Annotated in this window: 101 protein-coding genes and 2 pseudogenes (2 of these 103 running past the window's edge); 37 read left to right on the top strand and 66 right to left on the bottom strand. The window is 71.1% G+C overall.

Annotation, left to right across the window (positions count from 1 at the left end; all coding sequences use genetic code 11):
* Both M1203_RS20555 and M1203_RS20560 read right to left on the bottom strand, forming a co-directional pair.
* Positions 1–735: the 5' end (the start) of a serine/threonine-protein kinase gene (locus tag M1203_RS20555; protein WP_249951209.1), read on the bottom strand. The gene continues 825 nt to the left of window position 1, outside the view; 735 of the gene's 1,560 nt are visible here — the first part of the coding sequence; it begins with the start codon at positions 733–735; its stop codon lies off the left edge, out of view.
* 91 nt (positions 736–826) lie between these two features.
* Positions 827–3,673, bottom strand: a complete 2,847-nt coding sequence (locus tag M1203_RS20560; protein ID WP_249951210.1) for a penicillin acylase family protein — start codon at positions 3,671–3,673, stop codon at positions 827–829.
* A gap of 240 nt (positions 3,674–3,913) precedes the next feature.
* Here M1203_RS20560 and M1203_RS20565 point away from each other — a divergent pair, with 240 nt between their 5' ends.
* A complete protein-coding gene (locus M1203_RS20565) occupies positions 3,914–4,525 on the top strand; it encodes a hypothetical protein (RefSeq protein WP_249951211.1) in 612 nt (203 codons plus the stop codon).
* Positions 4,526–4,591: 66 nt separating this feature from the next.
* Here the strand turns inward: M1203_RS20565 and soxR are convergent, their stop codons facing one another.
* Positions 4,592–5,074, bottom strand: a complete 483-nt coding sequence (gene soxR, locus M1203_RS20570; protein WP_249951212.1) for a redox-sensitive transcriptional activator SoxR — start codon at positions 5,072–5,074, stop codon at positions 4,592–4,594.
* A gap of 128 nt (positions 5,075–5,202) precedes the next feature.
* Between soxR and M1203_RS20575 the strand changes: the two genes are divergently transcribed.
* Positions 5,203–5,664, top strand: a complete 462-nt coding sequence (locus tag M1203_RS20575) for a MaoC family dehydratase (protein WP_249951213.1) — start codon at positions 5,203–5,205, stop codon at positions 5,662–5,664.
* Between the two features lie 19 nt (positions 5,665–5,683).
* On the opposite strand, the gene M1203_RS20580 is transcribed toward M1203_RS20575, so the two are convergent.
* On the bottom strand, positions 5,684–6,310 hold the full coding sequence (locus M1203_RS20580) for a TetR/AcrR family transcriptional regulator (protein ID WP_249951214.1): 627 nt from the start codon (positions 6,308–6,310) through the stop codon (positions 5,684–5,686).
* 140 nt (positions 6,311–6,450) lie between these two features.
* A complete protein-coding gene (locus M1203_RS20585) occupies positions 6,451–6,738 on the bottom strand; it encodes a YiaA/YiaB family inner membrane protein (protein WP_275670244.1) in 288 nt (95 codons plus the stop codon).
* Positions 6,739–6,824: 86 nt separating this feature from the next.
* On the opposite strand from M1203_RS20585, the gene M1203_RS20590 reads away from it, so the two are divergent.
* From M1203_RS20590 to M1203_RS20600, 3 genes are read left to right on the top strand one after another with little or no spacing between them, the layout of a single operon-like run.
* On the top strand, positions 6,825–7,586 hold the full coding sequence (locus M1203_RS20590) for a TetR/AcrR family transcriptional regulator (protein WP_249951215.1): 762 nt from the start codon (positions 6,825–6,827) through the stop codon (positions 7,584–7,586).
* A gap of 14 nt (positions 7,587–7,600) precedes the next feature.
* The gene (locus M1203_RS20595) at positions 7,601–8,326 is read left to right on the top strand and encodes a helix-turn-helix transcriptional regulator (protein WP_249951216.1); all 726 of its coding nucleotides are present in this window, start codon (positions 7,601–7,603) and stop codon (positions 8,324–8,326) included.
* Positions 8,327–8,358: 32 nt separating this feature from the next.
* Positions 8,359–9,336 (top strand): DMT family transporter, encoded by a 978-nt coding sequence (locus M1203_RS20600; RefSeq protein WP_249951217.1) that lies wholly within the window; start codon positions 8,359–8,361, stop codon positions 9,334–9,336.
* A 14-nt stretch (positions 9,337–9,350) separates the two neighbouring features.
* On the opposite strand, the gene M1203_RS20605 is transcribed toward M1203_RS20600, so the two are convergent.
* Positions 9,351–10,028, bottom strand: coding sequence for a TetR/AcrR family transcriptional regulator (locus M1203_RS20605; RefSeq protein ID WP_249951218.1), 678 nt, complete (start codon positions 10,026–10,028; stop codon positions 9,351–9,353).
* 102 nt (positions 10,029–10,130) lie between these two features.
* Here M1203_RS20605 and M1203_RS20610 point away from each other — a divergent pair, with 102 nt between their 5' ends.
* The gene (locus tag M1203_RS20610; RefSeq protein WP_249951219.1) at positions 10,131–11,108 is read left to right on the top strand and encodes an NAD(P)-dependent alcohol dehydrogenase; all 978 of its coding nucleotides are present in this window, start codon (positions 10,131–10,133) and stop codon (positions 11,106–11,108) included.
* Positions 11,109–11,206: 98 nt separating this feature from the next.
* Here the strand turns inward: M1203_RS20610 and M1203_RS20615 are convergent, their stop codons facing one another.
* The gene (locus tag M1203_RS20615; RefSeq protein ID WP_249951220.1) at positions 11,207–11,830 is read right to left on the bottom strand and encodes a TetR/AcrR family transcriptional regulator; all 624 of its coding nucleotides are present in this window, start codon (positions 11,828–11,830) and stop codon (positions 11,207–11,209) included.
* 143 nt (positions 11,831–11,973) lie between these two features.
* Here M1203_RS20615 and M1203_RS20620 point away from each other — a divergent pair, with 143 nt between their 5' ends.
* Positions 11,974–12,900 carry an alpha/beta fold hydrolase gene (locus M1203_RS20620; protein WP_249951221.1) on the top strand — a complete coding sequence of 309 codons (927 nt, stop codon included), beginning with the start codon at positions 11,974–11,976 and terminating at the stop codon, positions 12,898–12,900.
* Between the two features lie 187 nt (positions 12,901–13,087).
* Here M1203_RS20620 and M1203_RS20625 read toward each other — a convergent pair whose 3' ends face one another.
* The 6 genes from M1203_RS20625 to M1203_RS20650 form a co-directional block, all read right to left on the bottom strand.
* Positions 13,088–14,179, bottom strand: a complete 1,092-nt coding sequence (locus M1203_RS20625) for a zinc-binding dehydrogenase (RefSeq protein ID WP_249951222.1) — start codon at positions 14,177–14,179, stop codon at positions 13,088–13,090.
* A gap of 17 nt (positions 14,180–14,196) precedes the next feature.
* Positions 14,197–15,609 carry an aldehyde dehydrogenase family protein gene (locus M1203_RS20630; RefSeq protein WP_249951223.1) on the bottom strand — a complete coding sequence of 471 codons (1,413 nt, stop codon included), beginning with the start codon at positions 15,607–15,609 and terminating at the stop codon, positions 14,197–14,199.
* A gap of 119 nt (positions 15,610–15,728) precedes the next feature.
* Positions 15,729–17,075 carry an ABC transporter ATP-binding protein gene (locus M1203_RS20635; RefSeq protein WP_249951224.1) on the bottom strand — a complete coding sequence of 449 codons (1,347 nt, stop codon included), beginning with the start codon at positions 17,073–17,075 and terminating at the stop codon, positions 15,729–15,731.
* 116 nt (positions 17,076–17,191) lie between these two features.
* Positions 17,192–18,508, bottom strand: coding sequence for an MFS transporter (locus M1203_RS20640; RefSeq protein ID WP_249951225.1), 1,317 nt, complete (start codon positions 18,506–18,508; stop codon positions 17,192–17,194).
* Complete coding sequence (locus tag M1203_RS20645) at positions 18,508–19,968, bottom strand: CitMHS family transporter (protein ID WP_249951226.1); 1,461 nt, start codon at positions 19,966–19,968, stop codon at positions 18,508–18,510. Before M1203_RS20645 ends, M1203_RS20640 begins: the two co-directional genes overlap by 1 nt.
* 185 nt (positions 19,969–20,153) lie before the next feature.
* Positions 20,154–20,810, bottom strand: a complete 657-nt coding sequence (locus M1203_RS20650; protein WP_249951321.1) for a TetR/AcrR family transcriptional regulator — start codon at positions 20,808–20,810, stop codon at positions 20,154–20,156.
* A 210-nt stretch (positions 20,811–21,020) separates the two neighbouring features.
* Between M1203_RS20650 and hmgA the strand changes: the two genes are divergently transcribed.
* From hmgA to M1203_RS20665, 3 genes are all read left to right on the top strand, one after another.
* Positions 21,021–22,352 (top strand): homogentisate 1,2-dioxygenase, encoded by a 1,332-nt coding sequence (gene hmgA / locus M1203_RS20655; protein ID WP_249951227.1) that lies wholly within the window; start codon positions 21,021–21,023, stop codon positions 22,350–22,352.
* A 69-nt stretch (positions 22,353–22,421) separates the two neighbouring features.
* On the top strand, positions 22,422–23,180 hold the full coding sequence (locus M1203_RS20660) for a GntR family transcriptional regulator (RefSeq protein ID WP_249951228.1): 759 nt from the start codon (positions 22,422–22,424) through the stop codon (positions 23,178–23,180).
* 110 nt (positions 23,181–23,290) lie between these two features.
* On the top strand, positions 23,291–24,502 hold the full coding sequence (locus M1203_RS20665; protein WP_249951229.1) for a type ISP restriction/modification enzyme: 1,212 nt from the start codon (positions 23,291–23,293) through the stop codon (positions 24,500–24,502).
* A 16-nt stretch (positions 24,503–24,518) separates the two neighbouring features.
* On the opposite strand, the gene M1203_RS20670 is transcribed toward M1203_RS20665, so the two are convergent.
* The gene (locus M1203_RS20670; RefSeq protein ID WP_249951230.1) at positions 24,519–25,247 is read right to left on the bottom strand and encodes a TetR/AcrR family transcriptional regulator; all 729 of its coding nucleotides are present in this window, start codon (positions 25,245–25,247) and stop codon (positions 24,519–24,521) included.
* A gap of 64 nt (positions 25,248–25,311) precedes the next feature.
* Between M1203_RS20670 and M1203_RS20675 the strand changes: the two genes are divergently transcribed.
* Positions 25,312–26,352: an ATP-binding cassette domain-containing protein gene (locus M1203_RS20675; protein WP_249951231.1), complete on the top strand. Its 1,041-nt coding sequence runs from the start codon at positions 25,312–25,314 to the stop codon at positions 26,350–26,352.
* The gene (locus tag M1203_RS20680; RefSeq protein WP_249951232.1) at positions 26,349–27,125 is read left to right on the top strand and encodes an ABC transporter permease; all 777 of its coding nucleotides are present in this window, start codon (positions 26,349–26,351) and stop codon (positions 27,123–27,125) included. Before M1203_RS20675 ends, M1203_RS20680 begins: the two co-directional genes overlap by 4 nt.
* A 308-nt stretch (positions 27,126–27,433) precedes the next feature.
* Here M1203_RS20680 and M1203_RS20685 read toward each other — a convergent pair whose 3' ends face one another.
* Both M1203_RS20685 and M1203_RS20690 read right to left on the bottom strand, forming a co-directional pair.
* On the bottom strand, positions 27,434–27,697 hold the full coding sequence (locus M1203_RS20685; RefSeq protein WP_249951233.1) for a hypothetical protein: 264 nt from the start codon (positions 27,695–27,697) through the stop codon (positions 27,434–27,436).
* Between the two features lie 251 nt (positions 27,698–27,948).
* Positions 27,949–28,758, bottom strand: coding sequence for an SGNH/GDSL hydrolase family protein (locus M1203_RS20690; protein WP_249951234.1), 810 nt, complete (start codon positions 28,756–28,758; stop codon positions 27,949–27,951).
* Between the two features lie 527 nt (positions 28,759–29,285).
* On the opposite strand from M1203_RS20690, the gene M1203_RS20695 reads away from it, so the two are divergent.
* The 4 genes from M1203_RS20695 to M1203_RS20710 all read left to right on the top strand — a co-directional run bounded on the left by M1203_RS20695 (position 29,286) and on the right by M1203_RS20710 (position 33,351).
* Positions 29,286–30,191, top strand: coding sequence for a glycosyltransferase family 2 protein (locus M1203_RS20695; protein WP_249951235.1), 906 nt, complete (start codon positions 29,286–29,288; stop codon positions 30,189–30,191).
* Between the two features lie 74 nt (positions 30,192–30,265).
* On the top strand, positions 30,266–31,276 hold the full coding sequence (locus M1203_RS20700) for a glycosyltransferase family 2 protein (protein WP_249951236.1): 1,011 nt from the start codon (positions 30,266–30,268) through the stop codon (positions 31,274–31,276).
* Between the two features lie 35 nt (positions 31,277–31,311).
* Positions 31,312–32,106 (top strand): polysaccharide deacetylase family protein, encoded by a 795-nt coding sequence (locus M1203_RS20705; protein ID WP_249951322.1) that lies wholly within the window; start codon positions 31,312–31,314, stop codon positions 32,104–32,106.
* 135 nt (positions 32,107–32,241) lie between these two features.
* A complete protein-coding gene (locus M1203_RS20710) occupies positions 32,242–33,351 on the top strand; it encodes a DUF5925 domain-containing protein (protein WP_249951237.1) in 1,110 nt (369 codons plus the stop codon).
* Positions 33,352–33,412: 61 nt separating this feature from the next.
* Here M1203_RS20710 and M1203_RS20715 read toward each other — a convergent pair whose 3' ends face one another.
* From M1203_RS20715 to M1203_RS20735, 5 genes are all read right to left on the bottom strand, one after another.
* Positions 33,413–33,787, bottom strand: coding sequence for a GntR family transcriptional regulator (locus tag M1203_RS20715; protein ID WP_249951238.1), 375 nt, complete (start codon positions 33,785–33,787; stop codon positions 33,413–33,415).
* A complete protein-coding gene (locus M1203_RS20720; RefSeq protein WP_249951239.1) occupies positions 33,738–34,952 on the bottom strand; it encodes a methyltransferase domain-containing protein in 1,215 nt (404 codons plus the stop codon). The genes M1203_RS20715 and M1203_RS20720 overlap by 50 nt, the downstream gene beginning before the upstream one ends.
* A gap of 156 nt (positions 34,953–35,108) precedes the next feature.
* Entirely contained in the window at positions 35,109–36,641 is a 1,533-nt protein-coding gene (locus M1203_RS20725) for a tripartite tricarboxylate transporter permease (RefSeq protein WP_249951240.1), read from the bottom strand.
* Positions 36,642–36,644: 3 nt separating this feature from the next.
* Positions 36,645–37,220 (bottom strand): tripartite tricarboxylate transporter TctB family protein, encoded by a 576-nt coding sequence (locus M1203_RS20730; protein WP_249951241.1) that lies wholly within the window; start codon positions 37,218–37,220, stop codon positions 36,645–36,647.
* Positions 37,220–38,203, bottom strand: coding sequence for a tripartite tricarboxylate transporter substrate binding protein (locus M1203_RS20735; protein WP_249951242.1), 984 nt, complete (start codon positions 38,201–38,203; stop codon positions 37,220–37,222). The genes M1203_RS20730 and M1203_RS20735 overlap by 1 nt, the downstream gene beginning before the upstream one ends.
* Positions 38,204–38,352: 149 nt before the next feature.
* Between M1203_RS20735 and M1203_RS20740 the strand changes: the two genes are divergently transcribed.
* Positions 38,353–39,036, top strand: coding sequence for a response regulator (locus tag M1203_RS20740; protein WP_283958856.1), 684 nt, complete (start codon positions 38,353–38,355; stop codon positions 39,034–39,036).
* 167 nt (positions 39,037–39,203) lie between these two features.
* On the opposite strand, the gene M1203_RS20745 is transcribed toward M1203_RS20740, so the two are convergent.
* The gene (locus M1203_RS20745) at positions 39,204–39,488 is read right to left on the bottom strand and encodes a hypothetical protein (RefSeq protein ID WP_308404884.1); all 285 of its coding nucleotides are present in this window, start codon (positions 39,486–39,488) and stop codon (positions 39,204–39,206) included.
* A gap of 501 nt (positions 39,489–39,989) precedes the next feature.
* On the opposite strand from M1203_RS20745, the gene M1203_RS20750 reads away from it, so the two are divergent.
* The gene (locus tag M1203_RS20750) at positions 39,990–41,270 is read left to right on the top strand and encodes an XRE family transcriptional regulator (protein WP_249951244.1); all 1,281 of its coding nucleotides are present in this window, start codon (positions 39,990–39,992) and stop codon (positions 41,268–41,270) included.
* Positions 41,271–41,274: 4 nt separating this feature from the next.
* On the opposite strand, the gene cutA is transcribed toward M1203_RS20750, so the two are convergent.
* The 3 genes from cutA to M1203_RS20765 form a co-directional block, all read right to left on the bottom strand.
* Entirely contained in the window at positions 41,275–41,607 is a 333-nt protein-coding gene (cutA, locus tag M1203_RS20755) for a divalent-cation tolerance protein CutA (RefSeq protein WP_249951245.1), read from the bottom strand.
* Positions 41,608–41,810: 203 nt separating this feature from the next.
* The gene (locus tag M1203_RS20760; protein WP_249951246.1) at positions 41,811–42,449 is read right to left on the bottom strand and encodes a LysE family translocator; all 639 of its coding nucleotides are present in this window, start codon (positions 42,447–42,449) and stop codon (positions 41,811–41,813) included.
* Between the two features lie 68 nt (positions 42,450–42,517).
* Positions 42,518–43,738, bottom strand: coding sequence for a hypothetical protein (locus tag M1203_RS20765; RefSeq protein WP_249951247.1), 1,221 nt, complete (start codon positions 43,736–43,738; stop codon positions 42,518–42,520).
* A gap of 290 nt (positions 43,739–44,028) precedes the next feature.
* Here M1203_RS20765 and M1203_RS20770 point away from each other — a divergent pair, with 290 nt between their 5' ends.
* The 9 genes from M1203_RS20770 to M1203_RS20810 all read left to right on the top strand — a co-directional run bounded on the left by M1203_RS20770 (position 44,029) and on the right by M1203_RS20810 (position 54,253).
* Complete coding sequence (locus M1203_RS20770) at positions 44,029–44,673, top strand: GntR family transcriptional regulator (RefSeq protein ID WP_249951248.1); 645 nt, start codon at positions 44,029–44,031, stop codon at positions 44,671–44,673.
* Entirely contained in the window at positions 44,670–45,584 is a 915-nt protein-coding gene (locus tag M1203_RS20775) for a dihydrodipicolinate synthase family protein (RefSeq protein WP_249951249.1), read from the top strand. Before M1203_RS20770 ends, M1203_RS20775 begins: the two co-directional genes overlap by 4 nt.
* Complete coding sequence (araD, locus tag M1203_RS20780; protein WP_249951250.1) at positions 45,581–47,332, top strand: L-arabinonate dehydratase; 1,752 nt, start codon at positions 45,581–45,583, stop codon at positions 47,330–47,332. The genes M1203_RS20775 and araD overlap by 4 nt, the downstream gene beginning before the upstream one ends.
* A gap of 179 nt (positions 47,333–47,511) precedes the next feature.
* The gene (locus tag M1203_RS20785; RefSeq protein ID WP_249951251.1) at positions 47,512–48,465 is read left to right on the top strand and encodes a carbohydrate ABC transporter permease; all 954 of its coding nucleotides are present in this window, start codon (positions 47,512–47,514) and stop codon (positions 48,463–48,465) included.
* 8 nt (positions 48,466–48,473) lie between these two features.
* The gene (locus tag M1203_RS20790) at positions 48,474–49,376 is read left to right on the top strand and encodes a carbohydrate ABC transporter permease (RefSeq protein WP_374403555.1); all 903 of its coding nucleotides are present in this window, start codon (positions 48,474–48,476) and stop codon (positions 49,374–49,376) included.
* Entirely contained in the window at positions 49,373–50,551 is a 1,179-nt protein-coding gene (locus tag M1203_RS20795; RefSeq protein WP_249951252.1) for a Gfo/Idh/MocA family protein, read from the top strand. The genes M1203_RS20790 and M1203_RS20795 overlap by 4 nt, the downstream gene beginning before the upstream one ends.
* Complete coding sequence (locus tag M1203_RS20800) at positions 50,548–51,420, top strand: PmoA family protein (protein WP_374403520.1); 873 nt, start codon at positions 50,548–50,550, stop codon at positions 51,418–51,420. Before M1203_RS20795 ends, M1203_RS20800 begins: the two co-directional genes overlap by 4 nt.
* An 85-nt stretch (positions 51,421–51,505) precedes the next feature.
* On the top strand, positions 51,506–52,843 hold the full coding sequence (locus M1203_RS20805; protein ID WP_249951253.1) for a sugar ABC transporter substrate-binding protein: 1,338 nt from the start codon (positions 51,506–51,508) through the stop codon (positions 52,841–52,843).
* 27 nt (positions 52,844–52,870) lie between these two features.
* Entirely contained in the window at positions 52,871–54,253 is a 1,383-nt protein-coding gene (locus M1203_RS20810; protein ID WP_249951254.1) for a polysaccharide lyase family 1 protein, read from the top strand.
* Positions 54,254–54,457: 204 nt separating this feature from the next.
* Here the strand turns inward: M1203_RS20810 and M1203_RS20815 are convergent, their stop codons facing one another.
* Positions 54,458–55,306, bottom strand: coding sequence for a putative protein N(5)-glutamine methyltransferase (locus tag M1203_RS20815; RefSeq protein WP_249951255.1), 849 nt, complete (start codon positions 55,304–55,306; stop codon positions 54,458–54,460).
* A gap of 400 nt (positions 55,307–55,706) precedes the next feature.
* On the opposite strand from M1203_RS20815, the gene M1203_RS20820 reads away from it, so the two are divergent.
* Positions 55,707–56,768, top strand: a complete 1,062-nt coding sequence (locus M1203_RS20820; protein ID WP_249951256.1) for a lytic polysaccharide monooxygenase — start codon at positions 55,707–55,709, stop codon at positions 56,766–56,768.
* A gap of 111 nt (positions 56,769–56,879) precedes the next feature.
* Here the strand turns inward: M1203_RS20820 and M1203_RS20825 are convergent, their stop codons facing one another.
* The 9 genes from M1203_RS20825 to M1203_RS20865 form a co-directional block, all read right to left on the bottom strand.
* Positions 56,880–57,767: a triacylglycerol lipase gene (locus M1203_RS20825; RefSeq protein WP_249951257.1), complete on the bottom strand. Its 888-nt coding sequence runs from the start codon at positions 57,765–57,767 to the stop codon at positions 56,880–56,882.
* A 189-nt stretch (positions 57,768–57,956) separates the two neighbouring features.
* Positions 57,957–58,937 (bottom strand): ImpB/MucB/SamB family protein, encoded by a 981-nt coding sequence (locus tag M1203_RS20830; RefSeq protein WP_249951258.1) that lies wholly within the window; start codon positions 58,935–58,937, stop codon positions 57,957–57,959.
* A complete protein-coding gene (locus M1203_RS20835; RefSeq protein WP_249951259.1) occupies positions 58,934–62,431 on the bottom strand; it encodes a DNA polymerase III subunit alpha in 3,498 nt (1,165 codons plus the stop codon). The genes M1203_RS20830 and M1203_RS20835 overlap by 4 nt, the downstream gene beginning before the upstream one ends.
* Positions 62,432–62,779: 348 nt before the next feature.
* Positions 62,780–63,862, bottom strand: a complete 1,083-nt coding sequence (locus tag M1203_RS20840; RefSeq protein WP_249951260.1) for a S1 family peptidase — start codon at positions 63,860–63,862, stop codon at positions 62,780–62,782.
* Positions 63,863–64,157: 295 nt separating this feature from the next.
* Positions 64,158–64,973, bottom strand: a complete 816-nt coding sequence (locus M1203_RS20845; protein ID WP_249951261.1) for a DUF1684 domain-containing protein — start codon at positions 64,971–64,973, stop codon at positions 64,158–64,160.
* The gene (locus tag M1203_RS20850) at positions 64,970–66,319 is read right to left on the bottom strand and encodes an NtaA/DmoA family FMN-dependent monooxygenase (protein ID WP_249951262.1); all 1,350 of its coding nucleotides are present in this window, start codon (positions 66,317–66,319) and stop codon (positions 64,970–64,972) included. The genes M1203_RS20845 and M1203_RS20850 overlap by 4 nt, the downstream gene beginning before the upstream one ends.
* Positions 66,316–67,449, bottom strand: a complete 1,134-nt coding sequence (locus tag M1203_RS20855; protein ID WP_249951263.1) for an LLM class flavin-dependent oxidoreductase — start codon at positions 67,447–67,449, stop codon at positions 66,316–66,318. The genes M1203_RS20850 and M1203_RS20855 overlap by 4 nt, the downstream gene beginning before the upstream one ends.
* Positions 67,450–67,464: 15 nt before the next feature.
* Positions 67,465–69,483, bottom strand: a complete 2,019-nt coding sequence (locus M1203_RS20860; protein ID WP_249951264.1) for an FAD/NAD(P)-binding domain-containing protein — start codon at positions 69,481–69,483, stop codon at positions 67,465–67,467.
* Between the two features lie 415 nt (positions 69,484–69,898).
* Positions 69,899–71,104, bottom strand: a complete 1,206-nt coding sequence (locus tag M1203_RS20865; protein ID WP_249951265.1) for a DUF5685 family protein — start codon at positions 71,102–71,104, stop codon at positions 69,899–69,901.
* 238 nt (positions 71,105–71,342) lie between these two features.
* Here M1203_RS20865 and M1203_RS20870 point away from each other — a divergent pair, with 238 nt between their 5' ends.
* The gene (locus M1203_RS20870; RefSeq protein ID WP_249951266.1) at positions 71,343–71,777 is read left to right on the top strand and encodes a cell division protein SepF; all 435 of its coding nucleotides are present in this window, start codon (positions 71,343–71,345) and stop codon (positions 71,775–71,777) included.
* Between the two features lie 38 nt (positions 71,778–71,815).
* On the opposite strand, the gene M1203_RS20875 is transcribed toward M1203_RS20870, so the two are convergent.
* Together M1203_RS20875 and M1203_RS20880 are read right to left on the bottom strand one after the other, a co-directional pair.
* Positions 71,816–73,057, bottom strand: coding sequence for an acyl-CoA dehydrogenase family protein (locus tag M1203_RS20875; RefSeq protein ID WP_249951267.1), 1,242 nt, complete (start codon positions 73,055–73,057; stop codon positions 71,816–71,818).
* Between the two features lie 162 nt (positions 73,058–73,219).
* Complete coding sequence (locus M1203_RS20880; protein WP_249951268.1) at positions 73,220–74,959, bottom strand: MFS transporter; 1,740 nt, start codon at positions 74,957–74,959, stop codon at positions 73,220–73,222.
* A 423-nt stretch (positions 74,960–75,382) separates the two neighbouring features.
* On the opposite strand from M1203_RS20880, the gene M1203_RS20885 reads away from it, so the two are divergent.
* A complete protein-coding gene (locus tag M1203_RS20885) occupies positions 75,383–76,390 on the top strand; it encodes a phosphatase PAP2 family protein (RefSeq protein WP_249951269.1) in 1,008 nt (335 codons plus the stop codon).
* Between the two features lie 161 nt (positions 76,391–76,551).
* Here M1203_RS20885 and M1203_RS20890 read toward each other — a convergent pair whose 3' ends face one another.
* From M1203_RS20890 to M1203_RS20900, 3 genes are all read right to left on the bottom strand, one after another.
* Entirely contained in the window at positions 76,552–76,767 is a 216-nt protein-coding gene (locus M1203_RS20890) for an I78 family peptidase inhibitor (protein WP_249951270.1), read from the bottom strand.
* A gap of 334 nt (positions 76,768–77,101) precedes the next feature.
* The gene (locus tag M1203_RS20895) at positions 77,102–78,061 is read right to left on the bottom strand and encodes a YafY family protein (RefSeq protein ID WP_249951271.1); all 960 of its coding nucleotides are present in this window, start codon (positions 78,059–78,061) and stop codon (positions 77,102–77,104) included.
* A gap of 74 nt (positions 78,062–78,135) precedes the next feature.
* Positions 78,136–79,062, bottom strand: a complete 927-nt coding sequence (locus M1203_RS20900) for a transferase (RefSeq protein ID WP_249951272.1) — start codon at positions 79,060–79,062, stop codon at positions 78,136–78,138.
* 561 nt (positions 79,063–79,623) lie between these two features.
* Here M1203_RS20900 and M1203_RS20905 point away from each other — a divergent pair.
* Entirely contained in the window at positions 79,624–80,418 is a 795-nt protein-coding gene (locus tag M1203_RS20905) for a hypothetical protein (RefSeq protein WP_249951273.1), read from the top strand.
* Positions 80,419–80,459: 41 nt separating this feature from the next.
* Positions 80,460–80,873: a hypothetical protein gene (locus M1203_RS20910; protein WP_374403530.1), complete on the top strand. Its 414-nt coding sequence runs from the start codon at positions 80,460–80,462 to the stop codon at positions 80,871–80,873.
* Positions 80,874–81,082: 209 nt separating this feature from the next.
* On the opposite strand, the gene der is transcribed toward M1203_RS20910, so the two are convergent.
* The 16 genes and pseudogenes from der to M1203_RS20990 form a co-directional block, all read right to left on the bottom strand.
* Positions 81,083–82,543, bottom strand: a complete 1,461-nt coding sequence (gene der, locus M1203_RS20915; protein ID WP_249951274.1) for a ribosome biogenesis GTPase Der — start codon at positions 82,541–82,543, stop codon at positions 81,083–81,085.
* A 73-nt stretch (positions 82,544–82,616) separates the two neighbouring features.
* Entirely contained in the window at positions 82,617–83,204 is a 588-nt protein-coding gene (locus M1203_RS20920; protein ID WP_283958862.1) for a lysophospholipid acyltransferase family protein, read from the bottom strand.
* A gap of 113 nt (positions 83,205–83,317) precedes the next feature.
* Positions 83,318–84,031 (bottom strand): (d)CMP kinase, encoded by a 714-nt coding sequence (cmk, locus tag M1203_RS20925; RefSeq protein WP_249951275.1) that lies wholly within the window; start codon positions 84,029–84,031, stop codon positions 83,318–83,320.
* Between the two features lie 114 nt (positions 84,032–84,145).
* Positions 84,146–85,231, bottom strand: coding sequence for a prephenate dehydrogenase (locus M1203_RS20930; RefSeq protein WP_249951276.1), 1,086 nt, complete (start codon positions 85,229–85,231; stop codon positions 84,146–84,148).
* Positions 85,228–85,590, bottom strand: a complete 363-nt coding sequence (gene aroH, locus M1203_RS20935; RefSeq protein ID WP_249951277.1) for a chorismate mutase — start codon at positions 85,588–85,590, stop codon at positions 85,228–85,230. Before aroH ends, M1203_RS20930 begins: the two co-directional genes overlap by 4 nt.
* 230 nt (positions 85,591–85,820) lie before the next feature.
* Positions 85,821–86,843: an ADP-ribosylglycohydrolase family protein gene (locus M1203_RS20940; protein WP_249951278.1), complete on the bottom strand. Its 1,023-nt coding sequence runs from the start codon at positions 86,841–86,843 to the stop codon at positions 85,821–85,823.
* Positions 86,840–87,583 (bottom strand): NUDIX domain-containing protein, encoded by a 744-nt coding sequence (locus M1203_RS20945; protein WP_249951279.1) that lies wholly within the window; start codon positions 87,581–87,583, stop codon positions 86,840–86,842. Before M1203_RS20945 ends, M1203_RS20940 begins: the two co-directional genes overlap by 4 nt.
* A 224-nt stretch (positions 87,584–87,807) precedes the next feature.
* Positions 87,808–89,013: a pseudouridine synthase gene (locus M1203_RS20950; RefSeq protein WP_249951280.1), complete on the bottom strand. Its 1,206-nt coding sequence runs from the start codon at positions 89,011–89,013 to the stop codon at positions 87,808–87,810.
* The gene (scpB, locus tag M1203_RS20955) at positions 89,013–89,579 is read right to left on the bottom strand and encodes an SMC-Scp complex subunit ScpB (protein WP_249951328.1); all 567 of its coding nucleotides are present in this window, start codon (positions 89,577–89,579) and stop codon (positions 89,013–89,015) included. Before scpB ends, M1203_RS20950 begins: the two co-directional genes overlap by 1 nt.
* Before the next feature lie 98 nt (positions 89,580–89,677).
* On the bottom strand, positions 89,678–90,745 hold the full coding sequence (locus tag M1203_RS20960) for a ScpA family protein (protein ID WP_249951281.1): 1,068 nt from the start codon (positions 90,743–90,745) through the stop codon (positions 89,678–89,680).
* Positions 90,746–90,794: 49 nt separating this feature from the next.
* The gene (locus M1203_RS20965; protein ID WP_249951329.1) at positions 90,795–91,397 is read right to left on the bottom strand and encodes a hypothetical protein; all 603 of its coding nucleotides are present in this window, start codon (positions 91,395–91,397) and stop codon (positions 90,795–90,797) included.
* A complete protein-coding gene (locus tag M1203_RS20970) occupies positions 91,394–92,515 on the bottom strand; it encodes a ParA family protein (RefSeq protein ID WP_249951282.1) in 1,122 nt (373 codons plus the stop codon). Before M1203_RS20970 ends, M1203_RS20965 begins: the two co-directional genes overlap by 4 nt.
* 382 nt (positions 92,516–92,897) lie before the next feature.
* Complete coding sequence (gene ald, locus M1203_RS20975) at positions 92,898–94,013, bottom strand: alanine dehydrogenase (RefSeq protein WP_249951283.1); 1,116 nt, start codon at positions 94,011–94,013, stop codon at positions 92,898–92,900.
* Between the two features lie 158 nt (positions 94,014–94,171).
* Positions 94,172–96,191: pseudogene (locus M1203_RS20980) on the bottom strand (tetratricopeptide repeat protein); the annotation flags it as partial.
* Positions 96,192–96,964: 773 nt separating this feature from the next.
* Positions 96,965–97,591, bottom strand: a complete 627-nt coding sequence (locus M1203_RS20985) for an NUDIX hydrolase (protein WP_249951284.1) — start codon at positions 97,589–97,591, stop codon at positions 96,965–96,967.
* Between the two features lie 99 nt (positions 97,592–97,690).
* Positions 97,691–99,409, bottom strand: coding sequence for a CTP synthase (locus tag M1203_RS20990; RefSeq protein WP_249951285.1), 1,719 nt, complete (start codon positions 99,407–99,409; stop codon positions 97,691–97,693).
* Between the two features lie 417 nt (positions 99,410–99,826).
* Between M1203_RS20990 and M1203_RS20995 the strand changes: the two genes are divergently transcribed.
* Together M1203_RS20995 and M1203_RS21000 are read left to right on the top strand one after the other, a co-directional pair.
* Positions 99,827–101,653 carry a glycoside hydrolase family 15 protein gene (locus M1203_RS20995; RefSeq protein ID WP_249951286.1) on the top strand — a complete coding sequence of 609 codons (1,827 nt, stop codon included), beginning with the start codon at positions 99,827–99,829 and terminating at the stop codon, positions 101,651–101,653.
* 115 nt (positions 101,654–101,768) lie between these two features.
* Positions 101,769–103,409, top strand: a complete 1,641-nt coding sequence (locus tag M1203_RS21000) for a PucR family transcriptional regulator (RefSeq protein WP_249951287.1) — start codon at positions 101,769–101,771, stop codon at positions 103,407–103,409.
* A gap of 16 nt (positions 103,410–103,425) precedes the next feature.
* Here the strand turns inward: M1203_RS21000 and M1203_RS21005 are convergent, their stop codons facing one another.
* From M1203_RS21005 to M1203_RS21030, 6 genes are all read right to left on the bottom strand, one after another.
* Entirely contained in the window at positions 103,426–104,514 is a 1,089-nt protein-coding gene (locus tag M1203_RS21005; protein ID WP_249951288.1) for a glycosyltransferase family 4 protein, read from the bottom strand.
* A gap of 184 nt (positions 104,515–104,698) precedes the next feature.
* Entirely contained in the window at positions 104,699–104,920 is a 222-nt protein-coding gene (locus tag M1203_RS21010) for a hypothetical protein (RefSeq protein WP_249951289.1), read from the bottom strand.
* 35 nt (positions 104,921–104,955) lie between these two features.
* Positions 104,956–106,716 (bottom strand): DNA repair protein RecN, encoded by a 1,761-nt coding sequence (gene recN / locus M1203_RS21015; protein WP_249951290.1) that lies wholly within the window; start codon positions 106,714–106,716, stop codon positions 104,956–104,958.
* A 158-nt stretch (positions 106,717–106,874) separates the two neighbouring features.
* Positions 106,875–107,780: an NAD kinase gene (locus tag M1203_RS21020; protein WP_249951291.1), complete on the bottom strand. Its 906-nt coding sequence runs from the start codon at positions 107,778–107,780 to the stop codon at positions 106,875–106,877.
* A complete protein-coding gene (locus M1203_RS21025) occupies positions 107,777–108,592 on the bottom strand; it encodes a TlyA family RNA methyltransferase (protein ID WP_249951292.1) in 816 nt (271 codons plus the stop codon). Before M1203_RS21025 ends, M1203_RS21020 begins: the two co-directional genes overlap by 4 nt.
* Before the next feature lie 36 nt (positions 108,593–108,628).
* Positions 108,629–108,958 (bottom strand): hypothetical protein, encoded by a 330-nt coding sequence (locus M1203_RS21030; RefSeq protein ID WP_374403537.1) that lies wholly within the window; start codon positions 108,956–108,958, stop codon positions 108,629–108,631.
* Between the two features lie 42 nt (positions 108,959–109,000).
* Between M1203_RS21030 and M1203_RS21035 the strand changes: the two genes are divergently transcribed.
* Positions 109,001–109,348, top strand: coding sequence for an SCP2 sterol-binding domain-containing protein (locus M1203_RS21035; RefSeq protein WP_249951293.1), 348 nt, complete (start codon positions 109,001–109,003; stop codon positions 109,346–109,348).
* Positions 109,349–109,406: 58 nt separating this feature from the next.
* Here the strand turns inward: M1203_RS21035 and M1203_RS21040 are convergent, their stop codons facing one another.
* Complete coding sequence (locus M1203_RS21040; protein WP_249951294.1) at positions 109,407–110,228, bottom strand: ABC transporter ATP-binding protein; 822 nt, start codon at positions 110,226–110,228, stop codon at positions 109,407–109,409.
* Between the two features lie 59 nt (positions 110,229–110,287).
* Between M1203_RS21040 and M1203_RS21045 the strand changes: the two genes are divergently transcribed.
* The gene (locus tag M1203_RS21045) at positions 110,288–111,226 is read left to right on the top strand and encodes a siderophore-interacting protein (RefSeq protein WP_249951295.1); all 939 of its coding nucleotides are present in this window, start codon (positions 110,288–110,290) and stop codon (positions 111,224–111,226) included.
* A 27-nt stretch (positions 111,227–111,253) separates the two neighbouring features.
* Here M1203_RS21045 and M1203_RS21050 read toward each other — a convergent pair whose 3' ends face one another.
* A complete protein-coding gene (locus tag M1203_RS21050) occupies positions 111,254–112,309 on the bottom strand; it encodes an HAD-IIA family hydrolase (RefSeq protein ID WP_249951296.1) in 1,056 nt (351 codons plus the stop codon).
* A 71-nt stretch (positions 112,310–112,380) separates the two neighbouring features.
* On the opposite strand from M1203_RS21050, the gene M1203_RS21055 reads away from it, so the two are divergent.
* Positions 112,381–113,658, top strand: coding sequence for a DUF1015 family protein (locus M1203_RS21055; protein ID WP_249951297.1), 1,278 nt, complete (start codon positions 112,381–112,383; stop codon positions 113,656–113,658).
* 73 nt (positions 113,659–113,731) lie between these two features.
* Here the strand turns inward: M1203_RS21055 and M1203_RS21060 are convergent, their stop codons facing one another.
* Entirely contained in the window at positions 113,732–114,532 is an 801-nt protein-coding gene (locus M1203_RS21060; RefSeq protein WP_249951331.1) for a tetratricopeptide repeat protein, read from the bottom strand.
* 234 nt (positions 114,533–114,766) lie between these two features.
* A pseudogene (locus tag M1203_RS39235) lies at positions 114,767–115,343 on the bottom strand (hypothetical protein) (its annotated part continues 365 nt past the right edge of the window); the annotation flags it as partial.

Here is a 115,343-nt window from a genome sequence, read left to right on the forward strand (position 1 = left end):
CAGCACCAGGGTTTCGAGTTCGGGCGCCAGCCCGGACACGTCCACGTCGCCCATCGCCGCCCGTACCAGCTGCTCCAGGGCGGGACCGGCGCCGCCGTCCCGGTACGGCGCCCTGCCGACCGCCAGATGGAAGAGGGTCGCACCCAGTGAGAAGACGTCCGAGGCCGGGGTGGTGGGCTCGCCCTTCGCCTGCTCGGGAGCGGCGAACGCGACCGTACCCAGCACGGCCTGGGTCCGGGTCACATCGACCGCCTGGGAGATCCCGAAGTCGATCACTCGCGGGCCCTCGATGGGCAGGAGGACGTTCGACGGTTTCACATCGCGGTGCACCAGGCCGGCCGTGTGCATGCTGACAAGTGCCTCCGCGATACCGGCCGCGACCCAGTACAGGGCGTCCGGCCGCAGCGTCCCGCAGCCGGCCACCAGATCCCGCAGCGAGGGCGCCGCGATGTACTCCGTCGCCATCCAGGGCATGGGTGCCGTGGCGTCCGCGTCCACGACACTCGCCGTGTACACCCCCCGTACCCGCTGCGCGAGCGCCACCTCACGGGCGAAGCGGCGCCGGTCGGCCTCGGGGACCACGCCGCTCGCGTCGTCCGCCAGCAGTGTCTTCACGGCCACGGTCCTGCCGCCCGGGGAGCGGGCCAGGTAGACACGGCCCATCCCGCCGCTGGCCAGCTCCGCCAGCACCGTGAACGGTCCGAAACGGCGGCCCTGCCGAGGTGTTTCGCGCACCCGGTCACTCGCGTCGTCGCCCACCCTGCCGCCCCCCAAGCCGCCGCGCCAACGGCCGTCACTGTAACGGTGATCGGCCGCCGGCCGCTCGCTAACGGTGGCTCGGGAACTCCACCACCTGCTGGTACGTCGGCCTGTTCTGCCAGTTGACCTTCGGGTGGTTGATGCCGCCCAGCGCCCGGTGGATGATCGTGTCCGTGCACCACTGGTCCCCGGCCGCGCAGCTGTCGTCGCCCGGGTAGACCGCACTGGCGGGCGCCGCCGCCGCCGTCTTCAGGGTGGTGAGGAGCGCGTCACGGCAGGCGCTCAGGGAGCCGCCCCCGCAGAACGTGTCCGGTGTGGGGGCCTGCACCGGTTCGCCCAGGACCTGGCGGAGGTCCTTGTCGACATATCCCCACCAGCCGTACTGGAACGCGGAGCCGCTGTGCGCGCCCGTCGGGCCGTGGCTGGAGGCCGGGGACTCGTCGGTCGGGAGCGAGGCGGTCAGCGCCTGGAAAAGGCCGTCGCCGAGACCCGGCCTGAACGCCGCCTCCACCAGCCTCGGCCACCACGCGTCCATGATCCGTACGGCGTCGGCGTGTCCGTACGTGTGCGAGCCCTGCGCCGTCTCCTTGCGCGGGGAGCCCGCCGCGCGCCAGGACTCCAGCTGCTGTACGGCGGTGCTGAGCTGCGGATCCGTGACGGGTGCCGAGCGCAGCACCTTCAGCAGCTCCGGCAGCACCTGCTCACCGCGCAGATCGGTCACGGCCGCCTCGGCCATCGCCCTGGTGAGCGAGGCACGGGTGACGCCGCCGTCCGCGACCAGCTTCTTGACGCGGTCGTCCAGCAGATCGCCGCGGTGCACCGCGCCGAAGCCGAAGCCGGCCGCGTCGTACTCCTTCGCCTGCCGGTTGTTCCAGGAGATGTAGTAGTCCTGCCCGACCGACTGCGGATGCTGGGCGAAGGGGGTGTACGTGGCGGTGTTGTTCACCGGGTCGAAGCCCTGCCACTCGTACGCCTGCTCGGCCTTGACGGGCAGCGCCGGATCGACGCCCGCCGCGCGCACCGGGTTCGAGCCGCTGTTGAAGAAGGCGGCCGTGCGCGAGTCCGCGTAGAACCAGTTGAAGGCATAGCCGATACGGTGCGCCGCCTGCTGGAAGGAGGCGGCGTCCTTGGTGTACGCGGGGTCGTTGAGCATCTGGAAGCCGATGATCGAGTCGGCTTCGTGCCGGTAGGTGGTCCGCAGCGAGGTGTAGGCGACGGGCTTGCCGCCGATGGTCGCGCGGTGGGTGACCATGCCGTACTTGGTACGCCAGACCTGGAGCCGGTAGGAGCCCGCGGCGGTGGAGTCCGCGACGGTCGGCTTCCAGGAGTTGCTGCGCTCCATCTTCTCCATCGGGGTGCAGACGGAGCGGTAGAGGTAGTGCGTGGACGCCTTGGTGGCGGGCGAGCCGTTCGGTTCGCACAGCTCGATGGCGTAGGTGTCGGTGATGTCCTGGCCCGCGGAGGTGGCGCTCCAGGCGTAGTCCTGGCCGCGCCCCATCTGGACGTACATGCCGACTCCGGCGAAGGCGACGCCTCGGGCGCTGATGCCGGGGCCCTGGAGTTCCTGGAGCATCATGAGCTGTGGCGCGAAGTAGCCGGTCTGCGGCCCGAAGACGGCCACGGGATTGCCGCTCGCGGTGTGCTGTCCCGAGACGAGCAGCGCGTTGGACATCCCGCGCTTGGCGGAGAGCGATCCGGGCGGGACGACGCCTTCGTCGAAGAGTCCCTGGAGCGGCTTGAGTTTCTCCGGGGCGTCGACCGGTGCCTTGGCGTTCGTGGCGGCCGAGCCGGTCCTGTCGTACACCAGCTGTTCGGCCTGGACCGAGCCGGCATCGGGCATGGCCGTGCCGCGCGGCTGGGCGGGCTTGCGCGCGTACGGGAAGCGGGTGCCGTCGTGGACGGTGAGCACGGCCTCGGGGTCGTCGCGCTGGCGGAAGGACTCCCAGACCTCGGTGCCCTTGACGACGCCGTACTTCTGCTGGGCGGCGAGGAGCGAGAGCGCCGCCTGTACCTCGCCGCCGCCCCCGCCGCCGAACTGGCCGCCGACGACGGACGCTATGGAGATCAGGTCGGTGAGCTTGAAGGGCTGGATCTCGCCGACGTTGGTGATCGAGTCGATCTTGCCGGTGAGTACGTACTCGCCGGGGAAGTAGCGGCCGTCCTTGGACTTCTGGCGGTAGGCGTTGATGCCGTCGACATACGCCTGCGCGTCCGCCATGGCCAGCTCGCCGCGCTCGCCCTCGGTGGTCCTGATCCGCTCGATCTGGGCCTCGTACTCCGCTTCCGTGTACGGGGCGGAGGGCCAGAACTGCTGCTCAAGGCCCTGGTTGGCGAGCGCGCCGCCCGCGAAGGAGGTCAGCTCACCGCGGCCGATATGGCGGAAGAGGTCCATCATCCACAGCCGGTCCTGCGCCGCCGCGTAGCCGGCCCCGAACTCGGTGCCGTAGCGGGTGGTGCCCTTGATGTGCGGGACGCCGGTCTTCTTGTCGCGGGTGATCGTGACGTCGGCGCGCGGGGAGGTGACGGACTCGACCTGGTCCGCGGGCACCCCGAAGGAGGCGTCGTTGAAGAAGTCGGAGAGCTTCGCGTCGGTGAGTCCGCCATGGCCGGCCACCAGCGCGTCGTACCGGGCGAGTTGGTCGGAGGCATGGGCGGGGAAGGTGCCGAACAGACGGTTGCCGAGGATGTCGGCGAGGGTGGCGTTGCCGTTCTGGCCGGGCGGCAGGATATCGGCGCACTTGCCCTGGCAGTGGTCGGTGACGGGGTCGGCCGCAGCGCCGCGGGCGTCCGCCGCGGGGGCGGGTGCCCGTGCGGGTTCGGCGGCAGCCTGTGGCAGCGGGGTCAGCAGAGCCGCGCCCAGCGCGAACACCGCCGCGGCGGTGGCGCTGGCGAGTCTTCCGGTGCGTCGTCGCATGGGTGCTCCTCGGGGAGGCCGGTGCCCGGAGGTTACCGACGGTATGACCGCTCAGTAAGATGAACATCAGTCACCTTTTCCGAACCGTCACACGCCGGTTTCTGTGAATCGCCATCGAATTCAGCTCGATAACAACCGGAATGTCGGAATCCATGGGTGCCATCTGTTTTTTGATGGAGCCGAATGGGGCAGGCGTACGTCCATTCCTCAACGCCGATGAAGCGACGGAGGTGGCATGCGATGGCCGGATTCCGGAGTCTTGCGAGACAGGTGCGCGACCCGCGATGCGATCTGGCCTTGCGACGGTACTCACTGCGCAAGTGCTTGGAACGATTTGCCCCCTATGGGCACCGGGCTACCTGGGATCATCTGTGCGCGAGGCACAGCATCGAGCCCGAGGACAGGGCGCCCGATCCGGTGCGGCTGATGGCCGCGCTGGACGAGTTGGAGGAGGCGCGGGCCGTCTGGCTCGCGTACGAGAGGGAGTTCGCGGAACGGCGCAGGCGCGAGAAGTACGAGGGGCTGCGGCGCCCTCTGAGCTTCGACGACTGGCACCGGCGGACCTGGGGCGGCAACGGCGTCGCCCGGTGCGACGACCCGGCCGTCCATCCGGCCGAGTCACTGGCCGAGGTGCTGCGCCGGCTGATCTCCGGACTGGAGACGGGCCCGGGGGCGGCCTGCCCGGTCTGCGCGGACCATGACATCGTCTGGCGCCCGGACCTGGCCGGCGAGCCCTGGTCGGGACCGGTCTGTATGGGGTGCGGCATCGTCGTACCGCTGCCGGTTCTCACGTCCGAGGCGCTGAAGCGGGCGAAGCGGGTGCGGTTCAAGGATCTGGCGTCGGTGGCCTGAGGTCCGCGGGGGCGGACTCCGGGTCCGGCGCGCCCCCGCGGATCGGTTGATGGCCGTGCCCGGATGTCAGGAGCATCCGGGGCTCTTCGGAGTCCGGCGCTCCGGGAGCAGGCGCGAGCCCGTCATGCGCTCACCGAAGATGTCGTCCGGGTTGGACAGCACACAGGTCTCCAGCGACAGACAGCCGCAGCCGATGCAGTCGGTCAAGTGGTCACGGAGCCGCCCGAGTTGCTTGATGCGCTCGTCCAGCTCCGCGCGCCACGCCTCCGAGAGCCGCGCCCAGTCGTCCCGGTTGGGGGTGCGCTCCTCGGGCAGTTCGGCCAGCGCGTCCCTGATCGTCGCGAGCGGGATACCGACGCGCTGGGCGGCGCGGACGAAGGCCACGCGGCGCAGTGCGTCGCGCCCGTAGCGGCGCTGGTTGCCGCTTGTCCTGCGGCTGCGGATGAGCCCCTTGGACTCGTAGAAGTGCAGGGCGGACACGGCGGCGCCGCTGCGCGCCGACAGCTGGCCGACGGTGAGTTCGTGGATCTTCTCCGGAATCTGTGGCACCCCTCCAACCCTATGCGCTGCCCCCTGTGTCCGCGTTGACAGGAGCGCGCCCGCCCAACATGCTGAGCAAGCGCTTAGACAGATGCGCTTGACGGGCTTCACGTGCTTGAGAGGCAGGGAACAGGGACATGGCCGAGCCGAGGATCTTCACCTCCGCCGAGGAACTGCGCGCCGCGGTCGGCGAGCAGCTGGGGCACAGCGAGTGGCTGGAGATCGACCAGAAGCGGATCGACCTCTTCGCCGAGGCCACCGGTGATCACCAGTGGATCCATGTGGACCCGGAGCGGGCCGCGGCCGGGCCGTTCGGGACGACGATCGCGCACGGCTATCTGACGCTGTCGCTGCTGCCCGCATTCGTGCCGCAGATCCTGCGGGTCGAGAACGTGACGATGGGCATCAACTACGGGACCAACAAGGTCCGTTTCCCCTCCCCCGTGCCGGTCGGCTCGCGGCTGCGCGCGTCGGCCGTCCTGACGGAGGTCACGGAGGCGGGCGGCGGGGTGCAGATCACCACGCTCGTGACGGTGGAGCGCGAGGGCGGCGAGAAGCCGGCCTGTGTGGCGGAGTCGGTCTCCCGGTACTACTTCTGAGCGCTCCGCTCCCGCGCGATCACTTCCGCACGGCGACCATGCGCAGAACGAGGTCGGCGTAGAGCTCGCCGACCTCGTCGGGGGTACGGGCCCCCGCCGCGTTGAACCAGCGCGCCACATCGATACAGAGCGACAGCACCGCGAGTGTGGTGCCCGGTACATCGGGGACGTCGAACTCCCCGTCCCGCACCCCGTCGACGAGGATGCGCCGTACCGTCGCCGTGCTGCGCCGCCGCAGTTCGACGATCTCGGCGCGGTGCTCGGGGCCGAGCGCGTCCAGCTCGTACTGCACGACCCGCGCCGTGGTGTGGCCCTCGGCGTGCCAGCGTACGAAGGAGTGGACGGCCTCGGCGAGCCGCTGCGCCGCAGTGCCCTCGCCGTCTGCCGCCGCCGTCAGCAGCGCCAGGGCCCTGTCGTGGCCGATCCGGCTGATCCGGTGGAGCAGTTCTTCCTTGGTCTTGTAGTGGATGTAGAGCGCCGCCGGACTCATCCCGGCGCGCCCGGCGATATCGCGGGTGGTGGTGGCGTGGTAGCCCCGCTCGGCGAACGCCTCGACCGCGGCGACCAGCAGTTTTCTGGCCGCCTCCGGGGTGACCTCACCCCACGGCGCGTTCTCGCCGTCCGCTGTCCGCTCCGCCGCGCGCATCGCTCACCTCTTCCCGTGCCATCCGGCTCACCCGTCCCGCCCGGCCCACCGGGCGGGACGAACACCATACCCCGAGGGTGAGCAAGCGCTTAGAGCGACTCCGGGCTTCCGCCGCGGGGCCGGCGACCACGGACGACGGATCAGAGTTTCTGGAAGGGGTCGTGCTCCGCGAGGATCTTCTCAAGTCTCGCCTGGTCGACCCGGCTGACGATCTGCCCGGCCTCCTGCCGGTCCCTGACCACCTTGGCCAGGGTGAACGCCGAGGTCGTCAGATACAGGACGGCGATACCGAGGAAGCCGCGCACCCACGCGCTGGCTTCGAGCTTGATGATGCCGACGGTCACGGCCGCCAGCGCGAGGCCGAAGGAGAGGACGGCCTGACCGTAGAAGGCCGCGGTGTTCTGCTGCTTGACGGGAGTCTCAGTCATACCGGTCAGCATCGAGGGCGCCGACGCCCGCCACATCCGTATCGCTACTCAGCCGGTACTCAGAGGGCCGCCCTACTATGTGCGCCATGGCCAGACCGCGCAAGCCCCTGCTCAGCAGAGAACGCATCGTCGAGGCGGCGGGCGCGCTCGTGGACGCGGAGGGCCTGGCAGCGGTCTCCACCCGGCGGCTCGCGGCTGAGCTGGGGGTGAGCGGGCCCTCCCTCTACAACCACTTCCGCACCAAGGACGAGATTCTCGAAGCCGTCGCCGACGCGGTCAGCGCACAGGTCGATCTGTCGATGTTCGAGGAGAGCGACGGCCGCGACTGGCGCACCGCGCTGCACGACTGGGCCGTCTCCTACCGCGCGGCGCTCGCCGACCACCCGCACCTGGTCCCGGTCCTCGCCGTCGGCCCCGGCCGCCGGCCGGCCGGGCTGCGGATCGCCGACGCCGTCTTCGGCGCGATGGTCCGGGCCGGCTGGCCGCCCGCGCAGGCGACCCATATCGGCGCGCTGATGCGGTACTTCATCACCGGCTCGGCGCTCGGCTCGTTCGCGCGCGGCTTCGTCGACGACGCGACGGCGTACGACCCCGCCGAGTATCCGCACCTCGGCCAGGCGCATCTGCTCGCCGAGCGGCAGCGGCAGGTGGACGAGGGGGCCTTCGAGACCGGGCTGCGGGCGCTGCTCGACGGCCTCTCCCTCCAGCACGAGCGGTACGCGTCGGTCACAGGTACAGGTACAGGTACAGGTACAGGTACAGGTGCGGGGCCGGGTACGGGGACGCGGCCGGGGCCCGCGTCGGCTCCCCCGGGCGCCACGCTTCGGCCCGCGCCGAAACGTCCCTGACGCATCCTGGAGTCATGGCACGTACAGAGAGCTCACGCCACTCCGGCCACTCCGGCCCCCGGCTCGCGGCCCTGGCGTCACTGCTCGCCGACGACACCCGCGCCGTCTTCTGTCTCGCCCTGCTGGACGGCCGGGCGTGGACGGCGGGCGAGCTGGCGCGGTATGCCCGCGTCGCCCCGTCGACCGCCAGCGAGCATCTGGGAAAGCTGGTCGCGGGCGGACTGCTCACGGAGGAGCGACAGGGCCGGCACCGCTATGTACGGTTCGCCGACCCGCGCGCCGCCCATCTCGTGGAGGATCTGGCCGCGCACACCGCGCCCCCGAAGGAGCGGCCCCACACGCTGCGCGCGGCCGGGGCCAACAGCGCCCTGGCCCGGGGGCGCACCTGCTACGACCATCTCGCCGGGCGCCTCGGACTGGCGATCACGGACGCGTTGACCGTACGCGGACTGCTCCGCCAGGACACCGGCTTCGCCCTCACCGACCGCGGCGTGGCGTGGTTCGGGGAGCAGGGCATCGGCCTTGAGCGCACCGGCCGACGGCCACTCGCACGGTCGTGTCTCGACTGGACCGAGCGCAGGCCGCATCTGGCCGGGGTGGCGGGCGCGGCGCTGTGCCGCCATGCCCTGGACTCCGGTTGGTGCGTACGGATCGGCTCCGAGCGTGCGGTGAAGGTGACCGAGGACGGGGAGCGGGAGCTGTACGAGAGGCTGGGGATCGAGCCCGCGATATTGCGGTGAGAGCCGACGCGTTGTCCGCGTACCTTCACCGTATGACGCACTCGGACATCTCCGCCCGCCCCGCCCCTCCGACCTGGCTGCCCGTGGCCGCGGCCGGTGTGACGGTCGTGCTCTGGGCCTCGGCCTTCGTCTCGATCCGCAGCGCCGGCGCCGCGTATTCGCCGGGTGCGCTGGCCCTCGGCCGGCTGGTCGCGGGCGCGCTCGTCCTCGGCGCGGTCTGGCTCGTACGGCGTGAGGGCCTTCCGCCGCGCGCCGCCTGGCCCGGGATCGCGGTGTCGGGGCTGCTCTGGTTCGGCGTCTACATGCTGGTGCTGAACTGGGGCGAGCAGGAGGTCGACGCGGGCACGGCCGCGATGGTCGTGAACATAGGCCCGATCCTCATCGCCCTGCTCGGCGCCCGGCTGCTGGGCGAGACGCTGCCGCCCCGGCTGCTGGCGGGCATGGCGGTGTCGTTCGCGGGCGCGGTGGTGGTGGGGCTTTCGATGTCGGGCGAGGGCCATGCCTCGGTACTGGGGGTGCTGCTGTGTCTGCTGGCGGCGGTGGCCTACGCGGGCGGGGTGGTGGCGCAGAAGCCCGCGCTGGCGAAGGCGAGCGCGCTCCAGGTGACCACCTTCGGCTGTCTGGTCGGCGCGGTCGCCTGTCTGCCGTTCGCCGGGCAACTGCTCCACGAGGCCGCCGACGCCCCGTTGTCGGCCACGCTCAACATGGTCTATCTGGGCGTGTTCCCGACCGCGCTGGCGTTCACGACCTGGGCCTACGCGCTGGCCCGTACGACGGCGGGCCGGATGGGAGCGACGACCTACGCGGTCCCGGCGCTGGTCGTGCTGATGGCCTGGCTGCTCCTGGACGAGATACCGGGCCTGTTCACGCTGGCGGGCGGCGCCCTGTGTCTGGCGGGGGTGGCGGTGTCCCGCTCGCGTGCGCGCCGAGGCGCCGTGGTCGCGCGGCACGACGGCCCCACGGCCGCCGGGGACAGCACGGCGACGGACGCGGCGGCCCGGGTCGACTGAGTGCCCGCCGGAACTCACGCCGGATTCCGGTGTCCTTGCGGCTTGCCGACCGTGATCGGGAGGTCGCGCGGTGACAGCGAGGACGGCCGGGGCAGTGGGGCGTTGGCCCTGTCGGCACGGAACGACTGGATCAGGTAGGCCATCAGACGACGGGAGGCCGCGCCGTCGTCCGGCAGCGCGCTGATCAGAGCGCAGTTCGCCAACAGGGCCACGACGAGGTCGGAAGGGTGGAAATCGGCCCGCAGGGCGCCCGCTGCCTGAGCTCTGCGCACCAGGGTCGAGACGTCCCGCTCCATGCGCTCCCGGGACCGCGCGTGGTCCGCCGGGCTGTCGGGGAAGGCGGCGACGAACGCGGCCGGGAATCCCTTCTCCGCGCGCTGGAGCTCGCAGACCGTTTCGATCAGCCGCTGAAAGCCCTGCCATGGGTCGGGGGCGGCCAGGGCATCGTCGAGTGCCTGTGCGCAGGTCTCCATCTGCCGCGTGAACGCGCCCCGCACCAGGGCGTCCCGGGTCGGGAAATGCCGGTAGAGCGTCGCCACGCCGACTCCGGCCCTGCGGGCGACGGTCGCCATCGGGGCGTCGATCCCCTGCTCGGCGAAGACCGCACGGGCAGCGGCGAGGACGCGCTCACGGTTGCGCCGGGCGTCGGCCCGTACCCCGCCGGGGTCCCTGATCCGAGAGGATTCCGCCATCGATGTCTCCCGCTTCCGGTCCAAACGGACGGTTCCGTCCACTTGAGAGCCTACGGTCGGTCTCGGATTCCCGTACGGGCACCGTGACAAAGGATGGGAACGATGGACGACCGCATGATGAAGGCAGTGCTCTTCGACCGTTTCGGCGGCCCCGATGTGCTCCATGTGAGCCGGGTGCCACGCCCCGAGCCGGCGCCCGGCGAGGTGCTTGTGCGGGTGGGCGCGTTCAGCGTCAACGGGGGCGAACTCGCGGCCCGGGCCGGCCGTATGGCTCTTCTGACCGGCCGGAAGTTCCCCCAGCGCGTCGGGCTGGACCTCACCGGCGAGGTCGCCGCACTGGGCGCCGGAACGACACAGTTCGCGGTCGGCGACCGCGTATGGGGAATCCTGGGGCGGACCGCCGGGTTCGGCAGCGCGGCCGAGTGTGTGAGCGTGCCCGCCAAACGGCTCGGCCCGGTGCCCGATGGGCTGGACCTGGTCGACGCCGCCACGTTGCCGGTGGCCACCGCCGTCATTACCGCGCTGCGGGAGAAGGCCGGGCTGCGTTCCGGGGAGCGCCTGCTGGTACGGGGCGCGTCGGGCGGCACCGGCAGCGCCGGCGTCCAGCTCGGGCGGGCGTACGGCGCCGAGGTCACGGCACTCGCCCGCGCCGCCAATCTCGGCTTCGTCCGCGATCTCGGCGCGCACAAGGCCGTCGACCACCGCACCGTCCGCCCGGCGGAGCTGGGCCGCTTCGATGTGGTCCTGGACACCGCGGGGGGCGACCTGCGGGATTTCCGGCGCCTGCTGGCTCCCGGCGGGCGCATGGTCACCCTCGCCTTCGACCCGGCACGGGCCGCCGCGACGCTCGGCTATATCGCGGCCAGCACGGTCCACGGCCGTGGCCGGGTGCGCTTCTTCAGCGGCAACCCCATGCGGAAGGATTTCGACCGCCTCGCCCGCCATGTGACCGAGGGGAAGCTGAGCCCGGCCGTGGACACGGTCTTCCCGCTGGAGGAGACGGCGGCGGCGCACCGGGCGCTGGAGTCGGGCGGTGTGCGGGGAAAGTACGTGGTCAGGGTCGCCCCGTCCGGGAGCTGAGAGCCGCTGCGGGCATCCGGGATCCGCGGCCGGAAACCCTGAGTCCCGGCTAGGGCGTGCCGGGCGTCGCCGGGCAGGCGGGACTTTGAAGACACGACCTAGGGGCGGCCCGTTCCGGCCGGCGCGGCGAAGAGCCTGTCCAGGTGGTGGCGCAGTACCCCGGCGGCGGACTCGGGGTCGCGCTGGCCGACCAGGACGCTGGTGCCGAGCCCCGCCGACATGGCGAGCAGGCTGATCGCCTCCGTCCGTACGTCCACATCGGGCCCGGTGAGACCGGCGTCCCGCGCCTTCTCCAGCAGTCCGGCCACGGCGTCCTCGGCGGTGTTGGGGTTGTCGATGAAGGGCTGGGCGGCGAGCGCGTCGTCCGTCATCGCGAGTACGGCGTACGAGGTGTAGACGAGATGGAAGGTCCTGCTCTCCTCGTCGGTCGGCAGTGACTCCATCAGCAGAGCCTCGATCACCGCGCGCGGCCCGGGGGAGTCCCCAACGGCCCGCAGCCTGGCGGTGACCCGCGCGCCGAGTCCTGCGGCCAGCCGCTCCAGCCCGTAGAGCAGCAACTTCTCCTTGGTCTGGAAGTAGTACTGGACCAGCCGGAGGGAGACTCCCGCCTCGGCGGCCACGTCTCGCATCCCCACACCGTGCAGCCCGCGCCGCCCGGCGACCCGGAGAAGCGCCTCGGCGATCTCGGTGCGCCGTTCCTCGTGGTCCACGCGCTTCGGCATCGGCCGTTTCTCCGCCCCTCGGCTCTTCCGGTCCGCCCGTACCGGCCGGACAGGCCGTACGGGGCGAGCTTCATGGTACCGCCGTACCACCATCATGGCACGGTCGTATCACAAAACGGGATCCCCCTGGGAGGTGGCCAGCCGTGCCCAAGACGACGCCCCGCGACCACGACCGGGCCGATGTCGGCCGCTATGTGAACGAGGCCCTGCGCGACCGGTACTTCGCCGCCTGCGACGCGGTCCACGCCCTGGGCCCCGCCGCGGATACGGAGGTGGACGTGGAGACCGGCTTCGGGACCACGCACGTCTACCGGTACGGCCCCACGGACCCCGCAGCCGCCTCCCGCACCCCGGTGGTGCTGGTGCACGGCGCGGGCAGCAACTCCTCCATGTGGTATCCGAACGTCGCCGCCCTCAGCGCGCGGCGCCCCGTCTACGCGATCGACACCCTCGGCGACCCGGGCCGCAGCGTCCAGCGCGCACCCATCCACGAGCCCGAGCGGGCCGCCGAGTGGCTGGACGAGGTGCTCGCGGGTCTCGGCCTCGACCGGGTCCATCTCATCGGGTCCTCCTACGGCGGCTGGCTCACCCTGAACCAGGCGCTGCGCGCGCCCGGCAGGCTCGCCTCCGCCACCCCGCTCGACCCCGGCGGGCTGGAGAAGGTGGGCGCCCGGTTCTTCGGCTGGATCTTCGTCAGCGCGCTGGCGACCTTCGCGCCGGCGGCGATACGCCGGCGGCTGGCGTCCTTGCTGGACCAGCCGGCCCTTGTCGTGCCCGAGCTGCGCACGATGGTGATGCTCGGCGCCCGCGCCTACCGGATCCGCCGACCCGCCCCGCTCCCGCTGACCGAGGACGAGCTGCGCGCCATCCGCACCCCGCTCTACCTCCTGTTCGGTGAACGGAGCCTGATGGTGCACCCGGAGCGGCAGCGCGAGCGGGTGCCGCGTCTGGTGCCGGGCGCCCGCGCCGAGATCATCGCCGACACCGGCCACGGACCGCAGATCGACCACGCGGACCTGGTCAACAGCCGGATGCTGAGCTTCCTGGAGTCCGTGGACCTACGGTCATAGGGCGCGTCGGTCTAGGTCGTGTCTTCAAAGTCCCGCCTGCCCGGCGACGCCCGGCACGCACGCTCGCCGCGTTGTCGGATCACCCCAGTACGTCCAGTACTGGGGAGACCCTCCGCCTTGCGATCGCACGCACCGGACGCCGCCAGGCCCGCCCTACGGGCGGACGGCGCTACTTTGAAGACACGCCCTAGGGCGTGTCCTGGAAGACGACCAGGGCCCGGCCTCCCCGGCCCGCGAGCATGTTCTCGAACGCCGCCGGGATGCCGTCCAGCGCGATCCGCTCGGTGACCAGCGCGCTCAGATCGAACCGGCCCGCGCGGATGTGCTCGGCGAGCACCGGCAGGTCCTTCGACGGGTCGCTGTTGCCGTAGACACAGCCGGAGAGCGTCCGGCCCCAGTGGAACAGCTCCAGCGCGTGGAAGGTGACGCGCTGGTCCTTGCCGCCGATGCCGACGACTGTCGTACGGCCGCCGCGCCGGGTGGAGTCCCAGGCGGTACGGATGGTCGTCGCCCGGCCGACGCACTCGACGGCCACATCGGCGCCCCGGCCGCCGGTGAGCCCGCGGATCTCCTTGGCGGTGGTGTCGGAGGCGACGACATACGCGGTGGCCCCCGCCGCGCGGGCCAGCGCCTCCTTCTCCGGGGACACATCGACGGCGATGATCCGGCCCGCACCGGCGATCCGGGCGGACTGGAGAACGGCGAGACCGACCCCGCCGACGCCGAAGACCACCACCGACTCGCCCTCGCGGACCCGCGCCGCGTGGTGGACCGCGCCGTATCCGGTGAGGACGGCGCAGCCCAGGAGGGCGGCGTCGGTGAGCGGTACCCCGGCCGGGAGCGGCAGGACGCAGTTGGCGGCGACCACCGTCTCCTCCGCGAACGCCCCGACGTTCAGGCCGGGGTGGAGCTCCGTGCCGTCGGCGGTACGGGCATGGACGCCCGCGGCGCCCGCGAGCGCGCTGTCGCAGAGCCAGACCTCACCGCCCAGACAGGCCGGGCAGGTCCCGCAGGACGGGGCCCAGTTGAGGACGACTCCGTCGCCCGGCGCCACCTGCGTGACTCCCTCGCCGACGGAGACGACCGTACCGGCGCCCTCGTGGCCCAGGACCGCGGGCAGCGGGATCCGCATCGTGCCGTTGGACAGGGACAGATCGGAGTGACAGACACCGGCGGCGGCGAGCCGGACCCGGACCCGGCCGGGACCGGGTTCGGGAAGTTCGATCCCGGTGATCTCCAGCGGGGCTCCGACGGCGGACAGGATGGCGGCGCGGACCACGAGCGTGCTCTCCCGGCTCAGAACTGGAGTGACTTGGTCTGAAGGTACTCGGCGAGCCCGTGCGCGCCGAGTTCCCGGCCGACCCCGGACCGCTTGTAGCCGCCGAACGGCGCGAGCGGGTTGAAGCGGCCCCCGTTGATGTCGACCTGTCCGGTGTCCATCCGGCGGGCGAAGGCGACGGCCTCGCTCTCCTCACGGGCCCAGACCGCGCCCGCGAGGCCGTAGACGGTGCCGTTGGCGATCCGGAGGGCGTCCTCCTCGTCCTCGTACCGCAGAAGGGAGAGGACGGGACCGAAGATCTCCTCCTGGGCGATGGTCATCCCTGGAGTGACCTCGGCGAAGACGGTCGGCGCGAGGTAGTAGCCGGTCGGGTGCGGGGCCTCGGGGCCGCCCGCGACCAGCACGGCGCCCTCCGCGACGCCCCGCTCGATATAGCCGCGTACCCGCTCCCGCTGCTTCTCGCTGACGACCGGGCCGAGCCGGGTCGCGCTGTCGAGCGGGTCGCCCGGGACGTACTTGGCGGCGGCGGTCCTCGCCAGCTCCACCGCCTCGTCGTACTGGTCGGTGTGGACCAGCATCCGGGTCCAGGCGCTGCACGTCTGGCCGGAGTTGGTCATGACATTGGCGACACCGACGGCGACGGCCCTGGCGAGATCGGCGCTCGGCAGGATCACATTGGCGGACTTGCCGCCCAGTTCGAGGGCGACGCGTTTGACGGCGGCTCCGGCGGTGGCGCCGATCAACCGGCCGACCTCGGTGGAGCCGGTGAAGGAGACGAGATCGACGTCCTCGTGCTCGGCGAGGGCCTGGCCCGCGACCGGTCCGAGGCCGGTGACCAGATTGAACACTCCGGCGGGCAGGCCCGCTTCATCGACCAGCTCGGCGAAGAGCCGCGCGGTCAGCGGGGTGTCCTCGGCGGGTTTGACGACGATCGTGCACCCCGCCGCCAGGGCCGGGCCGACCTTGGCCACGATCTGGTGCAGGGGATAGTTCCACGGCGTGATCGCGCCGACGACGCCCACCGGCTCCAGCAGCACGGTGGAGTTGCCGGTCTTCTCCTCGAAGGGATACGTGGCGGCCAGCTCGGCGAACGTGCCGACGATCGCGATCGGCCCCCCGGTGTGCACCTTCCTGGACAGTGCGAGAGGCGCGCCCAGTTCGGCGGTGACGGTGGCGGCGAGCTCGTCCTGACGGGCCGCCATGGCGTCGCGCAGAGCGGTGAGACGGGCGGCTCGCTCGGCGGGCGGGGTGGCGGCCCAGCCGGGAAAGGCCGCCCGCGCGGCCCGTACGGCGGCGTCGACGTCCTGCGCCGTACCGGCCGGGACGGTCGCGATGACCCGCTCGTCGGCCGGGTTCACCACGGCGATCGTGTCCGTCCCCACCGCCGGCCGCCATGCGCCGCCGATGTACATCTCGTCGTATGCCCGCATCGTCGTTCCTTCCGGGAGTGCCCGACTTCGCCCCCTGACACAAACTAGCGGCGCGAGTTTTATGACGCCAGGGCACCCCGATGCCTCACATGGCCGGGTGCCTCACATGTCCGGGTGCCTCACATGTCCACGAGTCCCGGCAGGTCCCTCGGCGCGGGGCAGATCCGGCGCCCGTAGTCGTCGAAGACATAGAGATGGGCGAGATCGACGAGGAGCGGCACCTGCGCGCCCGTGCGCAGCCGCATGTCCGGGCCGGTACGGACGACCAGATCGCTCGCCGAGATGGCGGGACGCTCCGGGCTGTATGTGGCCGGGCGCGGCGGTTCCGGGTCGTCGAGCGCCACGACCGGGCCGCTGACCCGGCCGATCGCGCGCTCCCTGAGCCGCTCCAGCATGCCGGGGCCGCTCCTGCCGCGCCGCCGGACGGGCGACTTGGGCCGGGGGGATTCGAGATCGGCGACGATCGCGGGCAGGGAGCCGATATTGAGATGGACCAGCGCCTCGTGGCCCTGGTACTCCATGTGCTCGACGATGCCGCTCAGCGCCACCTCACCGGGGCGTGCCTGGCTCGGCGCGGCGATACGGGCCGCCTCGGAGCGCAGCCCGACGATGATCTGCCTGCCCTGCTGGATCCGCAGTAACTGGTGGTCGGAGCTGAGGGGTTCGGGCAGCGGGAGACGCTGCTTGCCGAGGTCGATGGACATCCGTCCGTCCAGCGGCGCGAACACCGTGGCCTGGAGCAGATTGATCCGGGGGGTGCCGATGAACGCGGCCACGAACACGTTCTCCGGCAGCGCGTACACCTCGCGCGGCGCGCTCACCTGCTGGAGCACTCCCCCGCGCATGACCGCGACCCGGTCGCCGAGCGACATCGCCTCGGACTGATCATGCGTCACATAGACGGTGGTGACGCCCAGTTCGGCGGTGAGCTGGGCTATCTCGGCACGCAGATGGCTGCGCAGCTTCGCGTCGAGATTGGAGAGCGGCTCGTCCATCAGAAAGGTGGAGGGGCGCCGGGAGATGGCCCGGCCCATCGCGACCCGCTGGCGTTCGCCGCCGGAGAGCTGGCTCGGGTAGCGGTCGAGCACGCCTTCGATGCCGAGCATCCGGGCGGTGGCCTCGACCCGTTGAGTACGGTCCTCGCGCGGATTCTCCAGCAGGAGGGGGAAGCCGATGTTGTCGCGGTTGGTCATGTTCGGATAGAGCGCGAAGTTCTGGAACACCATCGCCATGTCACGTTCGCGCGGCGGTGCGTCGTTGGAGAGTTCCCCGTCCAGGAGCAGTTCGCCGTCGGTGATGTGCTCAAGACCGGCGATCATGCGAAGCACAGTCGACTTGCCGCATCCCGAGGGGCCGAGGAGCACCACGAACTCGCCTGGTGCGATATCGATCGAGAAGTGGTCGACGGCGCGGGTGGAGCGTCCGTACACCTTGCTGACGCTGTGCAGAGAGATGGCGCGAGTCATGAATGGTTCCGCCCGGGAAGGAGAAAGGTGGAGCGGGTGCGACGCCTGAAGTTAGCCGACTACGCGCTGTCAGGGAATGACTCGCGCCAAGGTTCGGTGACCTTGCGGGACATGGCTCAGGAGGTGTCGCGTGCCGGGGCGGGGCGGCTGCCCGGTTCCGCGTCGCCGCCCGTACCGGTGGCGGTGTCCGTACCGGTGCCGGTACCCGGCGCGGTGCCCGGCGGGGGAACCTCGGGCGTCCCGCCCGACGTGCGCAGGCCGAGTCCGGCCGCGGCCACCAGCAGCGCGCCGAGCATGACGAACGGCGCGGCCATGCCCGCCACTCCCGCGACCAGACCGGCGGAGGCCGGGGCGGCGACCTGGCCGAGCCGGTTGCCGGTGAGCCGCAGCGCGAGGGCGGTGGAGCGGGCCTCGTCGGGGGCGGCCCGTACGACGGTCGTCATCGACAGCGGCTGGCCGACGCCCAGACAGAAACCGAGCGCCGCGAGCATCAGGGCGAGCCCCCACACCGGTACGGGCAGGGCGATGCCCGCGCACAGCAGTCCGCCGAGCAGACAGGTGGAGGTGAGCAGGACCGTACGGCCGAGCCACCGGAGCATCGGACTCATCACCAGCCGGCAGGCGATGGTGGCCGCGGCGCGCAGGCTGAGCAGCAGCCCGATCACGGTGGGCGCGATTCCCCGCTCCTCACCGATGACCGGCAGATAGGCGGTGAGGACATCGGTCGCGGAGAGCACGGCCAGGCTGATGAAGATGCCCGCCGGCACACCCCGGGCCCGCAGGATGCGGCGGACCGGGACCTTGGCGGACCGCGGGGACGCGGGGGCGTCGGGGGCCGTACGCGCCTCTATCCGCCACAGAGAGGTGAAGGAGACCGCCGCGGCGGCGGCCGAGACGAGCAGCGCGAGGGCGCTCGTTCGGGCCATCTCGTCGCCCTGCCCGGAGACGAGCAGCCCGGCGGCGACCGGTCCCGCCAGCTGTCCGAGCGAGGCGCCGATGGTGAAGTGGCCGAAGTTCCGGTCCTGTTCGTCCGGGGCGCTGCGGCGGGCGACGATCGACTGGGCGCCGATGACGAAGCAGAGATGGCCGAGGCCCATCACCCCGCTCCAGGCGGCCAGTTCGGGCCCCGAGCCCGACGTGCCGCTGAGCGCGCAGCCGGCCGAGATGAGGACCAGGCCGGCCACCAGCAGAGGGGCGCACCGTCCGTGGTCGGTCCTGCGGCCGAGCGGTACGGCGACGAAGAGCGGCAGCAGCGCGTAGACGGCCGTGATCACACCGATCGCCCGCTCGTCCGCGCCCATGGAGAGCGCCCGGTAGGAGACCGCCGGCCGCGCCATCGACACCGCGCCCTGCGCGAAGCTGAAGGCGATGACCAGACGGAGGAGCCAGCCTCTCCCACCGGGCGCCCCCACCGGGGCCAGGACGGGAACCATCAGATGATGCCGAAGAGGACTCCGGCGGCGAGCACCACCAGCGAGGTGAGCGCGGCCCACTTGACGGTGAACTTGGTGTGGTCGCCGAACTCGACCTTGGCCATGCCCACGAGGACATAGACGGCGGGCACGAGCGGGCTCGACATGTGGAGCGGCTGGCCGACGAGCGAGGCGCGGGCTATCTCCAGCGGGGAGACGCCATGGGCGGCGCCGGCCTCTGCGAGCACGGGCAGAACTCCGAAGTAGAAACCGTCGTTGGACATGAAGTAGGTGAGCGGCACGCTCAGCACACCGGTGACGATGGCCATGTGCGGGCCCATGCCGTCCGGAATGGCGCCGACGAGCCAGTCGGCCATGTGCTGGACCATACCCGTGCCGGTGAGGACACCGGTGAAGACGGCGGCGGCGAAGACCATACCGGAGACGTTCAGAACGTTCTCCGCGTGGGCCCCGATCCGGGCCTTCTGCTCGGCCATGTTGGGGTAGTTGACAGTGAGGGCGAGGGCCGCGCCGAGGAGGAAGAGCACCGGGATCGGCATCAGTTCCATGATCATCGCGGTGAGCAGGGCGACCGTCAGCCCGGCGTTGAACCAGTAGAGCCGGGGGCGCAGGGTCGCGCGGTGGGGGTCGAGACCCTGGAAGCCGTCGTCGTCGGAGGTGTCGGCGTCGTCCGTAGCGCTGCCGCCGCCGGCGCCTGTGCCCCCGAGGGCCTTGCCCGTACCGGTGCCACCGGCCCTGCCGGTTCGGCTGCCGCCGCCGACGGACGTCGTGGTCGTACCGCTTCCCGCCTCGACCAGTACGGTCTCGCTCGTGGTGCCCGTCTCCAGCACCTCGTCGAGGGTGAGGACGCCCAGCCGCTTGCGCTCCCGGAGGCCCAGCACATAGGCGAGGAAGAACACGGCGAGCAGTCCGACGCCGAGCGCCGGGATCATCGGGACGAACACATCGCCGGCGTCGACCTTGAGCGCGGTCGCCGCACGGGCCGTCGGGCCGCCCCAGGGCAGGGTGTTCATCACGCCGTTCGCGGTGGCGGCGACGCCGGTCATCACGACCCGGCTCATCCCGAGCCGCTTGTAGAGCGGATACATCGCGGAGACGGTGATCATGAAGGTGGTGGAGCCGTCGCCGTCCAGGGAGACGATCGCGGCGAGCACGGCCGTACCGACGACGATCCGCATCGGGTCGGCCTTGCAGAAGCGCAGGATGCCCCGGACGATCGGATCGAAGAGCCCGACATCGATCATCACGCCGAAGTAGACGATGGCGAACATCAGCATGGCGGCGGTGGGCGCGAGGTCGCCGACGCCCTTGATGACATAGTCACCCAGCTGTCCGCCCTGCCCTACGAGAACGCAGAAGAGTGCTGGGATGAGCACCAGCGCCGCGATCGGCGACATCTTCTTCATCATGATCAGCACCAGGAAGGTGGCGATCATGACGAAGCCCAGGATGGTCAGCATTTAGGAGGCCCCTCACGTTCACCCTTGAACTCCCGCCGGGGGCGGCGGTCCGGATGACGTTAGGTCTGGCCTCCAGCCGTTAACAAGATGTTGACACGCGAGCAATACGAGCAAAAGCCCAGGTCACAGCAGGGGTGGTAGGGGGGGAGCAATACCAGGGGGAGAGGACGGGGAAAGCGGAGACCTCAGTCGAACGTCCTCGCCAGATAGGCACGCAGCAGCTTCCTCGTCTCCCCCACGATCCAGGGATCACCTGCCGGATCCATCCGGAACGCCAGTTGGAGCAGCGCGTCGGCGGCCTCGGTGGCGACCAGGACCGTGCGGTGCAGCGCCGGGTCGGGCGCCCGGCCGAGATGGCCGGCGAGCAGTCCGGCGAGGCGTCTGGCGACCCGGTGGTTGGGGTCGGTCGCCGGGTCGACGGGGATACGGTCGAGTGACTGCGGCCGGGTGCCCAGCGGAAGTTGGGCCCCGAAGTCCACCAGCGAGAAGCCGGGCACGGTGCGCTTCATGGAGAGGTACTCGTCCATGACGGCGTCGATGGCGCCCCGCCAGTCGTTCGGGTCGAGCATCCTGAGCCGGTCCGCGATGCCCTCGGTATAGCTGTCGAGATTGCGCCTTCCGAGTGCGTCCGCCATGGCCCGCTTGTTGACGAAGAAGCGATAGACCGAGCCGATGGGAACGCCCGCGCGAGCGGCGACGGCCCGGGTGGACAACTGCTCGTATCCGCCCTCGTCGAGGAGCACTCCGCAGGCGTCGAGGATCCGGGCCAGCCGCTCCGTGCTGCGCTGTTGCACAGGCACGGTGCGGAGCCCTCCGACCTCGGATTCCTCGTCGGGCTCCATGTCCTCGCCGACATCGGCGTCGGGGACGGAATCGGGCTCGGGTGCGGGTTCTGCGCCTGGGCTGGGCTCGGCGTCGGGCTGCGTATGCGTACGGTCGCGTGACACGGGATCCATGATGCCGCTCGGCCCCGTTGACGAAGCGCACCACTAATCCTACGGTTGTCCATAGGATTAACCTTCCGGGATTCCTTGATCGAGGAGTGCATGCGGATGACGAACGACATCGAGCGGGCGCGGAAGACGGCCGGGGAGCTGGACCACTCCTCGGGCTTCGGCAATGAGCACAGCTCCGAGGCCGTGCCGGGGGCGCTGCCGGTCGGCCGCAACGCGCCCCAGCGCGCGCCGCTCGGTCTCTACACGGAACAGCTGAGCGGCAGCGCGTTCACCGAGCCCCGCGCGCACAACCGGCGGTCCTGGCTGTACCGGATCCGGCCGTCGGCGGCGCATCCGCCGTTCGCCCGGATCGACAACGGCTCGGTCCGTGGCGCCCCGTTCACCGAGACCGTGCCCGACCCCAACCGGCTGCGCTGGGACCCGCTGCCCGAGCCCGCTCCCGGCACCGACTTCCTGGCCGGTCTGTGGACGCTGGGCGGCAATGGCGACGCGGCGCAGCGCACGGGGATGGCGATTCATCTCTACTACGCCAACTCCCCCATGACGGACCGGGTGTTCAGCGACGCGGACGGCGAACTGCTGATCGTTCCCGAGCACGGCGGACTGCTGATCCGTACGGAGCTCGGCCTGCTCGCGGCTCAGCCGGGCGAGGTGGCGCTGGTACCGCGCGGGATGCGCTTCCGGGTCGAGCTGCTGGACGAGACAGCACGCGGCTATGTGTGCGAGAACTACGGCCGGCCGTTCGTCCTGCCCGACCTCGGGCCGATCGGCGCCAACGGCCTGGCCAACGCGCGTGACTTCCGCGCGCCGGTCGCCGCGTACGAGGACATCGAGCGGCCGACCCGGGTGGTCAACAAGTTCTGCGGCAATCTCTGGGCCGCCACCTATGACCACTCCCCGCTCGATGTGGTGGCCTGGCACGGCAATCATGTGCCGTACGTCTACGATCTGCGCCGCTTCAATGTCATCGGGACCATCAGCTACGACCACCCCGATCCGTCGATCTTCACGGTGCTGACCTCACCGTCCGAGACCCCGGGCCTCGCCGGAGTCGACTTCGTCGTCTTCGCGCCGCGCTGGCTGGTCGGTGAGGACACGTTCCGGCCGCCGTACTTCCACCGCAATGTGATGAGCGAGTACATGGGCCTGATCGAGGGCGCGTACGACGCCAAGACGGCGGGCAAGGGAGGCTTCGTCCCCGGCGGCGGCTCGCTGCACAACATGATGTCGGCGCACGGCCCCGACCGGGAGACCTTCGACCGGGCGAGCGCCGCCGAGCTCAGGCCGCAGAAGATCGACGACGGGCTGGCCTTCATGTTCGAGACCCGGTGGCCGGTGACGGCGACCGAACAGGCGGCGGGTGCCACCCATCGGCAGCGCGGTTACGACAACGTATGGCAAGGTCTGGAGCGCCACTTCAGGCCATGACCCGGAGTTTCGGACCCACAGTCGTGGAGGTGCCACCGTTTTGGAGTCGCCACAGTCGGGGAGTCGCCGGTGACCTCCTTCGCCCCGGACTCTCTGATCCTGAACCGCAAGCTTCCGCTCTGGTATCAGGTCTCGCAGTCGCTGCGCGCCTCGATACTGGGCCGCCGGCCGCACGATCCGCTCCGGCTGCCGACCGAGGAACAGCTCGCCTCGCACTACGGCGTCAGTGTGCTGACGATGCGTCAGGCCCTCAAGGAGCTGGAGAAGGAGGGCCTGATCAGCCGGCACCGACGGCGCGGCACCTTCATAGAACCGGGCGTCCGGCGCGGCGCCCCGCGCCGGCTGCTCGGCTCGATCGACGCGATCGTGGCCCAGCAGTCCGGTGAGCTGACCACGCTCCTCGGCCATGGCCCGGCCCCGGTGCCCGGCGAACTCGCGGAGTACTTCCCCGGGGCGGACGAGGTGATCACGTATCGCAGGCTGCGCTGCGACGGCGAGAGCGGCGAACCCGTCAACTGGGCGGAGAACGCGGTCCGCCCGGACATCGCGGCCGGCATAGAGGTGACCGATCTGGAGCGCTGGCCGATGACGAAGGTGCTGCGCGACATGGTCGGGATCCGGATCAGCCGCATCACGGACACGGTGGAGGCCCGGCTCGCGGACCCGGTCACGGCCGAGCTGCTGCGGGTGCCGCTGCTGAGCCCGATCCTGCACTACACGGGGGTGACATACGACGAGAGCGGCCGGGTCGCCGATGTGGCGCGGATCCACTACCGGGGGGACCGGTTCTCCTTCTCGGTCACGGTCGAGGCGGACCTCATGGGTTAGTCACGTTTCCAGGGGGGGCCAAACCGCCTCGGCGGCCGGTACGCGGTGGCCGATAGCATGCTGGTGGGAGGGGCACGAGGGCGCACAGACCGACGGGAGGGACGGTCCGCATGACGGCGACGCGGTCCGGGGCGACGGACGAGAGCCCGCTGCTCAGCGATCTCATGCCGTGGTCGACGCCCCCGCTGCGGTTCGGCAGGGAGTGGATCCTCGCCCCCGACCGGCCCTCCCTCACCGCGCGCTGGGACCGGCTCGTACGGGCCGAGGGCGCCGAGCGCGAGGCGCTGTTCGGGCCGACCCGGGCGCGTACGCCGTACAGCGCGGTCGCCGCGCTGCCGGGCCGGGCCACGGGTACCGGGCGGTTCGCGCGGGAGTCGGGGCGGTGCCCCGAGCCGGTACGGGTGCTGCGCGGGCCGTTCGACGAGCAGTGGCTGATCCCCGACCACCGGCTGATCGACGCGGCTCGCCCCGAGCTGTGGCGGGTCGCCGACGACCATCAGGTCTTCGCCGTGGAACAGGGGTTCGTACCGGCGGCGGCCGGGCCCGCGCTGCTGGTCGGCGCGGTGCTCCCGGACGGCCGTTCCCCGGCCGGGCGGCCGGGCAGGATCCGGCCGCTCTACCGCCGTCCCGGCGGCGTGGAACCCAATCTGGCCCCCGGGCTGACCGCCCTGCTGGCCACGCGGTACGGCCAGGAGGTCACCGCCGGGGACGTGCTCGCCTGGGCTCTGGCGGTCGCCGTGGGCACCCCGGCCGGCTGCGCGGTGCCGCTGACCGCCGATCCCGCCGTCTGGGCCTCCGGGGTCGAGCTGGGGCGGCGGCTGACGCGGATCCAGCTGCGCGGGGCGCACGGCGGTGAGCGGCCCCGGCTGCCCGGTGGCCGCCGTCCCTATGTGCGGGCCGCCGTTCCGGCCGGGCCTGAGGCGATCGAGTACGACCCGGGGGACGAGGTGCTCCGGCTCGGCTCGGGCCGGATCTCCCCCGTACCGGCCGGGGCCTGGGAGTTCACGGTGGGCGGCGTACGGACGCTGGAGCTGTGGTTCGAGCGCCGTACGGCCCGCCCCGAGCCGGGGACACTGGCGGCGATCCGCCCGTCGGAGTGGCCGCGGGAGTGGACCTCGGAGCTGCTTGAGCTGATCACGGTCCTGGCGCTGCTGGCGGAACTCCGGCCTCTCCAGGCGCGGTTGCGCGGCGACGGCCCGGAGATCGGTACGGCGGAGCTGCGCGCCGCGGGCGTGCTGCCGGTCCCGGCGGCGGCCCGGCGGCCGGCCTCCGTGCTGGACCATCACGAGGAGGGACCGGAAGGCCAGTTCGCGCTGATCTGACCTGGGACGGCTCGCGTCAGGGCGACGTGGGCCGCCGGGCGTCGAACCCGTCGAGGACCCGCGCGAGCGCCCGGTCGAAGACGGCCTCCGTATCGATCGGTCCCGAATCCTCCGCGAACGCCGCCGCCATGCGGGGATAGCGCCCGGAGGCGATCTCGCGCCCCAGATAGGCCATGCGTACGGCGTGCTCCTTCTCCGCCGACCAGGGCAGGGACTTGGTGCGCTCGGCCGTCTGGAGCTCATTGGCGACATAGGTGGTCACGACCCCGTTGACCATGGCCACCAGCTCCATCTTCTCGCCGTAGGACGCGTCCATCCCGTCCAGGCAGCTCAGGCTGTATTCGAGGTACCGCATCGTGTTGGGGCTCAGCCCGTAGACCGCCGACATCAGCCGTGCCATCCAGGGATGCCGGTGCATGATCGCGCGGGCCCGGTGCGCGAGGGCGGTCAGATCGGCCCGCCAGTCCCCGGTGGGCTTCTCGGGCAGGTCGTACTCGCCGGAGACCCGGTCGACCATCAGCTCGTACAGATCCTCCTTGCGCGGCACGTAGTTGTAGAGCGACATCGTGCCGCAGCCCAGTTCGGCGGCGACATGGCGCATGGTCACGGCGTCGAGGCCGCCCGCGTCGGCGATACGGCAGGCCGCCGCCGCGATGTCGGCGCGGCTGAACGCCGGCTTGGGTCCGCGTCCTGACCGTTCCGGGCGTGCCCAGATCACTTCGGGTTCAGCAGGTCGCCCCGCCATCGATCATCACCTCGTCCACCATCTTAGTTACGTACAACGTACGTAGTGCGCTACGGTGGACGGCATGACAACTACGTACGCTGTACTTAGTGAAGGTCTGGAGAAGCGCTACGGCGCCGATGTGCACGCCCTTCGCGGCCTGGATCTGGCCGTCGCGGAGGGCACCGTCTGCGGGGTGCTCGGGCCGAACGGCGCGGGCAAGACCACCGCCGTACGGATCCTGACCACCCTCACCACCCCCGACGCGGGCACCGCCCTGGTCGCCGGGCACGACGTCCTCGCCGATCCGCGCGCGGTGCGCCGGTCGATCGGGGTCGCCGGCCAGTACGCCTCCGTCGACGGCGAGCTGACGGGCCGGGAGAATCTGCGGCTCTTCGCCAAGCTGCTCCGTATCAGGGGTCCGGCGGGCCGGGCCCGCGCCGATGAGCTGCTGGAGCGCTTCGAGCTGACGGACGCGGCGGACCGGGCGGCACGGACCTACTCCGGCGGCATGCGGCGGCGGCTCGATCTGGCCGCCAGCCTGCTGACCCGCCCCCAGGTGCTGTTCCTCGACGAGCCGACCACCGGCCTCGACCCGCACAGCCGCAATCAGATCTGGCGGGCCGTGCGCGAACTCGCCGACCGGGGCACCACGATCCTGCTGACCACGCAGTATCTGGAGGAGGCCGACCGGCTGGCCGATGACATCGTGCTGATCGACCGGGGCCGGGCCGCCCACCGCGGCACCCCGGCCGAACTGAAGGCGCGCATCGGCTCGTACGCGGAGGTCGTCCTCGCCGAGCAGCCCGAGCAGGCCGCGGCGGAGACCGCGATCCTCGCGGCGGCGGCCGTACTCGACCGGCTGACCGGCGCCGAACCCGCGCTCGACCGGGAGCGCCGTACCGCGGGTGCCGTGGCGAAGGACCCGGCCCTGACCCTGCCCCGGCTGGTGCGGGAGCTGGACACGGCGGGGGTGCCGGTGGCCGACGCGAGCCTGCGTCCGCCGACGCTCGACGAGGTCTTCCTGCGACTGACCGACCGTACGGAGCCCCGCGCCCCGCACCGACATGACGAGTCACCCGCCCGGGAGCACGACGGGCGACACGACAAGGAGCACGCCGCGTGAACGCGATCGCGTACGACAGCGGTGCCGTCCTCGGACGTCACCTCCAGCGGATCAGGCATGCGCCGGGCGTGGTGATCCTCACCCAGGCCATGCCGATCAACATGCTGCTGTTCTTCGGCTATGTCTTCGGCAGCGCGCTGGCGATGCCGGGTGAGCAGTACCGCGCGTATCTCGTGCCCGGTCTGCTCGCCGCGACGGCCGCGGGCGGCATCATGACGGGGATGTTCCAGGCGTCGCAGGACGTGCAGCGCGGTGTCATGGACCGGTTTCTGACGCTGCCGATGAGCAGGGTCGCCGTACCGCTGGGGCAGACCGCGGCGGATCTGCTGACCACGGCCGTGGGGATGGTGCCGCTGCTGCTGGTGGGGATCGCGGTGGGGTGGCGGATCGAGGGCGGCGTACCCGGCGCGCTCGGTGCCCTCGGACTGCTGCTGCTCTTCCGGTTCGCGGCCAACTGGGTCGGTACGTATCTCGGCCTGCTCATCCGAAATGAGGAAGTGGCCGGTCAGCTCGGCGCGGTGACATTCATCCTGCCGCTGCTCTCCAACGCGTACATCCCGGCCGAGGGGCTGCCCGGCTGGCTGCGCGTGCTCGCGGAGTGGAACCCGATCAGCGCGCTCGCCGCGGCCGTGCGCGATCTCTGCGGCAATGCCGCGCCGGCCGCGGACGCCGCCTGGCCGGTGGCGCATCCGGTGGCCGGATCGCTGCTGTGCTCGCTGCTGCTGCTCGCCCTGTTCGTACCGCTCGCGGTCCGGCGGTACGCCGGGAAGTGACTGACGGGTGAGGAGGGAGCGGGGGGAGGCGACGTGCGGGGCGGCGGGCCCGGACCGGTGTCGGGGAGTGGATCACCGGCCGGGCCGCCGCCCGAGGAGAGGTCACGCACCGGGCGTACGCTCCGGCGCACCGCCACGGGCCGTTGGGGAAGACGGACGAGTGGAGTGCGGCGCCGCATCCGGGCGGCGTGATCACCCGAGCACATTCGGGAACGCTCGGGCGGGCTCGGGCAGTTGGGAACGCGGAAACGCCGTGAGGCGGTCACGCCCTCACGGTGCGGCACGCCGACGCCGTGGCGCCGTGAGGATCAGCGGCGGCTGCCGAACAGCGTCCGCCGCAGCCGCCGCAGCGGCGCGAAGAGCGAGACGCGCGCGCCCTTGCTTCCATGTGTCTCCGAGCTGTCACGCGACGTCAGCTCCTGCATCAGCAGCGTCGCCTCGGCCGTCTCCCGCTGGGGCACGGCGGGACCGCCGAGCACCGAGAGATGGCGGTCGAGGCGCGAACTGGACGCGCTGCTCCCGCATGTGATCGCAGGGACTCGCGCCCTGCTGTGCACCGTTATCTGTTTCATTTCACTCCCCACCCGTACGAGGGCACCCGGCCCGGGCAGGTTAACCCTATCGCCCCACCCGGACACCCGTGTATACCGCCTTTGCGATTGACCACACCCGTACGGGTAGTGACCACCACCGCCCGATCCATCTTATTTCAGGGCGAGTTGGACACTTCGCCGCATCCCGGCCGGTGCGTGCGGCGGGGCCGGTTCCGGGTCTCACCAGACCCCGGTCACCGGCCCCGCCATCGTCAGGCCCGTCAGCCCCGTCAGGCCGCCGAGCGGAAGGCCGGCAGATAGCCGCCCGACTGACCGGCGGCGGTGGGGTGGTACGACTCGCCGATGTTGAGCCAGTTCACGCTGTGCAGCCACGCCGAGCCGGAGCAGATCTCATGGCCGGTGAAGGCCCCGGCGACATCGGCGAAGGTGAAGCCGTAGTCGGCCGCCCGCTTGGCCGTCGCCGCGTTGAGATGGTCGGAGGCGGCGTTGATCGCGGACCGCTCCGCCTCACTCAGCCCCGCGATGCAGTTGCCGTTGAGCTGGTAGAAGCGCGGATAGCCGAGGACGACCACCCGGGCCGACGGCGCCTTCGATCTGATCGCCGTGTACACCGAGTTGAGGTTTCCCGGCAGCGTGCTGTCGACGAAGGCGCGCGCCTGCGCGACCCGGCTGAGGCAGGTCGACTCGGACTGGAGCACACAGGTGGTCATCACATCCGCGAAGCCGGCGTCGTTCCCGCCGATGCTGATGCTGATGAGATCGGTTCCCGAGTTGACCGGGCCCAGCTGACTGGCGGTCACATCACCCGTACGGGCACCGGAACAGGCGGTGAACGCGAAGGAGGCGGGTGCGTTCGCGGCCGCCCAGAGGGCGGGGTACGCCTTGGGGGTGCGTTTGCAGCTGCCGCTCGCGCTGTCGTAGCTGCCGGAGCCGACGCCCGAGGAGTACGAGTCGCCGAGCGCCACATAGTCGACGGCTGCCGCCGAGTCCGCGGCCTGGGCCGTGGCGGCTCCGGTGAGAGCCAGCACGGCACCCAGGAGGAGCGAGGACGAGAACGCTGTGATGCGGGACAGTTTCATAAGACCTCTCCTAGCAGGATTGCTGCCTCAACTTTGTTACCAGGCAGTTCAGTTCACTGGAAGTGTTCATGCCAAGAACATTCTCAGAGGCTTTCCTGCCGAAGCGGCAGAAGCACATAATTCACCCCTGCTTGAATTGAACCGATCAGGGAGGTTACGGATGTGACCGGCGATGTACGGCCAAAGAAGCGAAAACCGCTCCGAGGTTCCAGGTCTTGCCATAGGGCCCCAAGCATCAATACCGTCGTACATCCGCCCGCATCGGCCCATCGCACGCATGGCTCAAGGGGAGGGCCCCCACGTCGCGTTGGCTCCCGGCGCGGGCCGCGGTAGGGGGGTGGCCGCACTCGGTGACCGCGTGCGGTGCCGAGTCGCATGCCGCGCGACACGTTCCAACGCTCACCCGTCCAGCGGGAGTTCTCCGTTCCATGCCGTCATGGCCGGGGTGAGAACCCCCCTTTCGAACCGGAAACACAGCCGGACCGCCCGGGGGCGGGCGGTCCACCGGACGAGAGGGAGAAAGACAAGTGAGCGCTGTTCCGCGCCCGGAATCCTCAGGCGAAGATCCATTGATCATTCCGTCCCGGATCATGGCGAGTCGGCCACGTCCGGTGAGCGAGCGGCCCTATCGGCCCGTCTCCTCTCATTTGGCGATCGCCCCGCCCGTGAGCGTCGTGATACCGGCGATGAACGAGGCGGAGAACCTTCCGTATGTCTTCAGATCCCTGCCCGACTGGATCCATGAAGTGGTGCTCGTGGACGGCAATTCCACCGATGACACCGTCCGGGTCGCCCGTGCGCTCCGGCCGGACGTGAAGGTCGTGGAACAGCGCGGCACGGGCAAGGGTGACGCCCTGATCAGCGGCTTCGCCGCCTGCACCGGCGACATCATCGTGATGGTCGACGCGGACGGCTCGGCCGACGGGCAGGAGATCGTCTCCTATGTGTCGGCCCTCGTCTCCGGCGCCGACTTCGCGAAGGGCTCACGGTTCGCCAACGGCGGTGGTACGGACGACATGACACCGATCCGCAAGCTCGGCAACAGGGTGCTCTGCGCCGTGGTCAACGCCAAGTTCGGCGCCCGGTACACCGATCTCTGCTACGGCTACAACGCCTTCTGGCGCCGCTGCCTGGACGAGATCACGCTCGACTGCACCGGGTTCGAGGTCGAGACCCTGATGAACATCCGGGTGGTGAAGGCCGGGCTGAGGGTGCAGGAGATTCCGAGCCACGAGTACGACCGGATCCATGGCGTCAGCAATCTGAGAGCCGTCCGCGACGGCTTCCGGGTGCTGCGGGTGATACTGCGCGAGAGAGGCATCCCCCGGTCGGTCCGAGCGGTCCGCCGCCGTCCGGCCGGGCTCCGGTTCACCATCCCGGCGGTCCCCGTCGTCCCCGTGGCACCCACGATGCCCGGGGGTGAGGTGTTGTGACCCGTGCTCACCACCGCCACCACCCCCGGCCTCCCCATCCCCCCCGCCCCCGCCATTGGCGGCCGTTCTCCGTGGTGATCTGCGTCTATACCGAGGACCGCTGGGACGACATCCTCGCGGCCGTCGACTCGGTACGGCACCAGTCGCTGCCGGCCCTGGAGACACTCCTCGTGGTCGACCACAACGCGGCTCTGCTCGCACGGCTCGGCCGGGAGTACCGGGAACACGCGGCGCGCGGGGAGGTGCGGGTGCTCGCCAACGCGGGCCCGCGTGGCCTCTCCGCGGGCCGCAACACCGGCATCGCCGCCGCCTGCGGCGAGCTGGTCGCGTTCCTCGACGACGACGCCGTCGCCGAGCGGGAGTGGCTGCGCTTCTTCGACGAGGCGTACGACGATCCGCGCGTGCTGGCGGTCGGCGGGCGGACGATACCGGTCTGGGCCTCGGGGAGCAGGCCGGGGTGGTTCCCCGAGGAGTTCGACTGGGTTGTCGGCTGTACGTACCGGGGACTGCCGCACGGCAGGGCGCGGGTGCGCAATGTGCTCGGCGGCAACGCCTCCTTCCGGCGCACCGCGTTCGATGCGGCCGGGGGGTTCGCGACGGGGATCGGACGCGACGGCGACAAGCGTCCGCTGGGCTGTGAGGAGACGGAGCTGTGCATCCGGCTCGCCTCGGCCGTGCCGGGCGCGGTGATCCTGATCGACGACAGGTCGGTCATTCATCACAAGGTGCCGGGGGTCCGCACGCGGCTCGGCTACTTCCGTACACGTACCTACGCCGAGGGGCTGTCGAAGGCGCTGGTCGCCAGAAGCGTGGGGGCGGAGAAGGGGCTCGCGTCCGAGCGCCGCTACACCACCCGCGTGCTTCCGGCGGGCGTGGTGCGCGGCGTGCGCGACGCGTTGCGAGGGCGGCCGGGCGGTCTCGGCCGGGCCTGCGCGATCGTCGCGGGGGTGACGATGACGACCGCCGGCTATCTGGTGGGCCTCTTCCGTAGCCGGGGCGGGGGCGTCGCCTTCTCCTCCGGTCCGGTGGAGAGTGCCGCCGTACCGCGCACCGCCCGCACCGGCCCCCGGGGGGCGGTCGCGTGAGCGGGGGCGAGACGGGCACCGCCGTACCGATCCTCATGTACCACGCCGTCGGGCACCGGCCCCCGGCCGCCACGTACGCGCTGTCCGTCTCGCCCGAGGCGTTCGGTGAGCAGATGGAGCTGCTGCACGAGCGCGGGTTCACGCCCATGACCACGGCAGGGCTCGCCGCTGCCTGGCGCACGGGCACCCCGCTGCCGCGGCGGCCCGTGCTCATCACATTCGACGACGGCTACGAGGGCGTGCACCGGCACGCACTCCCCGCTCTCGCCCCGTACGCCTTCCCCGCCACGCTGTTCGTCTCGACGGGGTGGCTGCGCGGGCCGTACGACGAGGGCGGCGCGCCGGACACCATGCTCGACTGGGACCAGGTGCGCGAACTGGCCGCCGCCGGTACGGAGATCGGCGGCCACAGCCACACCCATCCGCAACTGGACCAGCTCGATAACCGGCGGCTCGGCTTCGAGACCCGGCGCTGCCGGGAGATCATCGCGACGGAGCTGGGCACCCCGCCCGTCTCCTTCGCCTATCCGTACGGCTACTCCAGCCGGCGCGTACGGCGTACGGTCCGCGCGGCGGGGTTCACGCAGTCGCTCGCCGTGCGAAACGCGCTCGCCCGCCGGAGCCAGGGCCCTTACGCCCTCGCGCGGGTGACGGTGCGCCGCACCACGGGCATCGAGGAATTCGGACGCCTGGTGGAGGGCAGGTCGGTCGGCCGCGCGTTCGCCGGGGACCGGGTGCTGACCAAGGGGTACGCGATGGTGCGCCGCGCCCGGCGGGCGGGGCCGATCGCCCGGGAGGTGAGCCGCCGGATCGCGGCCGGCCCCGGATGACGGATACGGGTGACGGATACGGGTACGGGCGGCGCCGGGGCCCGTGGGCAGGTGCCCCGGAACCTTGGGCCACAAGCATCCGCCACAGGGCAAAACACCGTGCATCGGCCGCCCCTGTGCCGGATCATGGGCGACATGTCTGCCAAGCCTCAGGACGCCCTGCCGATCCGGCTCAACGTCGACGACAGCGATTCGCCCTCGGATGTGGTCGACGCGCTGTTCCTCGGCCGCTTCGCCACGGGCGAGCAGCCGTACTCCCACAGCTCCACGATCGACCGGGTGAGAACGGGTGTGACCCTGCTGCCGCCGGACGCGACCGTGCTGCGCGCCGCCCGCGACGACGACCGCAGCGCGACCCTCGCCGAGGGCGCCGGCTGGACGCTGCTGGTGTCCCGCTGGAACCGCGGCGCCGATGTCACGGTGACGGCGGTCAGCTCCGAACTGGCCGAGAAGATCCACCACCAGGTGACCGACGGCGCGCAGGACGAGCCGGAACCGCAGCCCGAGAACGTGACCATGGGCTTCTGGTACGTCTCGCCGCGCCGCGGCCCGCACCGCACCACCCGGCAGATCGCGGCGGGTACGTGGGACGAGGTGAGGCCCAATTACACCGCGCCGGTGGCCGACGCGATGGACCGGCTGATGAAGGTGACCCCGGACGACATCGCGGGCCGGCTGCTTCTGCTGCACGGCCCGCCGGGCACGGGCAAGACCTCCGCGCTGCGGACGCTGGCCCGGTCATGGCGCGACTGGTGCCAGGTGGACTGTGTGCTCGACCCGGAGCGGCTCTTCAACGACGTCGGTTATCTGATGGACATCGCGATCGGCGAGGACGACGGCTCGGCCAAGGGCCGCTGGCGGCTGCTGCTCCTTGAGGACTGCGACGAACTGATCCGCGGTGAGGCCAAGCACACGGCGGGCCAGGCGCTTTCGCGGCTGCTGAACCTCACCGACGGACTGCTCGGCCAGGGCAGGAACGTCCTGGTGGGCGTGACGACCAACGAGGATCTGGAGCGACTGCATCCGGCCGTGGTCCGGCCGGGCCGCTGTCTGGCCAGGATCGAGGTCGGCTCGCTGACCCGTCCGGAGGCGCTGTCCTGGCTGAGCGGGGAGGACGGCGACTGGGAGACGGCGGTCGGCCGCGAGGGGGCGACGCTGGCGGAGCTGTACGCGCTGCGCCGGGGCACCGGCCCGGCGTCGGTCCCCGCCCAGCACACGGGCGAGGACGCGGGCCTCTACCTCTGATACGTCCGACACCTCTGATACGTGCGACACCTCTGACGCCCCGATGCCGCGCCGCCCCCGGTCACTTGGCGTAGACGGCCCGTACGGCTTCCTCCACCGCGGCGAGCGCGGCGGCCCGGCCGAGCCCCAGGCGCTGGGCGCGCTCCGCGTAGGCCCGTGCCGCCGCCGCGGTCTCGCGCTCGGCGGCCTCCCCCGCGGCGGCGACGAACGTACCGTTTCTGCCACGGGTCTCGATCACCCCGTCGGTCTCCAGCGCGCGATATGCCTTGGCGACGGTGTTGGCGGCCAGTCCCAGTTCCTCGGCGAGGCCCCGTACGGTCGGGAGTCTGTATCCGACCGGCAGCGCCCCGGACCGCGCCTTGGCGGAGATCTGGGCACGCAGTTGTTCATACGGTGCGGTCGTGGCGGCCGGGTCGATCACGATCTTCAAGGTCACGGACAGATTCTCCCCCACGACCCACCACCACCGGGCGGTACACGGCAGGGGTGGCCGGAACGCGACGGAACGTGTGATCGAGGGTGGCGGGCAGGATGACCGACCGGTCGGGGCTGCCCGGGGTGTGGGCGATCGGGTCGCCGTCCTCATGCCAGTGGATGACGAACCGTTCGCCGGCGCGGTAGGCGTCGAGGCCCGCGCGGCAGTAGGCGACCAGATCGTCCGGGAGCGCGGACAGCGGATGCCAGGAGAGGCCGGAACATTTCTCCGGCTCCCGGTTGTACGGCTCGCCCCCCGCGCCGTACCCGGCCTCGAAGAACCAGCCGATCCGGGGCTGCCCGGCCGGTCCCCGGTGCTGCATGACCAGCGCGACGCGCAGATCGGCGGGGGTCAGCTCGACACCGATCTCCTCGTACGCCTCACGGATCATGGCCGTACGGACGTCCTCGCCCCGCTCGACATGTCCGGAGGGTCCGTTGAGCAGACCGTCCCCGTATCCCGTGCCGGAGCGGCGGGCGAGCAGGATCTCGTCGCCCCTGCGCAGGATCAGATGGACATCGACGACCTCGGTATGGCGCGGGGTCGGGGCCGTCCTGGCGATCAGCGCGTAGCGCTCGTCGTCCACGGGGCGGCCCCACAGGGCGGGATCCGCCGACAGCCGCTCATGGTGGACCCGTTCGGTGAGCGGCGCCAGGGCGGCGGTGAGCCGGGCGGCGGGCAGGCCCGTACCGGACCAGACCCCTTCGATCAGTACCAGCCGGCCGCCCGGTCGCAGCAGCGATGTCCAGTGCCGCAGGGTCGCTTCGGGATCGGGCAGCGCCCAGAGCACATGGCGGACCAGGACCACATCGAACGTCCGCTCCCCCACCGGTGGCCGCCCCGCGTCACCGACCAGCACCTCCGCGTCCGTACCCGCGAGCTTGGCCTTCGCCAGAGCCACCATGCGGGGCGAGAGATCGACGGCCGTCACCTGATGGCCCTGCTCGGCGGCGAGCAGGGCCAGACTGCCCGTACCGCACCCGAGGTCGAGCACCCGGGAGGGCGCCCCGGGCAGCCAGCCGCCCAGCCGGGCGGCCCAGGCGGCGCGGACGGCGGGGTCGAGCAGTCCGTGGTCGGGCTCCTGGTCGAAGGAGTCGGCGAGGGAATCCCAGTCGATCGTGGTCATGCCCCGATGGTGACAGCCACCACTGACAACGCCCCTGACCTCGTGCCGGATACGCGCCGCCGCCCCGCGACCACCGGGGTGGCGGTCGCGGGGCGGCGTTGGGGGAGGCAAGGGGCGCGGCCGTGGCTCAGCCTTCGTACGGCCCGGCCCCGTCCGTCACACGGTCACATCCGTGCGGTCGCCGCGGTCACTACGGTCACCGCGGTCACGGCGCAGCGCGATCAGCTTCTTCACCCCCGGCCAGGCGAGCAGCAGCACGATCACCGCGTACACCGTCACGGAGAAGGGTGTGTTGACCAGTCCGGTCACGCTGCCGTCGCTGATCTGGAGCGCGCGCCGCAGCTGCTGTTCGGCGGCCGGGCCCAGGATGACGCCGATCACGGCCGGCAGCACCGGCAGTCCGTACCGCCGCATGCCGAAGCCGATCAGACCGATGATCAGCAGGATGATCAGGTCCAGCGCCTCCCCGCCGACCGCGTACGCGCCGACGGCCGCGAAGAAGAGGATGCCGGCGTAGAGGTACGGGCGCGGGACGCGCAGCAGCTTGGCCCAGACCGGCGCGAGCGGCAGGTTGAGCGCGAGCAGCAGCACCATGCCGACGAAGAGCGACGCGATCAGGCCCCAGACCAGGTCGGGTTCGCGTTCGAAGAGCAGCGGTCCCGGCTGGATGCCGTACTGCTGGAAGGCGGCCAGCATCACGGCCGCGACGGCCGTCGTGGGCAGCCCGAGGGTCAGCATCGAGACCAGCGTGCCGGCCGCCGAGGCGGAGGCCGCGGACTCGGGTCCTGCCACGCCCTCGATGGCGCCCTTGCCGAACTCGTCCTTGTGCTTGGAGAGCCGCTTCTCCGTGACGTACGAGAGGAACGTGGGGATCTCCGCGCCGCCCGCCGGGATCGCGCCGAACGGGAAGCCGATGAGCGGTCCGCGCAGCCAGGGCCGCCAGGTGCGGCGTACGTCCTTCTTGCCGAGCCAGGGCCGGCCGACCGGAATCGCCTCGCCCGTGGTGCGCCGCAGATGCGCGGCGACCCACAGGGCCTCGCCGATCGCGAAGAGCCCGACCGCGACGATCACCACGTCGATGCCGTCGGCGAGCTGGAGCGTGCCGAAGGTCAGCCGCTGCTGACCGGTCATCTGGTCGAGACCGACCAGACCGAGCGTGAGTCCGATGAGCAGCGAGGCGAGGCCGCGGATCCGGGAGGAGCCGAGGACGGAGGTGACGGCGATGAACGCCAGCACCATGATCGCGAAGTAGTCGGGGGCACCGATGTCCACCGCGAGCGAGGCCACGGTGGGCGCGAGGACCACCAGCAGGATCGTGCCGATCATGCCGCCGGCGAAGTGCCCGCCGGCCGCCGCGGCGAGTGCCTGCGCTCCCCGTCCGGCCTTGGCCATCGGGTTGCCCTCGATGGCGGCCACGACGGCGGCGCTCTCACCCGGCGTGTTGAGCAGGATCGAGGTGGTCGAGCCGCCGAACATCGCGCCGTAGTAGATACCGGCGAACATGATGAAGGCGCCGGTCGGTTCGAGCCCGTAGGTCACCGGGAGCAGCAGCGCGACCGCCATGGCGGGGCCGATGCCCGGCAGGACCCCGATGGCCGTGCCGAGCAGCACGCCGATCGCGGCCCAGAGCAGATTCATCGGCGTGAGCGCCGTACCGAATCCGTCGATGAGCGAGTTCAGGGAGTCCATCGGTTACAGCACCCCCATCAGCGGGCCACCGGGGAGGGGGACACCGAGCAGGTTGTTGAAGACGAAGTAGGTGACCAGCGAGAGGCCCGCGGCGATCAGCGGATCACGGTCGTAGTGGCGGCTGCCGAGCGCGTACGCCGAGCCCCAGAAGAGCAGGGCGCCGGAGATCGGGAAGCCGAGCGGGCCGATGAGGACGGCGTTGCCGAGGAAGACACCGGCGAGCAGCAGTACGGTCCGCCAGTCGCTGGGCTCCGCCAGGTCGATGTCCTCGCCGCCCTCCGCCTCGCCGCGCCCGCCGCGCAGGACGTCGAGGGTGAGCAGTACGGCGACGACGAGCAGACCGATGCCGACGACGATCGGGACGGTCTTGGGGCCGACCGGGCCGCGCTGGGCGATGTCGACGTTCATGGTGAGCGCGTCGGTGAGAACGAGGACACCGAGGACGAGCAGGAGGAGCCCGACGCCGATCTCGGAGTGCTCGCGCAGCCAGGAGCGGGCGCCGGGGCCGGTGCCCGGTGCTTCGGGGGCTCCGGACGCTTCCGTCCTATTCGGTGTTTCCGGGGTGCCGGTGGGTGTCATCACAGTCCCAGCTCCTTGAGGACCGAGTCCACGCGGCGGTCTTCATCGGCGAGGAAGTCGCCGAACTTCTCGCCGGTCAGGAACGCGTCGTCCCAGCCGTTCTTCTTGAGGGAGTCCCGCCACTGGGACGAGTCGTGGAGCTTCTCGACGAAGGCGAGCAGCTTGGTCCGCTCGGCGTCGGAGATTCCCGGCGGGGCGACGATGCCGCGCCAGTTGGTGAAGTCGGTGTCGAGGCCGGACTCGCGCAGGGTGGGGGCGTCCAGGCCGGGGATCCGCTCGGGGCCGGTGACCGCGAGCAGCCGCAGCTCGCCCGACTCGATCTGGTCGCGGTACTCGCCGAGGCCGGAGACGCCGAAGGAGACCTTGTTGCCGAGGATCGAGGCGAGGAGTTCGCCGCCGCCGTCGAACGGTACGTAGTTGACCGTCTTGGGCGCGATCCCCGCGGCCTGCGCCATCAGCATGGGGGCGAGATGGTCGGGCCCGCCGGGAGCCGAGCCGCCGCCGACGGGGACCTTGGCCGGATCGGCCTTCCATGCCGTCAGCAGGTCGTCGATGGTCTTGAACGGGGAGTCCTTGCTGACGACGACGATGTCCGACTCCTCGGTGATCCGGGCGATCGGGGTCGTGTCGGCGAGGGTCTTGGGCGACTTGTTGGTGTGGACGGCGCCGACCACCCCGAGCCCCATGGACATCGCGAGCTTGCCATTGCCGTGTTCACCGACGAGCCGGGCGAGACCGACGGTGCCGCCTGCCCCGGGCAGGTTGAACACCTCGATGTTGTGGGTGAGTTCGGCGTCCTCGGCGTTCTTGGCCATGGTGCGGGCCGTGATGTCGTAACCGCCGCCGGGGGTATTGGGGACCATGAAGCGCAGGCCGGGGATCTGCGTACCGGTGTCGTCGCCGCTGCCCGCGGAGAGCAGCGGCGGCCCCACCAGCACCAGCAGCGCCGACCCCAGCAGGGCCAGGGGGGTGCGCAATCGCACGTGTGCCGCCTTTCGGAATGCTGTGCGTGAAGAGTTGAGAGAAGTGCTGTGAAGTGGGCCACATGTTGCCTTCGCGTTAACAAGCTGTCTCTCTTCCGGAATCAACGGACGTTGTGGTCGTTGTGGTCGCGGCCTAGCGTGTGCGCGTGATGAAAGTGCTGGTGGTGGACGACGACTTCATGGTCGCGAAGCTGCACAGCCGCTATGTGTCGGCGATGGACGGGTTCACGGTCGTCGGAGTGGCTCACAGCGGCGCCGAAGCCCTGCGCGCCGCCGAGCGGCTGTGGCCGGACCTTGTCCTGCTTGACATCTATCTGCCCGATATGGACGGGATCGCCGTACTGCGCGAGCTGCGGGCGGCGGAGGAACGGGACCGAAGACCCAACAGCGTTGACGCCCTGTTCATCACGGCGGCGCGGGACGCGGGGGTGATCAGGGCGGCGCTGCGGGCCGGCGCCCTGCACTATCTGATCAAACCGTTCAGTCAGGCGGCGCTCCAGGAGCAGTTGCGCCACGTCGCCTCCCTGCGCTCGCGGCTGGCCGGTATGGGCGAGGCGCGCCAGGAGGACGTGGACCATATCTTCGGCACCCGCCCACCCGGCAGCCGCGGTCTCCCGAAGGGCCTGGCGCCGCACACGGCCGACCTGGTCGAACGCATCCTGCGCGAACACGAGGACGGCCTCTCGGCCACGGAATGCGCCGAGGCGGGCGCCCTGTCGCGGGTGAGCGCGCGCCGCTACCTGGAGTACTTCGCGACAACGGGCCGGGCGGAGATCACCCTGCGCTACGGCGGCACGGGCCGCCCGGAACGCCGCTACCGCTGGCGGGGCTGAGCGCGTAACAGGCCTATGCGGTTACGGCCCGACTGGCCGACCCCTCCGGGCCGCACCCGCTGCCCACAATTCTGGGACCGAACGGCCCGAGCCCGGGTCACGCACTGAGCCGATGTTCAGAAGCGCTGCCGCCCGCCGGCCTTGCGCCCTTGCGCGCATGGCGTGGTTCATGCGGGATCTCCTTCGTGACACGACTGGCTTTCGTCCGGCTCGTCGGCGTCATGGTCGCCGGTCGCGGACAGCCGTCCGCCCCTGCTTTCAGCGACTCGCAACGCGTCACGCAACGCCTCGCACAATCGGTGCCCCAGAAACCGGAGTTCCCAGGCTTCCACTTTGCGATCGCTGAGCATCTCCGCAGCGTGACCGAGCACTGCTTCACCTGCGTTGAGCTGGACCGCTTCCATCTCGTCGGCCAACTGCGACAGGTAACTGTCGCCGCTGTCGTCGGTCACCAGATACGAGCGTTGCCCTGCCGGGCCAAGCCACGGAAGCAGCCGGGGATGCGTACTCACCGCGTCACCGCCGCACGGTGCGCGCCGTACATCGGATTCGTACGCCAGACGTACGGGTCAGGTGCAGGCGGAAGGCTCATCGTCGTCGGTACGTACAGACACTCCACGCCGCCCCCAGCGACCGCGCGATGATTGGACGCAGAGGGCGACAACAGTCGCCACAGCCAGTTCACAATCGGGGGGATATCGTTCGTCACGTTGACGCTCCTCAGGCAGCGTTGGCCATGCCCCCGGACGCTTGCATCGTCGCGGGGGTCTATCAGCGCCAACTGTGCTTCGGAGTCGAGCTGCCGACTTCCCATACGTGGGTATCCCCTTGATGGGTAGGCTGACGCGCAGGGGATTGGGACACACTGTCAGCAGCAGGCGCAATGGGGCACCACTATGACCGCTTACCAACCGCCGACAGCTCTACCAGGCGAACTTCTGGACCAAGAAAAGATGCGAGCAGCGATTGCGGATCACGACTTCGGTGTTGTCTTCGCGCTGGCGCGTGACGTGGCGAAGATCAGCTATTCGAAGATTGCCGCCGAGTGCGATATCAAGCCCGAACGAGTAGGCACACTGGCGCGAGGTCGAGGCAGCATCACTTCGTTCGACAAGATTGCGAAGATCGCGGATGCCTTGCGTATCCCAGGAAGCCTACTCGGTCTCGCTCCCCGCGAGTGGGAAGTGGCGATCCCACCCCCTCGTGCCCCGGCCGGGCCAACGGACGACGCGATCGTCAATCGAGAGGGGAAAGGCACAGTGCTGCGCAGAGAGTTCTTCAAAGCTTCGGCCAGGGCCGGATTGGTGGTGGGACTGCCGGAGCTGACTCAGGCCGACAGCGGCCGTCGTGTAGGCACCAAAGTACCCGAGCAGTTACGTCAGCGAACCGCACGTTTGCGTCGACTCGATGACATCCTAGGCGGTGGCGACACATTCCGTGTCTATCTCGGCGAGTACCAAGCCACCAAAGCGACGCTCCGAGACGGCAGTTACACCGAGGCGACGGGCCGTGCTCTCCTCTCGGTCTTGTCCGAACAGGCCCAGCAGGCCGGATGGGCCGCATTCGATGCGGGCAAGCATGCTGACGCCAGCAGTCTCTACGAGGAGAGCCACCGAGCCGCCGTGGAATCGGGAGACGCCTCGCTCGCCGGGAACGCTCTCGCCTTCCTCGCCTATCAGCGAGTTGACGCCGACCGCGACGCAGGTACAGAGACAGCCATACAAGCGTGTCGCGTCGCAGGCCCGGATGCCGCACCTGGCGTGCGCGCTCTGCTGAATGAACGCCTCGCGTGGACTTATGCCATCTCCGGGAATGCCAACGAGACGGAACGCGCGCTCAACGCTGCCGAAACCGCGCTCAGCGAAGGCAACGGAAACCCGCAACCCGACTGGGCAGCCTGGGTGGACCGCAATGAACTCCAGGTCATGACCGGCCGATGCTGGACCGAACTACGCCGACCACTTCGCGCGGTCCCCGTCCTGGAAGACGTGCTGACGCAATACGACAACACCCACGCACGCGACAAGAGCCTGTACCTCTCCTGGCTCGCCGACTCTTACTTGGCCGCCGGAGAAGTCGAACAGGCTGCCACTGTCACCGGCCGCGCTCTGGAACTGTCAGCCGGGGTGGCCTCTGTGCGCCCACGCGCGCGTCTGTCTCCGATCCTTCGACAGCTCCGCGATCACCACGAGGTCCCGGCTGTGGCCGACGTTCTGGAAAGAGCGAAGCTCTGAGAAGTCAATTCGCTGAGTCCGGCTCCGTGGTCTTCTCCACCCACCGCAGATAGGCATCCGATCCCGCCACGATCGGTACAGCCGAAACTTCCGGATTCTTCCACGGATGGTGCCGCAACACGTGCGCCTCAAGATCGGCATAGCGGTCGGCGCGAGTCTTGAACAAGAGCTGCCACTCTTCTGCGGCCCCGAACTCGCCCTGATGCCAGAAGGTGGAGATCACAGGCCCGATGATTTGGGCGCCGGCCGCGAGCCGCGCTGCCACCACCGAGCGTGCCAGCCTCTCGGCCTCGTCCCGATTCTCCGTCGCCGTCGACACCTGAAGCAGATCAGCCATGCACTGAGCCTAACGCGGCACGCCTACGCCGAGAGCTTCAACGCCGTATGGGCAACGGCACGTCCGTAGCGGCACGTTGGCCGTGGGGGAACCAAGTGCTACGACGCCGCCCGCGCGATATGGCAAGTGGGCCTACGCTTTGCACGGCGTCGTCGCCGTCGCGCGTCAGACGCCGACTCCGTCCATGATCTGCCGAGCAACGTCTAGTCTTTGCGGCCCGTCGCGGCGACGGTGACGCCGAGGCCGATCATCGTGAGCCCACCGACCCCGCCGACCAGGGAGAGCCGCTTCGGTGAGCGGGCGAACCAGCTCCGTGTGGTGGCCGCGACCAGACCCCAGGCGCTGTCGCACGCCACCGCGATCACATTGAAGACCAGCCCGAGCAGCAGCATTTGAAGCTGGATGTGCCCCTGGCCGCGGTCGACGAACTGAGGCAGCACAGCCGCGAAGAACACGATGGTCTTGGGGTTCGCCACACCGACCGCGAACCCCTCCCACAAGGTGCGCAGGCTGCCGTGGGTGGGACCTTCACCCGCGAACGCGGCCTGCATCGAGCCGCGCTGCCGCACCGTCCTGATACCGAGGTACACCAGGTAGGCGGCGCCCACGAGTTTCAGCACCGTGAAGACGAGGACCGAGCGCTCCACGACCGCCCCCACCCCGAGGGCCACGGCCACGACGAGTACATAGGCTCCGAGTGTGTTGCCCACGACCGTGGTCAGCGCCGCACGGCGCCCCTGGGCCAGCGCCCGCCCGATCACGAACAGCACGCTGGGGCCGCGAATCACGATCAGCAGGAACGACATGGCCGCGAAGGCCAGGAGTCGATCGGTGGACACCATGAGGCCATGTAAGCACGGCGGCGGTTCACACCTGGAGCCCTTTTCCGGCGGGCGAATCCCCCGGGCGGTCAGGGCGGCGGCGCCGGAAACCCCGTCCGGCGCCCAGGCGTGGGCGGGCTCCCTGGGCCGCGCGGGATGGCGTCCATCACCCGCGCCGCGACCGCCGGGTCCTGGCCGCGCAGGTCCAGGACGTGGCTCAGGTGGTCGACGCCGTGGGACGCCAGCAGCCTCATCACGGCCAGGAGCGGATCGGCCAGGCCGGTCAGGGTGATCGGCTGTCCCTGGGGACTGATCACCACCGCCGGGGAGGTTCCGGCCAGGAGGTTGGTGCGCTCCCAGTCGATGTCGAACGAGCGGCCCCTCGGGCCCATGCGTACGACGAGCTGTTTCGTACGGTGCAGCAGCGCGAGGTAGTTCATCGGCACCGTCATCGACCGCCGTACGTCGTACGGGGCGCGGCCGTCGTCGGGTCGGACGCGGAGCAGGGTCTTCAGCAGCGGGCCGTGGTAGTGGAAGGTGGGCGTGGAGCGGATCTCCAGGAGCTGGGCTCGGGCGAGTTGTCCGCCGGCGCGGGCCCAGCGGCCTTCCACGCCGCCGAACGCGCCCGCCTCACCGGGGAGTCGGTCGACTATCCAGCTCGCGCCGCCGTCGGGCCCGGTCGGGGGTACGCGGTCTTCCGGGGCCTCGATGGCCCGTGCGGCCAGCGCCTCGATCTTCGCCACCACCGCCGGGTCCGCCACGGACCGGAGATCGACGGTGTCCACGGTCATGGCGATTCCGCCGGCGGCGCGCGCGATCCTCATCAGTTCCAGCAGGAGATCGGGGTGTCCGGTCAGATCGACGCGCCGGCCGTCGAGACCTCTCACCTCGCAGGAGCGGGTACCCGACAGCAGGGCGCTGCGGGACCAGTCAACGCTCAGTACATTGGCGGCAGTCGGGTCGACGAAGACAACGACCCGGCCCGCGGTGACGGCCGACAGGCACAGTGCCGGTACGTGCCACTCGCGGGTCTCCTCGAACGGCTCGGCCCCTTCCGCGCGGACCCGCAGTCTCAGCCGGACCAGGGGCTGGACCGCCGTGGGGTGGGCTCGGCCGCCGGACGTCAGCGCGTCCCAGTCGGGGGCGTACGACACGAGCGTCGCGTCGAGGATGTCGGCGCGGGCCAACTGGCCCTGTCGGGGCGGCCCTTGGTAGGCCGGGGTCCACATGACGAACGAGTCGTCGGCGAAGTGGTCCGCGTCCTTCCCGCGATCCAGGCCGCCCGTTCGCCGGAAACCTCGTATGGCCATGGGCCCCTCCCCCGTCCAGGACCTCAACCCTAGGGCGCTTCGGATTCCTTACCCAGGCCCGGCGCGTGTGGCGCGATGGAGGAGACGACCGCGATTGAACCGTAATCGGTAAGCGCTTGCCGTCCGAAGCTACGAGTCATCGCGGGGAACGTCAACGGTTCTCGCGGCTCCACTGGAAGCGCTTCACCGACTTCTGCGCGAAGCATTGACGGGACATCGGGGCCGGCCCTAGCTTCATCGCGTCGTACTTCGTACGTCATATATGAGACACGAGATGTGAAAGAGCGCCCATGGCCTTCGCCCCGAGTCCCATCCCCTCCCGCACCCAGTACGTTCTGGAAGCGATCAAACACGGCATCCTCACCGGCGGCCTCAGCCCCGGTCAGCCCCTGGTCGAGACCGAACTGGCCGCGCAATTCGGGGTGTCGAAGACTCCGGTACGTGAGGCGCTGAAGACCCTGGCGGGCACCGGCCTCGTCGTGATGAGCCAGTTCAAGGGCGTCACCGTCCGTACGGTCGACGCGGCCATGGCGCACGAGGTCTATGACGTACGCCTGTTGCTCGAACCCGAGGCCCTCCGCCGCTCGCTGACCCGCCGCGCCTCGCTGGAACCCGCCCGGGAAGCCCTGGTCAAGGCCGACGAGGCGGCGGACCGGGCCGAACGGTCGCTCGCCAACCGGGAGTTCCACCGGGCGCTGTATCTCCCCTGCGGCAATCCGCTGCTCGCCCGGATGCTCGACGAGGTACGGGACCAGGCGGCCCTCGTCTCGACCGTCGCCTGGGCCGCCGTCCCGTCCTGGGAGCAGGAGGCCGGAGAGCACCGGGAGATTCTGCGGCTCGCGCTCGCCGGCGACACCGAGGGCGCGGCCCAGGCCCTGCACGACCACATCGCCTCGTTCGTACACCGGGCGTTCCCCGAGGGAGACCACGCATGACGACCACCCCTGATCTCGACTCGTCGCGGGACGCGCTCGCCGATGTCGTGGCGATCCCCGTCACCCCGTTCGGCGCCGACGGCACACTCGACACCGCCGCCCATCGCGCTCTGCTGCGCCGGCTGCTCGACGGCGGCGTACGCACCCTCACCCCGAACGGCAACACCGGTGAGTACTACGCCCTCAGCCCCGACGAGCGCCGCGTGGTCACCGAGCTGACCATCGAGGAGTCGGCGGGCCGGGCCTCGGTGCTGGCCGGTATCGGTCTCGATCTGCCGACGGCCGTGGCCGCGGCGGCACACGCCCGTGAGGCCGGGGCGGGAATGGTGATGGTCCATCAGCCCGTGCACCCCTATGTGTCGCAGGCCGGCTGGATCGACTACCACCGCACCATCGCGGACGCGGTGCCCGAGCTGGGCGTCGTCCCGTACATCCGCAATCCGCGGCTGAGCGGCGCGAGCCTCGCGACGCTCGGGGAGCTGTGCCCCAATGTCATCGGGGCGAAGTACGCCGTGCCGGACGCGGCCGGCTTCGCGGCCTTCGCGCGTGACGCGGGTCTGGAGCGCTTCGTCTGGGTGGCGGGGCTCGCCGAGCTGTACGCCCCCTCGTACTTCGCGGGCGGAGCCACCGGCTTCACCTCGGGCCTCGTCAATGTCGCCCCGGCCGTCTCGCTGGGGATGCTGGAGGCCCTGCGGGCGGGCGACTACGCGGCCGCCATGAAGGTGTGGGAGCAGATCAGGCCGTTCGAGGAGCTACGGGCCGCGCGGCAGTCCGCCGACAATGTGACGGTGGTCAAGGAGGCGCTGGCCGCCCTCGGTCTGTGCCGGCGCGACATCCGCCCGCCGAGCCGCGCCCTGCCCGAGGAGCTGCGTGCCGAAGTCGCCGCGATGGTGGCGGGGTGGGCGATATGACCGTACCGCCCGAAGGGGCGACCGTACGCCCCGAGGACCTGCGCAGTCACCGCTGGTACGGCGGCGATGCCGCGACCGGCCTCCGCTCCTTCAGCCACCGCGCCCGCACCCGTCAGCTCGGCTATCTCCCCGAAGAGCATCTGGGCAAGCCCGTCATCGCGATCCTCAACACCTGGTCCGACATCAACCCCTGCCATGTCCATCTGCGCGAGCGCGCGCAGGCGGTGAAACGCGGGGTGTGGCAAGCCGGCGGATTCCCGCTGGAGTTCCCGGTGTCCACACTCTCCGAGACATTCCAGAAGCCGACACCGATGCTCTACCGCAATCTGCTGGCGATGGAGACGGAGGAGCTGCTTCGTTCCTATCCGGTCGACGGCGCGGTGCTGATGGGCGGCTGCGACAAGACGACACCGGCGCTGCTGATGGGCGCGGCGAGCGTCGATCTGCCGGCCGTCTTCGTACCCGCGGGACCCATGCTGCCGGGGCACTGGCGCGACGAGGTGCTGGGCTCGGGCACGGACATGTGGAAGTACTGGGACGACAAGCGGGCCGGGCTGATCGGTGACGCCGAGCTGGCCGAGCTGGAGAACGGTCTGGCCAGGTCGCCCGGCCACTGCATGACCATGGGCACCGCCTCCACGCTCACCGCCGCCGCCGAGGCGCTGGGCGTCACCATGCCCGGGGCCTCCTCGATCCCGGCCGTGGACTCAGGACACGACCGGATGGCCGCCGCCTCGGGCCGACGCGTGGTGGAGCTGGTGCGCCACGATCTGCGGCTCTCGAAGATCCTGACCCGGGAGGCGTACGAGGACGCCGTGGCCACCGTCCTCGCGCTGGGCGGCTCGACCAACGCGGTGATCCATCTGATCGCGATGGCGGGACGCTCGGGGATCCGGCTCACCCTCGACGACTTCGACAGGACCGCGCGTACGGTGCCGGTGCTGGCGAACCTCCGTCCCGGCGGCCGGTATCTCATGGAGGACTTCCATTTCGCCGGTGGACTGCCCGCGTTCCTCGGGCAGTTGACGGACGTACTGCACCTGGACCGGCCGACCGTCGCGCACCCCACCCTGCGCGAGCAGCTCGACGGTGTGCGCGTCCACAACCCGGACGTGATCCGGCCGCGCGGGAACCCGCTCGCGGCGGAGGGCGGGGTGGCGGTGCTGCGCGGCAATCTCTGCCCCGACGGCGCGGTCATCAAGCACATCGCCGCCGAACCGCGGCTGCTCCGGCACACCGGTCCCGCCGTGGTCTTCGACGACTACCGGACGATGCAGCGGACCATCAACGACCCGCAGCTCGGCATCACCCCGGATCATGTGCTGGTGCTGCGCAACGCGGGCCCCAAGGGCGGGCCCGGCATGCCGGAGTACGGGATGCTGCCGATCCCGGACCATCTGCTCAAGCAGGGGGTGCGGGACATGGTCCGGATCTCCGACGCCCGGATGAGCGGCACGAGTTACGGCGCGTGCGTCCTGCACATCGCGCCCGAGTCCTATGTCGGCGGGCCGCTCGCGCTCGTAAGGACCGGCGACACCATCACCCTCGACGTGGCGGCCCGTAGCCTCCATCTCCATCTGCCGGACGAGGAGTTGGCGCGGCGGCGAAGCGCGTGGACACCGCCGCCCGCGCGACACCGGCGTGGTTACGGCGCCCTCTACGACGAGCAGATCACCCAGGCCGACACCGGCTGCGACTTCACCTTCCTGGCGCGGCCGGGCGAGGTGCCCGACCCGTACGTGGGCTGAGCCGGCGGTCGCACGGCCGCCCGTACCGGTCCCTCACCGCTCGTACCGGTCCCTCACCGCTTGTCCGACCCCGCTTGTCCGACCCCGCTCGTCCGATCCACTCGTCCGCCCCGATCCATCGGTTCGGTATATCGAACACTGTCTGCGAAGCGCTTCACCAAAGGAACGGAGAAGCAGTCATGGCCTCAGCTGTGGCGCAGGACTCACCAGGGGCTCCACCGCCCCGGACGCCCGGAAAGCCGGGGCGCCGTACGGGAGCCACACCACGCCGGCTCCCGTATCTGCTGATCGCCCCCGCCGGACTGCTGATGCTCGGCTTCATCGCCTATCCCATGCTCAGCGTCTTCTACTACAGCCTCCAGAACCACAACGTCACCAAGCCCTGGCGGAACGGCTTCGCCGGCCTCGACAACTTCCGGCGGATCTTCACCGACGACCCGCTGTTCTGGGACAGCCTCGTCTTCAGCGGCAAATGGGTCGTCACGGAAGTCACGCTCCAACTGGCCCTGGGGCTGGTGCTCGCGCTGCTCGTCAACCAGACCTTCGTGGGCCGCGCGGTGGCCCGCGCCCTGGTCTTCTCGCCCTGGGCCGTCTCCGGCGTGCTGACGACCACCATCTGGCTGCTGCTCTACAACCCGTCCACGGGCGTCGGCCGCTATCTCGCGGACGCGGGCATCGGTGAGTACGGCTCGTCCGTGCTCTCCGACACCGGCACCGTCTTCTGGGCCGCCGTACTGGCCGAACTCTGGCGCGGTGTGCCGTTCTTCGCGATCCTCATCCTCGCCGACCTCCAGTCCATCCCCGGCGATCTGTACGAGGCGGCCTCGGTCGACGGGGCGAACAGGTTCCGGCAGTTCTTCCACATCACACTCCCCCATCTCAGGGACGCGATCATCCTCTCCACACTGCTGCGGGCCGTGTGGGAGTTCAACAACGTCGATCTGCTGCTGACCCTCACCGAGGGCGGTCCGGCCGGTGTCACCACCACACTGCCGCTGTATGTGGCCGTCACCGGTTTCGAGGCACACGACTTCGGCTACGCCACCGCGCTGACGACCGTCGCCTTCGCGATCCTCCTCTTCTGCTCGATCCTCTATCTCCGCCTGAGCAAGTTCGGAGGCGACCACAAGTGACCGCTGTCATCACCGAGAAGGGCCTGCCCGCCGCGCCCGCGGACGGCGGCCGGAAGTCCCCGCCCCCGCGGCGAAGGCGGCGCGGGCGGCGCGAGCGGGCCTTCGACGAGGTCCCCCGGTGGCAGATCTATCTGCCGCTCGGCCTCTATCTGCTCTTCACCCTCGTCCCCTTCTACTGGATGCTGCTCTTCTCCCTGCGGCCCGCCGGCTCCACCTCGCTGGTGCCCTGGCCGGCCACCTTCGACCACTTCGAGAAGGTCTGGAACGAACGCAGCTTCTCGGTCTTCTTCCAGAACAGCGCGCTGATCGGGGTCTTCACCCTGATCTGTACGACGGGGGTCGCGCTGGCCGGCGGCTATGCCCTGGCGCGCTTCGACTTCCGTATCAAGCAGGGCTTCATGCTGGCGCTGCTGTGCTCCCAGTTCATCCCGGGCGCGCTGATGCTGGTCCCGCTGTTCCAGATCTTCAAGAACCTCTCCCTGATCAACTCCCCGCTGAGCGTGGTCATCGCGGAGACGGTCTTCCAGCTGCCGCTGTCGATCATTCTGATCAGCGGCTTCATCAAGAACGTGCCGTACTCCCTGGAGGAGGCGGCCTGGGTGGACGGCTGCTCACGGCTCCAGGCGTTCCGTATCGTCGTCCTGCCCATGCTGCGGCCCGGTCTGATCGCCGTCGGGTCCTTCGCCTTCGTCCACAGCTGGAACCACTTCCTCTTCGCCCTGATGTTCCTGATGGAACAGGACAAGCAGACGATCCCGGTCGGCCTCTCCACCCTCATCGGCGCGGACAGTGTGGACTTCGGGGCGCTCGCCGCGGGCGGTGTGATCTCCGCGGTGCCGGTGGTCATCGTCTTCGCGTTCATCCAGAAGTGGCTGATCACCGGATTCAGCGCGGGGGCGGTGAAGGGATGAGCCTCCCCGTCGTACTGGCAGGGGCGCGCGGTCACGGCCGTACGCATCTGCGCAACATCCGCCGTCTCGAACAGGCCGGGGCGGTACGGCTCGTGGGCGTCTGCGAGCTCGCGCCGCTGAGCCCGCGAGAGCTGGCCGAGGCCGGTTACGGCGCCCCCGGGCCCGCGCAGTCCGCCGACTTCGGCGAGTTGCTCGAGCGCACGGGCGCGCGGATCGCGGTCATCTGCACCCCCATCCACACCCATACGGAGCTGGCCCTCACCGCCGCGGCCCATGGTGTGCACACCCTGCTGGAGAAGCCGACCACACCGTCGTACGCGGAGTACGAACGGCTGCTGGCCGGTCTCGACGAGCGGGGCACGGCCTGCCAGGTCGGGTTCCAGTCGCTCGGCTCCCACGCGGTGGGAGCGATACGGGAGTTGATCGCGGACGGCGCGATCGGACGGCCGCGCGGGATCGGCGCCGCCGGGGCGTGGGTGCGCGACGAGGCGTACTTCCGGCGAGTCCCCTGGGCGGGACACCGCACCCTGAACGGACGGGACGTCGTGGACGGGGTGCTCACCAACCCGCTCGCGCACGCGGTGGCGACCGCCCTGCGCGTCGACGGCAGCGATCTGGCCGACGACATCTCCGAGCCGGAGCTTGAGCAGTACCGCGCACATGACATCGAGGCCGACGACACCAGCTGTCTGCGGCTGAGGACGGCGAGGGGGACCCGGATCACAGTCGCGGTCACCCTGTGCGCGGAGCGGAACGCGGAGCCGTACGTCCAGGTCCACGGCACGGAGGGCCGGATCACCTTCTGGTACAAGCAGGACCGGGTGCTGGTGGAGCGTGCGGGCGTGGGCCCCGTCGAGACCGTCCACGCGCGTACCGACCTGCTGGAGAACCTGGTCGCGCATCTGCGCGACGGCAGCGGACTTCTCGTACCGCCCCGCCGTACGGGTGCCTTCATGCGGATCGTCGAGGCGATCAGGACCGGGCCGTTTCCCGAGCCGCTGCCCGCGGACGCCTGGTACAGCGCGCCCGGCGAGAACGCGCCGCGCCGGATCGTCAAAGGCGTCGACGCGCTGATCGAGGAGAGCGCGCATTCCCTGGCCACCTTCTCCGAGCTGGGCGCGAGCTGGGCCGTGCCCCCGGCGCGGGGACAAGCGAAGCGGGAGCTTCCGCGGTGAGCGGGGCACGGCTCTCCCGGGCCCACGAGGTGACGGTACTGCGCTGTGACGTCGGGCCCGTGGCCGACTACGTGCACCGGCCGCGGCTGGCCGGGACGCTGTCGCCGCGCCCGTATCTGCATCCGGTACGGACCCTCGGCGGTGTCACGGTCACGGAGCTGGGGCCCGCCGACCACCCGCACCACCTGGGCGTCTCCATGGCGGTGCCGGACGTCGCGGGTGCCAACTTCTGGGGCGGGCGGACATACGTACGCGACCAGGGCCCCGTATGGCTCGCCAACCATGGCGCGCAGCGGCACACGGACTGGCTGCTGCGCGACCCCGACGGTTGTGTCCAGGAGCTGTGCTGGACACACGGCGACCGTCGACTGCTCAAGGAACGCCGCACGATCAGCGCTCTCGCCCTCTCCGGCGACGCGTGGGTCCTCGACTTCACCTCGTCGCTGACCAATGTGTCGGACGGGGAGCTGTCGCTCGGCAGCCCGGCCACCAACGGCCGTGCGGGGGCGGGGTACGGGGGGTTCTTCTGGCGTGCGCCCAAGGGGGACGCGGCGGGCCCGGCGCCCGATGTCTTCACCCAGGACGCGTCCGGCGAACGCGCGGTGCACGGGAGCACCGCGCCCTGGCTGGCGCTGGCGGGCCGGGACTGGACGCTGATCTTCGCCGGGGCGAACCGGGAGACCCGTGAGGACCCCTGGTTCGTCCGTACCACCGAGTATCCGGGGGTCGGCTCCGCGCTGGCCTGGCGGCGGCGGCTGCCGCTGCCCGCGGGCGGCAGCGTCTCCCGACGTGTGGTGACGGTCGTCGCGGACGGCCGGCTCGACCGGCGGGCCGCCGCCGCGCTCGCGCGCAAGGCGGTGGCGGTATGAGGGGGCCGCGCCACGGACGGTCGGGCGCCGCACCAGTGAACTCAGCAGAGAACCGATCAAGAGAATCAAGAGAGAAGAGCCGGCCATGAGGTTTTCCAGGACGTACAGAGGGCGGGCGGGCGCGGTCGTCTCCCTGACGGCGGTACTCGCCCTGACGGCGACCGCGTGCGGTGACGACGGAAGCGGCGGAAGCGGCGGCGAGGGCTCCGGCAAGGGGGAGATCACCCTGTGGGACAACAACACCGGTGAGCGCCGGGAGATCTGGGCCCAGATCATCAAGGACTTCGAGAAGCAGAACCCGGACATCAAGGTCAAGTACGTCGGTCTCCCCATCGACCAGGTCCAGGCGAAGTACGACACGGCGATCGAAGGCGGCGGGCTGCCGGACGTCGGCGGCGTCGGGACCGCCTATCTCTCCAACCTGGTGATACGGGACGTCCTGGAGCCGCTCGACGACCGTATCGACGCGGGTCCGCTCAAGGGCAGGCTCGTGCCGGCGCTGGTGGACAGCGTCAAGGCGGCGGGCGGCCGGGGGGACAGCATGTACTCGGTGCCGACCTCCACCAACAACGGCACGCTCTGGTACCGCACGGACCTGTTCGCGCGGGCCGGGCTCGAACCGCCCACCACCTGGTCGACGTTCTACGCGGCGGCGGACAAGCTCACCAAGGCGGGGACGGACCAGTTCGGTTACACCATCCGGGGCGGCGCGGGTTCCATCGCCCCGGCGATGGACGCGATGTACGGACAGTCCGGGATCACGTCGTTCTGGAACGGTGACAGGACGACCCTCAACGATCCGAGGAATGTGGCGGCGCTGGAGAAGTATGTCGCCCTGTACAAGAAGGTGACACCGTCCGCCGACGTCAACAATGACTTCATCAAGATGGTCGCCCAGTGGGACAACGGCACGATCGGCATGCTGACCCACAACCTCGCCTCGTACCAGGACCATGTGAAGGCGTTGGGGAACGAGAAGTTCAAGGGCCTCCCCTACCCGGCCCAGGAGGACGGCACGCGCGTCCAGGTCTCCAACCCGGTGGACGGACTCGGCCTGTTCAAGAACAGCGAGAACAAGGCCGCCGCCTGGAAGCTCATCGAATTCGCCGCCTCCCACACGTCGAACAGCGCGTGGAACGAGTCGGCGGGGTCCATTCCGGCGAACACCGATGCCGCCGGCGACGCCTGGATCCAGAAGGCGGAGCCGACCGCGGCCGCGATGAAGGCGCTCAGCGACGGCTCGACCACGATCGTCAACCTGCCGTACTACCTGCCCGACTGGAACACCATCAGCAAGAGCGGCAACGAGCCGAACTTCCAGAAGGTGCTGCTCGGGGACATGACCGCGAAGGAGTTCGCGGACAAGGTCGCCAAGGAGCTCAACGAGGCCCAGGCGGAGTGGAACGAACAGTCCAAGAACTGACCTGACCGAGGAGGAGTTGGAGGAGTCATGCGCAGAGGCAGACAGCGGGCGATCGTCGTGGCGACGGGGCTGGCGTGCGCGATGGCGCTGCCCCCGGCGGCCCTGGCGGCGCCGGCACCACCGGCACAGGCGGGACCACCGGCGCAAGCGGCACCACCGGCGCAACCGGCACCACCGGCACCGGCGCTCGCACGGCCGTCCTTCGAACGGGCCGTCCTCGCCCCGGACGACGGCTGGGCCGCCGCCGACGGCGGTACCACCGGCGGCCGGAGCGCCGACGCCGCGCACACCTACACCGTCACCACCTGGGCCGAGTTCAGGACGGCGCTGGCCGACGCGGCGGGCAGCCCGTCGGTCATCCGGGTCAAAGGGACCCTGGACGCGCTCAGCGACGCCCAAGGAACCCCGCTCACCTGCGACGACTACGCGGCGGACGGCTACTCCCTCGCCACGTACCTCGCCGCGTACGATCCGGCGGTCTGGGGCCGCGAGAACCCGGTCAGCGGCGAACAGGAGGACCTGCGCGCCGCCTCCGCCAAGAATCAGGACGCGCAGATCAAGGCGTACGTCCCGGCCGACACGACCATCGTCGGCGTGGGGCGGGACGCCCGTATCCTCGGCGGCAGCCTCCAGGTGAAGGATGTCGACAACGTCATCATCCGCAACCTCACCTTCGAGGACACCTTCGACTGCTTCCCGCAGTGGGATCCGACGGACACCGAGCTGGGCAACTGGAACTCCGAGTACGACAATGTGGTGCTCCACAACGCCACGCATGTGTGGGTGGATCACAACACCTTCACCGACGGCCGCCGCCCGGACAGCGAACAGCCCTACTACTACGGCCGGTTGTACCAGCAGCACGACGGGGAGCTGGATATCGTCCGGGGCTCCGATCTGGTCACCGTCTCCTGGAACGTCCTCGCCGACCATGACAAGACCATGCTGATCGGCAACAGCGACAGCGCGGCCGACACCGACCGCGGCAAGCTGCGGGTCACCCTGCACCACAACCAGTTCAGGAACCTCGTCGAGCGGGCGCCCCGGGTCCGCTTCGGCCGGGTCGACGCCTACAACAACCACTATGTCGTCCAGCGGTCCGGCTACGGATACTCCTTCGGTATCGGTCTCGAATCCCAACTGGTCGCGGAGAACAACGCGTTCACGATGCCGTCCGGTGTGAGCGCCGGGCGGATCCTGAAGAAGTGGAAGGACTCACCGGTCACCACCGCGAACAACTACGTCAACGGGAGGTACGTCGATCTGCTCGCCGTCCACAACGCGGAGGTCCCCGAGGAGACACTGCGCCCGGACGCGGGCTGGACACCGACGCTCCGCACCCGGGTCGACGACCCGCGCGCGGTCCCGCGCCTGGTGGACGGCGCGGCGGGCGCCGGAAAGCTCCGCTGACCGTGGACGTCGGACAGGGTCTCAGGCTCTAGGTCGTGTCTTCAAAGTCCCGCCTGCCCGGCGACGCCCGGCACGCACGCTCGCTGCGTTGTCGGGTCACCCCAGTACGTCCAGTACTGGGGAGACCCTCCGCCTTGCGATCGCACGCACCGGACGCCGCCGGGCCCGCCCTGCGGGCGGACGGCGCTACTTTGAAGACACGCCCTAGCGGGCGGGCATGGTTCCCACGACGACGGTGGCACACAGCTCCTCGGAGCGTGCCACGCGGGGGATCAGCCCGCTCCCGGCGACGGTCTCGACGGCGCGTGCCGCCTGATGCTCGCTCGTCTCGACCAGCAGGACCCCGCCCGGGGCCAGCCAGCGCGGCGCCTCCGCGGTCACGCGCCGCAGGACGTCGAGCCCGTCCGCACCACCGTCGAGCGCGACCCGTGCCTCGTGGATACGGGCCTCCTGGGGCAGCAGTCCGACCTCCTCGGTGGGTACGTACGGCACATTGGCGAGCAGGATGTCCACCCGGCCCCGCAGGGTGGCGGGCAGCGGGCCGTACAGATCGCCCTCGTACACCCGGCCGCCGACGGCCGCGACATTCCGCCGGGCGCAGCGCACCGCGGCCGGGTCGATGTCGGCGGCGTACAGCTCGGCCCGGCCCAGGATCCCGGCCAGCGCGGCGCCCAGCGCGCCCGAGCCGCAGCACAGGTCGACCACGACGGCTCCGGACCCGGCGAGGGCAGTGGCGGTGGCGGCGAGAGCCGCCTGCCGCACAAGGAACTCGGTACGGCGGCGGGGTACGAAGACCCCGGGGTCCACGGCGATGCGCTGTCCGCAGAACTCCGCCCAGCCGAGGACGTGTTCGAGCGGCAGACCGCCGACGCGCCGGTCCACCATGGCGGCGAGATCGTCCGGTGTCGCCGCCGTGGAGATGAGCAGCCGCGCCTCGTCCTCCGCGAAGACACAGCCGGCGGCGCGGAGCCTGGTGACGATGACGGACTCGGTCGCGGAAGGGGACGGAGAAGAAGACGGAGAGGGGGAAGAGGAAGGGGACGGAGCTGACATGAGAGGGGGGAGCCTTTCGGGATGCCGATGGGCACTCCCGGCGGTCAGCTATGCCTGCGGGACCGCTCGGCCGTGAGAAGGGAGCACCCGACCTGATACAGCGGTGATGGGTCTCGCCTCCTTCGGTAGGTACGTCCACAGCTCGTACTGCGCTGGTCACCCTACCCGTCCCGAGGGCTTCCGGGCGACTCCCCGGGGGCGTGACCGGGGCTTCCTGAGGGGTCTCTTAGCCGTTCCTTAAGCCGAGCATAAGGATCGCCGTCACCCGCTCCCGACCGCCGATTTCGCGGTTCTGGGCGGCTAGTTTGCTGATCGCTGGGGCGGTACGGCGACGGGGAGGTCACCTGCCGCTCCGGCTGTCCTCCTCCCCGCTGCCGCCGCTCCGAAGGAGAACCAGTTCATGACCGTTCGACGTACGGCCACCGGGATCGTCGTCCTCGGCCTCGCTCCGCTCGCGCTGGCCGGGCTCACCGCCGTGCCCGCCGCCGCCCATGGGTCGATGACCGATCCGGTCAGCCGGGTCGCCGCGTGTTTCGCCGAGGGGCCGGAGAGTCCGCGGTCGGCGGCGTGCAAGGCGGCGGTCGCGGCCGGCGGAACGCAGGCGCTCTACGACTGGAACGAGGTCAATATCGCCAACGCCGCCGGGAACCACCGGCAGTTGATCCCGGACGGCAAGCTGTGCAGCGCGGGCAAGGACAAGTACAAGGGGCTCGATCAGGCGCGTGGCGACTGGCCGTCGTCCGAGCTGGCGCCGGGCAACCGCACCTTCCGCTACAAGGCGACCGCGCCGCACCGCGGCTCCTTCGAGCTGTATGTCACCAAGGACAGCTATGACCCGGGCAAGCCGCTGAAGTGGTCGGATCTGGAGGAGAAGCCCTTCCTCAAGGTCACCGACCCGAAGCTGGAGAGCGGCGCCTATGTCTTCGACGGCATCGTCCCGAACAAGTCGGGCCGCCATCTGATCTACTCCATCTGGCAGCGCTCGGACAGTCCCGAGGCCTTCTACACCTGCTCCGACGTGGTCTTCGGACAGGACAACGGCGGAGCTGGCGGCGGGGCGCCGGCCGCTTCCGCGCCCACCGACGAGAAGATCGCGGAGGGTACGGAGAAGTCCACCGTCGAGCACAACGGCCATGGTGACCTCGGTACCGACGCGACGAAGGTCTCGGCGAAGGACACCCCGGACGCCCCGGACACCGCGGCCACCGCGGAGAAGCAGCCGGACACCAGCACCGACGCCTACCCCGACACCGATGCCGACGCCAACACCGAGGCCGGCGCCGAGGCCAACTCCCCCGAGGCGAAGAGCGCCGACGGTCAGGACACCCTCGCCGCGACCGGCGGCGACAGCACCACGTCATACCTCGCGATCGGTGGCGCGGCGGCGCTCGCCATCGGTGCCGCGGTGACCTTCGGAACCGCTCGCCGCAAGGCCGTATCGGGCGGGCGTCATAGCCGCTGACCCCCGCCGTACGGCACCCCGCACTGCCTTCCGCCACCGGGAACTCCCCGGCGGCGGAAGGCAGTCGTGTGTCTGCGGATGCAAGGGTCTACGGGGGTACGGGGGTACGGGTCAGCCGAGCACCGACGAGCAGGTGGTCGGGGTGGCACGGGCGGGATCGAGCGCGTTGGTCACCTCGTGGAAGGCGATCCTGTCGATCGTCCCGATCGCCACATGCTCGGAGAGATCGACCGGGCACAGATCCTGGAGCAGCACATTGCGTACGTCGGGGCCGGTCAGGAACTGCGACCGGTACGGGGTGACCACCTCGTCGTACCGGGTGGCTATCACGGTGTAGCGCACCCCGGGAACGGTGTCGCCACCCGCGTTGAGCTTGGTGAGGAAGGCGGATCCGGCCACCTGATCGGCGAGCCCGGGGGTCTTCTCGTCCAGCAGATCGCCCGCTCCGGGGAAGTACGGCAGCAGCCGGGTCAGCCCGAGCAGCGTGCTGCCGCGGTTGGAGGGGGCGAGGCCGACCAGGGCGTTCACCTTCGGCGCCCCGCCGAGGAACTTCAGGTAGTAGCGCGGCATCATGCCGCCCTGGGAGTGGCCGACGATATCGACCTTCGCGGCGCCGGTGGCCGCGAGCACCTTGTCGACATAGGTGGCGAGTTGCCCGGCCGAGGCGTCGATGGGGCCGAGGCCGTGGAAGAACGGGACGCCGGGGAGCTGCCCGTAGTCGAGCGAGAAGACGCAGTAGCCGCGGTTCACCAGATACGGGGCGAGGCCGAGCCAGTTGTCGACGGAGTTCCCGAGGGTGCCGTGGACCAGGACGACGGGACGGGGATGGGCGGCCGAGGGCTTGCAGGAGTAGTCGTTCCAGCCGCTGCTCGACGCGGAGAGAGCGGAAACGGCGGCGGTGGGGGTGGCGGTGGGCGCGGCGAGGGCGGGGGTGGCCAGGCATACAACGGCCAGCAGCAGCGCGGTCAGTGGTCCGAGCGCGCGCTTCCAGGGCAGCATCGTGTGATCTCCTTGCGGCTCAAGGGAAATGGCGATGACTGTCAGCCCTGTGGCCCGGACCACAAAGATGCTTCCGTTATGAAGTTACGCATGAGTAAGGTGAAGAAGGGAAGTTACGCGTCGGTAAAAAGTGCGACGCGCGGCACCGGTTTGTGCTGTCGGCGCTCATCCGCGACCGCGCACAAGCGGTCAGTTGGCCAGAGCCGCCGGCCGTACGGCCTCCGGCCCGAAGCGGCGACGCGCACGGTCCGCGGCGGCTTCGACCGCGCGAGCACGGGCGTCACCGGGATCCAGGGAGAGTTGACGGTAGGCACTGCCTGCCGACCACAGATCGTCGGCGCGGATCGCGAAGGCCCGGACCCGTGCCCGCTGCAGACCGAGAGCCGCCAGCAGACCCAGGGCGGCCACGGCGAGGGCGGGTGAGTGGTCGGTGGGTTCCGGGAGCGCGCGTGTGCGTGTGGTGGAGGTGCGATCGGCGTATCGCACCGTGAGGGCGATACGGCCGGCCACCCGGCCTTCACCGCGCAGGCGTTGACCGATCTGGCCGGCCAGCCCCAGGACGGCCCGATGGTGCTGTGCCGGATCGAGGCAGTCCCGGTCGAGCACGCGCTCGGCGGTCAGATGCGCCATCGGTTCCCTGGGGGTGACCGGGCGGGGGTCGTGACCTCGGGCGCGTTCGGCCAGCAGCCGCGCCTGGTCGACACCGAGAAGACGCTGGAGGGTCGCCGGGGACGTGCCGGCGACCTGACCGATGGTGTGCAGACCGTATCGGCCGAGCGTCGCCGCCGTGGCGCGGCCGATCCCGGGCAGTGCGGTGACGGGGCGCGGGTGGAGCCAGTCGGCGGCCCGTTCGGCGGGGACCCAGGTGGTCTCCCCCGGCGCGGAGGTGTCGGCCGCCATGACGGCGAGCATGCGGTTGCCCGCGAGTCCGGCGCTGCTGTCGATGCCGTAGAAGGCCTTCAATCTGAGCTTCGCCAACTGGACCGCGTCGTAGGGAGACAGGTCGAAGTACCGGAGCGCCGATGTGAGGTCGAGCTGGACGGCGTCGGGCGGGGCGGCCTGGACATGGGGCGTGATACCGGACATCAGTTCGATCAGATCACCGTACTGATCCTCGGCCGGTGCAGCGTGCAGATAGAGGTGGGCGATATGCCGCTGTCTCGTGGTCATCCCGCGCTCCCCGGGCTGGTGTGGCCGAACTTCTTCAGATCGGCCGAGCGGCTGCCGGGAGGCTGGAGGTCGGCGTACGGATGCAGACGGGCGCCGGTGGTGCCGTTGGCAAGGGTGCGCCGCGGCTGGGCGGGGGTCGGGTGCGGGCGGCTCTCGCCGAGGAGGGCGAGCGCGGCCTCGGGACCGTTGTCGCGGCGGGCGGCGGCGATCTCGTCCAGGTCCCAGGCCATGGTGCCGACGACGGTGCGGCGGGTGCCGCGCACCTGGACCGTGCCGCGCACCAGCAGCAGACCGCTGTGGAAGACGGTGTACGCGCAGGCCGGGTGGGAGTCCTCGAAGAACGCCAGGTCGACCAGGCCGGAGCCGTCCTCCAGGGTGACGAAGATGACGCGTTTGCCGCTGGCGATCGGCGGGGTCTGGGTGGAAGCCCGTACACCGGCGACGAGGACCTGCTGACCGGGGCGCAGCCCGGCCAGATGCGCCGCGTCGGTCGCGCCGATCTCGCGCAGCAGCCGGTGATGGTGCTCCATCAGATGCCTGGAGACGTCGATGCCGAGGGTGTTGAGCTCGGCGCTCAGGGCTTCGCGTCCGGTCATCTCCGGCAAGCCGCTCGGCTCCGCTCCGCCGACGGCGTTCGCGTCGATGGGCAGCTGGCCCTTGCCCGCGGACCGGGTACGGGACTGCCGGTGGAGTTCGGCGATCTGGAGCAGCAGATCGCGGCGTGTGAGGCGGCCGTCGTGCAGGCAGTTCAGGGCGCCGATCTCAGCGAGGCGTTCGGCGACCGGTCTGCTGGGATGGGCCCGTTGCCAGAAGTCCGACAGCGATCCGTACGGCCGGCCCTCCTCGATCCGGGCACACTCCTCCGCGCTGATGCCGTGCACCGCGGACAGTGCGAGCCGTACGCCCCAGCGCTCTCCGTCGGTCTTCTCCACGGTGTGCTTCACCCTGGAGTGGTTGACGTCGACGGACAGTACCGGCACACCGCGCCGACGGGCGTCGGAGACGAGGACCCGCTTGGGCCACATACCGGGGTCGTGTTCGAGGAGACCGGCCAGCAGGAACGCGGGGTAGTGCGCCTTGAGCCAGGCGCTCTGCAGGGCCGGTACGGCGAAGGCGACCGCGTGGGCCCGGCAGAAGCCGTAGGCGCCGAAGGCCTCGACGGTCTTCCAGACCTCGTCCCGGACGGTCGCGCCGTAGCCGCGCGCGCGTGCCTCCCGGTCGAACCAGTCCTTGATCCTGGGCAGTCGGTTCTTGTCGCCGAGTGCCCGCCGGGCGATCTCGGCCAGCGCACGGTCGCAGCCGGTCATCACCGACAACGTCTCGATGATCTGCTCGTGCCAGATGGTCACGCCATAGGTGTCGGCGAGTACCGGCTCCAGGTCCGGGTGGGGGTAGGACGGTGAGCCGCCGTGGCGCGCGGCGACGTACCGCTCGGGCATACCGCCGGCGACCGGCCCGGGACGGAAGAGGCTGATGTCGGCGATGACGTCCTGCGGATCGCGGGGCTGCAGCCGGGACAGCAGATCCTGCTGGCCGGGTGACTCAAGCTGGAACAGGCCCAGGGTCTGGCTCTCCTGGATGAGCTTGAACGCGAAGACGTCGTCGAGCGGCACCTGCTGGGGATCGTCCAGGTCGATGTGGTCGCCGGTGGTCCGTTCGATCTCGGTGACGGCGTGGGCCATCGCGGACTGCATCCGTACGCCCAGAACGTCCAGCTTGATGTTGCCCAGGTCCTCGATCTCCTCCTTCGCCGCCATCGCCATGGGGTAGTCGCCCTGGGGTGTGGGCTGCACCGGCAGCCGGTCCAGGAGCGTGGCGTCGCTGATGACCACCCCGCACGGGTGCATGGCCATGCCGTGGACCAGAGAGTCAAGGCCCTCGGCGAGCTCCCACAGCGGCCCGAACCGGTCCGCCTCGGCCGCCAGCTGCCGCAGTTCGGGAAGTTCGGCGAGCGCGCCGGTGATGTCCGAGGCTCTCAGGTGCGGGAAGCTCTTGGCGATCCGGTCGATGTCCGCGGGCGCGACGCCGAGGGCGAGGCCGGTGTCCCGCAGGGCCCGGCGGGCCCGGTAGGTCTCGGGCATCGCGGTGACCGCCACCCGTTCCTTGCCGAACCGGTCGAAGATCGCGTCGTAGCACTCCAGCCGTCTGGCGGACTCCACATCGATGTCGATGTCGGGCAGCGACCTCCTGCGCACGCTCAGAAAGCGTTCGAACAGCAGCCGGTGGTCGAGCGGGTTGGCCGTGGCGATGCCCAGCACATGACAGACCAGCGATCCCGCGCCCGAGCCGCGGGCCGCGACCCGGATGCCTTTCTCCCGGATGTCGGCCACGACCTGGCCGACGGCGAGGAAGTACGAGTCGTAGTCCAGCGTGGAGATCACATCGAGCTCTTCCTCCAGTCGAGCGAGCGCGGCGCGGTCGCGGTCCAGCCCTCGTCGGGTCATGCCGGCCTCGCACCGCCGGCGCAGCAGCTGCCCGGCTCCACCCGCCCCGGCTCCACCCGCTCCGGCTCCACCCGCCCCGGGTCCACCCGCCCCGGGTCCGACGCCGAAGAGCGACGGTTCCGGAAAGTGCGGCGTGCCCAGCCCGAGGTCCGCCGCGGGGTCGACCGCGCACATGGCCGCCGTGGCGGCGGTGTCCGCCATCAGACGACGGGCCCGCCGGTCATCCGCTCCGGCGCATTCGGCGATCATCCGCGCGATGACCGTCATCGCCCTCTCGTCCTTCAGCCAGCGCTGTCCGCTGTCCAGCCGGCGCCGGTCGATCGGCCGCAGCAGCCTCGCGGCGTCCAGGACATCGGCGAGCCGGTGCTGGTCCGGGTCGGCGTAGCGGACGGCGTTGGAGAGCACCGCGGTGGTGTGGGTGCGGTCGGCCAGTGCCAGGGTCCTGGCAGCGAGCCGAAGCGATCCGGGCCCGATCCCGAAACGTTTATGCACAACAGCTTCCAGCCTGAGTCCTTCACCGAAGATCTCCTGCCACGGCGCCAGCAGCTTCACCGCGACGTCCTCGCGCCCGGCCGCCAAGGCCCGCACCGGCTCCGAGAGCGGTCCGAGCAGCACGGTCAGGCCGGGGCCGCCGTGCTCGCGCAGCGCCTCCCACGGCACCACTGGTGCCGTACCGGATACGGCACCGGCATGGGCGGCCGACGTGATGCGGCACAGCCGCGCCCATCCCGCCCGGTTCCGCGCCAGCAGAACGAACCGCAGCGGCGGCTCGACGACATGCGCGCCACCGCGCGCCGGGGTGCGGCGCCGCTGGACCGGCGGCGGGGGCGCAAGGGCCTCCACCGCCAGATCGACCCCGAAGACCGGCCGAACGCCGGCCCCGGCGCACGCCCGCGCGAACCGGACAAGACCGGTGACCGTGTCCCGGTCCGTGAGCGCGAGCGCCGTCACGCCCCGCTCGGCCGCCCGCCGGACGAGCTGTTCGGGGTGGGCGGCTCCATAGCGAATGGAGTAACCGGACGCGACGTGCAGATGGGCGAAGCCCGCCATGTCGCACCTCCATCACTCCACCCCTTTTCGGTCATACGCCCGATATGTTCATCGTACGCTCGTTCGATTACTCTAACCCCATCCGCCCAGGTCAGCGACCAGATTCGAACGCGCAAACGATTCCCGGGGCGAGGGACAGCACCCGAGGCAGGCGCCATCCCGTCACCTCCTCGGCCAGGCAGCGCAGTTGAGGGAGAGCCCCGATCGAGGCGCACGAGGGAGCGACGGTTCGCGACACCAAAGACACTCTCCGTAACGAATGGAACACACAGAGAGGCCCGGCCCACCACAGGTCGTGGTGGGCCGGGCCCCTCCGTCAAGCGGGTTCGGCCGGCTCAGCGGGTTCGGTCAGCCGATCTGTGCTCCGTACGCGGCGAGCGCCTCCGGCACCGGCTGGAAGAACGTCTCACCACCCGAGGAGCAGTCGCCGCTGCCGCCCGAGGTCAGCCCGAGCGCGGTGTCGCCCGCGAAGAGCGAGCCGCCGCTGTCGCCCGGCTCGGCGCAGACCGTGGTCTGGATGAGCCCGTTGACGATGTCGCCGTTGCCGTAGTTCACGGTGGCGTCGAGCCCGGTGACCTCACCGTCGTGCACCTGGGTGGTGGAGCCGCTGCGGGTCACCTGCTGGCCGACGGTCGCGTCGCCCGCCTTCGTGATCGCCTGCGTGCTGCCGTCGTAGAGGTTCACCTCGCTCGGGTGCTCCACCTCGGCGGTGTACTTGACCAGGCCGTAGTCGTTGTCCGGGAAGCTGGACCCCTCGTTCGTCCCGATCTCGGTACCCTGCGCGTCCGACCAGGTCTGGATGGACTCCGTGCAGTGCCCGGCGGTCAGGAAGTACGGCGCGCCGTCCTTGACCACATTGAAGCCGAGCGAGCAGCGCCCGCCGCCGCCCGTGATGGCGTCACCGCCGGAGACGAAGGGCTTGAACTCCCCCGCCGTCCTCTTCAGTTCGGCCTTGTCGCCGAGCGCCTTCACCACGCCGCTGAGCTTGTCCCAGGACTCACCCGTGACCGTACGGTCGGCCGTGACGACCATCTTGTTGGTCACCGGGTCGACGGCCCAGGACGTACCCGGGACGGTCGCCCGGTCCGTGAGGGTTTGCCGGGCGCTCTTCAGCTCGGCCAGGGAGTTCTGAACCAGTCTGGCCTTGCCGCCGGCCTGGCGCACGGCCTCGGCCGCCCGCTCGTTGACGACATTCACCACGAGCGCCTTCGACTCGGCGTCGTAGTACGCGCCGGCCGCGTCGGCGCCCAGGCTGTCATCCAGGGTGGACGCGAGAGTTCCGGCCGCCGTGGCGGTCAGCGACTTCACCGTGAACTGGGGCGTGCCCTCAGTGGCGTTCGCAGTCTGGAAGGTGAAACCGGCGACCACCAGAGCGGCCACGGCACCTCCCGCCAGCGTCACTCGCTTTTTCGATATGCGTCGATGATTCAACGTCAGCCTCCTGTGGGGGGACCGTGTCAGGCCATGTGGGGTGTCCTGACACGGAGGATGAGGCGCCCACTATTCCGAAACCGACCAGTAACACACAAGGTCGACTTCAGGACCGGTGTGCCCGACGGCCGTTGTACGCGACGCGGTCGAACGACCGCTTCCGGGCAGGGCGGTTCCATATGCGAACACCCGGTGCGATCGCCGTGTCATCAGCGGGTGAGGACTAGTCCTGTCTTGAATTCGCCCTTGCCTCCTGGCGTGATCCCGGGCAGCCCCGGGGGTGCCACCTCGCGTCTCAGCCCGGCAACAGGTCGCGCTCGCCCGCCGTCACGGCGATCGGGAGAGTGTTGCCGGGCGGCGGGAACGGGCAGATGAAGTGGTCCGCGAAGGCGCACGGCGGCAGCAGGGAACGGTTGAAGTCGACCGTCACCGTCCCGTCCGCCGCGGGAGCGGTGGGCCGCAGGAAGCGGAAGCGGTAACTCTCCTTCCCGCTGGTGGTATCGGCGAAGACCGCCCAGAGGGAGCCGTCGGGCTCGACCGCGACCTGGAGGGTGTGCTCCGTACCGTCGACGGTGAAGGCGATCTCACCGCCGAGCCCGAGGCCACGTTCCCGCCCGTCGGCGTTCTCGACCCGCACGGTGCGGCTCGTGCCGTACGGCCGGAAGCGGCCCGGCAGCGTCCAGTCGGGGTCGTACGGCGTGGTCTCGACGCCCCGGAACGCGCGCCGCGCGGCGGACTCCGGGTCGAAGGAACGGACGGCCCAGAGCCCTTCGCGGCGCAGCACGACGAGCCTGCGCCCGCCGGCCGCGATCCGGGACTCCTCGGACGGGCCGCGGTCGGCGGTCAGCCGGATCTCGCCGTCGAGCCGTCGGCCGTCGGCGGTCAGGCCGTCTCCGTCCGCCGCCGTCAGCACCACCTCGTCACCGTCCTCGTCCGCGCGCCACACCCCCGGAACATCCGGAAGACGACCTTCCGGATGGTCGGCGAGCCAGTGCGTGCCGGTGAGCGAGAGCGGTCCGTACGGCGCCGAGACGGCGGTCGCCCGGCGCTCGCGCCAACTCTCCCATTCCTGAACGGCTATGGGGGAAACGTCGGATACATCCGTGCTCATGCTGCTGAACCCTTCTGTTCGGGTGCGGGAAGCCCGAGATGTGAGCGCAGGGTGGTGCCCTCGTATTCCGTACGGAAGACCCCGCGCTCCTGGAGGAGCGGTACGACCCGGTCCACGAAGTCGTCCAGACCGCCCGGGGTCAGATGCGGTACGAGAATGAATCCGTCCGCCGCCCTGGTCCGTACGAAGGTGTCAAGGCTCTCGGCGACGCTCTCCGGGGTGCCGATGAAGGACTGCCGCGCGGTGGTCTCGATGACGGTCCCCCGGATGGAGAGCCCCTTGGCCTCGGACAGCGCCCGCCACTTGGCCGCGACGGCGAGCGCGTCACCGTGCCGCACCCGGCCCTGGACCAGTTCGGAGTCCGGGTCGGGATCGATGCCGGGCAGCGGCCCGTCCGGGTCGTACGCCGACAGGTCCCGCCCCCAGACCTGCTCCAGGGCGAGGATCGCGTTCTGCGGGGAGACCTGCTGTCCGCGGATCTCGGCGGCCCGTTCCTGCGCCTCGGAATCACTGTCGCCGAGGACGAAGGTGACCCCCGGCATGATCTTGAGATCGTCCGGGTCCCTGCCGTACTTCGCCAGCCGGGACTTGGTGTCGGCGTAGAACTCGCGGCCCGCCTCCAGGGTGCCGTGCCGGGTGAAGATGACATCGGCGGCGGAGGCGGCGAACTCCCGGCCCTCCTCCGAGTCGCCCGCCTGGATCACCACGGGGTGGCCCTGCGGCGAGCGCGGGACGGTGAACTCCCCCTCGATCTCGAACTGCCGCCCGGAGTGGGCGAACGGGCGCGGTGCCCCGTACGGGGCACCGGGCGCGGGCGGGGTCCAGGAGTCCCACAGCTCCCGCGCGGTCGCGACGAACTCGGCGGCCCTGGTGTAGCGGTCGGCGCGGTCGAGATAGCCGCCGCGCCGGAAGTTCTCCCCGGTGAAAGCGTCGGAGGACGTCACCACGTTCCAGGCGGCACGGCCCGCGCTGAGATGGTCGAGTGTGGCGAGCCTGCGGGCCAGTTCATAGGGCTCGTTGAAGGTGGCGTTCACGGTGGCGGCGAGACCGAGCCGGTCGGTGACGGCGGCCAGCGCGCTCAGCACGGTGAGGGATTCGGGACGGCCGACCACGTCCAGATCGTGGATGAGGCCCTTGTGTTCACGCAGCCGCAGCCCTTCGGCCAGGAAGAAGAAGTCGAACTTCCCGCGCTCCGCCGTACGGGCCAGCGCCTCGAAGGAGGAGAAGTCGATCTGGGACCGGGAGCGGGGGTCGGACCATACGGTGGTGCTGTTGACCCCGGGAAAGTGCGCGGCGAGATGGATCCGCCTGCGTGCGGTACGGGATGTGTCGGTGTCGATGGTCATGAGGTTCCCCCGGCGGGCGCGTACTGGTTGGCCGGGCGCGCGAGGTTCAGATGCTCGCGGAGCGTGCCGCCCGGATGGAAGGCGCGGAACAGACTGCGGTGCTGGAGCAGCGCCACCGTCCCGTTGACGAGCCGTTCGAGATCGCGTCGCGGCTCGGCGGGGGTGAGGTGGAAACCGTCCACGGCACCGGTGCCGTGCCAGGTGGTGATCAGGTCGGCGAGATCGACGGGGCCGCCGCGGTAGTGCGGTCCGGTGTCGCCCGCCGTGGTGCGCGGCGCGCTCTCCAGGCCGGGTTCCAGCGGGCGTTCGCCGTCGCCGAGATCGATGGTGAGCGCGGCGAGCACCCGCGGTGTGCCGGGAGCACGGCCGTGGTCGGCGGCCCGTGACCGGAGCTCCTCCCGGATCGCCGCCGCCTCGTCGGGCCGGCCGGCCCTGACCAGGACGACATCCGCGTGGCGCGCGGCGGTCTCCCTGCTGTGCCCCTCGGTCGCGTCGACCACGGTGACGGGGTGGCCCTGCGGCGGGCGCGGCACGATGGACGGGCCGCGGACCGTGAACGTGGCCCCCTCGAAGTCGACATAGTGCAGCTTGTCGCGGTCGATGAAGCGCCCGGTCGATATGTCGCGGATCTCGGCGTCGTCCTCCCAGCTGTCCCAGAGCCGGGCGGCCACATCGGCCACCTCGCCGGCCTCCTGCCACAGGGCGGGGACGGTCCCGGCCGGGCGGCGGCCGAACAGCCGGGCCTCCGCAGGGGTGGTGGACACATCGACCAGCCAGCCGGCCCGGCCGCGGCTCACCCAGTCCAGGGTGGCCACGGCCGCCGAGACATGGAACGGCTCGGTGTGGGTGGTGGTGACGGTGGGCACGAGCCCGATGCGCTCGGTCGCGGGCGCGACCCGGGACAGCACGGCGAGCGCGTCAAGGCCGGGCCGCGCGAAGGTGTCCTGGAGCGTGACGAAGTCGAGGGCGCCCCGCTCGGCGAGCCGGGCGAGTTCGACGTACCACGCCGCGTCGTAGGACCGCTGACCGCCGATCTCGGCGGCGAGATACAGCGGCCGGTGCGGCGCGTTGTGCGGTGGGTTGTGCGGTGAGTTGTGCGGTGAGTTGTGCGGGGATGGGGTGGCGGACATGGCGGGCCTTACCTTTCAGCTTCGGACGGGCAGCCCGTCCGGCGGTTGAGGAGCCGAAGCGGCCGTGGACGGTGCGCCCGCGGGCGGGGTGGCCAAAGGCGCCCCGGCCGGGGGCCGCGCGAGGCCGGCGAGCAGGGTGAGCGCGGCCCTCGCGGTGGCGTCGTTCTGCCGGAACGCGGGGCCGCCCGTACGCGGCCGGGTGAAGGCGCCGCTGGACCGGGCGGTGGTGTAGGGACCGAGCGCGAAGCGGCGGGGATGCGGGGTGCCGTCACGCTCCAGCAGCCGCCCGTCGTCCGGGTCGACCCGCACCAGACCCGCCGAGATCGCGGCGGCCCCCTCCTCGTACAGGGCGCGCAGCAGCGGGCTGCGGGTGCGCTCGGGCGAGGGATCGGGCAGCCGCGCCTCGACCAGCGCCCGCGCCTCGACGTACTCCCCCGGTACGACGGCGCTGCCCGCCCGGAAGATCCCCCGCCGCCCGTCGGCCTCGACCGACATGTCCGCGCCCAGGAAGCGGACGATCCCGGCCTTGGAGAGCGCGAGCAGCTGGCGCAGCCGGGGTCCCGGCGGGCCGGAGGCGAGATAGCTGAAGAAGCCGTGCCAGCCGCCGCCCGGATCGCCGCGGTCGCCGAGGCGGATCAGCTGGCCGTAGACGGAGAGCAGCCCGAGGAAGACGGCGAGGTCCGCGCTGTGTGCCGGGTCGTGCCGCCGGGCCAGATCCGCGCGGATGTAGGCGCGCAGTCCGTCCTGGAGCGCGTCGTGGGAAGGGAAGCGCAGCCCGTCCAGCGGCCGGTCGAGGGCGGCGAGATCGAGCCGGTCGGCGGGGTCGGGCACGGCCGCGCCGACCAGGGCGTCCAGCTCGGGGCCGCCGGGATCGGCGGCGGCGTACTTCTCCTCGAAGTCGGTCCAGTCGACACGGGTGCGCTCGGGATGCGCGGTGAAGAGGCGGTGGTAGTGCGCGAAACCGAGTTCCTTGTCGATCAGCGGCCGGACATCGCGCGCGAAGTCGGGCGGCACCGGCCGGCTCAGCAGTTCGTCGATCTGCTCGGGCCCGAGGAAGCGGGGCAGCGGGGGCCGTTCACCGGTCAGCCCGTAGCCGATCTTGGAGTGGTACGGGACACCGCGCCGCGATCCGACGTACAGGACCGGTTCGCGTCCCGACGGGTGGTAGACCAGCTCCCCGTCGTCGCGGTCGGCGTTCCCCGAGTACCGTCCGCCGCGCCCTTCGGTGACGAGCACCATCAGATCGACGAAGGCGAGTCCGAGGCCGCGGACGAGGACGGGTTCGCCGGCGGGCAGGACGGACAGATCGCTGTCCGCGGTGAAGTCGGGCGGCAGATGGATCAGTCCGTGTTCCTCCGCGAACCGGCCCAACTCCACCTGTTCCGCGTCCGGTTCGGCGTCGAGATGGCCGAGGGTCAGCACGACGAGGTCGGCGAGGAGCGGTTCGGTACGGTCCGCCAGCCAGACGCGCTGGCGTCCGCCGCGCGGACCGCTGACGCGTACGGCTTCCGTGCGGTGCCTGTGGACGGTGACACCGGGCGGCAGTGCGGCGACGGTCTGTTCGTACACCCAGCTCAGATAGGCGCTCTGCACCCGGCGGCTGGGGAAGGTCTGGCCGGTGAGGGCGGCGATCTCGGCGCGCAGCCCGGAACTCGACGCGGCGAGCGCCGATTCGGCCGCCTCCGACTCGGCGGAGAGCCGCGCCCTGCCCTCCCTGATGTCCCGTGCCCATGCGTGCAGCGCGGGTCCGTGCCGCACCGGACCGGCCAGGGCCACCGTGTCATCGGTGAACATGGTCACGTCCTCGGCCATGGAGTTCATCCAGAGCAGCGGCGACTGATCATGGCGCCAGACCCGTCCGGCGCCCGGCGGATGCGGGTCCACGAGATGGATGTCCAGCGGGGGACCGTCGTACAGGGAAGGGGCGTTGGCGGCGATCCGCTCCAGAAAACCCGTGCCGCGCGGGCCCGCCCCGACCACGACTATGGACGGTGTCAGGGGTGCGGTGCGGACGGTGGCCGAGGACAGGGGCATGCGAAGGCTCCGTGGATACAGCGATCGAACACGGGAGTGCCTTCACAGAAAACGCGGGCGGACCGAGCCCCTCAGCACGATCCGCTTGTCCGTACGAGGCTATGCGGTGTGTACGGCCCGTTGTCAAGCTTGTCCGTACTGTGAGCCGTCCGTCCCGGCTCGGTTGACGCGGAAACGGATGCCTGCTCCACTTGGCTCATGCATTCGCAGCAGTGGCTGGTCACGCGCTCCCACATCGACTTCGGTCGCGTGTGGTCCTCTTCCTGTTGAGCTGACGCCCTGCACGGCCTCCCGGTACTTCCGGCGCTCACGCGCCGTCTCCCCGCGTGCCTTCACACGCAGAGCGCCACACCGCTCCCTCCCCCTCGCATGGGCGCCCGGTCCCGTACGGACGCCGGTCCCGTACGGACGTCCGTCATGCTCCGCAGTCGCAGCAACTACACGCATCACAGCAGTCGCAGCTGTCACAACAACAGTCAATGCGGTCGGACCAGTCACAGCAGCCCTCACGCTTCTTGCGTGACCACGGGCCCTCGTACTCGTCCGCACAACAGAATCGACAGGTGCAGCAGAGCCCGATGAAGACCGCGCAACCGGCCAGGAATCCGCGCTTGCCCGGCCTCGGAGGTGGCAGCTGCCCGAAGCCGGGCGGCAACCCGCCGGGGCCCTGGCCGCCGTGCGGGCCGTCGGAACCGCCCTGACCGTCATGGCCTTCGTGCGCGCAGGCCGTCGTGCCGAAAGCGCGGTCGACCGACGCCCGCAGTTCGTGCGCCAGCAGCACATGCGCCAGCCTGCCGTCGGTGAACTCCGCGTCCCGCAGCGCCAGCCGGATCCCGCGCACCGCGTCGTCGGCGAGCCGCCGTGCCTCCGTGCGGGACGTACCGGTCGCGGTGAGCGGATTCCACGCGCCCGACGCGGCGTCGGCCGACTGGTCCTCCACGGCGTCCAGCAGATGCGCGAGCCGCCCGAAGAGCCGTCCGGCCTCGGCCAACGGAGCGCGGTTGCCCGGCCGCCCCGCCAGGACGGCGGTGTACGCGAAGGCCGCGGCGGTCGCCGTCTCGGTCGGTTCGGTGAGGGTGAGCAGAGGTGTGCCGCGGTGGGCCAGCGCCTCGATCCCCTGCTGCCGCTCGACGGCGTCGACCAGTACGGCCGTGTCGAACCCGAGCTCCGCGCCGGTGCGCGCGCCCGCCCTGTCCCAGCCGTGGGCGACCCGGCGCGCGGCGGCGGCCAGCGGCCGGCGCCTCAACAGCCCGTCCCCGTCGGCGACGTGGTCCCGGATCTTCGCCGAGGCGAGCACCAGTGACACGGAGGCGGCGAGCCGCGCGCCCTCGCCCCTGGCTATCGGCGCCGTACGCATACCGCGCAGCGGACAGGGGCCCGCCGTGCGCCGCTGCCGCGCGGTGCGTTCGGTCTGAGCCTCCGTCAGAACCGAGACGATCAGCCCGTCGTAGTTGGTGACGACCCGGGAGAACTGTCCGTGGTCCGCGCGAAGTGCCAGACAGAGCCCGCAGAGATGGGCCATCCACTCGGCCTTGAGCCCATCGGCGAGCCGATGCGTACATGGTCTGACGATTCCGAACACGACAGTCCCCCGAGAGTCGTTCACAAGTGCGTGACGCATCGTACCGAGCGATCGGTTCACCCGTACGTCCCCAGCGTCACCCATCTGGCCGGAACGTAATATTTTGTACCGACTCAGGGCCTGTACGCTGGAAGAACCTTGACGAACCGCCACATCTTCTGCACCAGTACCGTCACGAATCATCTGCGCGCCGACTATCCCCTTGGCGCGCGATCCGCATGATGGTCGACCATAGGGATAAGGGAACGTCATGTGACCGCGGTGAAAGGAGGCGTCCATGGGATCGGTGCGCAAGGCGAGTGCCTGGCTGGGCCTCGTCGAGGACAACGACGAGCGTTACTACGACGACGAGTACGCCGAGGGTGCGGAGAACAGCGACAACTGGCGGACCGACCCGCGCGTACGGGTCGTCGCCGAGGCCGCTCCTGAGCAGGACCGCAGGATCGCCACCGTCTCCCCGGACAGCTTCCGGGACGCCCGGACCATCGGCGAGCTCTTCCGGGCCGGCACCCCGGTCATCATGAACCTCACGGCCATGGACCCCGCCGACGCCAAGCGCGTGGTGGACTTCGCCGCCGGACTGATCTTCGGGCTGCGCGGCTCGATCGACCGCATCGCCACCCGGGTCTTCCTGCTGAGCCCCGCCGACACCGAGATCGTCACCGGCGAGGCCGCGGGCCGCGGCAAGGACGGCTTCTTCAATCAGAGCTGAGCAGGGCGCTCACCGGCTCCGCCCGGTCCCGCACGGGGTCACCGGAAGGCGTCGAGGCCGGTGAGCGCCTTGCCCAGGACGAGTTGGTGCATCTCGACGGTGCCCTCGTACGTCAGCACCGACTCCAGGTTCGTGGCATGGCGCATCACGGGGTACTCCAGCGAGATCCCGTTGGCGCCGAGGATGGTCCGTGAGGTGCGGCAGATCTCGATCGCCTCCCGCACATTGTTGAGCTTGCCGAAGCTGACCTGCTCGGCACGGAGCCGGCCCGCGTCCATGCGCCGCCCCAGATGGTGGGCGAGCAGGATGCCCTTGTGCAGTTCGAGTGCCATGTCGGCCAGCTTGGCCTGGGTGAGCTGGAAGCCGCCGATCGGCCGGCCGAACTGCTCCCGGGTCCCGGCGTACTGAAGCGCCGCTTCGAAACTGGCGCGCGCCGCGCCCATCGAGCCCCAGACGATGCCGTACCGCGCATGGCTCAGACAGCTGAGCGGGCCGCGCAGTCCGGTGACCTCCGGGAGAACGGCGTCGGCGGGCAGCCGTACGTCATCGAGCACCAGCTCGCTGGTGACCGAGGCTCGCAGCGACCACTTGTGGGTGATCTCCGGAGCCGAGAAACCGGGGGTGCCGGCCGGGACCAGAAACCCGCGGATGCCCTCGTCGGTCCGCGCCCAGACGACGGCGACCCCCGCCACCGAGCCATTGGTGATCCACATCTTGCGGCCGTTGAGCACCCAGTCGGAGCCGTCCCGCTTGGCGTAGGTGCGCATTCCGGCCGGGTCGGAGCCATGGTCGGGCTCGGTGAGTCCGAAGCAGCCGATGATCTCGCCCGCGGCCATGCCGGGCAGCCACCGCCGCTTCTGCTCCTCGGAACCGAAGCGGTGGATCGCGTACATGGCGAGCGAGCCCTGTACGGAGACGAGCGAGCGGATCCCGGAGTCGGCGGCTTCCAGCTCCAGACAGGCGAGTCCGTACTGGACCGCGGTGGCGCCCGCGCAGCCGTACCCGGTCAGGGACATCCCGAGGGCGCCGAGTCCGCCGAGCTCCCGGGTCAGTTCACGGATCACGGGCAGCTCGCCGCGCTCGTACCACTCGGCGATATGCGGCAGGACCCGGTCGGCGGCCCAGGTCCGTACGGTGTCCCGGATCGCCAGGTCCTCGGGTTCGAGCAGATCGTCGAGACCGAGGGGGTCGCCGGGGTCGAAGGGCGGGGGCTTGACCGAAGAAGGCGCGGAGGGCGCGGGGGGCCCGGAAGCGGCGGACGGTGCGGACGGTGCGGACATGGGACGGCCTCCGGCGGCTCGCACGACATCGGACGACTCGGACAAGCCGTAACTAGCAGCGCTAGTCACGGCTCGGTGACGACGTTACGACTCAGTGTGCCGCGCGTCCATGCCCCGCCCGCGTCAAACGTCCCCGGGCCGGATCCATCCGCCGGACAGGGCCTAGCGGGAGCCGCGCCCCACCGGGACGGCCGCCTCCGAGGACTCACGGGCCGCAGTCGGCGCTCTGCGCGGCCGGGGCGGTCGCTGTTCCCGCGGCCGGGACGGCGGCGCCTTCCCGGACTCGGGCGCCTCGTCACGTGCCTCGGACGCCTCCGCGGACTGCCGCTTCTCGGCACCCGGCTCCTCGGCGGCGCGCGGCGGACACTCCATGACCCTGGGCAGCCGCAGCGCGGCCAGCGCGCCGAGCAGCAGCAGGCCGGCGCTGACGAGCAGCGTGACATGCAGGCCGTGGACGAACGAGTGGCGCGCGGCGGTACGCAGTGTCTCCCCCGCGGGTCCGCCGAGCCTGGCCGCCACCTGGTAGGCCTCGCCGAGCGAGTCGGACGCCGCGGAACCCGCCGCCGCCGGCACGCCCCTCACCGACGCCAGCGCGGGCGCGTACACGGCGTTCATCACGCTGCCGAGCAGGGCGATCCCCATGCCCGCGCCCAGCTGGTACGAGGTCTCGCCGATGGCCGCGGCCCCGCCCGCCTGGTCCGCGGGAGCCTCGCTGAGCATCGATTCGTACGCGCCGAAGAGCGTGGTCTGGAGCCCGAAACCGAGCAGCACGAACGCCGCGGTCAGCAGCCCCGGCCGGTCGTGCTGGCCCATCAGCGTCAGCATCAGCACGGCGCCCGCGGTCAGCACGAAGCCCCAGGCCACCATCCGGCGCGGCCCCACCCGGCGCAGTGTGGCCGAGCCGGTGACCCCCGCCGCCATGGCGGCGAAGGTGAGCGGTAGCAGCCGCAGCCCGGTCTCCAGCGGGCTGAGTGCCAGCACGAGCTGGAGGTACTGGACGGCGATCAGCTGGAGGCCGACCAGGGCCAGCATGGCGAGGACGATGCAGCCGACGGAGGTGGAGAACGTCGGCCTGGCGAACATCCGCATATCGATCAGCGGATGCGCCCTGCGCCGCTGTCTGCGGACGAAGAGGACGAGAAGAGCCACGCCGACACAGAGCGGGCCGAGGGTCTCGGGGCCGAGCGGCCCTTCCCCGGCACCGAGCCGCTTCACCCCGAAGACCACGCCGAGCACTCCGGCCGCGGCCATCAGCGCGCCCAGCACGTCCCAGGGCCCGTCACCGGGGCCCTTCGACTCGGGCAGCACCAGCCGGCCGAGCGGCAGCAGGAGCGCCAGCAGCGGGATATTGATCAGGAAGACCGAGCCCCACCAGAAGTGCTCGACGAGGAAGCCGCCGAGCACCGGGCCGAGGGCGGCACCGACCGCGGCGACCGCGGTCCAGACACCGATGGCCATGGCGCGCTCGCGCCGGTCGGGAAAGACATCACGGAGGATGGAGAGCGTCGCCGGCATGATCATCGCGCCGCCGACACCGAGCAGGGCACGCGCCCCGATCAGTACGAGCGGTGTATCGGCGAGGGCCGCGACGGCCGAGGCCACCCCGAAGAGCGCGTAGCCCATCAGCAGGACCCGGCGTCTTCCGATGCGGTCACCCAGCGTGCCGAAGAGGATCAGCAGCGCGGCGCAGACCAGTGGATACGCGTCCACGATCCAGAGCAGCTCGACGCCGCTGGGCCTGAGGTCGGCGGTGACGGCCGGGACGGCGACATGCAGCACGGTCGCGTCCAGCGCGACCAGCAGCAGGCTCACACAGAGGACGACCAGGACGATCCAGCGGTTGGCACCGCCGCGGGCCCCGGCCGCGCGCAGCCGTGCGCCGGCCGTGGTGCTCCCGGACATCTGAGTACCTCCCAATGCGTCCCTCGCGCTCGGTGGGCCAACGGGGACACTGGTCCCTCGGGGTGGCCCGGCATCGACGGGCGAGTGAGCCGCCAGCGTACGCGAGTGAACGTACGTGGCGCGTGGCGCATGTCTCACCGTTCCGACCGACGAGTGTGGCGTACACCACTCCCCCGCGCCAGGACCGGGGTCCGAGCGCTCACAAGCGGCAGGGAAATTCCATGCGACGCCACGGTGAACTAATTCTGTTCCGCACAAAGACAGTTCCGGGAACGGCATGCCGATTAATAGGGCCGAAGGTCCCTTCGATTTCCGGAACGGCCCCTGATAAACCCCGCTCCGAGACGCACTCCACATCACATCGTCATCACAAAGAGACCGGATCGACCGGTTCACTCGCTCACTCGCTGTAACGTCGATTGGGTGCGTACCGACATCTTTGCCCGTCTGGACCGGGAGCCGGAACCGCCGAAGATAGAGATCCCGCGGATGAGCCGCACCCGCAAGGCTCTCTTCGGCGGGACCTTGGCGTTCTATCTCGCCATCGTCGTTGCCGTGCTCGTCTCGTCCTCGCTGGTGATCCTCGACTGGAAGGTCATGCTCTTCCGGCCCTATCAGCAATGGCCGGAACTGCATCCTTTCCTCGACTACTTCGTGGTGCTGGGGCAGCGCGGCCCCACGGCCGTGATGATCGCGGCCTGGCTGGGCTGGCGCTCCTGGCGGCAGCACACGCTCCGGCCGCTGCTGGTACTCGGCACGGCGCTGCTGCTGCTCAACGTCACCGTCGGGGCGGTGAAGCTCGGTCTGGGCCGGCTCGGCCCCCACTACGCGACGCAGATCGGCTCCACGGAGCTCTTCGCGGGCGGCGATATATTTCCTTCGGGACACACCGCCAACGCCGTGGTGACCTGGGGAATCCTGTCCTATCTGGCCACCACGCCCCGGGCCAGGCGCTATCTGTCGGTCATGTCGGCCGTGGTCGCCCTGGGGGTCGGCGCGACGACCGTCTACCTCGGTACGCACTGGCTGAGCGATGTGCTGCTCGGCTGGGCCGCCGGGCTGCTGATCCTGCTGGGGCTGCCACTGTTCGAGCCGCTGATCGGCCGGGCCGAGCAGGTCATCTTCGCGATCCGCGAGCGGTGGCGCGCGCGCAACAGGACCACCCCGTCGACCCCGGTCGCCTCCGGTGGCCCACGGCCGGCGCCGGTGTCGACGGAGGCGTCGTCGACGGCCGACGAGCCGCCGCGCGAGCCCATCGGAGCGGGTCACAGCGGCCACACCGGCGCGGGTCTGAACGCCGGCACCGTCGCGGGAACGGGAACGGGCCAGCTCACCCAGCCGAGGCCGCACACGGCGCGCTCGGAACGTACGCCGGGCACCCCCAACGGCAGCCGCCGACCGCCGCACTCGCGGCCCATGACGGGCGGCTGAGCGCCCCCGGGGGCAGCGGGACGGTACGCACAGCCCCACCCCCGCGCATACGAAGGCCCCGGCTCAGGCCGGGGCCTTCGTATGCGCCAGGAGCCCGTCAGGGGCCCGTCAGGAGCCCTGGAGCGGGCCGCCGGTCGGCCGGGGCCGCCCGGTCGGGCCGGTCAGCCGTGCCAGCAGCGGATGACCCGGCCCGCCTCCACCTCGAAGTTGAGCCGGCCCACGACGAACTCCATGGTGATGATCGAGCCCGGGGGCAGCGCTCTGACAGTGGTCCAGCCGCGCCGGCGGGCGATCCGTTCGGCGCTCTCGGAGTCGAGTCCGACATAGGAGTCCGGGGAGTCGTCGGGCTGTCGGGGTGGAGTCGGTATCGGTGCCATACCACTCACCGTAGGCGCCGGGGACAGCCGAAGGAAGCCGAACGGATACCTCACCCGTATGCTTCTCGGCCCTCCGCGTCACACTTGTGTCACAGGTTCCGACACGCTCCGGATGCGCGCCGCGTCACTCTTACGGCCCCTTCACATCCGACTTCTTAGAAATTCCACAACCTCGAAGATCACATAAATAGCCCGTCCGAATTCGACCGGCCACGACAGGGGTTTTCCGGCCACCACGGAAATCAATTGATGGACCGTCGAGGAATTCACGAGTCCCCCGCACAATCCGCCGCCGGCCGACACGTACCCGCGTCTTCCCCTTGGCGCGCGCCTGTCAGCCGAGGGCGCGGGACAGCCGGTCCCGTACGACCCTGACGCGCTCCGTCAGCTCCGGTGGCTCGATCACCTCGAAGTCGAAGCCGAGCAGCACCAGATGGATCACCATCACATCCAGGGTCGCCGCCCCGGTCCGCAGCAGACAGCTGTGCTCGTCGACCGGCTCCAGAACGCCCGAGGACGGAGTGACGTCCCGCGCCGCCTCCTCGGCGGACACGCGCAGCCGGATCACGGCCGCCAGGGCGTAGGCCCGGGTGGAGACGCCCCGGGAGACATACGCCGCGAGATCCTCGGCGGGCGGGGGACGCGGGGTGAAGCGCGGTCCGTGCGGCGGCGTGGGGGTGATCCGGTCCACCCGGAACGTACGCCAGTCGGCGCGGTCGAGGTCCCAGGCGACCAGATACCAGCGGTGTTCGGTGCACACCAGGCGATGCGGCTCGGCCGTGCGGCGGGAGACGGTGTCCTCGTGGTCGCGGTACGTGAAGCGCAGCCGCTCGCTGTCCCGGCAGGCGTTGGCCAGCTCCGTGAGGACGCCGGGGTCGACCATGGACCCCCGCGGCGCGCTCAGCATCGGCACGGTGAAGGAGTTGAGGGCGCCGACCCGGCGCCGCAGCCGGCCGGGGAGCACCTGCTCCAGCTTGGCCAGGGCGCGTACGGAGCTCTCGCCCATGCCCTCGATGCCGTTTCCGGCGGCGGTGCGCAGGCCCACGGCGACCGCGACGGCCTCCTCGTCGTCGAGCAGCAGTGGGGGCAGCTCGGCCCCCGCGCCGAGCTGGTAGCCGCCCCCCGTGCCGGGGCTGGCGTTGACCGGATAGCCGAGCGCACGCAGCCGGTCGACATCGCGCCGTACGGTGCGCGGGGTCACGCCGAGCCGGTCCGCGAGGTCGGCGCCGGACCACTCGCGGTGGGCCTGGAGCAGTGAGAGCAGACGCAGCAGTCGTGCCGAGGTCTCCAACATGGGCGCGAGTCTGGCAGTCCTCGCGGACAGCTTCTGTCCGCAAGCCACCGTCCCGCGCTGTGCGCGGGCCCCGCTCAGGTCAGCGCGTCGGCGCCGGCGTCGGCGTCGGGACAGGCGCGGGCGGGGGCGCGGGCGGGGTCCAGCCGTACGCAGAAGTCGTTGTCATGGGTGTAGCCGGGCGCGGCCAGCCAGCCGTCCGCGCCATGCGCCGGGGAGACGCCGTGCGCCGGATAGACATGGATCGCCCGCTTGTCCCAGATGTCGTCGAGGATGCGGGAGATCCGTATGCCGGCGGCGTCCGGCGCGGGCAGCAGCCACAGATCCCAGCGCCTGCGCTCCTCGCCCGGCCCGCCCGGTCCGCCCGGTCCGCCCGGTCCTTCGGCCAGCGGTCCGTACGGGAGGGTGAAGGCGAACACCCCGCCCCGGCCGGTCACGGCCACCCGGTGCGTACGGTCGCCGCCGCGCAGCCGGGCCTCGACCCGCGCGTGCTCCCCCAGCTCCGTGCCGTACAGCACGCCCTCGACCGACATCCCGGCCGGCTCGCAGCGGACCGTCCCGGCCTCGGCGTGCGGCGCGCGGAGCCAGGCCCTGAGGGCGAGCCGGCCGTCCGCGGTGGGGTACGGGACACGGGCCGCGACCGGGCCCGCCCCGGGCACCCGGTCGATCAGCGCCCGTACGTCCCTGATCCCGGGGCGTACGGGCTGGTCGCCGGAGGCGCCCGCGAAGATGTCCCAGTGGCCTTCGGCCAGTTCGACGGTGCTGGGCAGTACGGCGCGCAGCCGTGTCGGCTCCGCGCCGACGGCGGTGGCGGGCCCGGTCAGCGGCAGCCGTACTTCCTGGTCACCCGCGCTCCGCGGCCCGTCGGCGCGGCGGCGCAGTACCAGCGTCGCGCCGGGGCGGGCGGCGTCCGTGATGTCGAAGGTGATTCCACCCGCCGAGTCGGCGATGCAGTCGGCGGTGCACACGGCGGGCGACGCCCGCCGCCCGATGGCTCTGGTCATACGGTTCTGCCCTTTCGGATCGCAGCTGCGGCCCAGGTCCTGTCCGGTCGACGCGCCGCCCGGGTCCCCCTGGTCCTTCCGATTGCCGCCGGTCCCTGTTCGGGCCGACTGGGTAGATGCGGAAATGACCCACATGGTGCCGACTCGAAGCGGATTCATACGTTCACGCGCCGGTCGCGTTCATACGTTCCCTCGCCGGTCGCGCGCCCGTGAGCCGCGCGGACACCCCTGGGACGTTCCCGAACACCACCCGGACCACCGCGCCGGGGGCCGCCAAAGGGAGCAACGAGTTTCGGCCATCCCATTGATTCGCTGTTTTCCCGTTTTGTCGACCTGTCCATCTGTCCATGTAGGGACCCGCACCCCCGCGGTACCGGGTCAACTTCCGTTCGCCCGGCATACGTTGAGCCGAACCGGCCCGTTCCGGCCGGGGGCCCGCGCCGGGCCCGGGATGGTTCGATTCCGTGCCCCTTCGCGCGTGACCCGGGCGACGGCTCGCCCGTTGTCTTCTGTACGAGCCGGGAACAGCCCGGCTCACGCACCGAGTTCGAGGAGCCACCCGTGCCGCGCATGCTCGATGTCAGCGAGGACGTACGCGCCGAGATCGGCGACGAAGAAGCCGACCGGCTGCTCTCCGGCGAGAACTCCCCGGGCAGCTACGACTGCACGTCCTGCCGGACCCCCGGCGACTGCGAACAGGAGCGGACCAGCACCGTGCTGTTCGTCGGTGAGGAGACCGCCGTTCTCGCCTTCGCCCACGCCACCTGCATTCCCTCCCAGGTCGTCCAGGTCGCCGAGGACCAGCTCCAGGGGGCGGTCCGGTCGATCACGGGCGGCGAGCCCCAGCCCCAGGGAGCGCCGGGGGTCCCCGCGGCGGGCTCCAACCAGGCGGTGCTGGGGGTCACCAGCGGTCTGGTGCTGATCGAGGGCGATCTGCACCCCGCCCTGGTCGTCGAGCCGACCGCCCCGATCGTCAGGCCCGGCTCGGACTCCACCACCGACGAGTTCCTGCCGCTCCTCGTCGAGCAGGGCTTCCAGCCGCTCGGGGATCTGAACCAGGTGCCCGCCCCGCTGCCCGGCTGGTCGGTGCTGCTCGCCATGGGACAGCTGCACGCCGTGCTCCAGCCCGGCACCGGCGGCGGCACCCCGACCGCGTGGTGGCAGGCCCACCAGCCGCTCCAGGTCACCGAGGGCTGGCGGACCGCGGCCAACAAGTCGCACACCGTCCTGGTCTTCGCCGCGCCGGTCGGCTCCATCGGCCAGCAGCCCCGTGAGGACCTGCTGCGCGACGCCCTGGAGAAGGCCGCGGCCAACGGCGAGCTGGTCGCCGCGGCGATGCCGCTGGCCGGCACGTGACCGGGGCCACGCGCCCCGCCCGCCCGCCGCTCCGTACCCCGGTGGCGGCGAATTCCCAGGACAGCCCGCATCCGACGGGCGACGAGGTCGTTGGCACGTACGTGCACTCATACGACCCCACCCGCCAGCAGTACCAGAGCCATATCCCGTCCATGCGCCCCGCGCAGGATGTCGCCGACGGGTTCTCCACGACCCCGATCTACGACGCGCTGTACTCCGAATTCCGCCGGTCCTTCAGGGCGCTGCCCGGTGATCGCAGCAATGAGGAGAATCTCGGCTTCACCGCCTTCGGCACCGGGCTGCACGCCGCGCGTGGCGGGTACGGCGGCCACTCCGGGCTCGGGCATACGCCGTACCCCGGGTCCTGGCAGCGCGATCCCCGGCAGCACACCGGACGGCCGGCTCAGGTGGCGCTGCCGCCCGCCCTTCCGCCGGGCCCCCGCCGGGGCAGATGACGGCGCCGGAAGCGGTGGGGCCCCGCCCCGCTCGGCNCCCCGGCAGCACACCGGACGGCCGGCTCAGGTGGCGCTGCCGCCCGCCCTTCCGCCGGGCCCCCGCCGGGGCAGATGACGGCGCCGGAAGCGGTGGGGCCCGGCACGGATCGTCCGTGCCGGGCCCCACCGCTTCCGGCGTGATGTATGTCCGGGCTACAGGCCCTGTCCGGCTACTTCTTGCGGCCGCGCTTCTCGCGCACCCGTACGGAGATATGGATCGGGGTGCCCTCGAAGCCGAACTCCTCGCGCAGCCGGCGCTCCACGAAGCGCCGGTAGCCGGCCTCGATGAAGCCCGAGGCGAAGAGCACGAAACGCGGCGGCTTCGTCCCCGCCTGGGTACCGAACAGGATGCGGGGCTGCTTGCCGCCCCTGATCGGGTGCGGATGCGCGGCGACCAGCTCGCCCAGGAACGCGTTGAGCCGGCCGGTCGGGACCCGGGTCTCCCAGCCCGCGAGGGCCGTCTCGATCGCCGGGACCAGCTTCTCCATATGACGGCCGGTACGCGCCGAGACATTCACCCGGGGGGCCCAGGCGACCTGTGCCAGCTCCGTCTCGATCTCCCGCTCCAGGTAGTAGCGGCGCTCCTCGTCGAGCGTGTCCCACTTGTTGTACGCGATGACCATGGCGCGGCCCGCCTCGACGGCCATGGTGATGATCCGCTGGTCCTGAACGCTGATGGACTCGCTGGTGTCGATCAGTACGACCGCCACCTCGGCCTTCTCGACGGCGGCGGCGGTGCGCAGCGAGGCGTAGTAGTCCGCGCCCTCCTGGAGATGGACCCGGCGGCGGATACCCGCGGTGTCGATGAACTTCCAGACGACGCCGCCCAGCTCGATCAGCTCGTCGACCGGGTCACGGGTGGTGCCCGCGATCTCGTTGACGACGACGCGGTCCTGGCCCGCGACCTTGTTGAGCAGGGACGACTTGCCAACATTCGGGCGGCCGATGAGCGCGATACGGCGAGGGCCGCCGATGGTGGTGCCGAACGTCTGAGCCGGGGCCTCGGGCAGCGCTTCGAGCACCGCGTCGAGCATGTCGCCGGTGCCGCGGCCGTGCAGCGAGGAGACCGGGTGGGGCTCGCCGAGTCCGAGCGACCAGAGCGCCGTGGCGTCGGCCTCGCCGCTCGGTCCGTCGACCTTGTTGGCGCAGAGGACGACGGGCTTGCCCGCCTTGCGCAGCAGCCGGACCACGGCCGTGTCGGTGTCGGTCGCGCCGACCGTGGAGTCCACGACGAAGACGACCGCGTCGGCGGCCTCGATCGCGTACTCGGCCTGGGCCGCGACGGAGGCGTCGATGCCGAGGACGTCCTGTTCCCAGCCGCCGGTGTCGACGATCTTGAAGCGACGGCCCGCCCACTCGGCCTCGTAGGTGACCCGGTCGCGGGTGACCCCGGGCTTGTCCTCGACGACCGCCTCACGGCGGCCGATGATCCGGTTCACGAGAGTGGATTTGCCGACATTCGGGCGGCCCACGACGGCGAGGACGGGCAGCGGGCCATGACCGGCCTCGTCGATCGCGCCCTCCACCTCCTCGGCCTCGAAGCCCTCCTGAGCGGCAAGCTCCATGAAGTCCGCGTACTCGGCATCGCCGAGCTCTCCGTGCTCGTCGGCGGAGTCGATCTGGTCGTTCATGAAGTCCGTACCTCGTTCATCGTGATCGGTGCGCCGCGGCACGCGGCGCACTACTCAAGTACTCAAGTCTGGGCTAGCGCCCGGTCAGGCGCCTGGCGTTTTCCAGGTGGACGGTCAGCCGTTCCTGGATCCGCGCGGTGGCGTCGTCCAGCGCCTTGCGGGTGCGCCGCCCGGTGCCGTCCCCCGCCTCGAAGGCGTCGCCGAAGACGACGTCCACGCGGCTGCGCAGCGGGGGCAGCGCCGGTATCAGCCGGCCCCGGCGGTCCGTACTGCCCAGGACGGCCACCGGCACGATCGGCGCCCCGGACCGTACGGCGAAGTACGCCAGCCCGGCGCGCAGTGAGGCGAAGTCTCCCTCGCCCCGGGTGCCCTCGGGAAATATCCCCAGCACACCGCCGTCGCCGAGGACCCCGAGCGCGTCGGTGATCGCCGCGCGGTCGGCGACCGAACGGTCCACCTTCAGCTGCCCGATGGCCCGCAGGAACGGGTCGAGCGGGCCGATGAACGCTTCCTTCTTGATGAGGAAGTGCACCGGCCGGGGCGATGTGGCCATCAGCATCGGGCCGTCGATGTTGTGCGCGTGGTTGACGGCGAGGATGGCGGGGCCGCTCGCCGGAACCCGCCAGGCGCCCAGCACCCGCGGCTTCCACAGGCCGTGCATCAGCCCGATGCCGATGCCGCGCCCGACCGCCGCGCCCCTCTCCGAGGCTCGGGCCGGGGCCGGGGTCACGCCCTTCGGTGACCTGGCTCCGGCCGCCGGTGCTGACGGTGTGCTCACTTCGCGTTCCGCTTCTCCTCGACCAGGGTCACCACGCACTCGATGACCTGCTGGAGCGTGAGATCCGTGGTGTCCACCTCGACCGCGTCGCCGGCCTTCGCGAGCGGGGACGTCTTGCGGCCGGAGTCGGCCGCGTCCCGCTTGACCAGGGCGTCCTTGGTGGCGGCGACATCGGTCGCCTCCGTGCCCTTCAGCTCACCGCTGCGCCGGGCCGCGCGCGCCTCCGGCGACGCGGTGAGGAAGATCTTGACATCGGCGTCCGGCAGCACGGTCGTACCGATGTCGCGGCCCTCGACCACGATCCCCCTCGCGGCCGCCGCGGCGATGGAGCGCTGGAGCTCGGTGACGACGGTCCGTACCTCGGGCACGGCGCTGACCGCGCTCACCTTGGAGGTGACCTCCTGGGTACGGATCGGAGCGGCGGCGTCCGTCCCGTCCACGGTGATCGTGGGCGCGGCCGGGTCGGTCCCGGAGACCAGCACGGGCTTGCCCGCGGCGGTCGCCACGGCCGCGGCGTCCGAGACGTCGACACCGTTGGTGATCATCCACCAGGTCATCGCGCGGTACTGCGCGCCGGTGTCCAGGTAGCTCAGCCCGAGCTGGGCGGCCACGGCCTTGGAGGTGCTCGACTTGCCCGTGCCGGAGGGGCCGTCGATGGCGACGATCACAGCGGCCGGTGCGATCCGGGCGGGGGTTGCTCCGTTGTCCACGGGGGTCGGACACCTTCCTGGTTCAGGGGCGGTGGATGTGCGGGGACGCACATACGCCCCCGCACAAGGTTACCGAGTACTCAGGACCCCGATTGCACCCGTTCGGCGGGACGCCTACTGCCGGATCGACCAGCCGCGTTCCCTCAGGGCCGCCGAGAGCACCGGGGCCGCCGACGGCTCCACCATCAGCTGCGCCAGGCCCGCCTGCTGCCCGGTCGCGTGCTCGATCCGTACGTCCTCCACATTGACCCCGGCGCGGCTCGCGTCCGCGAAGATACGGGCCAGCTCACCGGGCCGGTCGTTGATGAGGACGGCCACGATCTCGTAGGTCGCGGGTGCGGCGCCGTGCTTGCCGGGCACCCGTACCCGTCCCGCGTTGCCACGCCGCAGGACGTCCTCGATCCCGGCGGCCCCGCCGCGCCGCTTGTCCGCGTCCGAGGACTGGAGCGCGCGCAGCGCCTCGACCGTCTCACCGAGGTCGGCGGCGACCCCGGCCAGTACGTCGGCGACCGGGCCGGGGTTGGCGGAGAGGATCTCGACCCACATCCCGGGGTCGGAGGCCGCGATCCGGGTGACATCGCGGATGCCCTGGCCGCAGAGGCGTACGGCCGTCTCGTCGGCTTCCTCAAGACGGGCGGCGACCATGGACGAGATCAGCTGCGGGGTGTGCGAGACGAGGGCGACCGCGCGGTCGTGCGCGTCGGCGTCCATCACCACGGGGACGGCGCGGCACAGCGCGACCAGTTCCAGGGCGAGGTTCAGCACCTCGGTGTCCGTCTCCCGGGTCGGGGTCAGCACCCAGGGCCGCCCCTCGAAGAGATCGGCGGTCGCGGCCAGCGGTCCCGAGCGCTCCTTGCCCGCCATGGGGTGCGAACCGATGTACGGGGCGAGATCGAGGCCGAGCGCCTCCAGCTCGCGCCGGGGGCCGCCCTTGACACTGGCCACGTCCAGATAGCCGCGGGCCACGCCGTCGCGCATCGCCGCGCAGAGCGTGGCGGCGACATGCGCGGGCGGTACGGCGATGATCGCGAGGTCGACGGGGCCCTCGGGCGCCTCGTCCGTCCCCGCGCCGAGCGCGGCGGCGGTCCTGGCCCGCGACGGGTCGTGGTCGCTGAGGTGGACGGTCACCCCGCGGCCGGCCAGGACCAGCGCCGCCGAGGTGCCGATCAGGCCCGTACCGATGACGACGGCGGTTCTCACTGGGCGATGTCCTTGCGGAGGGTGGCGGCGGCGCCGAGGTAGACATGCGCGATCTCGGACTTGGGGAGGTCGGACTCGATATGGGCGAGGATACGGACGACACGCGGCAGGGCGCCCGCGATGTCCAGTTCCTGGGCACAGATCAGCGGAACGTCGACGATGCCGAGCCCGCGTGCGGCGGCGGCCGGGAAGTCGCTGTGCAGATCGGGCGTGGCCGTGAACCAGACGCTGATCAGATCGTCCGCGGTGAGCCCGTTGCGCTCCAGGATCGCGGTGAGGAGCTGCCTGACCTGGTCGTCCATGTGCCCGGCCTCGTCCCGCTCCAACTGGACCGCTCCACGGACCGCTCGTACCGCCACGACGTTCTCCTCAGTGATCGAGTGCTCGCCCCAGGGTAGTCAGCCACGGCAAACACAGTCGCGCCGACCGTTCCCCCGCCCCCTCTCCCGGGCACCCCGGAACGTTCCGGGGTGCCCCCGTACCCTCTCCTCGGTCAGCACACCGATCGCAGGACGGGCGCGAGGTCGATGGCCGGCAGGCCGGCCGTGCGGAGACGGTCTTCGGGGCTTGTTCCGTGCGTTCGCATGGATCAAGAATCCCAGAGCGCGCCCAGCGTCATCAGATCACCGTGGTACTCGATCCGCTCCGCCCACTCCGCGGGCCACGCACCCGCGCCCAGGTGGGCGCCCGCGAACGCGCCCGTGAGGCAGGCGAGGGAGTCGGAGTCGCCCCTCGTGCAGGCCGCGCGGCGCAGGGCGGTGACCGGGTCCTGGGGGAAGAGGAGGAAGCAGAGCAGGCCGGTGGCGAGGGCTTCCTCGGCGATCCAGCCGTCTCCGGTGGCCAGACAGGGATCGGTCTCCGGAGAAGGGGAGCGCAGGGCCTCCTGGAGGCGTTCCAGGGCCGCCAGGCACTCGTCCCAGCCCCGGGAGATGTAGGCCTCGGGCGTGGGGTCGCCGGTGAGGGTCCACAGGTCGCCGAGCCAGCGGTGGTAGTAGTGCTCGCGGTTCTCGTACGCGTACGAGCGCAGCTGGCCCACCAGCCCCTGCGGCTCGCCGCCGTTGGCCAGCAGATAGACCGCGCGGGCCGTCAGATCGGAGGCGGCGAGCGCCGTCGGATGGCCGTGGGTGAGCGCCGCCTGCAACTGCGCCGCGCCGCCGCGCTGTTCGTCGCTGAGGCCGGGGACGAGTCCGATCGGCGCGACCCGCATATTGGCGCCGCAGCCCTTGGAGTGCGTCTGGCTGGCCCGCTGCCAGGGGCGGTCGCTGTCGAGGAGCCTGCACGCCGCCAGGCACGTGTTGCCGGGGGCTCGGTCGTTGTCCGGGGAGTGGTACCAGCGGACGAACTCGTCGCGTACCGGCCGCTCCAGCCGCAGCGGACCGAGCACGCCCCGGTCCATCGCGGTCCTGATCCCGCGCGCGAACGCCAGCGTCATCTGGGTGTCGTCCGTGACGAACGCGGGCTCGGGGAGCGCCATCTCCCGCCAGGGGCCGCACTTGGCCAGGATCGACGGCACATCGTTGAACTCGGTGGGAAAGCCCAGCGCGTCACCGAGCGCGAGCCCGATCAGCGAGCCCGTGGCGGCCTGTTTGGTCAGGGCCCTCGCGATGATCATGCGTTCCGTCCTTCCGGTCGCAGCAGAGGTGGGTGCAGCGTGGTGGCGGGGCCCGCGCGGTACAGCGCGGCCGGTTTCCCCCGGCCACCGGTCCGGCGCGGCGGCCCCTCCAACGCCTGGACGAAACCGGGCGTGGTGAGGACTTTGCGCCGGAAGTTGGGGCGGTCGAGCGTCACGCCCCAGATGGTCTCGTACACCTGCCGCAGCTCCCCGAGCGTGAACTCGGGCGGGCAGAAGGCCGTGGCGAGACAGGTGTATTCGAGCTTGGCGCCGACCCGGTCGTAGGCGTCGGCGAGGATGTGTTCGTGGTCGAAGGCGAGCGGCCCGCGCGCGCCGAACTCCACCCACTGGGCACGGGCCGCGTCCCCGCCGCCGCGCGGTTCGGGCAGATCGGGGACGAGCGCGGCGTACGCCACGGACACCACCCGCATCCTGGGATCGCGGTCCGGATCGCTGTAGGTACGCAGCTGCTCCAGATGGAACGCGCCCGTGTCCCGTACCAACAGGCCGGTCTCCTCGGCGAGTTCGCGGCGGGCGGCCTGTCCGGCCGACTCTCTCGGCCGGACGAAGCCACCGGGCAGCGCCCAGTCGCCCCGGTACGGTTCCTCTCCCCGTTCGACGAGGAGCACATGAAGCCGGCCCAGCCGCACGGTGAAGACGGCGAGATCGACGGTGACCGCGAACGGCTCGAAGGCGGCGGGATCGTATCCCCTCGGGACGCGCCGCCCCCGGGCCGTCATGACCGCTCCGCCGGCGCGGGGCCCGGGCCACCCCCGTGGGTCCAGGTCCACCGGCCGTACGCGCGCACGGCCGTCCGAGTCGCGATCACGGGATTCACGGCCACCCCCTTAATGGTCACGTTGACTATAAAACTGAACGGGCCGTCCGCACAAGGGAGAAGCCCGCGGCCATCGGGCCGCGGGCTTCGCGAGGTCCGGCGCCCCCGGGGGCGCCGCGGGGCGTGTTACAGCCCGACTTCCTTCATCAGCATGCCGACCTCGGTATTGGTGAGGCGGCGCAGCCAGCCGGACTTCTGGTCGCCCAGCGGGATCGGGCCGAAGGAGGTCCGGACGAGCCGGTCGACCGGGAAGCCCGCCTCGGCGAGCATCCGGCGGACGATGTGCTTACGGCCCTCGTGGAGGGTGACCTCCACCAGGTAGTTCTTGCCGGTGTTCTCGACGACCCGGAAGTGGTCGGCCTTGGCGTAGCCGTCCTCCAGCTGGATGCCGTCCTTCAGCCGCTTGCCCAGATCGCGCGGCAGCGGGCCCTGGATCGCGGCGAGATAGATCTTCTTGACGCCGTACTTGGGGTGCGTGAGGCGGTGGGCCAGCTCACCGTGGTTGGTGAGCAGGATGATGCCCTCGGTCTCCGTGTCGAGGCGGCCGACATGGAAGAGCCGGGTCTCGCGGTTGGTGACATAGTCGCCGAGGTTCTGCCGCCCGTCGGGGTCCCCCATCGTGGAGACGACCCCGGCCGGCTTGTTCAGCGCGAAGAAGAGATGCGACTGCGTGGCGACCGTCAGCCCGTCGACCTTGATCTCGTCGCGGTCCGGGTTCACGCGCATGCCCTGTTCGAGGACGATCTCGCCGTTCACCTCGACCCTGGCCTGCTCGATCAGCTCCTCGCACGCCCGGCGTGACCCCATACCGGCGCGGGCGAGGACCTTCTGCAGCCGCTCGCCCTCCTGCTCGGCGCCCGGGTTGGTCCTGGGCGTCGTGACCGACGGCCGGTTCGCGTACCGGTCGCGGTTGCGCTGCTCGATCTTGGCGTCCAGCTCGCGCGGACGGGACGGGGAACCGCGCCGCGGACCGCCGCGGCCACCGCTCTGCGAAGGCTTGGGACCGCCCTTGGCACCGCCGCGTGCCGCCGCGCCCCGGGCACCGCCCTGACGCGAGCCCCCGCCGGAGGCACCGCCCGCGGCACCGCCGGAACCGGAACCCCCGGAGCCACCGGAACGGCGCGCGCCGGCAGGTGCCCCGGACGCGCCGGAACCACCGGTGGGACCCGAGCGGCCGACGTCGTAACGGCGCTCCTCGGGACGGGGTCGGGACGGCCGCTTCTGCTCGTCGTCACGCCCGCCGCCGGCTCCCCGGTTGTCCCGGTTGCCGCCGCCGCTCCCGCCTGCGCCGCTCCTGTTGCCGCTGCCGCTGTTCCTGCCGTTGCTTCGCATCAAAGTTCCGTCTTGTCGTCTGCGTCGGTGTCCGGTGCGTCCGGATCGAACGACGGAACGCCTTCCTGGCTCTCGGCCTCGATCGCGTCCGCCTCGGGGAGGAAGGGCGCGAGCTCCGGAAGCTCGTCCAGGCCCCGCAGGCCCATCCGCTCCAAAAAGTAGTTCGTCGTCGTGTACAGGATCGCACCTGTTTCGGGTTCCGCGCCCGCCTCCTCCACCAGTCCGCGCTGGAGCAGGGTCCGCATGACGCCGTCACAGTTCACTCCGCGCACCGCCGAGACCCGGGAACGGCTCACGGGCCGGCGGTACGCGACGACCGCCAGCGTCTCCAGCGCCGCCTGGGTGAGCCGGGCCTGCTGGCCGTCGAGTACGAACGCCTCCACGGCCGCCGCGTACTCGGGCCGCGTGTAGAAACGCCAGCCGCCGGCGATCAGCCGCAGCTCGAACCCCCGGCGCCCCACGGCGTACTCGTCGGCCAGCTCGCGCAGCGCGTCGGCGACGGCCCGCCGGGGCCGGTCGAGGACCTTGGCGAGATGTTCCTCGGTGGCGGGCTCGTCGACGACCATGAGGACCGCCTCCAGGGCGGGCTTGAGGTCGAGGTCGGCGACCGTACCCGCCGACCGCTCAGCCGCCCGTTCCCTGGCCTGTTCCCGCTCGCTCGCCCTCACACCGTCACCCTCTCGCCCGTTGCCTCGCCCGTTGCGGCCTCACGGTCGAACTCGTCAGTCACCGCGGCCTCCACATCACCGTCCCCGCCCGTCCAGCGGACCATGAGCGGGCCGAGCGCCTCCTCCTGGTCCAGGGCGACGGCACGCTCCCGGTAGAGCTCAAGCAGCGCCAGGAACCGCGCCACGACGGTGAGAGTGTCCGCGGCCTCCTCGGTGAGCGCCGAGAAGCTGACCTCGCCGCGCTCCCGCAGCAGCGCGACGACGATCCCCGCCTGTTCCCGCACCGACACCAAAGGCGCGTGGATGTGTTCCACGTACACCTGCGGCCTGGGCTTCGGCTGCATCGCCTTCACGGCCAGCCGGGCGAAACCCTCCGGCCCGATGCTGATGACGACCTCGGGCAGCAGCGCGGCGTGGTGCGGCTCCAGTCCGACGGTACGGGGATAGCGCCGGCCCTCGGCGTCCAGACGCTCGCTGAAGATCTCCGCGACCTGCTTGTACGCGCGGTACTGGAGGAGCCGCGCGAAGAGCAGGTCGCGCGCTTCGAGCAGCGCGAGATCGGCCTCGTCCTCGACCTCGGCGGCGGGCAGCAGGCGGGCGGCCTTCAGATCCAGCAGGGTCGCCGCGACGACCAGGAACTCGGTGGTCTGGTCGAGGTCCCAGTCCGGCCCCATGGCCCGGATGTGTGCCATGAACTCGTCGGTGACCTTCGACAGCGCGACCTCGGTCACATCCAGCTTGTGCTTGGAGATGAGCTGGAGCAGCAGGTCGAAGGGGCCTTCGAAGTTCACCAGCCGTACGGTGAACCGCCCGTCACCGGGAGCGGACTCCTGCTCGGGCTCGACCGCCGACTCCGACACAGGCGCCGACTCCGGCACAGGCGCGGGCTCCGGCACAGGCGCGGGCTCCGGCTCCGGTACGGGTACGGGCGGCGCCTCCGGTACGGGAACGGGCTCGGACACCGCTTCGGACACCGGCTCCGGCGCCGGCTCGGGCGCCGACGCCCCTGGCCCGCGGCCCAGAGTGCGGCGGGGCGGGCGGTGGAGACCGGGGGGCGGGGGCATCGAGGTCCTGGTGGCGGGAGAGCGGCGGGGCGGCCCGCGCAGGCTATCCTCAGCGCCCGCGCAGGCGCCGTACGAGGATGCTCGCGTCGCCCCGCGATTCGAGGTCGGCGAGGACGACGGCGACGGCCTCGCGGACGATCCGGCCGCGGTCCACGGCGAGTCCGTGCTCACCGCGCAGCACGAGCCGCGCGTGTTCCAGGTCCATCAGTTCCTCGGCCGAGACATAGACCGTGATCTTCTCGTCGTGCCGTTCGCGTCCGCTGGGGCGGCGGTTGGCGCCACGTCCCCGACGCCGCTGCTGCCCGCCCCCCGGCCCGGCGGCCGGTGACTGGCCCTGACCCTGCCCCGAGCCCGGGGAGGGCGCGGAGGCGGCCTCCTGCGGCCGTCGCCCCTTCACGGAGGAGGCGGCCTGCTCCGCGTCGGCGGTCCGGCTCCGGGGCGACTCCTGGGCGTCCGTACCGGCGGCGGAGTGCTCCTCCACCGCGGTGGAGGAGGCGGCGCCCGCCGGGTCGCCCGACGGATCGCTCTCCCCCGCCGGAGCGGGCACCCGGGGCTCGCCGTTGGCGTTCCTGCGCCGGTCCGAGGGCGAGGAGGACTGCAGCGCCATGCCCCCGGTCGTACGGAACAGCTCGTCGGCCCCGGGCAGACTCACTCGGCGTGACACCGGGCGAGCACCTCCCTGGCGAGCTGGCGATACGCGGCGGCGCCGACGGAGTTCGAGGCGTACGTGGTGATCGGCTCGCCGGCGACCGTGGTCTCCGGGAAGCGCACGGTCCGCCCGATCACCGTGTGGTAGACGTGATCGTCGAAGGCCTCGACCACGCGGGCCAGGACCTCACGGCTGTGCACCGTACGGGAGTCGTACATCGTGGCGAGGATGCCGTCGAGCTCCAGCTCGGGGTTGAGCCGCTCCTGGACCTTCTCGATGGTCTCCGTCAGCAGCGCCACCCCGCGCAGCGCGAAGAACTCGCACTCCAGCGGCACGATCACCTTGTGCGCGGCGGTCAGCGCGTTCACGGTCAGCAGACCGAGCGAGGGCTGACAGTCGATCACGATGTAGTCGTAGTCCTGCATCAGCGGCTTCAGCGCCCGCTGGAGCGTGGACTCGCGCGCCACCTCGCTCACCAACTGCACCTCGGCGGCCGAGAGGTCGATATTGCTCGGCAGCAGGTCCATGTTGGGCACGGCGGTCTTCAGCAGCACCTCGTCGGCCGCCATGCCCCGCTCCATGAGCAGGTTGTAGACGGTGAGGTCCAGCTCCATCGGGTTCACACCGAGGCCGACCGACAGGGCTCCCTGCGGGTCGAAGTCGACGAGCAGCACACGCCGGCCGTACTCCGCGAGCGCGGCACCCAGGTTGATGGTCGACGTCGTCTTGCCCACGCCGCCCTTCTGGTTGCACATCGCGATGATCTTCGCGGGGCCGTGGTCGGTGAGCGGGCCCGGGATCGGGAAGTACGGCAGGGGACGCCCGGTCGGGCCGATCCGCTCGCGACGCTGGCGGGCCGCGTCGGGGGCGAGGGTGGCCGCGTACTCGGGGTCGGGCTCGTACTCGGCGTCGGGGTCGTAGAAGTGCCCCTCGGGCACTTCGTCGTAGTCGGCGAATGGAGTGGACTCTCGGCCACCCTCGTTGCCGGCCATGGCGTTCACGTGTTGGCCGTCCATCATCTGGTGGGCTGTCGTCATGTGCTGGTGGGTGGCGAAGGTGCGGACCGCTACGGAGCCGACAGCCTTGAGCCCGGACGACGGGCTCTGGCTCCTCACAGACATTCCTGGTAGACCACCCCCGGGAGTAAATGTCGACTCATTCACAAGTCGTCTTACCTCCTTGGACGGGACCAGGAAACTTATCGATAGGTCAGCGTGGCACCATGCCGACGGTTGGCGACTCTATGGCGTGTCACCGCTTCGCAGCAACACAATCCGCCGGACCCGGCCCGATGTGTCGGCAACGGAACACCTCGCTGTCAAGGGCGCACAAGCCTCTCACCAAGGCATGCCCGACAAGTTTCGCCGACGCGCGAAACGGTTGAAAGCATTACGTTCGAGGCGTGTTGACCAGCCGTCCGGCGGCCACCGGACACGCGCACGGCCGGACCTCGCTGCGCAAGATCCGGCCGCTGGCGCGATGTTGACGAAGCGCGTTGACACCTCAGCCCAGAAGCGCGGCCAATTCGGCGTGATCCAGCCCATGGGCCTCGGCGACCTCGCGGTAAATGACCTGGCCCTCATGGGTGTTGAGGCCCTTGGCGAGCGCCGGGTCCCGGCGCAGCGCGTCGAGCCAGCCGCGGTTCGCCAGCTCCACGATGTACGGCAGCGTGGCGTTGGTCAGCGCGTACGTGGAGGTGTGCGGTACGGCGCCCGGCATATTGGCCACGCAGTAGAAGACCGAGTCATGGACCCGGAACGTCGGCTCGGCGTGCGTCGTCGGCCGTGAGTCCTCGAAGCAGCCGCCCTGATCAATCGCAATGTCGACAAGTACACTTCCGGGCTTCATCTTGGCGACAAGCTCGTTCGTGACCAGCTTCGGCGCCTTCGCGCCGGGGATGAGAACGGCGCCGATGACGAGGTCCGCCTCGACGACCGCCTTCTCCAGCTCGAAGGCGTTGGAGACGATGGTCTGGACCTTCGTGCCGAAGATCCTGTCGGCCTCGCGCAGCTTGTTGATGTCCCGGTCGAGCAGCGTCACATGGAAACCCATGCCGACGGCGATCTGCGTGGCGTTCCAGCCCGAGACACCACCGCCGATGACAACGGCCCGGCCGGCCGCCGTACCGGGCACACCGCCCGGCAGCACACCCCGGCCGCCGGCCGAGCGCATCAGGTGGTACGCGCCGACCTGCGGCGCCAGCCGGCCCGCGACCTCGGACATCGGGGCGAGCAGCGGCAGCGCGCGGTTCGCGGTCTCGACGGTCTCGTACGCGATGGCGGTGGTGCCGGAGTCCAGCAGCGCGTCCGTGCACGCGCGGGAGGCGGCGAGATGCAGATAGGTGAAGAGCGTCTGGCCCTTGCGCAGCCGGTGGTACTCCTCGGCGATCGGCTCCTTGACCTTCAGCAGCAGATCGGCGGCCGCCCAGACCTCGTCGGCGGTGGCCAGTATCCGCGCGCCGGCCGTGGCGAACTCCTCGTCCGTGATCGAGGAGCCGGCGCCGGCGTTCCGCTCGATGACGACCTGATGCCCCTGGCCCACCAGCTCATGGACGCCGGCCGGGGTGATGGCCACCCGGAACTCGTTGTTCTTGACCTCACGGGGGATACCGACCAACACGGCAGATCACGGTCCTTGGCTCAGGGGATGTCCGGGGGATGTCCAGGGGCGATCCCATACATACCCGGGCACGCGTGGCGCACGGGCAGACGCCGCGGAAGGTGCGGCGTAGCCAGTTTAATGAAGGATTTCTCGGTGTCTAGCCTTGCAAAGCACCAATCCCCAGCGGAAGCGCTACGGATTTCGCAGGTGTTCCCCCTCGGTTTCCAGCAGACGATCGGCGGTGGCCCGGTGCAGCCGCGCGGCGGTGGGATCGCCGAGCCTGTCCAGGGTGTCGGCGAGCCTGAGCTGGAGAGCGGCCTGGAGCCGTTCGTCCCCGGCCAGCCGCGCCCACTCGACCGCCTCCTGGCAGGTGCGCAGCGACTCCTGCGGCCGGCCCGCGTACTCCTGGACCCGGGCCGCCTCGCTCAAGGCCCTTGCCTGGCCCGGGAGATCGCGCAGCCTGCGGTAGCCCGCGACGGCGGCCCGCCAGTTGCGCAGCGCCTCGCCGTACAGCCCCGCGTAGGTGAAGACGGTGCCGAGCCGGCCGTACAGCCGGGCCTCGTCGGCCCGCTCGCCCCGGCTCAGCCGCTGGGCGAGCGCCCTGCCGTACCAGTCGGCGGCCCGCTGCCAGTCCCGCAGATCCTGGTAGGCGCCGCCTACGGATTCCATCGCGCGACCGGTCGCGTAGAGATCGTTCGCGGTTCTTCCGGCGTCCAGGGCGGCGCGATAGCGGACGAGCGCGTCCCGCGTACGGCCGGTCCTGGCGTCCAGGTCGCCGAGGTTCAGCAGCGCGGCGGCCTGCTCACGGTGCAGCTCACGCCGCTCGGCGATATCGAGCACCAGCTGGTGGAGCCCGTACAGCTCGGGCGCCGCGGCCTCGGTGCCGCGGTGCGCGGCCAGGGCCCTGACCAGCGCGGCGACCAGCCGCCTCGCCAGTGTGTCCAGCTCGCCGTCGGCGACCGCGAGCCGGGCGGAGGCGAGCAGCGCGGGCTGTCGCGCGCTCAGCCATCCGGCCGCCGACGCGGCGTTCGGGAAGCGCAGCGCGCGGGGCAGCGCGGCCAGCTTCTTGCGGGCCGGGGAGCCGTCGGGTTCGGTGACGGCGCGGCACGACTGGAGGAGCCGTACGCTCCGCTCCAGCATCCGGGCGCGGGCGAGCTGCACCTCGGCGGGCCGGTCGTGCTCCGCCATGACGGCCCGCAGCAGCGGGACCAGACAGCCGGGCACCTCGTACTGCTCGGTGTCGACCGCCCGGAGCAGCCCCCGGGCCGCGAAGTCGTCCAGTGTGGTCCTGGCGGCCGAGAGCGAGCAGCCGGCCAGCGCGGACGCGATATGGGCGTCGGCGAGGCCCGCGGGCGCGAGGGCGAGCAGTCGCAGTATCCGGGCGGCGGGCGACGGCAGGGTCTCGTAGACGAGATGGAAGGCGCGCGCGAGCGGCCGGTCGCCGACGGGCCGGTCCCAGTCGTGCGGCAGGGCCCGCAGCTGTTTGGTCACATCCGCGACCGACGCGGTGGGCCGGGCGGCGAGCCAGCCGCCGGCCAGCACGAGCGCCGCGGGCTGGCCGCCGCACTCCTCGGCGAGCGACTCCGCGGCCTGCGGATCGACGGTGATCCGGACGGCGCCGGTGAACTGGCCGAGCAATTCGATGGCGGACTTGGCGTCCATGCCACCGAGCGTGCACGGACGGACGTCGGGGATCCCGGTGAGCGGGCCCTGCGCGACCGCGACCACCAGACAGCCGGGGTTGTCGGGCACCAGCGGATCGACCTGCTCGGCGTCCACGGCGTCGTCGAGGAGCAGCAGCACCCGCCGCGCGGAAAGCGCCTCGCGGACCATCTCGGACAGCTCGTCCTCGCCCGCGCCGGGCGGAGTGGCCAGGCCGAACGCGTCGAGGATCTCGCGCGCGGTCCGCTCGGTGGGCACCGGTCCACCGCCGGGTTCGGTGAGCCGGGTCCTTACGACACCGTCCGGATAGCCGTCGCGCAGCTGCCGGGCCAGCTCCTCGGCCAGCGCGGTACGGCCCGATCCTGGCCGGCCCGCGATCAGCAGCACCCGGGCGCGCGGCTCCTTGCGGCCGGACAGCGTGTTGAGCCCGGCCCGCTCGATGTCTCCGCGCAGCGCCTTGAGTTCCCGCTGTCTGCCGAAGAACGCCCCGTCGTACGCGGGGCTCCCCCGGTGGGGGTCACGCTCGTCGGACAGCGGATCCGAGGGGCCCGTCCGCTCGGAAGGCGACGGCTCGACGGGACGTGTGAGGTCCGGACGGGGTACGGCCGGCTCGGCGGGAATGACCGGGGACAGACATCCGGCGCCGGGCCCGGACGGCAGATCGCCCGGCTCGGACCGTGGCGCGTCACCCCCGGGAGCGGTCTGCGCCGGGCCGGATTCGTCCGTACGCGCGCCCTCGTCCACCGCCTGCCGCGTGTCGCCACGCTCTGTCACGGTGTCCGACGCCGGACTCGGCGTACCGCCCGCGCTCACGGCGTCGGTCGCGTCGTCGGGACCCTCCGGGATACTCACCCGGGCCGTACCTTTCGTCTCGGAACCCGCTGCCGGCCGCTCCTTGGCGGCCGATGCGGAACGGCTCGTCCGCTTGTCCGAGGGGCCGTCAGTTTCGTCCGCTCCGGGTGCGGTTGGCTTCCCGCTCCGCGTGCTGCCGCGCTTCTCCCCGGCGCCCGGACGGCCGGGGCCACTCACATCCACCGCCTGATCCGTCACGGGCCACGCTCCGTCCGCCTGCGCACGAGCCGAGCCCGGCGGGTCTCCGCACGGGCGGTACGAGCGTAGTTCACTCTCAGCGACGAGAACGGTGGAGCGTGGCCGATATGTCCCCCAATCGGATCAGCATTTTTTCAGACTGGAGAATCATCGGACACCCGCGATGCGGAGGCATCGGTTCCAGGTCCCGCTCAGGGCGGATTCAGGGCAGGTTCGGAGTGGGTTCGGAGCAGATTCGGAGCGGATCCGGAGCGGATTCAGGAGGTGAACGGGCGCGCGGGCCAGGGCGCCTCGGCCGGCCGGAGTGACTCGATGCCATCCCCCGCCAGCGCCGCGGTGAGCGCGAGCACACCGACCGCCAGACAGTTGTTGTGCAGTTCACCGGCGAGCACGCCCCGCACCAGCTCCGCCGTCCCGACCCGGGCCAGCTCCATGTCCGCCTCCTCCTCGGAGACCTCGAAGCGCTCGCCCTCCGCCTCCGACAGACCGCGGGCGAGGAAGATCCGTACCGCCTCGTCGCAGCCGCCGGGCGTGGTGTAGACGTCTGTCAGCACCCGCCAGTCCTCGGCCTTGACGTGCGCCTCCTCGTACAGCTCGCGCTGGGCCGCGTGCAGCGGGTTCTCGCCCGGCACATCGAGCAGACCGGCGGGGATCTCCCAGAGCTTCTGGCGGACGGGGTGGCGGTACTGGCGCAGTACGAGGACCCGGCCCGCGTCGTCCAGTGCGAGGATCGCCACGGATCCGGGGTGGACCTGATAGTCGCGCGAGACGACCGCACCGTCGGGCATGACCACCTCGTCCGTACGGACACTGGTCTTGTTGCCGCGGAAGGGCGTCGAGGTCGCGGTGACCCGCCACTCCTCGGGGGCGTCCTTGATCGTCATGAAAGCGTCCTCCCACACAGTGGCGCACAAGCGGAAACCGGGGCACGGATCCCGAAAGACCCGTGCCCCGGCTCCCACCGTATCGCTTGGGGATCCCGCTCAGGACTGGGCGGCCACCGGCTCCACCCGCGGCCGCGGCCCGCCCTGGCCCCCGTCCGCGCGGGCGGCCTGCTGACGCTCCACCGCGGCCTTCACCAGCCCGGCGAAGAGCGGATGCGGCCTGGTCGGCCGGGACCGCAGCTCCGGATGGGCCTGGGTGGCGACCAGATACGGGTGTGTGGTGCGCGCGTACTCGACGTACTCGACGAGCTTGTTGTCCGGGGACGTGCCCGAGAAGACCAGACCGGCCTTCTTCTCCAGCTCCGCGCGGTACGCGTTGTTGACCTCGTAGCGGTGGCGGTGACGCTCCTCCACATACGGCTGGTCGTCATAGACCTCGCGCACGATCGAGCCCTCGGCGAGCTTCGCCGGGTAGAGACCGAGCCGCATCGTGCCGCCCAGGTCTCCGGCGCCCTCCACATAGGCGAGCTGCTCCTCCATGGTGGAGATCACCGGGTGGGCGGTGCCCGAGTCGAACTCCGTGGAGTTGGCGTCGGGGATCCCGGCCACATTGCGCGCGGCCTCGATGACGATGCACTGGAGGCCAAGGCAGAGGCCCAGCAGCGGGACCTTGTGCTCCCTGGCGTACTGGATGGCGCCGACCTTGCCGGTGACACCGCGCTCGCCGAAGCCGCCGGGGATCAGGATCCCGTCGACGTCGGCCAGCTGCCTGGCGGCGCCGGCCGGGGTCTTGCAGTCGTCCGAGGTGACCCACTTGACCTTGACGCGCGCCTTGTTCGCGAAGCCGCCGGCACGAATGGCCTCGGTCACCGAGAGATAGGCGTCCGGGAGGTCGATGTACTTGCCGACCAGCGCGACGGTGACCTCGTGGTCGGGGTTGTGGACGCGGTCCAGCAGATCGTCCCAGACCGTCCAGTCCACATCGCGGAACGGCAGATCCAGCTTGCGCACGACATAGGCGTCCAGGCCCTCGGTGTGCAGCACCTTGGGGATGTCGTAGATCGACTTGGCGTCCACACACGCCACCACGGCCGTCTCGTCGACATCGCACATCAGCGAGATCTTGCGCTTGATCGCGGTCGGCACGTCGCGGTCGGCGCGGAGCACGATCGCGTCCGGCTGGATACCGATGTTGCGCAGGGCCGCGACCGAGTGCTGGGTCGGCTTGGTCTTCAGCTCGCCCGAGGGCCCGATGTACGGCAGCAGCGAGATGTGCACGACGAAGACGTTGTCGCGGCCGACCTCGTGGCGCACCTGGCGGACGGTCTCCAGGAACGGCAGCGACTCGATGTCGCCGACCGTGCCGCCGACCTCCGTGATGACGACATCGACATCGTCGGCCGCCATGCGCCGGATGCGGTGCTTGATCTCGTTGGTGATGTGCGGAATGACCTGAACCGTGTCGCCCAGGTACTCACCGCGCCGCTCCTTCGCGATGACCTGCGAGTAGACCTGGCCGGTGGTGACATTGGCCGAGCCGTCGAGGTCCACATCGAGGAAGCGCTCGTAGTGGCCGATGTCCAGGTCGGTCTCTGCTCCGTCATTGGTGACGAAGACCTCACCGTGCTGGAACGGGTTCATCGTGCCCGGGTCGACGTTCAGATACGGGTCGAGCTTCTGCATGGTGACCCGCAGGCCACGCGCCTTGAGCAGCGCACCCAGACTGGAGGCGGTCAGGCCCTTGCCGAGGGAGGAGGCAACACCCCCGGTGACGAAGATGTGCTTGGTCGTCGAGGATGTCGTGGATCGGTTCGGCATGGCCAAGAGGGGGCTCCCGTGGTCGCGGTCTGAGGTGCGTGCCGGTGTCCCGGTCGAAGACTGAAGGGACTTCCGTCGCTGCGGGTACGGGGCCCCATTGCGTCACAGGGAGTCCACCGGTCCACGGGCTACCAGGGTATCAGCGCCGAAGGGAGGGTGCTTCCGGCCACACGCCGCATTCCGCATTCGATGACCCTTTCCCCCGAGTCAGCCTTTTTTCCCGCGAGTCACCCTGGGCCCACCCGTTCGGCGGACCGATGTTGCCGGGACCGTGGCGCAGAGCACCGTTGTGCGTCGTATCCTGCTCAAACATTCGCTGCCGAGTCCGGCCGGCAAACGGCACCATCCCCGCCCGATTTCCCGGAAATAGAGCTCGTCAACGACCCTTGACCGAAGTACGCGCCCCACGGGGCGGACATGGCCGTTCGACTGGAGATGCACGTGGCCGGGCGCATCGAGGATTACGCACTCATCGGAGACATGCAGACCGCTGCCCTGGTCTGCCGGGACGGCACAGTCGACTGGCTGTGCCTGCCCCGCTTCGACTCGCATGCCGTGTTCGCGGCTCTGCTCGGCACCGATGAGCATGGTTTCTGGCGGCTGGGCCCCGCGCATCCCGCGGGTTCCGAGGCGCCGCGGGCCACTCGGCGCCGCTACCGCGGAGACTCACTGATTCTCGAATCGGAGTGGGACACCCCGCGCGGCACCGTGAGAGTGACCGATTTCATGCCGCCGCGTGACGGCGCTCCGCAGGTGATCCGGATCGTGGAGGGCATCAGCGGACGTGTGCCGATGCGGTCCGCGCTGCGGATGCGGTTCAGTTACGGGCGGGTCGTGCCCTGGGTCCACAAGGTGGACAACCGCACGGTCGCCGTCGCCGGGCCCGACTCGGTCTGGCTGGATACGGACGTCGAGACGTACGGCAAGGACCTCACGACGTACTCCGACTTCACGGTGGCACCGGGCGACCGGATCACCTTCACGATCAGCTGGCAGCCCTCGCACCGGCAGCCGCCCGCGCTGCCCGACCCCGAGGGTTCGCTGGAGGCGACCTCCGACTTCTGGCGTGAATGGGTCGAGCACTGCACGTACCACGGCCCCTACCGGGAGGCGGTGGTCCGTTCGCTGATCACGCTCAAGGCGCTGACCTACGCGCCGACGGGCGGGATCGTGGCGGCGCCGACGACCTCGCTGCCCGAGGAGATCGGCGGCGTACGGAACTGGGACTACCGCTACACCTGGCTGCGCGACGCCGCGATCACGCTCTCCTCGCTGCTGCGCACGGGCTACCGCGAGGAGGCCCGCGCCTGGCGCGAGTGGCTGCTGCGCGCGGTCGCCGGTGACCCGGAGAATCTGCAGATCATGTACGGCATCGCGGGCGAGCGTGAGCTGGGCGAGGCGGAGCTGGACTGGCTGCCGGGCTATGAGGGCTCGGGCCCGGTCAGGGTCGGCAACGGCGCCGCGCACCAGCTCCAGCTGGATGTGTACGGCGAAGTCACCGAAGCGCTGCATCTGGCGCATATGACCGGTCTGGCCCGTAATGACTACGCCTCGGTGCTCCAGCTCAAGCTGATCCAGTATCTGGAGAAGCACTGGGACCAGCCGGACGAGGGCATCTGGGAGGTGCGCGGTCCACGCCGGCACTTCGTGCACTCGAAGGTGATGGCCTGGGTCGCGGTCGACCGCACGATCAAGCTGATCGAGTCGGGCGACGCCGACGGGCCGCTGGAGCGCTGGCGCGAGATGCGGGACGACATCCACCGCGATGTCTGCGAGAAGGGGTACGACAAGGAGCGCAACACCTTCACGCAGTCGTACGGCTCCAAGGAGCTGGACGCGTCGCTGCTGCTCATTCCGCAGATGGGCTTCCTGCCGCCGGACGACAAGCGGGTCATCGGCACGATCGAGGCGATCCAGCGCGAGCTGTCCACGGAGGACGGCTTCGTCATGCGGTACCCGACCTCGGGCGAGGACGCCGGGGTGGACGGTCTGGAGGGCGACGAGGGCGCGTTCCTGGCCTGTTCGTTCTGGCTCGCCGACGATCTCGCGATGATCGGGCGGGTGGACGAGGCCAGGAAGCTCTTCGAGAAGCTGCTCGCGCTCCGTAACGATCTGGGGCTGCTGGCCGAGGAGTGGGACTCCGGGCTCCAGCGCCAGGTGGGCAACTTCCCGCAGGCGTTCAGCCATGTGCCGCTGATCGATACGGCGCTGAGGCTGACGGCCTCGGGGGCGTACGGCGGCTGAGGCCCGCGGGGGCCCTGTGCGGCTCCCGCGGCCCCTGTGACTCCGGGGCCCGGACAACGGTGGCGCGTCCGCCGTGGTCCGGGCCCCGCGCGCTTTTCCAGTAGCCTCCGGCGTCATGGACAGTCAGGGCGGAATCACCGTGCGGCGGGCCCTTGAGCTGCCCGGACTCCGGGCCGGTCTGCCCGAGGTCGTCGCCTGCGCCGACCGGCTGGACCGTACCGTGCGCTGGGTGCACGCGGGCGAGGTGCCGTATATCGCGTCCCTGCTCAAGGGCGGTGAGCTGCTTCTCACCACGGGCATCGGGCTGGGCAGCCGCCCGGCCGAACAGCGGGTCTTCGTCCGCGGGCTCGCCGAACGCGGGATCGCGGCGCTGGTGGTGGAGCTGGGGTCCCGGTTCGACCGGCTGCCCGCGACGATCGTGGAGACGGCGCGGGCGGCCGGGCTGCCGCTGGTGCAACTGCATCGCGAAGTGCCTTTCGTCTCGGTCACCGAAGAGGTGCACACCGAGATCGTGAACGGCCATTACGCGCTGCTGCGGCAGGCCGAGGAGGTCCATCGGCGGTGCACCGAAGCGCTGCTCGACGGGGGCGGGGTGCCACAGGTGCTGCGCATCCTCGCGGACTTCGCGGGCAATCCGGTCTTCCTGGAAACGGCGGAGGGCCGCCTGCTGTACGCGGCGGCCCCGGGCACGGCTCCGGGCGCGGGTCCGGCCGCCGCCGATCCGCTCCAGATCTGGGAGGGGCTGCGCGGCCAGCGGGCGGCGCGCGCGGCGGGACCGCCCGCCGGGGCGGTGCTGGTGGATGTGCCCGGCGGCGGGCACGGCACCGGGGCGGTACGGGCGCGGCTGGTGCTGCCCGCCGTATCGGCGCCGCCGCTGCCGGTGCACCGGCTGGCGGCCGAGCGCGCGGCGGACATCCTGGCGGTCGTCCTGATGCAGGCCCGTCAGGAGGAGGAACTCGCGGCACGCGGCCGTGGCGACTTTCTGACAGATCTCGCGGAGGGCCGGATCCACGCCGAGCACGCGCCCGCGCAGGCGAAGGTGCTGGGTTTCAAGCCGGGCGAGGGGCCGCTGCTGCCGGTGGTGATGCGGCTGGCCCCCGAATCGGCGCCGTCAGGGAACTGGGCGCTGCTCGCCAGGGCCGTGCTGGAGGAGCTGTCGTCGGTGGGGGTGCCGGTGCTGCTGGGCGTACGGCCCGTGGAGGGGCGGGTGCCGCTGCTGCTGGGACTGCGCTCCGAGTCCGAGCGTACGGCGGTGGCCGACCGGGTCGCGACGGCGCTGCGCGCGGGCGTGGAGCGGGCCGGACTGGAGCGTCCCGGGGCGCAGCCGCCGGTGGTGGTCGTCGGGGTCGCGGGCGGCTGGGCGGCGGCGAGCGCGGGGCTGCGGCACGCGGCGGAGACCGCGACAGCGGCCCAGGGACTGCCGGAGCGCCCCTGGTACGACGCACGTCGGCTGGATATCGATCTGTTGCTGTGGCGGCTGCGGGAACACCCCGATCTGGCGGCCTTCGTGGACCGCGCGATCGGCCCGCTGCGCGCGCACGACCGGAGCTCACGCCCGCCGCTGCTGCCCACCCTTGAGGTCTATCTGGCCCACGCCGGCCGCAAGGCGGAGACGGCGCGCGAGCTGCATCTGAACCGCCAGACGCTCTACAACCGGCTGGCGCGGATCGCGGAGCTGCTCGGCACGGACCTGGACGATCCGCAGACGGTCCTGGCCCTCAGCCTGGCGCTGCGGGCGAGACGCCACACGCTCTGACGCGGCCGGGACCGGATCAGTGGGATCGCCGGGGCTGGGTCAACTCGTCGTAGACGCACAGCACTTGTGCGATGGTCTCGTCCTCCGTGGGCCAGTTCGCCGCCTGCGCACGGCCCGCCGCGGCGAGTTCCTGACGGCGCCCGGGGTCGTCGAGGAGTCGTATCACCGCGTTCGAGAGGGCCGCCGCGTCCCCGTACGGTACGAGTTCCGCCGCGTCGCCGACCAGTTCGGGAACGGCGCCGACCGCCGTGGCGACCAGGGGCACCCCGAGCCGCAGCGCCTCCTGCGCGAGTACGGAGCGGGCCTCCCAGCGACTGGGCAGCAGGGCGACATCGGCGGCGGCGAGGAGTTCGGAGACATCGTCGCGGCGGCCGATGAGCCGCACCGGCAACTCGGCCTCCTCGATACGGCGCTGGAGTCGCGCGCGCTCCCGTCCCTCGCCCGCGATGACGACCAGTGGCATGGGGTCGAGATGACGCCAGATCATGGCCGCGTCGAGCAGTGTGTCGTACCCCTTGTCCGGTACGAGACTGCCGACGGCCATCAGCAACGGGCGGTCCACCGCGCCGAGTTCGGCGCGGGACTTGTTCTCGGCGCCGTCGGCGGGCCAGTGCGGCGCGGGGACCGCCACCGGCGCGAGACGGGCGTCGCGCGCCCCCCGCTCCCGGGCCCGGTCGACCAGTTCCGACGAGGCGCCGAGCACAACGGCCGCCGCTCTGGCGGCTCTTCGCTCCAGCAGCCGTAGCAGCCGGCCGCGCGGTCCTTCGGCGTGCGCGCGGGAGTGCCAGGTGACGACCAGTGGCACGCGCAGTCCGCCGAGCGCGATCGCGGTCCGTACGGCGGCGTGCACGCCGTGCGCGTGCACCACGTCCGCGCCGGCGCAGGCCGCCCGCAGGGCCGCGACGGCCGCCGGATCACTGCGCCGGGGTACGGGTACGTGCTGCGCCCCGGCGCCGCGGAAGTCGTAGGCATGGTCGAGTTCGGCAGGCGCGCACACCGTCACCCGCACTCCCCTGGCAGCCAGACCGGCCGCCAGCGAGCGTACGTGCGCGCTGCTGCCCACGCTGCCGCCGCCAAGTACCTGGACCGTACGCAGTTGTGTCACGTGGTCGAGGCTCCTGGATCGGGAATCGAGAATCGGGAATGGACTGATGGACGGCCGGGGCATCCGCGGCGGCGCGGCCCGGCCCCGGAAGTCGCTGCGCCAAGGATGCCAGTCCGTACGCACGTTCCGGCACCGCCGGGGCGTCGTTCGTGTGTCCGGCGCCTCAACTCGGCACCCGGATCACTCACATGGGTGAGGACGCGCGCCGACCGACCCGGTCACCGTACGCCGTCGCGGCCACAACTCCCAGTGCGTGCAAGGCCAGCCCGGTCCGGCCGTTGCCCGCCACGACGGCGGCGCCGGACTCCGGACCTCCGGGCGCCCGTTCACGGAGCACTTCGTATACGGCACGCGTGATCCCCAACGCGCCGACGAACGCGACGGTCCTGCCGCCCCTGGCTGCCATGCGGATCAGCCTATGCCCGGGCGACCGGACACGACCTAGCCCCCGGAGGCCGCGCCCCGCGCCGTGGCGAGCAGTTCCTCCGCGTGCGCGCGCGCCGTTTCCGAGTCCTCCTGGCCCGCCAGCATCCGCGACAACTCCCGTACCCGGTCCTCGCCCTCCAGGACCGTCACCCCGGAGCGCGTCACCGCGCCGTCCACCGTCTTCTCGACCAGCAGCTGCCGGTCGGCGAAGGCCGCCACCTGCGGAAGGTGCGTGACCACCACCACCTGCGCCGAGGTGGCCAGCTTCGCCAGCCGTCGGCCCACCTCGACCGCCGCCTTGCCGCCGACGCCCGCGTCGACCTCGTCGAAGAGATACGTCGGCACCGGATCGGACCCCGCGAAGACGACCTCCACCGCGAGCATCACCCGCGACAGCTCACCGCCGGACGCGCCCTTGGCGATCGGCCGGGGCTGGGCGCCCGGGTGGGGGGCCAGCAGCAGTTCGACCTCGTCGACGCCGTGCGGCCCGTACATCACCGAGCGCCCGTCGACCTCGACCCCGTCCGCCTCGTCGGCGGACTCGGTCTGGCGGATGTCGAACGAGACGCGTGCGTGCGGCATGGCGAGCGAGGCCAGCTCCGCCGTGACGGCCCCCGCGAAGAGCGCCGCCGCCGCCGTACGCGCGTCGGTCAGCTCCTGCGCGAGAGCGGACAGCTCGGACCGCAGCGCGTCACGCTCGGCCGTCAGCTCGCCGATCCGTTCGTCGTCGCCCTCCAGCTCGGTCAGCCGCGCGCTGCTCTCCTCGGCCCAGGCCAGGACGGTGGCGATGTCCTGGCCGTACTTACGGGTCAGCCCGGACAGCGCGGCCCTGCGCTCCTCCACGGCGGCCAGCCGCAGCGGATCGGCATCCAGATTGTCCGCGTATCCCGCGAGTTCACCGGCCACATCCGCGAGCAGGATGGAGATCTCTCCCATGCGCTCGGCGAGCCCGGCCAGCGCGGGGTCATGGGACCGTACGGCGTCCAGCGCCCGGCCCGCGCCCCCGACCAGGGTCGTCGCGTCGACGCCTTCCGGATCCTCGGGGTTGCCGGCGAGCGCCGCGTGCGCGATGGAGGCGGCGGACGCAAGCGCTTCCGCGTGGCCGAGGCGCTCTGCCTCCGCAGCGAGTTCGATGTCCTCCCCCGCCCTCGGTTCGACCGCCCCGATCTCGTTCAGCCCGAAGCGCAGCAGATCTGCCTCCTGCGCGCGCTCCCGGGCCCGGGTGGTCAGCTCGTCCAGCTCCGAGGCGACGGCGCGCAGTCGCCGGTACGCCTCCGCGTAAGCGGCGTACGGAACGGCGACGGCGTCGCCCGCGTACCGGTCGAGCGCCTTGCGCTGCCGCGCGGGCCGCAGCAGCCCCTGCTGGTCCGTCTGGCCATGCACCGCGACCAGGTCGTCCGCCAGCTCCCCCAAGACGCCCACGGGCACGGAGCGCCCGCCGAGATGGGCGCGCGAGCGTCCCTCCGCGGAGACAGTTCTGCTGATGAGCAGCGCCCCGTCCTCCAGCTCCGCGCCCGCCTCCTCGGCGCGCAGGGTCGCCGGGGCACCGGCGGCGAGGGTGACCCGCCCCTCCACGACCGCCGACTTCGCGCCGATCCGCACGAGGGCGGGATCGGCCCGTCCGCCGAGCAGCAGTCCGAGACTGGTGACGACCATGGTCTTGCCCGCGCCGGTCTCACCGGTCACCGCGGTGAAGCCGGGTGACAGCTCGACGACCGCGTCGTCGATGACTCCGAGCGACCGTATCCGCATCTCCTCCAACACGGTCATGACCATACGAGGTCCGGGAGGCCCCGCGCGACGGACCCCACCCCCGATTCCCTCGACCGGGCAGTGTCCGGGCGGGGCGCGGCAGCATCGATACGTACCGAATCCACCCGGAAACGCCCTCTATGTCCGGTCGGTTACGTCACCCACGCCACCGGCCGGTCCGGTCAGTGCGGTGCCCCGCGCCAGCCGGACACCGGCAGCGCGAACTTGGCCACCAGCCGGTCGGTGAACGAGGCGTGATGCAGCCGCGCAAGCCGCACCGGGACGGCTCCGCGCCGTACCTCCACCCTCGCCCCCGGCGGCAGCTCCACGGTCCTGCGCCCGTCGCACCACAGCACCCCGTGCGGGGTGTTCGCCTGCACCTCCACCGCCAGCACCGTGGTCGGCGAGGTCACCAGCGGCTTCGCGAAGAGCGCGTGCGCGCTGATCGGCACCATCAGCAGCGCCTCGACCTCCGGCCAGACGACCGGCCCGCCGGCCGAGAAGGCGTACGCCGTCGATCCGGTGGGGGTGGCGCAGACGATCCCGTCGCAGCCGAACGCGGTGACCGGCCGCCCGTCGATCTCCAGGACGACTTCGAGCATCCGCTCCGGTGAGACCTTCTGCACGGCCGCCTCGTTGAGCGCCCAGTCCCGGTGGACCACATCGCCGTTGCTGCGTACGACGACATCGATGGTCATCCGCTCCTCGACCTCGTAGGAACGAGTGACCACGCGGTTGACGACCTTGTCCAGATCGTCACGTTCCGCCTCGGCGAGAAAGCCGACGCGGCCCAGATTGACGCCGAGCATCGGCACGCCCGAGGCCCGCGCGAACGCGGCGCCGCGCAGCAGTGTGCCGTCCCCGCCGAGCACGATCAGCAGTTCGCAGCCGTCGAGCGCGGCGGGGGTGGCGTCGGGGACCGTCTCCACCGACTCCGGAAGCGGCAGATCGACCGCCTCCGCCGCCAGGACCCGTACGCGCAGACCGCTGCGCACCAGTCCGTTCACCACCAGTTCCGCGCTGCGGATCGCCGCGGGTCTGCCGGTATGGGCCAGCAGGAATACGGTCCGTTCTGCGTTCGACGTCAACGGGGTCCCTCCGCCACTGCACGGTCGACATCGGCCGGGTCCAGTTCGGGTGCTCCGGCCCTGAGCCACAGAAAATACTCAACGTTTCCGGCGGGTCCCGGCAGCGGGCTGGCGGTGACTCCCCTTACCCCCAGGCCGAGTTCGCCCGCGCGCCGTGCCACGGTCCGTACGGCCTCGGCCCGCAGTTCCGGGCTCCGTACGACCCCTCCGCTGCCCAGCCGCTCCTTGCCGACCTCGAACTGCGGCTTGACCATGAGCACGAGATCGGCGTCCGGGGCGGCGCAGCCCACCAGCGCGGGCAGCACCACCCCCAGCGGGATGAACGACAGATCCCCCACGATCAGATCCACGGGCTCCCCTTCGATCGCTTCGAGCGTCAACTCACGTACGTTCGTACGATCCTTGACGGTGACGCGTTCATCGCTCCGCAGCGGCCAGGCGAGTTGACCGTAGCCCACGTCCACGGCGACGACATGCCCGACTCCGGCCCGCAGCAGGACATCGGTGAAGCCGCCTGTCGACGCGCCGGCGTCGAGCGCCCGTCGGCCCGCGACCTCAAGGCCGAGCGGTACGAATGCCGCCAGCGCTCCCGCGAGTTTGTGCCCGCCGCGCGAGACATAGTCGGGTTCGGCGTCGTCCTCGGTGACGACGACGGCGGCGCTGGTCTCCACCTGGGTGGCGGGTTTGGTCGCGGTGGTGCCGCCCACGGTCACCCGGCCCGCGGCGATCAGCTGGCTCGCGTGCTCACGCGAGCGCGCGAGGTTACGGCGTACCAGCTCGGCATCGAGACGGCGGCGTGCCAGTCCAGCCACGTTCGGTTCAGCTCCTGTGGTCGTACGCGGGAGAAGTCAGCGGGGCGTCGGCTGCCCCCGGGGGCCCTGCGCGTCGAGCGCGGTCAGCGCGTCGCGCAGGCCCCGGTGTACATCCTCGTACACCTCGACATGACCGTCCGCGGGGAGGTGGTCGGCGTCGGCGAGCCGGGTCAGCAGCGCGTCCACCTCGGCGTCACCGGTCGGGACCCGTTCCAGACCGAGGGGCCGGGGTGCGGCGGGGTCGGGAGCGCCGGGTCCGGCCGCCCGGGTCTCCCGCTCCGGCTCGCTTCCCGGCTCCCGCTCGGGCCGTTCCCCGGACCCTTGCCCGGCCCCTTGCCCGGCCGGGCCCGCCATCGAGTCGTCCATGCCCAGACGCTACCGCGAAGCACTGCGGTACCGTCGATCGCGATGGCGACGATGGAGGAGTGCCGCAGCGCACTCGACAAGCTCTCTGACAATCTGGCGCAGGCGGACGGAAAGGTCCGCACCGCGGCCGGCCTCGACCGCTCGCTCAGCTGCCACATCACGGATCTGGACGTCACATTCACCGGCAGGCTGGTGGACGGCCGGATCGTGGTGACCGACACCGTGGAGGGACCACCACCGGAGAAGGCCGAGATCAGACTCGCCATGACGGGCGACGACCTGGTGGCGCTGGTTGACGGTGAGCTGAACTTCGCCCGTGCCTGGGGCTCAGGGCGGGTCAGGCTGGAGGCCGGTTTCCGCGATCTGCTGCGGCTGAGGGCGCTGCTCTGACCGATCCGTCGGGGCGGCTCCGCCTCGACGGATCCGGTCCACGGGGTCCGCGCCGGGCCTACTTCCCCGACGGTACGGCCACGGGCCGCCGCGCCCGCCGCCCCGCGGGCACCACCAGCGGCGTCCCGGTCTCCGGATCGTCGATGACCTGGCAGCGCAGCCCGAACACCTCCGCCACCCGCTCCGCCGTGACGACGTCCGCCGGAGCGCCCTCGGCCACGATCCGGCCCTCGCGCATCGCGATGAGATGGGTGGCGTACCGGGCGGCGTGGTTCAGGTCGTGCAGGACGACGACGAGCGTACGGCCCTGTGTCTCGTGCAACTCGGCGCAGAGGTCGAGCACATCGATCTGGTGCTGGATGTCGAGGAAGGTAGTTGGCTCGTCCAGCAGGAGCAGCGGCGTCTGCTGGGCGAGGGCCATCGCGATCCAGACCCGCTGGCGCTGGCCGCCGGACAATTCATCGACATAGCGACCGGCGAGCCCATCGACGCCGGTCGCCGCCATCGACTCCTCGACAATCCGCTCGTCCCGCGGGGACCACTGGCGCAGCAGCCCCTGGTACGGATAGCGGCCGCGCGCCACCAGATCGGCGACCGTGATGCCGTCGGGCGCGATGGACGACTGCGGCAGCAGCCCCAGGGTCCTGGCGACCTTCTTGGCGGGGAGGGAGTGGATGGCGCTGCCGTCCAGCAGTACGCGCCCCTCGGACGGCTTGAGCATCCGCGACAGCGCGCGCAGCAAAGTCGACTTGCCGCAGGCGTTCGGCCCCACGATCACCGTGAACGACCGGTCGGGAATCTCGACCGAGAGTTCGCGGGCGATGATCCGCTGGTCGTAGCCGAGGGTCACCGATTCCGCGGTGAGGCGCTGCGTCGTCATCGAGTTAGGTTAGCCTACCCTCGCAATCGATCTCGCAGCGGGAAAGGCGAAGAGGCCCCATGACCGATGCACCCTTCCGGTTCTTCACCGTCGAGGTGCTCCGCACGGAGCGCGTCACCCCATCGATGGCGAGGGTCGTCCTCGGCGGCCCGGACCTGGCACATATGGCCACGGCCGGACGCGACCAGCGCGTCAAACTGTTCCTGCCGCGGCCCGGCGAGCGCGAACCGGTCATGCCGGACCCGGCGCGGGCCGACTGGTACGACGCCTGGCGCGAGCTCGACCCCGGGACACGCGGCATCATGCGTACCTACACCGTGCGCGAACTGCGCCGCGAACCGGCCGAGTTGGTCATCGACTTCGCCCTCCACGGCACGGAGAGCAGCGGCCCTGAGAGCAGCGGTGTCGGCGACAACGGGGGCGGCGGCAACGGTGTCGGCGGCAACGGCGATGGCCTCGACGGCGGTTGTGGCGGTACGGCGGTGGACGCGGCGTCAGGACCCGCCACGCGCTGGGCGCGAGCGGCCCGGCCCGGCGCCCGGATCTCCGTACTGGCACCGGTCGACGAGGAGAACGCCGGCTATGACTTCAGGCCCCCGGAGGGCACCGACTGGATCCTGCTGACCGCCGACGAGTCAGCCCTGCCGGCCATCGCCGGGATCCTGGAATCCCTGCCGCCCGGCATGCCGGCCCGGGTCTGGATCGAGGTCCATGCCCCGGCCGACCGCCAGGAACTCCCCACGAAGGCCGACGCCGAGATCGTCTGGCTCACGCGCGACCATGACGCGCCGCCCGCCACGGCGGACGCGATCCGCGCCGCCGTTCTGCCCGGGGGCACCCCGTACGCCTGGATCGCCGGTGAGTCGGCGACCGTGAAGGCCGTACGCCGCCATCTCGTCGGCGAGCGCGGCTTCGACCGCGGAGCCGTGAAGTTCAGCGGCTACTGGCGCCGGGGTGCCTCCGAGGACCATCTGATGGCCGCCGCGGAAGAGGCGTAGCCACCCGGCCCGTAGCCACCCGGCCCCTCACAGCCCCAGCTTGGCCAGTGCCTTGCCCGCGTCCCGCGCGCAGGACCCGTCACCCGCGTCCGTCCAGGCCGCCGCGCACAGCGCGCGCAGCCCGTCCAGCGCCGCGCCGTCCCCGTCGAGCACCAGCGCGCCACCGCCGACGTACGCGGTCCACCCGCCGCACCGGAAGGCTCCCGCGCCCCCGCCGGCCCCGGTGACATCGGCGACCTCGGAGACTTCGGGCTGGCCGGTCAGCAATCCGCGCAGATCCGCGTCCACATACGTCGGCCGGTGCCGGGGCTCGGCGGCCAGCAGGCCCGCCGCGTCCGTCACACCGGTCAGGACGAGCAGCGAGTCGACCCCGCCGTTGATCGCCCCCTCGATGTCCGTGTCCAGCCGGTCCCCGACGACCAGCGCGCGCTTCGCCCCGGTCCGCAGGATCGTCTCGCGGTGCATCGGGGGCAGCGGCTTGCCCGCGACCTGCGGCTCGGCGCCCGTCGCGATCCGTACGACCTCGACCGCCGCGCCATTGCCCGGCATGATCCCCCGCGCGCTGGGGATCGTCAGATCCGTGTTGGACGCGAACCACGGGACGCCCCGGTTGATCGCGTAGCACGCCTCGGCGAACCGTCCCCACGCCAGATCGGGCCCCCCGTACCCCTGCACCACGGCGGCCGGGTCGTCATCGGCCGACTCCACCGGTTCGAGTCCGCGCTCGCGCAGCGCGATCCGCAGCCCGTCCCCGCCGATGACCAGCACCTTGGCCCCCTGCGGCAGCTGGTCGGCGATCAGCCGGGACACCGCCTGCGCCGAGGTGATCACATCGGCGGGCTCGGCCGGTACGCCGAGCTCCGTCAGATGCGCGGCGACGGTGTCCGGCGGACGGAGCGCGTTGTTGGTGACATACGCGAGCCGCATACCCGCGTCCCGGGCCGTGTTGAGCGATTCGACCGCGTACGCGATGGCCTCCCCGCCCGCGTACACGACCCCGTCGAGATCGAGCAGAGCCGTGTCGTACGCCTCGTTCAGCGCGGTCGTACTCCCGCTCGGCCTGGTCCTGCTCCGCTGGCTCATCCGTCTTACGCTCCTCGTTCGGGTTATCCCCCGATCATCGCGCATCCCCGTACCGCACATACGATGCCCGAATGAACACAACAGGTCCCGCGGACAAGGGGCTGCGGCTGATTCCGTTCCGCGGACTCCGCTATGTCCCCGAGCGGATCGGCAGTCTCTCCGCGGTGACCTCGCCGCCGTACGACGTGGTCGTCAGGCCGGACGGGCTGCACCATCTGGAGTCGGCCGATCCGCACAACATCGTCCGGCTGATCCTGCCGCAGGCCACCACCCCCGAGTACCGCCACCGACAGGCGGCCACGACGCTGGAACAGTGGCTGTCGGAGGGCGTCCTCGCCCCGGATCCGGAACCCGCGCTCTACGTGTACGAGCAGCGCAAGGGCGAGCTGCTCCAGCGCGGGGTGATCGGGGCCCTGGCCCTCTCCGCCCCGGCCGACGGCATCGTGCTGCCGCACGAGGACGTGATGCCGGACGTCGTCGCGGACCGCGCGGCCCTGATGCGGACGACCGCGGCGAATCTGGAACCGCTGCTCCTGACGTACCGGAACGGGGTCGAGGCGGGCGGCGCGGCAGCGGTCATCGAGCGCGCCATCCATCGCTCCCCGCTTCTCGCCACCACCACGGAGGACGGTTTCAGCCACCGGCTGTGGTCGGTCACCGACCGCGAAGACCTCACGGAGATCACCGGTGATCTCGCCCACCACCAGGCCCTGATCGCCGACGGACATCACCGGTGGGCGACGTATCTGCGGCTGCGGGACGAGCACCCGGCCCCCGGGCCCTGGGGCTACGGTCTGGTGCTGCTGATCGACACGGCCCGATACCCCCTCCAGGTCCGCTCCATCCACCGGCTGCTGCACCGGCTGCCCGTCGACCGGGCGGTGGCCGCGCTCGCGGACTCCTTCCGGGTCCGTACGCTCGACGGGCCGCTCCCGGAGGCCCTTGACGCGCTGGCGGACGCCGCCGCCTCGGGCAACGCGTTCCTGCTCGCCGGGGACGGCCGGTTCCGGCTGATCGACCGGCCGGACCCGGGCCTGCTCGCGCGTACGGTCCCGGCCGACCGTCCGGCGGCCTGGCGGAGCCTGGACGCGACGGTCCTGCACGCCACGCTGCTCGACCACATCTGGCGGATCCCGGACGCCCCGGAGCACATCGCCTACATCCATGACACCGAGGCGGCGGTCGGAAAGGCGGAACGCGACGGCAGCACGGCGGTCCTGATGCACCCGGTGCACGAGGACGTCGTACGGGAACTGGCGCTCCAGGGCGTCACGATGCCGCGCAAGTCGACATCCTTCGGCCCCAAGCCGGCGACGGGGCTGGTGCTGCGGAGCCTGGCCCTCGGCTGACATCGCTCAGGGCCTGGCCCGGCATGCGTGTGGGCGGCACCCCGGCCGGGGTGCCGCCCACATGTTTCGTCACTCAGCCTTTGTCGGGGCCTGGGCTGTTCCTGTCGCGGTCATTCGTGTCGCCGACCTCGGCATCGGCCTCGATGTCGTCGTCGATGTCCGCCTCGATGTCCGCCTCGATGTCATCGTCATCATCGTCGACATCAACGCCGGCCTCGGCCGGGGCAGCCTGGGTCTCCGGCTCGTCCTCGTCCTCACCCATGGCATCGACGAACTCGACGCCGTCCAGCTCGGCGAGACGGTCCGAAGCATCCGTCGCCCCGTCCTTGTCCGCCTCAAGCGTCTTGCCGAACCACTCGCGCGCCTCGTCCTCACGCCCGGCCGACAGCAGCGCGTCGGCGTACGCGTACCGCAGCCGCGCGGTCCACGGCTGAACGGAGTTCGAGGCCAGCTCGGGGCTCTGGAGGGTCACGATGGCCGCGTCGATCTGCCCCATGTCCCTGCGCGCACCGGCCGCGACGAGCCGCATCTCGACCTGCCCGGCCTTGTCGAGCTTCTGCACCTCGGGCTCACCGGCCATCGCCATCGCCCGCTCGGGACGGCCGAGGCCACGCTCGCAGTCCGCCATGACGGGCCACAGATCGACACCCCCGGTCATCCGCCGCGCCGCCCGGAACTCGGCCAGCGCCTCCGCGTACTTCTGCGTCGCGTACGCGGCGAAGCCGGCGGCCTCACGTACGGCGGCGACCCTGGACGCGAGCCGCAGCGCGATACGGGAGTACGCGTAGGCCTGCTCCGGGTCCTCGTCGATCAGCTTCGCGACCATGACGAGGTTCCTGGCGACATCCTCGGCGAGCGTCTTGGGCAGGCTCATCAGCTCCTGCCGGACGCTCTTGTCGATCTCGTCGCCCGTGACGTCCTCGGGGATCGGCAGCCGCTTGATGGGCTCGCGGTCGCGGTCCCGGTCGTCACGACGCTCGTAGCCACCACCGCGGCTGTCGTCACGGCCCCGGTATCCGCCGCGGTCCCCGCCCCGGTCGTCGCGACGCCCGTAACCGCCGCCACCGCTGCTGGGACGCCCGCCACGGTCATCACGGCGCGGGCCACCGGGACGGTCGTCCCGACGCCCGTAACCGCCGCCACCACCGGCCGGCCGGCCACCGCGACTGTCGTCACGGCGCGGCCCGGAGGAACGTTCATCCCGACGGAAGCCGCTCGGCCGGTCGTCACGACGGTCGTCCCGGCGGTCGTCGTCACGACGGAACCCGCCACGGCCGCTGTCCTGACGCGGGCCGCCGGGCCGATCGTCACGACGGAAACCACCGGACCGGTCATCACGACGGTCATCGCGACGCGGACCGGCAGGCCGGTCATCACGCCGATCGTCACGACGAAACGCGGGACGGTCGTCACGGCGATCGTCACGACGGAAACCACCGGACCGGTCATCGCGACGGTCATCGCGGCGAGGACCGGCAGGCCGGTCGTCCCGGCGGTCGTCGCGACGGAACCCTCCACGATCACCGTCCCGACGCGGGCCGCCGGGCCGATCGTCACGACGGAAACCACCGGACCGGTCATCACGACGGTCATCGCGACGCGGACCGGCAGGACGGTCGTCCCGACGCCCGAAGCCGCCACGGTCGTCAGAACGGCGCGGAGCGCTCGAACGGTCGTCACGACGC

The sequence above is a fragment of the Streptomyces sp. 35G-GA-8 genome, from assembly GCF_023534745.1.
In the GTDB taxonomy this organism is placed as follows: Bacteria; Actinomycetota; Actinomycetes; order Streptomycetales; family Streptomycetaceae; genus Streptomyces.

Bases quoted from the DNA above. Each gene is read 5' to 3' on its own strand.
- M1203_RS20950 (WP_249951280.1), bottom strand. From the start codon at position 89,013: ATGCGAAGCAACGGCAGGAACAGCGGCAGCGGCAACAGGAGCGGCGCA.
- M1203_RS20585 (WP_275670244.1), bottom strand. From the start codon at position 6,738: ATGACTGAGACTCCCGTCAAGCAGCAGAACACCGCGGCCTTCTACGGT.
- scpB (WP_249951328.1), bottom strand. From the start codon at position 89,579: ATGGTCGTCGACGAGCCCGCCACCGAGGAACATCTCGCCAAGGTCCTC.
- M1203_RS21030 (WP_374403537.1), bottom strand. From the start codon at position 108,958: ATGGACGACTCGATGGCGGGCCCGGCCGGGCAAGGGGCCGGGCAAGGG.
- recN (WP_249951290.1), bottom strand. From the start codon at position 106,716: ATGGTCATGACCGTGTTGGAGGAGATGCGGATACGGTCGCTCGGAGTC.
- M1203_RS20710 (WP_249951237.1), top strand. From the start codon at position 32,242: ATGTCTGCCAAGCCTCAGGACGCCCTGCCGATCCGGCTCAACGTCGAC.
- araD (WP_249951250.1), top strand. From the start codon at position 45,581: ATGACCGTACCGCCCGAAGGGGCGACCGTACGCCCCGAGGACCTGCGC.
- cutA (WP_249951245.1), bottom strand. From the start codon at position 41,607: ATGGCTGATCTGCTTCAGGTGTCGACGGCGACGGAGAATCGGGACGAG.
- M1203_RS21000 (WP_249951287.1), top strand. From the start codon at position 101,769: ATGGACAGTCAGGGCGGAATCACCGTGCGGCGGGCCCTTGAGCTGCCC.
- M1203_RS20635 (WP_249951224.1), bottom strand. From the start codon at position 17,075: ATGACTCGCGCCATCTCTCTGCACAGCGTCAGCAAGGTGTACGGACGC.
- M1203_RS21040 (WP_249951294.1), bottom strand. From the start codon at position 110,228: ATGACGACGCAGCGCCTCACCGCGGAATCGGTGACCCTCGGCTACGAC.
- M1203_RS20960 (WP_249951281.1), bottom strand. From the start codon at position 90,745: ATGCCCCCGCCCCCCGGTCTCCACCGCCCGCCCCGCCGCACTCTGGGC.
- M1203_RS20845 (WP_249951261.1), bottom strand. From the start codon at position 64,973: ATGAGCACGGATGTATCCGACGTTTCCCCCATAGCCGTTCAGGAATGG.
- M1203_RS20590 (WP_249951215.1), top strand. From the start codon at position 6,825: ATGGCCAGACCGCGCAAGCCCCTGCTCAGCAGAGAACGCATCGTCGAG.
- M1203_RS20770 (WP_249951248.1), top strand. From the start codon at position 44,029: ATGGCCTTCGCCCCGAGTCCCATCCCCTCCCGCACCCAGTACGTTCTG.
- M1203_RS20775 (WP_249951249.1), top strand. From the start codon at position 44,670: ATGACGACCACCCCTGATCTCGACTCGTCGCGGGACGCGCTCGCCGAT.
- M1203_RS20705 (WP_249951322.1), top strand. From the start codon at position 31,312: ATGTACCACGCCGTCGGGCACCGGCCCCCGGCCGCCACGTACGCGCTG.
- M1203_RS20995 (WP_249951286.1), top strand. From the start codon at position 99,827: ATGGCCGTTCGACTGGAGATGCACGTGGCCGGGCGCATCGAGGATTAC.
- M1203_RS20820 (WP_249951256.1), top strand. From the start codon at position 55,707: ATGACCGTTCGACGTACGGCCACCGGGATCGTCGTCCTCGGCCTCGCT.
- M1203_RS20685 (WP_249951233.1), bottom strand. From the start codon at position 27,697: ATGAAACAGATAACGGTGCACAGCAGGGCGCGAGTCCCTGCGATCACA.
- M1203_RS20600 (WP_249951217.1), top strand. From the start codon at position 8,359: ATGACGCACTCGGACATCTCCGCCCGCCCCGCCCCTCCGACCTGGCTG.
- M1203_RS20785 (WP_249951251.1), top strand. From the start codon at position 47,512: ATGGCCTCAGCTGTGGCGCAGGACTCACCAGGGGCTCCACCGCCCCGG.
- M1203_RS20810 (WP_249951254.1), top strand. From the start codon at position 52,871: ATGCGCAGAGGCAGACAGCGGGCGATCGTCGTGGCGACGGGGCTGGCG.
- M1203_RS20865 (WP_249951265.1), bottom strand. From the start codon at position 71,104: ATGCGTCACGCACTTGTGAACGACTCTCGGGGGACTGTCGTGTTCGGA.
- M1203_RS20750 (WP_249951244.1), top strand. From the start codon at position 39,990: ATGCGAGCAGCGATTGCGGATCACGACTTCGGTGTTGTCTTCGCGCTG.
- M1203_RS20805 (WP_249951253.1), top strand. From the start codon at position 51,506: ATGAGGTTTTCCAGGACGTACAGAGGGCGGGCGGGCGCGGTCGTCTCC.
- M1203_RS20855 (WP_249951263.1), bottom strand. From the start codon at position 67,449: ATGTCCGCCACCCCATCCCCGCACAACTCACCGCACAACTCACCGCAC.
- hmgA (WP_249951227.1), top strand. From the start codon at position 21,021: ATGACGAACGACATCGAGCGGGCGCGGAAGACGGCCGGGGAGCTGGAC.
- M1203_RS20795 (WP_249951252.1), top strand. From the start codon at position 49,373: ATGAGCCTCCCCGTCGTACTGGCAGGGGCGCGCGGTCACGGCCGTACG.
- M1203_RS21010 (WP_249951289.1), bottom strand. From the start codon at position 104,920: ATGGCAGCCAGGGGCGGCAGGACCGTCGCGTTCGTCGGCGCGTTGGGG.
- M1203_RS20675 (WP_249951231.1), top strand. From the start codon at position 25,312: ATGACAACTACGTACGCTGTACTTAGTGAAGGTCTGGAGAAGCGCTAC.
- M1203_RS20890 (WP_249951270.1), bottom strand. From the start codon at position 76,767: ATGGCACCGATACCGACTCCACCCCGACAGCCCGACGACTCCCCGGAC.
- M1203_RS20985 (WP_249951284.1), bottom strand. From the start codon at position 97,591: ATGACGATCAAGGACGCCCCCGAGGAGTGGCGGGTCACCGCGACCTCG.
- M1203_RS20640 (WP_249951225.1), bottom strand. From the start codon at position 18,508: ATGGTTCCCGTCCTGGCCCCGGTGGGGGCGCCCGGTGGGAGAGGCTGG.
- M1203_RS20605 (WP_249951218.1), bottom strand. From the start codon at position 10,028: ATGGCGGAATCCTCTCGGATCAGGGACCCCGGCGGGGTACGGGCCGAC.
- der (WP_249951274.1), bottom strand. From the start codon at position 82,543: ATGAACGACCAGATCGACTCCGCCGACGAGCACGGAGAGCTCGGCGAT.
- M1203_RS20870 (WP_249951266.1), top strand. From the start codon at position 71,343: ATGGGATCGGTGCGCAAGGCGAGTGCCTGGCTGGGCCTCGTCGAGGAC.
- M1203_RS20560 (WP_249951210.1), bottom strand. From the start codon at position 3,673: ATGCGACGACGCACCGGAAGACTCGCCAGCGCCACCGCCGCGGCGGTG.
- M1203_RS20690 (WP_249951234.1), bottom strand. From the start codon at position 28,758: ATGAAACTGTCCCGCATCACAGCGTTCTCGTCCTCGCTCCTCCTGGGT.
- M1203_RS20920 (WP_283958862.1), bottom strand. From the start codon at position 83,204: ATGCACGGCCTGTGGAAGCCGCGGGTGCTGGGCGCCTGGCGGGTTCCG.
- M1203_RS20740 (WP_283958856.1), top strand. From the start codon at position 38,353: ATGAAAGTGCTGGTGGTGGACGACGACTTCATGGTCGCGAAGCTGCAC.
- M1203_RS20860 (WP_249951264.1), bottom strand. From the start codon at position 69,483: ATGCCCCTGTCCTCGGCCACCGTCCGCACCGCACCCCTGACACCGTCC.
- M1203_RS21045 (WP_249951295.1), top strand. From the start codon at position 110,288: ATGACCGATGCACCCTTCCGGTTCTTCACCGTCGAGGTGCTCCGCACG.
- M1203_RS20815 (WP_249951255.1), bottom strand. From the start codon at position 55,306: ATGTCAGCTCCGTCCCCTTCCTCTTCCCCCTCTCCGTCTTCTTCTCCG.
- M1203_RS20575 (WP_249951213.1), top strand. From the start codon at position 5,203: ATGGCCGAGCCGAGGATCTTCACCTCCGCCGAGGAACTGCGCGCCGCG.
- M1203_RS20875 (WP_249951267.1), bottom strand. From the start codon at position 73,057: ATGTCCGCACCGTCCGCACCGTCCGCCGCTTCCGGGCCCCCCGCGCCC.
- M1203_RS20615 (WP_249951220.1), bottom strand. From the start codon at position 11,830: ATGCCGAAGCGCGTGGACCACGAGGAACGGCGCACCGAGATCGCCGAG.
- M1203_RS20665 (WP_249951229.1), top strand. From the start codon at position 23,291: ATGACGGCGACGCGGTCCGGGGCGACGGACGAGAGCCCGCTGCTCAGC.
- M1203_RS20670 (WP_249951230.1), bottom strand. From the start codon at position 25,247: ATGGCGGGGCGACCTGCTGAACCCGAAGTGATCTGGGCACGCCCGGAA.
- M1203_RS20830 (WP_249951258.1), bottom strand. From the start codon at position 58,937: ATGACCACGAGACAGCGGCATATCGCCCACCTCTATCTGCACGCTGCA.
- M1203_RS20610 (WP_249951219.1), top strand. From the start codon at position 10,131: ATGGACGACCGCATGATGAAGGCAGTGCTCTTCGACCGTTTCGGCGGC.
- M1203_RS20990 (WP_249951285.1), bottom strand. From the start codon at position 99,409: ATGCCGAACCGATCCACGACATCCTCGACGACCAAGCACATCTTCGTC.
- M1203_RS20945 (WP_249951279.1), bottom strand. From the start codon at position 87,583: ATGACGGCCCGGGGGCGGCGCGTCCCGAGGGGATACGATCCCGCCGCC.
- M1203_RS20880 (WP_249951268.1), bottom strand. From the start codon at position 74,959: ATGTCCGGGAGCACCACGGCCGGCGCACGGCTGCGCGCGGCCGGGGCC.
- M1203_RS20565 (WP_249951211.1), top strand. From the start codon at position 3,914: ATGGCCGGATTCCGGAGTCTTGCGAGACAGGTGCGCGACCCGCGATGC.
- M1203_RS20725 (WP_249951240.1), bottom strand. From the start codon at position 36,641: ATGGACTCCCTGAACTCGCTCATCGACGGATTCGGTACGGCGCTCACG.
- M1203_RS21060 (WP_249951331.1), bottom strand. From the start codon at position 114,532: ATGAGCCTGCCCAAGACGCTCGCCGAGGATGTCGCCAGGAACCTCGTC.
- M1203_RS20940 (WP_249951278.1), bottom strand. From the start codon at position 86,843: ATGATCATCGCGAGGGCCCTGACCAAACAGGCCGCCACGGGCTCGCTG.
- M1203_RS20720 (WP_249951239.1), bottom strand. From the start codon at position 34,952: ATGACCACGATCGACTGGGATTCCCTCGCCGACTCCTTCGACCAGGAG.
- M1203_RS20650 (WP_249951321.1), bottom strand. From the start codon at position 20,810: ATGGAGCCCGACGAGGAATCCGAGGTCGGAGGGCTCCGCACCGTGCCT.
- M1203_RS21035 (WP_249951293.1), top strand. From the start codon at position 109,001: ATGGCGACGATGGAGGAGTGCCGCAGCGCACTCGACAAGCTCTCTGAC.
- M1203_RS20895 (WP_249951271.1), bottom strand. From the start codon at position 78,061: ATGTTGGAGACCTCGGCACGACTGCTGCGTCTGCTCTCACTGCTCCAG.
- M1203_RS20580 (WP_249951214.1), bottom strand. From the start codon at position 6,310: ATGCGCGCGGCGGAGCGGACAGCGGACGGCGAGAACGCGCCGTGGGGT.
- M1203_RS21055 (WP_249951297.1), top strand. From the start codon at position 112,381: ATGAACACAACAGGTCCCGCGGACAAGGGGCTGCGGCTGATTCCGTTC.
- M1203_RS21050 (WP_249951296.1), bottom strand. From the start codon at position 112,309: ATGAGCCAGCGGAGCAGGACCAGGCCGAGCGGGAGTACGACCGCGCTG.
- M1203_RS20900 (WP_249951272.1), bottom strand. From the start codon at position 79,062: ATGACCAGAGCCATCGGGCGGCGGGCGTCGCCCGCCGTGTGCACCGCC.
- M1203_RS20850 (WP_249951262.1), bottom strand. From the start codon at position 66,319: ATGACCATCGACACCGACACATCCCGTACCGCACGCAGGCGGATCCAT.
- M1203_RS20595 (WP_249951216.1), top strand. From the start codon at position 7,601: ATGGCACGTACAGAGAGCTCACGCCACTCCGGCCACTCCGGCCCCCGG.
- M1203_RS20970 (WP_249951282.1), bottom strand. From the start codon at position 92,515: ATGTCTGTGAGGAGCCAGAGCCCGTCGTCCGGGCTCAAGGCTGTCGGC.
- M1203_RS20630 (WP_249951223.1), bottom strand. From the start codon at position 15,609: ATGCGGGCATACGACGAGATGTACATCGGCGGCGCATGGCGGCCGGCG.
- M1203_RS20825 (WP_249951257.1), bottom strand. From the start codon at position 57,767: ATGCTGCCCTGGAAGCGCGCGCTCGGACCACTGACCGCGCTGCTGCTG.
- M1203_RS20765 (WP_249951247.1), bottom strand. From the start codon at position 43,738: ATGGCCATACGAGGTTTCCGGCGAACGGGCGGCCTGGATCGCGGGAAG.
- M1203_RS20645 (WP_249951226.1), bottom strand. From the start codon at position 19,968: ATGCTGACCATCCTGGGCTTCGTCATGATCGCCACCTTCCTGGTGCTG.
- M1203_RS20760 (WP_249951246.1), bottom strand. From the start codon at position 42,449: ATGGTGTCCACCGATCGACTCCTGGCCTTCGCGGCCATGTCGTTCCTG.
- M1203_RS20730 (WP_249951241.1), bottom strand. From the start codon at position 37,220: ATGACACCCACCGGCACCCCGGAAACACCGAATAGGACGGAAGCGTCC.
- M1203_RS20835 (WP_249951259.1), bottom strand. From the start codon at position 62,431: ATGGCGGGCTTCGCCCATCTGCACGTCGCGTCCGGTTACTCCATTCGC.